The following is a 104,702-nucleotide window of genomic DNA, read 5'->3' as shown; positions in this document are numbered from 1 at the left end:
TGGGCATAAGCGGGCGGGCGGGCGGGCGATAAGGGTGGTATGGCGACGCCCGGCGAATGGGACGGCCCAGACGCAGGCCGTGACCCGATTGTAGACGCTGCGCCGCGAGCAGGCCACGAAAACAACGATGCCGTCGTGATGGCAGCTTCCAAATTGCATTCGTAATGTATACAATGATCGTATGCGAATGGGGTTGAGCATGCAGGAATTCGATACGGTGATCGCCGGGGGTTTGGTTGTGACGGCAGGGGACCGGACCGTCTGCGATATCGGCATCCGAGGCGGTAAAGTGGCCGCGCTCGGCCAGGGTCTGACAGGGCGCCGGGTCATCGATGCCAGCGGCAAGTACGTCCTTCCCGGCGGGGTCGACTCGCATGTCCATATTGCCCAGCCATCGGGCGAGGGCATCGTCATGGCAGACGATTTCGAAAGCGGGACGCGTTCGGCGGCGCTGGGTGGCACGACGACGATCATGCCTTTCTGCCTGCAGGAGCGCGACGTGCCCATGCGCCAGACGCTCCAGGCCTATCACGACAAGGCCGAGGGGGAGTGCTACGTCGATGTCAGCTTCCACCTGATCGTCAGCGCGCCGGACAATCAGCTTTTGGGCCAGGACCTCCCGGCTCTCGTGGAAGATGGCTACACCTCCTTCAAGATCTTCATGACCTATGACGATCTGAAGCTGAACGACCGCCAGATCCTCGATGTCATGGCCGTGGCGCGGGAGACCGGTGCGCTCGTCATGGTCCATGCGGAAAACTACGATGCCATCCGCTTCATGACCGAGCAGCTGGAGAAGGCAGGGCGCACCGCGCCGCGCTACCATGCGACCTCCCGGCCCAAGGTGGCCGAGCGGGAGGCCACGCACCGGGCCATCTCGCTCGCCGAACTCGTCGATGTTCCGGTCATGATCGTCCACGTGTCCAATCGTGAATCGATGGAGCAGATCCGCTGGGCGCAGCAGCGGGGCCTGCCCGTGCTGGGAGAGACATGCACGCAGTATCTCGTCCTGACAGAGGACGATCTCGACGGCCTCGGCATGGAGGGCGCCAAATATGTCTGCTCGCCACCGCCACGGGACCGCGAAAGCCAGGAGGCGTGCTGGGAGGGGCTGCGGACGGGCGTCTTCACCGTCTTCTCGTCCGACCATTGCCCCTATCGCTACGATGACGAACAGGGAAAGCTCAATCCCAAGGGGCGCTCCAGCTTCCGCTGGGTGCCGAACGGCATACCGGGCGTCGGCGCGCGCCTGCCCATACTGTTCTCTGAAGGTGTGAGCAAGGGCCGGATGACGCTGGAAAATTTCGTCGCTGTCACGGCGGCCAATCCGGCCAGAACGTATGGGCTCTATCCGCGCAAGGGAACCATCGCCGTGGGGTCGGATGCCGATATCGTCCTATGGGATCCGGAGCGCCGGGTCACACTGCAGCATGAGCACTTACGGGACGGTGCCGATTATACGCCCTATGCCGGCATGGAGATCACCGGCTGGCCGGTCCTGACGCTGGTTCGCGGCCAGACGGTGGTGGACCAGGGCGAACTTGTCGGCGCCAAGGGGCTGGGTACCTACCTGCCGCGCGATCGTTCGCCCTTTGCATCCCCGGCTGCGAGGCAGGAGCCATGAAAGCCGGCAACGTCCAGGACGGGGAGACGGGGGCGCGGAGCGAAAACCTGTCGAACCTTGCCTATAAGTCGGTGACCGAACTCATCCGCACCCGTCATTTGCGGGGCGGCGATACCATCGTGGAGTCGCGGCTGGCCGAGCAGCTCAACATTTCGCGCACGCCGCTGCGCGAGGCGCTGCAGCGGCTGGAAGGCGAGGGGCTGGTGGTGAAGGGCAACGGCCGCTCCTTCATGGTGCGCTTCGTGGACCTTGGCGAGTATCTGCAGAGCCTGCGCGTGCGCGAGATCCTGGAGCCGGAGGCCGCGGCCATGGCGGCGGGCCACATTCCGCGGCTGGAACTGGCCACTGTCCGGGCCGAGATCAACAGCCTGCGCGACGCCACGGCCTATCATACGGATGCGCATTGGCGTTCGGACGACAATCTGCATGAGCTTTTCGCGCGCCATTGCGGAAACGACGTGCTGATCCGCGCCATCGGCGGGCTGCGGGTCACGACCCGCCTGTTCGAGATCGCCCGGCTGGCCGACCGCGTGCAGCCGGACTCGGTGGAGCATCTGGCGATCCTCGAGGCGCTCGAGTCGGAAGATGCCAAGGCGGCGCGCAAGGCCGTCCAGACCCATATCCGCTCGATCGGCGATTTCGCCATCGCCACCGTGCGCTAGCAGCCCGCCACGCCTGACCGCATGGCAGGCCCCGCGCCGGTCAATGCCGCAGGATCTTGGAGACGAAATCCTGGGTGCGTGCTTGCGTCGGCGCGTCGAAGATCTGCCGCGCCGGCCCTTCCTCGACGACCTGTCCGCTGGCCATGAAGACCACGCGTGAGGACACTTCGCGGATAAAGCCCATCTCGTGCGAGACGATCATCATCGTCATTCCCTCCTGCGCCAGGACCCTGATGGAATCCAGGACTTCGGAGACGAGTTCGGGGTCGAGCGCCGCCGTCACCTCGTCGAGGAGGAGGATTTCCGGCCGCAGGGCGAGCGCCCGTGCGATGGCGACGCGCTGCTGCTGCCCACCCGAAAGCTGATCGGGATAGGCGTTCAGCTTGTCGGCAAGGCCGACCTTAGCCAGAAGCGTGCGGGCTTCCTCCTCGACCTCCTGTTTCGGCCGCTTGCGGATCTTGGTCGGGGTGACGGTGACGTTCTGCAGCACGGTCATGTTCTGGAACAGGTTGTACTGCTGGAACACGATGGCGATCCGGTCCCGCAGGCGGCGCAGATCGGCGGCATTGCCGTAATTCACGGTCTGCCCGTCCAGCTTGACGCTGCCGGCAGAGGGCGCGAGCAGCCCCATGACGACACGCAGGATCGTGCTCTTGCCGGAGCCGGACGGCCCGATGAGGCCGATCACGTCGCCCCGCGCGACGCTCAGGTCGATGCCGGACAGGACTGCCAGCTTGCCGTAGCGGGCCTCAAGGCCGGTGATGTCGAGATGATGCAAGATTGGCCTCCAGCGCTGCGCCCAGGCGCGCGAGCGGATAGGAAATCATGAAGTAGATGACGAGGATCGCCCCGAAGGCGAGGGTGGGGGAGAAGCCCTTATTGTTGAGCACCTTGCCCGCGAAGGTCAGCTCCACCACGCCGATCTGGGATGCGAGCGCCGTATCCTTGATGAACAGGACGAAGAAGCCGAAGGCCGGTGGCAGGATGATGCGCCAGGCTTGCGGCAGGATCACCAGGCGGATCGTCTGCAGCAGCGTGAAGTTCATCGCCACCGCGGCTTCCCACTGGTTCAGATGCACCGAGTTCAGGCCCCCGCGGATGATCTCGGACAGATAGGCTGCGGCGATCAGCGTCGTGGTGACGGCCGCGACCAGGAAGAGCGACGTATCGGCCAGGAACATCTGGAAGACGAAGAAGGCCAGCATCAGGGTGACGAGAAAGGGAACCCGACGGAAGATCTCGGTGAAGGCGAAGGCGATGATGCGCAGCGGCGCCAGCCATGGGCTGCGCGTTGCGCGCGTCACGGCAAGGACAAGGCCGAGAAGGCTTCCGAGAATGACGCCGAGCGCCGACAGGGCCAGCGTGGTGCCGGCGGCCTTGGCCAGGAAGATCAGGTTGTAGTAGGTCGCGAATTGCGGCCACTCATAGGCGATCTGCGAGAACATCAGAACCCTCCCGCCCGTGCGCGAAAGACATAGCGGCCGAACAGCGCCAGAAGCAGCGAGGCGATCAGCGTCAGCACGACATAAATGCCGGCGGTGATCGAGAAGACCTCGATGGAGCGGAAGGTCTGCGCGTTGATGTTGAGCGCCTGGCCGGTCAGCTCCTCGACCCCGAAGACGGCGGCCATGGACGTGCCGAGGGTCATGATGATGAAGTGGTTGGACAGAGGCGGGAACAGCACCTTGGCCACATGCGGCAGGATCACGTAGCGGATCTGCTGCATCCGCGAGAAGCCGAGCACCTCGGCCGCTTCCAGTTCGGAGCGCCGCGTGCTCTCGAAGCCGGCGCGCTGGATCTCGGTCAGGTAGGCGCCGGCATTCAGCGTCATGCCCAGAAGCACCGCATTATAGGACGACAGGAGGATGCCGCTGTCGGGAAGGGCAAAATAGAGAAAGTAGATCTGAACGAGCTGCGGCGTGTTGACGAAAAAGGTCACATAGACCCCCACCAGCGCCGCCAGCCAACGCGGGCCGAAGCTCTTGATCGCCGCACAGGCCGTGCCCATCAGAAGGCCGCCGCAGAAGGCCAGGATGGCGATCTGCAGCGACAGGACCGCCCCGTCCAGAAGACGGGGCAGGTAGGGCCAGACCTGGCCATATTGCAGGACGTAGTTCATGGGCGGAAGAACTCCCCTCAGCCGCGCCGGCCGGGCCCGATCCCGGCCCGGTCAGCGCGCATCGACGACCGTCAGAAGTACGGCGTCACCTGGACGGGTGCGATCATGTCCATGCCGAACCACTTCTTCCACAAGGCATCGGTGGTGCCGCGGCGGTGCATCTCGAAGATCGCGACGTTCAGCCAGTCCTTCAGGCCGGTCGCGTTCTTGGCGACACCGAGCGCGCAATAGTAGATATCGACGGGCGTCTCGACGATCTTCCACTGCACATTGGCGTGCCGGTCCATGTGCTCGCGCATGAAGTCCATCACGTCGATCATCGCCGTGCCGCGTCCCTGCGCCAGCGCGCGGACCGCATCGGGGTAATTGTCGAGCAGGGTGATCTGCGCGTTGGGCAGGTTCTCCTCGATGAACTTGACCGGCGTCGATCCGCGCACCTGGACGAAGGTGACATCCGGCGTGTTCATCGCCTGCCACTCCGTATAGGGCTTGTCCTCGGTCGTCAGGATGCCCAGCACTTCGGTATGGGCCGGAACGGTGAAATCAATCACCTTGGCGCGTTCCGGATTGCGGGTCATCGCGCCCATCACGAAGTCGATCTTGCCCGAGGCCACGAAGGGGATACGGTCGGGCGAGCCCACCTGCACCACTTCGAGGGTGACGCCCAGCATCTTCGCGATCTCGGTTGCGAAGTCGACGTCGAAGCCGACGATCTCGTTGGTCTCGTCGAACTTGCCCAGGGGCGGCAGCGTCGGATTGACGCCGACCCGCACGACACCCGACGAGATGACCTCGTCCAACGTGCGCGCGGCCGAGGGCGCCACGGTCGCGGCAAGAGCCGTCACCGCGACAAGGCCGGCAAGGGCGAGTTTCCTGAACATCGGCATTCTCCTTCTGGACGCGATCCGGACTGCGCGACGACGACGATCGTCTCTTGCGCTTCGGTAGACAGTTTGTATACATATTGCCCTCGTGTAAAGAACAAATAGTGGGCAATCGGGTCGTGAAACTGCGCGCGAACGCACCATCGCCGGCTGCCTCACGCGGCGCTGCGGGCCGTCGTTCGAGCATCCGGCCTCCTGAAGAGTTGGAAACAGACATGGCGTCCTCATTCCTCGATCGTCTGGACGGGATCCACGCGGCGACGATCGTCCCGATGCGGGACGATTTCTCCATCGATGACGCCGCCCTGCAGGACCACATCGCAAAGGTCGCCTCCGTACGCGGCATCGCTGGCCTGCTCCTGAACGGCCATGCGGGTGAAAACTTCGTCCTGTCGCGCGAGGAAAAGATCCGCGTCATTGCGCTGGCGCGCGAGGTCGTGCCGGACGTGCTCATCGTGTCGGGCGTCAACAGCGAATCGAGCCTGGAGGCCGCAGCGGAGGCCGCAGCGCTGGAAGCGGCGGGCGCGGACGGGCTCCTGGTCTTTCCGCCCAATAGCTGGGCGCTCGGCTATGCCGACGACAGCGTGATCCTGCATCACGCCTTGATCCGCGACGCCACGCGCGGGCCCATCATGCTGTATGGAGCGCCGATCGGGGCCGGCGCCATGGCCTATCCGCCGCTGCTCCTGGCGCGGCTTGCCGCCGAGCCGCGCATCGTCGCCATCAAGGAAGGAAGCTGGGAAGTTGCGGCTTACGAGGCGAATCTGCGCCGGCTCCATGCCCAGCGCCCGGACTTCAAGGTTCTCGGATCGGGCGACGAGCACCTCCTGGCCTGCTACCTGATCGGAACGGCGGGCAGCCAGGTCTCGCTTGCGGCCGTGGTCCCCGAGCTCATCGTCGAATTGTGGGATGCGGCCAAGGCCGGGGACTGGGTGCGCGCGCGCCAGGCGCATGAGCGCATCTATCCGCTGGCGGTCGCCATCTATCGCGACGGCCCGAGCGGCCGTGCGGCGGCCCGCCTGAAGACCTGCCTCATGCTCCTGGGCCGCCTGCAGAGCGACAGGATCCGCCCGCCGCAGATGGCAAGCACGGCGGCGGAGCGCGCGGCGCTGGAGCGCGCGCTTGCCCATGCGGGCGCCTGACGCCATGTCGAGCCAGGTGAACGAGCGGCAGGACGGGGCGATGTCGATGACTGAGGATGGGCACATGCACGACGTCGTCATCATCGGCGGCGGCATTGGCGGGCTCAGCGCGGCCTGGCGCCTGCGCGACAGGGATGTCCTCCTGCTGGAGGCCGGCGACCGGCCGGGCGGGCGCCTGCGCTCGGAAGAGCGCGGGCCCTACTGGCTGAACTTTGGAGCGCATCTCTTTGGCGAGGCCAGTTCGCCCGCGGGCGCGCTGGCGGATGAACTCGGCCTGGAGGCGCGGCCGATCCCCGGCGATCGGATGGGAATCGCCATGAAGGGCCGTCTCGTGGCGGGCGGCCGGTCGGAAACCTTTCCGCTGCGCCTGCCGCTCGATCTCGCCTCGCGCCTGTCCTTCGTCCGGATGGGCCTGAAGCTGCGCGGCGGCGTGATGCAGCTTCTCAAGGTACAGGCGCCGGTTGCCGGCGAAGGCCCGGCCGAGCGCCGTATGCGGCAGCTCGCCTTCGCCAATGCGCAGACCCTGGAAGCCTATGTCGGAGGGCTCACGCCGCAGGTGGCCGGCATGCTGCGCACGATCACCGAGCGCACGGCGGCCGACCCATCGGAAATGGCGGCCGGCTACGGCCTGACATCCTTCGCGCAGGTCTGGTCGAAACATTCGTTCGGCCGCAACCTTTATGGCGGCTCGTCCCGCCTGCCGCAGGCCATCGCGGCCGCCTTGGGTCACAGGCTGCGTCTCGGCGCCGATGTAACGCATGTCGAACAGAAGGGCGATGCGGTAGAGATCCGCTATCGCCATGGCGGAACGGAGCACCGCGTGATGGCGCGCCATGCCATTGTGGCGACGCCGGCCCCTGTCTCGGCCCGGATAATGCGCGGCCTGCCTGCCGATACACAGGATGCACTCGGCAAGGTCCGTTACGGGCCCTTCCTGTCGGTCGCGGTGCTGACCGGCGAGCGTGGCCCCATGCCCTGGGACGGCAACTACGCCATCGCGACGCCGGGCCTGTCCTTCGGCGTCTTCTTCAACCAGGCCAGCACCCTGCGGGTAGGACCGCGCCAACCGGGCGGCAGCCTGATGCTGTTTCGCGGCGCCCGCGGCGCGGCGGAGCTCATGCAGCGCCCCGATGCAGAGATCGAGGCCCTGTTCCGATCGGACCTTGAAAGGCTGTTCCCGCAAGCCGTGGGGATCGTAAAGGAAATGCAGGTCCAGCGGTGGCCGCTCGGCGCCCCCTATTCCTTCCCCGGCCGCGCCGCGCTGCAGCCGGCCCTGACGCGTGACCTCTCCCGTGTGCACCTGGCCGGCGACTATCTGGAATTCCCCTGTATGGACGCCGCCATTTCCACCGCCACCGAAGCGGCCGCACGCATCAACACACTCCTCGATGCACAGCGCCCGTACGGTTCGACGACGGGCCTGCGCAATACGAGGGAACCGAAAGACGCCTGACAGCCCCCTGTTTGGCAGCGTCTATCGAGAGCCGGCTCATGAGCTTTGTTCACGTTGGGACAACAGCCAAATGCTTTCTGCTTTCCGGACCCTGCCGGCCGTCGTCTCAACTCTCACGGCGCCGACGCTACTTATGAGCAGTATCCTTGGCCTCTTTGTGTGATCGGGTGCGCCTGCCATTTTGAGGCTGACCTGCCTCGATTGCCGAAGCGACCACGTCAGGAAACCGGTCGATCGTGGTCAGAAGGACGCGCGCAGCCGCCGGCAAGCCCGACCTGTTCTGCTCCCAGTTCCTGATCGTCGCCTCGTCCAGCCCGAACCGCAGTGCAAAGTCTTTCTGTGAAAGCCTGGTGCGTTGACGCACAGCCTTGGCATCCATCGCCTTTACGGAGTGGCGATGAGCTTTTATCCCAATCGACTTCAGTTCGGTCGCCAGCGCGCCCATGTCTTCGACGTTCGGCAGCTCGACCACGATGTCTCCCGTATCCGCGAGCTTGGTCAGGGCCAGATGAGCCGCCCGCATCGGCATCCCGTTGCGGACCAGGATCACGGCAGCGGATGGCATGGAGTGGTCCTGATCCTTCGAGATGCAAAGGCGCACCCGCTCAACGGATCCGCCACTGTTTGGGCTGACGGCCCGGATTTCCACCCGTTGTCCGAACGCCTCCAGTAACGACGATTTCGTCGACATCAAGCCTCTCCATGACGAGCCGGGCCAGCGCTCTCAAGTCGGCCCAGCCCCATTCGACCCTGGGGTCACCTCCGATATGCAGGCCCTTCAGTTCCAGCGTCTTGTCGCTGAGGATTGCTTCGCACAGCGTTTCGAGCCGGCCACGATTGGTCTCGATGATCGCGACGAAATGCGGATCATCGGACTGATCGACGACGATACAGAGGTCGAGAAGCTCGATCGCCACCATTACCTACTACGCAACCTGCGTACAGGATAAAAGGTCGTTTCAGGAAGTCAAGCGGGCCGCACTGGTACAGGTCACAGCTCGGCGCGAACTCCTTCCTCCCCTTCGGGTGACGAAAGCACCGCCACGATCGCGCCGAGCAGGCGCTCGCATTCGGCCAGTTGTTCGAGGCTGACATATTCGTCCGGCTTGTGGCCCTGGTCCATATGGCCCGGGCCGCAGATCAGGGTGGGGATATCCAGGGCCTGGTGAAACAGCCCGCCTTCCGTCCCGAAGGCGACCTTGATGGGCGCGTCCTCGTGGCCGAGCAGCGATTGCAGCCAGGCCACCTGCGGCGTGTCGAGGGGGGTATCCAGCCCCGGATAGCCCGAGACGCTGTCGATATCGATGCGCGCTTTGGGGAAGCGATCGCGGTGCCGGGCGGCGATCGCGTCCGCATCGGCGGCGATGGCGGCGATGATGGCGTCCGGATCGTCGGCGGCGACGTTGCGCAGCTCGAACTCCAGATCGCAGCGGGCGGGGACGATGTTGAGCGCGGTCCCGCCCTGCATGGTGCCGACATGGAGGGTGGAATAGGGAATGTCGTAGGCCGCGTCACGCGCGCCCGTCTTCTCCAGAAGGTCCTGATGCGCGCGCAGGCACTGGATGAAGTCGGCGCCGAGGTGCAGGGCGTTCAGGGCATGGGGCGCCAAAGCGGAATGGCCCTCCTGCCCGTGGCAGCAGGCGCGCAGGGCGCGCTTGCCCTTGTGGCCGGTCGCCAGGCGCATGCCGGTCGGCTCGCCGATCAGGCACAGAGCGGGACGTGCGGGGTGGGTGCGGCGCATGTCCAGCATGCCGCGCACGCCCAGGCATCCGATTTCCTCGTCATAGGAGATGGCGAGATGCAGGGGGAGCCTTAACTCCCGGGTGGCCGCGTCCAGCATGGCCGTGATCGCGACGGCGAGGAAGCCCTTCATGTCCGCAGTGCCGCGGCCGTAGAGTTTGCCCTCTTGCGCGTGGAGGGCGAAGGGGTTGGTGGACCAGTCCTGCCCTTCCACCGGCACCACGTCGCAATGACCCGACAGGACGATGCCGCCTGCTATGTTCGGTCCGACGCTGGCCCACAGGTTCGCCCGCGTTCCGTCCGCGCTCTCATAGCGCGTGAGCGCGATGCCGGCTGGCCGCAAAAGGCCTTCCACATAATCGAGCAAAGCCAGGTTCGACTGCCGCGACACGGTCGGGAAGGCGACGAGCCGTGCGAGGATTTCGATGATCGCGTGCGTCATGGGCAAGTGGTCCGTCAGGCCAGGAGGCCGGGCAGATTGCCCGCATCCGCGGCTTCGTGGCAGTGATCGATGAAGGCCTGGATGGTGCGGGAAACATGGGCCGCCCGCGACAGGGCGATGCCGAGCTGCAAAGGCGGAACCGGCGTATGCAGCGGGATGAACTTCAGCTGCTTCCCATCCATGGAGATGTCCGACACGGTGCGCATGTTGTTGATGCCGAAGCCGAACCCGTTGGCCACCAGGCTGCGCTGGATGGAAATTTCACCGGTGCGCTCGGCAATGCGCGGCCGCTGCCCCAGCCCCCGGAAAAGCGACAGGAAGTAGTCCGAGCTGTGCGGCATATCCAGAAGGACCATGCCATGATCCAGGAGTTCGTCGGCGGTCAGGCTCTGCCGGTTGGCCAGCGGATGATCGACATCCACCATGACGTAAGGTGGCAGGGTGCGGAGCGGCTGGAAATCGATATCGCTCGGCAAGGCGAGATCGTAGGTGAGCGCCACGTCGATGCGGGCCGAGCCGAGCGCGTCGAAGATCTGCGCCTGGTCCAGCTCCACCTGGCTGAACTCGACGCTCGGATATCGGCTCTCAAAGCTGCGGCGCAGCTGCGGAACCATGAGCTGCACGAAGGTGCGCAGGCAGCCGATGCGCAGCGAGCCGAGGACGCTGCCCGTATAGATATTGGCAAGGTCGTTCAGCTTGGCCGCATGTTCCAGAACCAGGCGCGCCTGCTCCATGAAGCGCTCCCCGGTCGGGGTCAGCACCGAGCCCTGGGCATGGCGGCGGGTGAAGAGCTGGACGCCGAAGCCGGCCTCCAGCTGGGCGATGGCGGAGGACATGGACGGCGCGGTCACGTTCACCTTCTCCGCGGCAAGCGCGATGCTGCCCGCTTCGCCCACGGCGATGAAATATTCGAGTTGGCGCAGCGTGAAGCGGAGCGGCATGGCAATCCTTCGGGTCCCGTGCTTGGCGCCGTGTCCGTCGCCCATCCAAGGTTACTCACTCATCTCCCGGAACGCCATAAGAGGGTGCCTGCCGCGGGTCCAGGGCGCGGGTTACATAGGCGTCCATCTGCGGGTGGTAGACCTCCCAGGCCCGCTCCAGCGCCGCGATCGGGCAGGCGTCGCTCCAGTCGATGCGCAGTTCGGCCAGAGGCCAGCTCTGCGCATCCACCAGGAGAAGGCCCGCCGAATGGACCGGCCCGGCTTCGCCGCCGGCGTCGAGCCCGGCCCGCAGCGCGCCGAGCAACCGTTCGCCGAGGTGGCCGGTCGCATGGGCGAAGTGCTGGACCATCACCTCCGGGACCCCGGCATCGGCCAGAAGATTGCCCGCCGCCGCCGTGTCCGGCCCCTGCGCCTCGGACCACATGCCCAGCACATGGCTGCCGGAATAGATCGCACTTTCGCCCGAGCGGCCGACCGCCAGCACCTGGCGATAGGCCATGTGCGCGCCGCCCCGCTCCAGGATGGACAGCGCCTCGCGCGCACTGGCGCCGCGTGCCATCAGGTCGAGCGCATGGGGCCCGAGCCGCGGGTCGGTGACGTTCTGTGTCGCCACCGCGCCGACGCCGGCCCGCGCGAAGGAGCAGCGCGCCGCGACGGCCGGCGACGAGGATGAAATGGCGACGCCGAACATGCCCGTCTGCGGGCAGTGGCCTACGATCGAAAAGGTCATGGATAGCTCCTGAAGCGACGGCCCGTCCGAAGACAGTCGGGTCCGGTCAGTCGGGGATGACGGCGGTGGCGTCGATTTCCACCAGCCATTCCGGGCGGGCGAGCGCCACGACCGTCAGGCCGGTGCAGACGGGGAAGACACCTTTGATGTACGCGCCCATAGTGCGGTAGACCGCCTCGCGGTGCCGCACGTCGGTCAGGTAGACGACGAGCTTGGTGACATGCTCCATCTGCCCGCCGCACTCCTCGACGAGCTGGCGGATGTTCTGCATGACCTTATGGGTCTGTTCGACCGGGTCGCTGCTGGCGATGTTGTGGGCCGTATCGAGATCCTGCGGGCATTGGCCCCGCAGGAAGATCGTCGTGCCGCGCGCCACGACGGCCTGGCACAGATCGTTGTCGAGCTTCTGCTCGGGATAGGTATCGCGCGTGTTGAACTTGCGGTGACGCAGGTGAGCCATGGTGTATCGTCTTTCAACAGGGGTCGGATTTCAGGGGACGAGGGGCGAGGCGCCGGATTCGTGCGCCGCGTCCTGCGGCAGGAGCACGATCTTGCCGACATTGTCGCCAGCTTCCAGGAGAGCGTGGGCCGCGGCAGCCTCGACCAGCGGAAAGGACCGCGACAGGACGGGCCGCACCTTGCCCGGGCCGATCAGCGGCAGGAGGTGTTCGCGCACTTCTCCGGCGATGGCGTCCTTCTCGGCATCGCTTTTCGGCCGCAGCGTCGAGGAGCTGAGCCACAGGCCCTTGCGCATGAGAAGCCCCAGATCGACCGGCGCGATCATGCCGGTCATGAAGGACAGCCCGATATGCCGGCCACCCGGCGCCATGCAGGCGAGGTGCCGGTTGACGGCCTCTCCGCCCAGTATGTCGAGGACGACGTCCACGCCGCGCCCGTCGGTCAGGCGCAGGACCGTGTCCACCAGATCGTCGCTGCGGTAGTCGATCGCCGTCGCGCCGATCGTGGACAGGTGGGCGCATTTGGCCGCGCCGCCGGCCGTGACGATGACGCGAGCGCCGCGGGCCTGCGCCAGCTGCAGCGCCAGCGTGCCGATCCCGCTCGCCCCGCCTTCGATCAGCACCGTTTCACCACGCTTCAGGGCGCCGCGATCGAAGAGATTGTGCCAGATGGTGAAGAGCCCTTCGGGCAGAACCGCCGCCTCCGCCGGGGTCAGCCCGTCCGGAACGGGCAGGCAGTGGCTGGCCTTTGCCAGCGCATGTTCGGCATAACCGCCGGCCTTCAGGAGCGCCATGACGGCCTGGCCCTGCAAGGCGGGATCGACACCCTCGCCCGTGGCGACGATCGTGCCGGAGACTTCGAGGCCGAGGACATCGCCGGCACCGGCCGGCGCGGGCAGGGCGCCGGAGCGCTGCATGAGGTCGGGACGGTTGACGCCCGCCGCCGCCACGCGGATCAGGACATCGCCCGGGCCGGGCACCGGCACGGGGCGCTCTACCACCGTCAGCGCTTCGGGTCCGCCGGGCGCCCGGGCAATCACGGCTTTCATCGTCTTGTTCATCCTGTCGTTCAAATGCCGTCCCCCACCGCATAGATGGCCGGGCCCTGGAGCGGCAGCGCGATGGCGACCGGCGTTCCGGGGGCGAGCGCCTCCGCGGCCGGCACGCGCAGCATGACCCGGCCGGAGGCAGCCGTCGGGCAGTTGAGATAGAGTTCGGCGAAGCTGCCCTGATAGACCGACAGCGCTACCGTGGCGGGAACGGAGCCCGGCCGGCCCGGCTCCGTCAGCCGGCATTGCTCGGGCCGCACGAACAGCGTGACGGGACCGGCTTCCGGCACCCTATCCTGGTAGAGCGTCAGCGTGAGCTGCGTATCGCCCACGCTCACCTCGGCCGCAGTTCCGCTGTGGCTGCGCAGCGTGGCGGAAAACAGGTTCGCATCGCCGATGAAGGTGGACACGAACAGGCTCTGCGGACGGTCGTAAATATCGGCCGGCGTGCCGATCTGGCGGATATGGCCGCGCGACATGACGGCGATCCGGTCCGACAGGCTCAGCGCCTCGTTCTGGTCATGCGTCACGAAGACGGTCGTGAGGCCGAGCCGGGTCTGGATTTCGCGAAGCTCCACCTGCATGGCGGTGCGCAGGTTGCGGTCGAGCGCGGAAAAGGGCTCGTCCAGGAGCAGGACCCGCGGCCGGATGACGAGCGCGCGCGCCAGCGCCACGCGCTGCTGCTGCCCGCCGGACAGTTGCCGCGGCCGGCGGTCCGCGAAGTCCTGGAGCTTCACCAGGGCGAGCGCCTCGCGCACGCGCTCGGTGATCTCCGCCTTGGGGACACGCCGGGTCCGCAGGCCGTAGGCGACGTTCTCGGCCACGCTCATATGCGGGAAGAGCGCGTAATTCTGGAAGACAATGCCGATCTCGCGCTTGTGCGGGGGCACCTGTGTGACGAGTTCGCGTTCGATGAAAAGCTCCCCGTCATCGGCTTCCAGAAAGCCGGCAATGAGGTTGAGGAGCGTGGTCTTGCCGCAGCCGGAGGGGCCAAGCAGCGTCATGAACTCGCCACGCCGGATCTTCAGCCAGATCGGTTCCAGCGCCGGGATGCCGGAGAAGGACTTGGTGACGCCGTCCAGTTGCACGGCAGGCACGCCCATGTCCTCGGACGCTGCAGGATGGGGCAACTCATTCGACATTGAGGACCTTTTCGAGGCGGAACAGCTTGTGGATGATCAGGAGGATGACGGCGACCACCGCGACATAGACGACGGACAGCGCCGCCAGGGTCGGGTCCGCATATTCGCGGACGTAGTTGTACATGGCGACGGGCAGGGTCTGCGTGCTCTGGTTGACCACGAAGAGCGAGGCGGTGAACTCGTTGAAGGACAGGATCGCCGCAAAGAGCCCCCCGGAAACGAGGCCCGGCACCAACAGGGGCAGCGTGATGGTCAGAAGCACGTGAAGCGGCGCGCCGCCCAGGCTCTCGGCCGCCTGTTCGTAGCGCCGCTCGAAGTTCTTCAACGAAACGTAGACGGAGCGCACCACGAAGGGGAAGACGATGATCACATGCGTGGCGACCACCAGCCACAGGCTGCGCGGCAGCGCGGCCGCCGCCGACAGGATCAGAAGGCCGAGGCCGATCGTGAAGTTCGGGATGATGAGGGGCGACATCAGAACCGCGTTCAGCGCGGTCTTGCCGGCGAAGCGGTACCGGTCGAGCACATAGGCGAAGCCGGCGCCGGCGATGAGTGCGATGCTCGCCCCGAGCGCGGCGACTTTCAGGGAATTGATCAGCCCGGCGCCGAAGTCGCGGTACTGGAAGGCGTTGGCGTACCAGCGCAGCGACCAGGCGCGCGGTGGAAAGGACAGGATCGCGCCATCGTTGAAGGAGGCGATCGCCACCACCAGGAAGGGCAGGAGCACGAAGCCGAGGATCGCCGTCAGGAGGATTGCGCCGGACAAATCCAGCGCGCGGTCGAGGAGGCTCTTCTTCATGGTCAGTGCGCTCCGATCCGTTCGAGCCGCCGGATCCCCGTGTTGAAAATGGCGAGGACGGCCAGGGTGAAGAGAAGCCCGGTCAGGGACAGGGACGCGGCGAGCGGGAAGTTGAAGGAGGCGAAGCCGACCTGGTAGACCAGGGTGGAGATGGTCTGCACCTGGCCGCCGCCGATCATCTGCGGCGTGGCGAAGGCCGAGAAGGTCCAGGCGAAGGCGGTGGAGGCGGCCGCCACGATGCCGGGAATGGACAGCGGCAGCGTCACCGTCAGGAAGGTGCGGATGCGCCCGGCGCCGAGCGAGCGCGCGGCCCGCTCCAGATTCCTGTCGATGTGCGAAAGGGCGGCCGCCAGCATGACCACCACGATGGGCAGGGTGAAGTGCACCAGGGCGATCACCACCCCCGTCATGGTGAACATCAGCTTCAGTGGCCGGTCGATCACCCCGATCTGCAGGAGGAGGGCGTTCAGGAAGCCTCGGTTGCCGAGGACGATCATCCAGGAATAGGTGCGCACGATCTCGCCCAGGAAGAGGGGCGTGAGCGAGATCAGCAGAATGGCGCTGCGCAGCCGTGCCGATTTCGCGCGGATCATCGCATAGGCGAGCGGGTAGCCGATCAGGAGGGTGAAGAGCGCCGTCCAGAGGCACAGGAGGACGGTGTTCAGGAAGGCCTGCCCGTAGGCGGCCTTCACCAGCGTCGTGAAATTGTCGAGCGTGAACCCGCCCGGATCGAGCGATCCGGGAACATAGGCCCGCAGGCTGTACTGCACGATGGCCAGGAAGGATGCCGCAATGCCGAACGCGATGAGGATCGACGGAGAGGCGAACCAGCGGAGGAAAGGGCGCTTCGACATGCGGATCCTTGATCGGGAACAGTCGGTGCCCCGGTCATGAGCGACCGGGGCATCACTTGGCTCAGTTGCCGGCCGTCATGTTTTCCGAGAACCACTGCCGCCACTGGCCGATCAGCTCGGCGCGGAGCTGATCGGGGATGATCAGCGTCTGGCTGGCCCACTGTTCCGGCGTGGTGAAGATGCCGGGAAGCGAGGCCAGCTCTTCGGGCAGCGTCACGTTGGAGACGACGGGGCTGCCCTTCTTGATCTCGGCGATGCGCGCCTGCACCTGCGGATCGAGCGCCGTGTTGATGAACTGGTAGGCCAGGTCCTGCTTCTTCGAGCCCTTGGTGATCCCCATCGTGTCGATGCCCAGCACCGCGCCTTCCTTCGGGATGGCCAGCTGGACGTCCAGCCCTTCGGACTGCATGTGATAGGCGTTCATCGACAGAAGGACCTGGACGGGCGTCTCGCCGGTCGACAGGAGCTGCTGGGAATTGGCGTCGTTGGTATAGAAGGCCTTCAGGTTGGGCTGCAGCGCCAGGAGCTTGTCCTTGGCGTCCATCCAGTTCGCGATGTCGACGCCCTCGAGCTTCGCCGCCACGGCGATGATATGGGAGGGGTCGAAATCCGGAACGGCCACCATGCCCTTCAGCTCGGGCGACCAGAGGTCGTTCCAGCTGTCGAAGGTCACGCCTTCCGGCAGGAGATCGGGCAGATAGCCGATCGTGTAGACATAGGCCCAGGCGCCGATATGCGACGGGCTGATCTTCGCCTGCTCGACCAGATTGGCCGCATTGGGGATCTTGGACATGTCCAGATCCTCGAACAGGCCCTGATTGCGGTACAGCCAGCCGACATGCGACGTGGTGAAGGTCACGTCGCTTTCCGGGTTGTCCTTGCTCAGATTGGCCTGGTTCAGCCGATCGATCGTGCCGCCGGTGATGAACTCGACGTCGACGCCGGTTTCCTGCGTGAACTTGGAGGCGATGGCTTCGGCGATCAGGTCGCGGAAGCTGCCGCCCCAGCTGCTGACCACGAGGGTCTCGGCATAGGCGGCGGGCGTCAGAAAGGCGAATGCCGATACAGTCAGAAGAAGACGTTTCATGAGAGGTTCCCATCTGTTGGTGGCATGCGGCGATCGCGGCCGAGCCGCCCCGACCGCCGCTTCGTCTGTTCGGACCGCCCTTGCCGCAGGACGTCCTGCCCGAGCTTTCCCGGTTCGACGTGGGTGAGATACTGCTTGGAGGGGTGTCGACAGCCTAGCTGGAAATACCTATCCACTGCGAAGATTTTCCCAGTGGACCTTTCTAAGCTGCTGCAAAATATCAATTTTTTGGATCGGACGTCTGGATGCCCGATCGATTCTGTTCACTCCGGCAGCATCGTGCCTAGTAACCGCGCAACCGCGAGACTTCGTTGGCCAGAGGCTGCCCGTCCTGAACCGCGCGGATGTTGGCGGCAATTTGCGGTGCGGCACTTTTGGGCAGCGCGACCGAGGCCAGATGCGGCGTGATGAGCACACCGGGCAGGCTCCAGAGCGGATGGTCCGGCGGCAGGGGTTCGGTGGCGAAGACGTCGAGCGTGGCGCCGGACAGATGGCCTGCCTGAAGCGATTGCACGAGCGCGTCCTGATCGACCACCTCCCCGCGTGAGACGTTGATGAAGGCGGCTCCCGGCTTCATGGCCGCGAAGAAGTCCGCGTCCAGCCGCTGCCGTGTCGCCGGGGTGAGCGGCAGCATGCAGACGACAATATCGGCCCTGGCTGCGAGCGGCGCCAGGGCGGCATCGCCGCAATGGACGCTCACCCCGGGCAGGCTGCGCTCGCGCGTCGCCCATCCATGCGTATCGAAGCCCTGGCGGGCGATTTCGCTGGCCGCCATGGCGCCGAGCTCGCCCAGGCCCAGCACGGCGACGGTGGTTTCCTCGGCGGCGCGGGGGTGCCGGTAGCTCCATTGCCGCCGCGCCTGCGCGGCTTCGAAATGGGGTATGTCGCGCGCATGGCGCAGGACGCTGAACAGGACGAAGCCGGCCATCATACGACCCATGTTCGGATCCGACAGGCGGGTGATGGGCAGGTCCGGCAGGTCCGTGCGGGCGACGAGGCGATCCACCCCGGCGCCGAGGTTGATGACGAGCTTCAGATTGGGGAAGCGCTCGAAGAAGCCTTCGGGTGGCATCCAGACCAGCGCATAGCGGACCGAGAGCGGATCGGTCACGGCGTCGGCCTGTTCGATGCGGGTGCTTGCCGGCAGATGCGGCGCCAGCGCGTCCCGCCAGGCTTCGAACGGGTCGGGCCCGCTGTAGAAGACGAGCGTATCGCTCATGCGCCGTCCCCGGCGATCAGCTCGTTCATCGCCGCAAGGCCGAGCAGGTAGCCTCGCACGCCGAGCCCAGCGATGACCCCCGTCGCCGCCTTGGATATGAAGGAATGGTGCCGGAAGGGCTCCCGCTTCCAGATATTGCTCATATGGCATTCGATGATCGGGCCGTCGAAGGCCAGGAGCGCATCCAGGATGGCGATCGACGTATAGGTCAGGCCCGCGGCGTTGATCAGGATGCCGTCGCAGTCGCGGCGCGCATCCTGGATCCAGTCGATCAGGACACCCTCATGGTTGGACTGCCGGAACCGCAGCTTGAAGCCGAGCTCGGCCGCCCGCGCCATGCAGGCGGCCTCGATCTGCGGGAAACTGTCCGTGCCGTAGGTTCCCTTCGGGTCGAGCCCGTAAAGATTGGCGTTGGGACCATTCAGAAACATCACGGTCTTCAAGATCGTTCTCCCTTATCCACGGCACGCGCTCGCGCGGCGGCGGTGCCTCAGGCGCTCTGATAGGCGTCGTAATTGCGCTGAACGCCGATATGCGTGGCGATGTATTTGGCATCGTACCAGCAGCCGTAGATGAAGGAGGAGGCCCGGTTGGTCAGCTCCGGCAGGCCCAGGAAGTAGACGCCCTGCTCGGCCGAAATGCCGCGCTTGTGGAAGGGCGTTCCGTCCGGATGGAAGGCATCCACCTCAAGCCAGCTGAAATCGAACTTGAAGCCCGTCGCCCAGACGATGGTCGTAATGCCGGCCGCCTTCAGATCGAGCGCCCGGATCGGATCGGTCACGCAGGCCGGGTCCGGCTGAATCGTCCAGGCATCGGGCTCGGGCGGCAGGTCGATGCCGTTGCGCGCCACATAGGCGTCGGCTTCTTCCAATACATCCAGATAGGCGCGGTCGCCTTCGCCAAGGTTGCGCACGAGATCGTCGGCGATGGTCAACACGCCGTCCGCGTAGGATTCGGTCATCCCGAGCACGGTGATGCCCATATTGCCGAGCCGGCGAAAATCGATCGTCTTGCCGCCGTCATAGCCGCTGACGGCGAAGGCAACGTGCTTCTTCTTGGCGTTGATCTTGATCTCGTCCCACTTGCCGAGCACTCCGAGCCACCAGACATAGTCGCGGCCGCGATAGGAGCGGGGCGGGCGGTAATGCTCACCGATCGACAGGTAGACATGGCGGCCGGCGCGGTGCAGCTCCTCGGCGATCTGCGATCCGGACGCACCGCCGCCCACCACCAGCACCGCCCCTTGCGCCAGTTGCTCGGGGTTCTTGTAGGCGGAGGAGTGGATCTGCTGGATGCCGCTGTCCTCCGGCACGATCGGGGGGAAGAAGGGGACCTGGAAAGGTCCGGTCGCCACCACGATGCGCCGCGCCTCGAACATGCCCTGCGAGGTTGTGGCGAGGAAGCCCTGGCGCCCGTCGAGCCGCCGCACGTGCTGCACCTCGACATTGGTGCGGATCGGCGCTTTGATCATGCTCGCATAGTCTTCGAAGTAGCGCGCCATGCGCTCCTTGGGCGGGAAGGTGTCGGGCGCGATATCGTCGAATTCCAAGCCGGGAAAGCGGTCGTGCCAGGCAGGGCCGTTGGCGACGAGCGAGTCCCAGCGTTCCGAGCGCCAGCGCTCGGCAACCCGTTTGCGCTCGAGGACCAGATGGGGCACGCCCATCTGCGTGAGATGCTCGCTCATGGCGATGCCGGATTGACCCGCGCCGACGACCAGCGTGTCGGTTTTCTCGACCATCATGTTCACTTCCCGGGAGTTGGACTGTCGTGGCAAATCGCGTTCCATCGTGTCTGACCTGTCTGCGACCGGCAGCACGTTGCGTGCTGCAAGAACTGCGCGCGCAGCCGGCGTGATGAAAGAAGTAAGTTTCATTCCAGAGGGTAGGAAAAACCGATCCGGCCGCCGATGGGGGCGTGCACGCTCGTGCGGCCGGCCCTTCGGGGCCGGTCGCGCTTGCGTCCGCCATGGCTGGCCGGTCGCTAGTTCATCAGTGCCGGCAGCGTGGTGGACAGGGCCGGGAACAGGGTCAGGATGATCAGTGCGGCAAAGAGCGCATAGAGGAAGGGCACGTTGGCGCGCGTCACCTCCCAGACATCCTCCTTGCCGATCTTGGCCGCGACCAGGAGCGCGATGGCGACGGGCGGGGTCACCTGGCCGATCACCACGGTCATGACCATCAGCACGCCGAAATGGACGAGGTCCACGTCCATCACCAGGAGCGACGGCAGGAGGACCGGCATGATCATGGGGATCAGCGGATCGAGCACCATTCCGGCGATGAGCGCCAGGAGCAGGAGCGCGAAGATGCGCATGGTCACGCTCTCGAACGGAAAGAGCGTATCGATGGACGCGGCCAAGGCCGAGGGCACGCCGCTCTGCGACAGGGCCCAGCCGAGCGCGGTGGAAAAGCCGACGACCATCAGGACCTCGCCGGTCAGGATGACCGAATCGACCAGCGCCTGCCGCAGCTTGGGCAGGGTCAGGGTCCGGTAGACGAGGCCCGCCAGCGCCAGGGCATAGGCGACGGCGAAGGCACCCGCTTCCGTTGCGGTGAAGATGCCGAAGACGAGGCCGCCGAGGATCATGGCCGGCATGCCGAGCGGCAGGATGGCATGGACGCCCGTGCGCATGACGCGCGTCCATTCGAAGGAGTTCATCGGCTGCCAGCCGTTTCTGCGCGCCAGGATCGAGATGGTGACCATCAGAACGCCGGCCAGAAGCAGCCCGGGCACGACACCGGCCAGGAACAGGGCCCCGAGCGAGGTGCCGGTCACCACCGAATAGAGGATCATGGGCGAGCTGGGCGGAATGAGGACGCCGATGCCGGAGGATGTCGCCGTGACCGCCGCCGCGAAGGGGCCGGGATAGCCATGCGCTTTCAGCTTGGGGATGGTGACCGAGCCCGTCCCGGCCAGATCGGCGACCGAGGTTCCGATCATCCCACCGAACATGACGCTGGCGGCCACGTCCACATGGGCGAGGCCCCCGCGCATCCAACCGACCAGCGCGGCGCCGAAATCGAACAGCTTGTCGGCGATTCCGGTGGCGTTCATGATGCCGCCGGCCAGGATGAAGAGCGGCAGGGTGATCAGGAGATAATCACCCACGCCTGCCAGGACCTGTTGCGGCAGGGCCAGCGCCCAGCCGCCGGAAAAGGCCAGGAACATCAGGACCGAGGCGACGAGCGAGATCACCACCGGGAGCCCGAGCAGCACCAGGATACACAGAACGCCGAGCGTGACGGCAGCCAGTGCGAGCATCTACAGATCCTCCGGGGCGATGAGGTCGATGACGAAGGCAAAGGACATGCCCAGCGCGCAGCCGATGATGCCGCTGATCGGCACCGCTTTGGGAATGCCGAGCAGCGGCGAGCGATCGGCGCCGAAAATGCCGAGATACTGCCAGGCGAAATAGCCGAGCGCGGCCATGGTCGCGATGCCGAAGAGGTTCTGGGCCACCCGCAGGCGCTTCTGCGCAACCGCGCCGAGCCGCGAGGTCCAGATGGCGCAGCTGATCAGCCCGTTGCGCAGCGCGGCCACGGTGATGCCGAGGCCGCCGAGCCACATCAGGAGTGAGCGCACGACCTCTTCGCTCCAGGGGAGCGGACGCGAAAAGAGATAGCGTCCGATCGAATTGCACAGGACGAGCACGACGAGCGCGATCAACAGGATGATCGCCGCCGCCTCGACCACGGCGAGCGCCCGCCGCCGCAGGGCGTTACGGGGTTGCACCAGGGTGACGACGGTCTCAGACATCGGCTTCGAGCCCCTGAAAGAGGCTGCCATAGCCGGGCCGCGCGCCCCGCACGTTCAACAGGTGGAGGCAGTGCCAGAAGGATGCCTGGATTGCCGAGATGACCGGCTTGCCGAGCCGCTCCTCCAGCGCCGCGATGGCGCCGACGGTGCGGAAATTGGTGCAGGAGACGAAGATCGCTGTCGCGTCCGGGTGATCGACGGAGAGGACATGATCGTAGACCTCCTCGATCGACACGTCGGCGAGCGCATGATCGTCGGTGATGTCCAGATGCGCGCTCGCCACCACCTCATGGCCGTTCTCGGACAGGAAGCGCACCGCCCGCTCGTGGATGGCCGACACATAGGGTGTCGCCAGCGCGACCTTGCCGGCGCCGACCTTGCGCAAGGCGGCGAGCGTCGCCGTCGAGGCGGTGGTCACGAGGGGGCCCGGCACCCAACCCTCGATCTTGCGGGTCAGAGCCCGGTCGTAGGCGGTGCCGTGCAGGAACGAGGCGCTGGTGCCGCCGAAGCAGACGATGCCGACCGGCGGCGCTGCTGCATGGCGCGCCGCCGTTTCCAGCTCCGGCGCGGCCATCATCTCCTCGATCCCCTCGACGGTGACCTTGGGCAGGCGGATGCGCGCGGTGTGGGTCGACACGCCGGGCGCGGACATGGCCGCGATCTCCTCTTCCATCACCACGGACGAGGCGATGTAGATGAGCCCGATCCGCGCCAGCGTTCCGGAACCATCGGGCATGAAGGTCGGGTAGGTCCTGGTCACGGCGTTCACGGAAGCAGAACCTCGACTTCATCCATGAATTCCGGCGTCACCACTTCGGTGATGCGCGCGCGCACCGGCTCGGCCGCGGCCTGGAAGCTGGCAATGTCGGGCTCGGTCACCGTCACGCCGGCTGCCCGGAACTCCTCGACCAGCTTGCTGTCGCTGTCGTCCGACAGGGTGCGGGTGGCGGCGACGCCGGCCTCGGCCGCGCTCTTCACCTGCGCCTTCATCTCGTCGCTGAGGGAATCGTAGGTGGTGCCGTTCATGACGAGCGTGATGGGCGTGTAGATGTGGTTCGTCAGCGCGATGTGCGGCTGCGCCTCGTGCAGCGAAAATTCCTTGATGACCGAGAGCGGGTTTTCCTGCCCGTCGATCACGCCCTGCTTCAGGCCCATATAGACTTCGCCCAGCGGCAGGTTGGTCGGGACGGCCCCCAGCGTCTCGAAGGCCATCATGCGGGTGGAGCTGCTCGGCGTGCGCAGTTTCAAGCCTGCCAGATCGGCCGGCGTCATGATCTCGCGCTTGGAATTGGAGATGACGCGGACGCCGAGCTCGCCAAAGGCCAGGACCTCCAGATTCGCCGATTCCCGCAGCGAGGCGGCCATGACATCGCCGAACTTGCCGTCGAGCGCGCTGCGCGCCTCGTCCTTGCTGGCGAAGAGGAAGGGCGTGTCGAAGATTGAGAAATGCTTGTCGAGGGCCGCGACGCCATCCGATCCCATCGGGATCACGTCCACGGCGCCGGCGCGGATCAGCTCCGCCAAGGCGTTCTCGTCACCCAGGGATCCGCCATCGTTGAAGGTGAAGGTGACCCCATCGCCGGCGCTCTCCTTGAGCGTGTCGCGGAAGGTGGACAGCATCAGGTGTGTCGGGTCGCCGCTGGTCGTTTCGACGGCCAGCCGGAGCTGCGTCTGCGCGATCGCAGCCGAGCCCATCATCAGGCTTGCGGCCATGGCGGCCATGATCTTCGTCGTGCGTCTGTGCATCTCGATCCCTCGCGTCGGAAATTGTCCCGCAAAAGGATCGACTGCGCGGCGCCCTTCCAGCAATCGAAAGGCAGTCCAAAATTTCAGCAGACTAAGGAAGCGCAAGGTCTATAATTTAAGCATGGTACTAAAACCGCGCCGTTACATGGAAGGCCTATCTCCGGCATAAGACAATACTATGCATCTGACACCGGTCGCGCCTGCGCAGTGCATAGGCCGGTGCTTATCAGGCCAGTTCATCATCATGGAAGCTCGCCCGCAAATGGCGGGCGAAGGCCCTGACGGCCGGGCGCATCTCGGCCCCTGCAAGATGCAGGAGCATGACATGGGCGGGCGGCAGCGCGTCGACCAGCGGCAGGATGGCGATGGGGCTGCCGTCATAGGCGATCGGGACCGCCGGCAGGACGTTGGTCAGCGAAAAGCCGAGCCCGTTGCCGACCAGGCCGCGCACGAGCTCCGGCGAGGGGCTGCGGAAGGCAATGTTGGGTTGCAAGCCGCAGGCGGAAAACAGCCCGGCGAAGTAGTCGCGGGAGTGGGGCAGATCCAGGAGAATGAAGGGATCGTCCGCCAGGTCCGCCAGGCTGACCGCCTTTTCCCGCGCCAGCGGATGGTCCGGCGTCACCAGTGCGCAGGGCGGCAGGGTGGCGAGACGATGGGCGTGGATGTCCGCCGGCAGCGCATAGTCGTAGCCGAGGGCGATTTCCATACCGCCATCCAGGAGCGCGGACAGGATTTCATGATGGGCGCCCTCCGTCAGGCAGACGCCGATATTGGGAAAGGCGCGGGCAAAGCTGCCGATAATGCGCGGCATGTACCGCATGGCGAGCGTCGGGAAGCTGCCGACGACGATCTGGCCGCTGAGCGGATCGCCCAGCGCCCGCGCCGTGCGGGCGAAGTCGGTGGCATGGGCCAGCAGCGGGCGCGCATCCTCGACCAGGCGCCGCCCGGGGACCGACAGGGTCATGCCACGCGCATGGTGCCGCACGAAGATCTGGATGCCGAGGTCGCGTTCTGCCTGGGCCAGCGCGGCCGATACCGAAGGCTGCGATACCTGCAGGCGGCGCGCCGCCTCGGTGACGCTGCCGCAATCCGCCGTTTCCACGATGTAGCGCAGCGTCTTGAGGGAGAGTTGGAGATCCATCCGCAAATCTTGGAAGGCGCAAGCTTCGGACGCAAGTGCGCCGAAGGGGGAGGGGCTGCTTCGGGCCATGCTTCGCGCTTCGAAGCATTTTCCGAATTTCGCTCGCGGGAGAGGGCGGGCAAGCTTGGATGAGCCTAAGGACCGAACGGATAAATCTTCGCCATGATGGGACGCGCCCGCAGCACGACACGGACTTCATTGTGAGGCCGCCCATCTGCGCAGATGATCTGCGCCTGCGCGCCCGCAGCCGCATTCCGCGCTTTGCCTTCGACTATCTGGACGGTGGGGCGGGTGCGGAGGATGCGCTCTTGCGCAGCCGCCAGGCGTTTCGCCGGACCTCTCTCACCCCCCGCATCCTCGTCAATTCCGCAGAGCCGGCCGATCTGTCGCATCGCTTCCTCGGCCGTGACTGGTCGCTGCCCTTCGGCATCACCCCGCTGGGGCTGCCCGGCCTTGCCTGGCCGGGGGCGGACCGAGCCCTCGCAAAGGCGGCGGAAGCGCGTGGCGCGGCCTATGTCTGCCCGACGCCGGCGACCGAGACGCTGGAGGAACTGCGCCTGGCCGCGCCCACGCGATCGCTGTTCCAGCTCTATGTCGGCGCGTCGCCGGACATCACGCAGGATCTCATCGCCCGCGCCGAGCGGGCAGGCTACGACACGCTCGTCGTCACGGCCGACGTGCCGCGCCCGGGCAAGCGCCTGCGCGATCTGCGCAACGGGTTCGGCCTGCCGCTCAAGCCGACGGCGGCAACCCTGGCCGATCTGGTGCGCCGCCCGCGCTGGTCCCTTGCCACCGCGCGCGCCGGCGCGCCGCGCCTCGCCAATCTGGCGCCCTATGCCAAGGCGGGCGCCGGTGCGCGAACGCTGGCTGAGGTGATGGCCGCGCAAAGCTCCGGCCGGCTCGATTGGGCCGTTCTGGCAGGGATACGCCGCCGCTGGGGCGGCAGACTCGTCCTGAAGGGCGTGCTCGATCCGCGGGACGCCATCCGCGCAGTCGAGGCCGGCGTGGATGCAATCCAGATCTCCAACCACGGCGGCCGCCAGTTCGATGCCGCTCCGGCGCCGCTGGACGTCCTGCCGTCCATCCGCGCCGCCCTGCCGCCGGATTTTCCCATCGCGCTCGATGGCGGCGTGCGTTCCGGCGAAGACGTTCTGAAGGCGCTTCACGCCGGCGCGGACTTCGTCTTCATCGGCCGCCCGTTCCTCTATGGCGTCGCGGCCTATGGTCCGGCAGGGCCGGGCATCGTCTTCGACATGCTCGCAGCCGAACTGGAAGCCGCCATGGCCATGACGGGATACCGGTCGGTCGCGGATATCAGGCGGACGGGCCTGAACAGAGAGCCCCTGGCGGCGGGCGCATGGACACTGCCCGAAGCCTAGAGCGGGACCGGTCCGTCCGTCTTGATGTTCTGCATCGACACGCAGGTCCGGAAGCTTTTGACGTTGCCCCCTTCGAAGAAGAGTGCGCGGGTCAGTTCGGTATATTCGGCCATATCCCGGACGTTGAAGATCAGGATGAAATCCATGTCTCCCGTCACGTAGTAGCATTGCTGGATCTGCGGGCAGCGCAGGAACCGCTCCTTCATGGCGTCGAGCAGTTCGAGCCGCTCGTTCTCCGTCGTGACATGGGCAATGATGGTCAGGGGGCGGCCCACGGCGTGGCCGTCCACCACGGAGACATCCTTCCGGATCACGCCACTTTCGCGCAGGTTCTGCAAACGCCGCGCGACGGCGGGCGGCGACAGGCCGATCGATTCGCCGATGACCCGTTGAGGAGCCAGATTGTCCTCCTGAACGGCGCGCAGGATCTTCAGATCCAGGGCGTCGAGGGCAACGGTTTGTGGTTTCTTCATTCGTTGCGGACCCCGTCACGCACGTTTGTTGCAAAAGCTAGGGCAAAAACGAGCGCAAAGACAGCCGCAAATTGCCTATTTTCTCGTCATCAAATGGGGATGCGAGATGTTCGTGCAATTGCAGGATGGTACCGGCAGGGAATTGGCTGAAGAAGACCGCCGGCTCTTCGGCGCCGATGCTCCGGCAGCCGTCCAGCCTTTCCTGACCCTGTGGCGCCGCCCCGGCGCCACACCTCTCGTCGAGCTTGCGGAGATCGCGGCCGAAGCGAAGCTCGGCCATGTCTATCTGAAGGACGAGTCGAAGCGGCTCGGCATGGGAAGCTTCAAGGCCCTCGGCGGGGCCTACGCCGTGATGGTGATCTTCAAGGAGATGCTGGAGCGCGAGCTCGGCGGCGCGGTGACGGTCGCCCAGCTGATCACCCCGACGGCGCGCGAATTTGCACGGGATATCACCTTCTGCTGCGCGACCGACGGCAATCATGGCAAGTCCGTCGCGGCCGGGGCGCGCATCCTGGGCTGCCGTTCGGTCATCTTCGTCCACGAGGGGGTCACGCCGGCGCGGGCCGCGGCGATCGGCGCCGATGAGGTGGTCCGCGTTCCGGGAAACTACGACCGCTCGGTGGAGGAGGCGGAAAGGGTCAGCCGCGAAGAGGGATGGAGCCTCGTGTCCGATACGTCGTGGCCGGGCTACGAACGCATACCCGCCCTGGTCGGGCAGGGCTATACGATCCTGGCGGACGAAGCGCTCCGGCAGATTCAAGAGCAGGGCCTGCCATCGCCCACCCACGTCTTTCTGCAGGCCGGGGTCGGCGGCTTCGCCGCCAGCGTCTCGGCGCATCTGAGCGAGCGGCTTGGTCGCCATGCTTTGCGCACCATCGTCGTCGAACCGGACCGGGCAGCCTGTCTCCTGGAGACGGCGCGTGCCGGGGCCCTGCGCTCCTTCACCCCCGCCCGGCCGACCATCATGGCCATGCTCGAATGCTACACGCCCTCCGTGATCGGCTGGCGGGTCCTGGAAAAGACCGCCGACGCCTTCATGACCGTCTCCGACGAGGATGCGCGACAGGCGATGCGCCGGCTGGCGCGCCGCGTGCCTATGCCCATCGTCGCGGGCGAAAGCGGCGCAGCCGGGCTCGCGGGGCTCCTGGCCCTGGCCGCCGACACCGGGGCGCGCCGCGCCCTCGGACTGGATGAAACGGCCCGTGTCCTTCTGATCAACACGGAAGGAGCGAGCGATCCCGCCTCCTTCGAAGCCATCGTCGGCGCTCCGGCGGACAGTTTCCTCATCTTCTGAAAACAAGGCGCTGTGCCTATCGCCACGTCGAGAAAGCCCGCGCCTCGGGCGCTGGGGTCCGATGCGTGGATCCTAAACCGCCTGTGTCCGGCTCGGCGCCGCCCTGACTTCGAAGGCACGACGCAAGCAGATTGATACGTCGGCGCCGCTCGGCTTAAATGGCGTCCCATCGAGGCGCCGCCGAAGCTTATCTTCCGGCTGGCGGCCACGGACCGATCCAGACGAAGGCGCGGCTGCCCGCCGTCGAGCGCATGTGACCTCTCAAACCCTTCCCATCCTGGATCTCGTTCGCCGACAAACGCCAAGCCTGACGCGGGTCGAACGGATGATCGCCCTGGAGCTCACGCGCTCCTATCCATCGGCGGGGCTGGAGACCGTGGCCGAGTTCGCACGCCGCGCCGGCACCAGCAGCCCGTCCGTCCTGCGTTTCATCGCCAAGATCGGCTTCCGCTCCTATGCGGAGTTCCAGTCACGCCTTCGGGCCGAGGTCGCCGAGGTGCTGCAATCCCCGCTGACACGGGCGTCGAGCCTCCCCTTGGCCGGCGCGGGCGGTTCGGATGGGGATTTCGGCACCGTCATGCGCAACAATATCGCCCGATCCGTCGACATGCTGGGCGCGGTCGATCTCACCGCCGTGGCGGAGCTCGTGTCCGACGAAAAGCGCAGGCTGTTCCTGATCGGCGGGCGCTTCTCGAAGGCCAATGCGCTCTGGACCTACCAGCTGCTGCGCGAGCTGCGCGGCAATATCCGGCTGGTCGACGAAGCGCCGGCCAACTACGCCGAACATCTGGTCGATATGGGCCGCACGGCCGTGGTCATCGCCTTCGATTACCGACGATACCAGGACGATGTGGTCGCCTTCGTCGCGGCGGCGCGCCGGCGCGGGGCCAGCATCGTCGCGGTCACGGACGAATGGCAATCCCCCATCGCCATGAGCGCCCGCTACGTGTTCACCACGCCCGTCGCGGTGCCGTCCCTTTTCGATTCAACGATCGGTAGCCTGGTGCAGATGGAGGCGCTGGTCGCACGGGTGGCAGAGACGCTGGGCCCGAGGGCCGCAACGCGCATTGCGGCCATCGAACAGGCCCGGGACGATTATGATGCGTCACTCGATGCCGAGCCGAGGGGTGACGACCCGCCCAACTCGGCCACCAGATCCTGCGTCGTCGTCAGGCGGCAATAGCCCTTGAATGCAAAGATCGCCGCGTCGTGACGGCCCTGCGTATCGGTGGTGCAGGCATCCTGCGGACAGACCATGGCAAAGCCGCGATCCGCCCCGTCGCGGATCGTATGATCGACGCACTGGTCGGTCAGGAAGCCGGTCACGACGATCGTATCCACGCCCATGTTGCGCATCGCATACTCGAACACCGTCGAGTTGAAGAGGCTGGATGAGGTCTTCGGAAGGACGATATCGTCGTCAGCCGGGGCGAGCGCCGCGACGACCTTCGCCTGCGCGCTCCCGCGCGGGACGTGGAAGCCGGTTTCCTTGTAGTCGATGCTGCGGTCGCGCCCGTCCGCCGTCAGGCTCTCGATCACGGTGTAGACGATCTCGGCCTCTGCCGCGCGCCCGGCGCGAATGAGCCGGGCGATGTTGGGTATGACCGTGTCGCGCGCCGTTCGGTGGAAATAGGGGCGCTCGGTCTCGGCGGCCGCGTTGAAGATCCCGTCCTGCACATCGATGATCAGGATGGCGCAGCGCGACGCGTCGAGCGGGGCGTTGCGGCGCGGTTGAAACGGACGGCTCATGCCGCGTCCCCGCGATAGGCGGCCAGCGCCGCGTCCAGGCAATGCGCCAGCTTGCAGGCCCATTCCTCCGCCGCGCCGGGCGTTGCGATGAGATCCTGCCGGATCTCGAACTCGACATAGGGAAGGCCGTGCCCATGCGCATGGACGGGGATGGAGTAATCCTTGTCCAGATTGACGGCATAGGGTTCGTTGATGCCGACGGGGCCTTCCCCGGCCGCCTCCAATGCGGCCTTGACGCGCAGGCCGAAGCGGCCGTCATCGGCAAACATCAGGGCGACGGGCCATGGCCGGTCCTCCTGGCGGGACCGCAGTTCCGGCGTGTAGCTGTGGATCGAGACGATGATCGGCGGCCGCCCGGCCGCCTTTGCGGTAAGGATGCTCTCCTCGATCGCCGCATGATAGGGCTCGTGGATCTCAGACCGGCGCAGTGCCCTGTCGGCCTCGCTCAAGCTGGCATTTGCAGGAACCACCGTTCCGTCGGAGACCGCCGGAATCGAATCCGCTGCATGGGCCTGGCGGTTGGTGTCGATGACCAGGCGCGAGTAGCGCTGGTACAGGAGCGGGGCCTCCAGCCGCGCCGCCAGCGACAGGGCCACGGGGAGGGCGCCGATGTCGATCCCGATATGCCGGTCGAGCTCTTCGCGCGGCAGCCCCAGGCTGCCGAGCGCTTGCGGAACGGCGTTGCCTGCATGATCGCAGATCAGGAGAAAGGGGGACGCCACGTCGAGATTGACGGTGCCGTACGGAAATGGATCGCGGGGGCCGAGCAGTCTTTGCACAGCCATCTGGGCGTTCGACATTCAGTAGACCTCCGCGTAGCGGCTGCACTGCGTGGCGAGGTCGAGCCCTTCCACCATGGATGCTTCGCCGCGCTTGTGCATGACATAGGCTTTCAGAAGGTCGGGGTGCATCCAGCCTGCGACCGCCGCGCTGGACTCCATCCTGTCGAGCGCGGCGACGAGCGTGCGCGGAAGTTCCTGAAACCCGAGCGCTTCGCGCTCCGCATCGCTCAGCGCGGCAGGGCTGCCCTGCGCCACATTGGGCGCCGCCAGCTTTTCCCGGATGCCGGCCAGACCCGCATGGACCAGCATGCCGAGTTGCAAATAGGGGTTGCCGGCGGCATCGGCGGCGCGAAATTCCAGATTGAAGCGGGATGCCACGTCGACATCGCCATGTTCGGGCACCGGGCAGATGCGCAAACTCGCCTCGCGGTCCATAACGCCGAGATTCGTCCAGAAGGCGGACCAGCTGTTCGGCTTCAGCCGCTCGTAGGAGATGACGCTGGGCGCCGTCACGGCCACGTAGTCGGGCGCATATTTCAGGATGCCGGCGGCAAAGGACGCCATGGCCGGCGCCATGCCATGCGGGCCATCGGCATCGTATGTGGCGGGCCTGCCATGGCGGTCCCGGAACGAGAAATGGATATGGACGCCATTGCCGACGATGCCGGGCGTGACGACAGGCGAAAAGCTGGCGCGCGCGCCGAACCGCTCTGCCAGGGCGCGGGCGATCTCCTTCAGCTTGACGGCGCGGTCCGCCGCCTCGAGCCCCGGCGCGGGATCGACGGTGATCTCGAACTGGCGCGGTCCGTATTCGGGAAGGATCGTATCCGGCTCCAGCCCATTGGCGCGCAGGGTCGCGAGCAGCATCTCGAAATATGCTTCCGCACCCCGGTAGGAGCCGATGGCATAGGCATCGGCCTGCCGCTCCCGGGCGCCGGTGTAATGGAACTCGTGTTCGAAGGCGGCGATGAGCGAGAGGCCTGTCTCTGCCTCCAGCGTTCCGAGCGCCGAGCGCAGGAAGCTGCGCGGGCAGCATGACCAGGGCTGTCCATCCAGGGTGCGCACGTCGCCTAGAATGAAATGCTCCCGCGTTCCGTCACCATGGTCGATGATGACGTCGCCGCCTTCGGCAGGCACCAGCTCCAGATCGCCGATCGCACCCCATGGCGTTGCCGGAATGCGTCCGAAACAGTTGATCATGATGTTGGTCGGCGTCCAGCCGACGCCATGCGCCCGCCGCTTTTCGAGGTCGGCGGCGGGAAAGCCCTTGCCGCGAAGCTGGTTGGCGATATCCGCATAGGCGATTGTGATGAACGGCTCGCGTGGGAGCGGCATGGGGCACCTTTTGATGACGGGTCGGGGGAGGCGGCCAGAGCCGCCTCCCGGGTCTGAAATGCCTTACTGCGCGCTTTCCGGACGCCAGATGGACAGCACCGAATATGTCCCGCCATCGACGCCGACGATCGAGATCGGCTTGGGCGGCACCATCGTCGCGCGTGAATAGCTGATCTCGCCGGTGACCGCCTTGAAGCCTTCGGTCTTGGCGAGCGCGTCGCGGATGGCGGAAGGCTCCGCGCTGCCCGCCGTTTCGATGGCATTGGCGATAAGGCCGACGGCGTCGTAGCCGAGTGGCGCGAAGGCATTCTCCGGCGGTGTGCCGAACTCCTTCTCGTAGGCCGCGATGAAGGCCGCGACCTCCGGCCGGTCGTCGGCAAGATAGGTGTGGGTGGAGAAATAGACCTTGTTGGCAAGGTCCGGCCCTGGCACCTCTGCCACGAGCGGCGTATCGAAGCCGTCGCCCGACAGGATCGGCAGGTCGAGGCCCGCTTCGCGGATCTGGCGCACGGTCACGCCGGCCTCGCTCGGGATGGCCGAGATGAAGACCGCGTCGGGCTGCGGGTCGAGCGCCTTCAATCGGGCGATCTGCCCCGAAAAGTCCGTATCGCCCATCATGAAGGACACATCCTCCAAGATGGTTTTGCCGCGCTCCGCGTAACGCTCCTTGAAGAAGGTCGACAGCGCCTTGGTGAAGTCCATGGAATTGTCGGTCCACACCATGACGTTGTCGAGCTTGAGCTCGTCGATCGCATAGTCGGCAATGGCGAAGGACTGGTCGTCATCGCCGAAGGCCGTCATGAACATATGGTCGCCCACCCATTCGGGCAGCTTGGGGTGCGTCGCGCCGGAGGTGACGAAGGGGATGCCGGCGCTCTGGAAGGTGGGCGCCGCAGCCATGACGAAGGTCGTGTCGCCATAGCCGATACCGGCCACGACATCGGCCGAGACGGCCTCCTGCGCCGCTGTCGCCGTGGCCCCCTGGTCCGTCCGCGTATCGTAGGCGACGATCTCGACCTGGCGGCCGTCGATGCCGCCCGCATCGTTGATCTCCTTGGCTTTGAGGCGCGCGCCGTTCAGCGCCGGCGCGTCGATGGACGACATGCCACCGGTCAGGTTGTAGAGCGCGGCAATGCGAATCGGCCCATCCTGCGCCAGCACGATGGAGGGCGCCGAGACAGTGAAGGTGGCCGCCAGGGTCAACAGGCCGGCGCCGGCGAGGAAATGTCTGCGCTTCATTGCATGCTCCTTCGTTTCGGGGGGAATGTATCGGATATCGGCTCGCCGCCGCCGAACAGCCCGCTCGGGCGCAGCAGCATGACCGCGATCAGGGTGAGCGCGATGGTGATCTGCATCAGGCCATAGGCGCCGAGATCGCGCTCGATCGGGCGCATCACCTCGCCGACGATGCTGAGGGCGATGGCCGCCACGGCAGCGCCGATCAGGCTGCCGCTGCCGCCGATGACGACCATCGCCACCAGCATGAAGGCCAAGGGTATGCCGAAGGAGGCGGGCGTCAGGTTGGTGACGAGATGCGCCCAGAGCGCGCCGCCGACACCTGCGAAGAACGCACCGAGCACGAAAGCCTTCATCCGGCCGGCCGCGCGGTCGACGCCGATGGCGGCGGCGGCAAGCTCGTTTTCGCGGATCGCCATCAGGGCGCGTCCGGGCGCCCCGTGCTTGAGGCGCCACAGGACGAAGAGCGTCAGGAGCGCCCAACCGAAGATCCAGGGCAGGGTGGACAGGCGTGGTATGCCGGAAATGCCGATGGCGCCGCGCGTGACGCCATCGGCATTGTTGACGACGACCCGCAGGATGACGATCAGCCCGATCGTGGCGACGGCAAGGTAATGACCTTTCAGGCGCAGCACGGGGAAGCCGGAGATGAGCGCCACCAGCGCGGCGAGCATGCCGCCGGCCAGCGTCGCCACGATGAACGGGGCCTCGATCCCGGCGACGGCGTCCGGCAGGGCCGGCATCATCATCGCCTTGCGGGCGGCCGGAAAGGTCAGGATCGCAGCCGTATAGCCACCGACCATCATGAAGGCCGGATGCCCGAGCGAGAACAGGCCCGTCAGCCCGTTGGAGAAGCTCAGGCTGACGGCCAGGATGATGTTGATGCCGGCAAAGCCGACCATGGTCTGCTGGAAGGGCGTCAGCACATGACCGGCCAGGAAGGCGCCGGCCATGACCAGGATGCCGGTGACGAGGAACGCCAGCCGCGCCGCAGGAACCCGCCTCATGCCCGCTCCTCCGTCGAATGGCCCATCAGGCCGGAGGGAAGAACCAGGAGCACCACGATGAGCAGGGCGAAGACGAAGGCATCGCGGTAGGCGCCGAATTCCTGCGGGAGAAGGCCCACCAGCAGCACCTCGGCAAGGCCGAGCAGAAAACCGCCCAGGACCGCCCCGGTCAGGCTTCCGACGCCACCGATCACGGCGGCCACGAAGGCCTTCAGGCCCGGAACGAAGCCCATTAGCGGGTCGACCTGGCCATAGCGCCCGCCCCAGAGAAGGCCGGCCAGCCCGGCCAGCGCGCCGCCGACGGCAAAGGCGGTCATCACCACGCGGTTGACGGGAATGCCCATCAACCGCGCCGCCGTCAGGTTTTCCGACGTGGCGCGCATGGCAATGCCCATCCGCGTGAAGCGGACGAAGTAGACCAGCCCGGCAAGGCTGACCGCCGTCGAGACGAAGATGCCAATATCCAGCATGGACAGACGCGCGCCGAACATGTCGATGCCCCCGCGCCATTCGGACGGAAGGCGCAGCGGGCGCGGCTGCGCCGACAGGAGCATGACGCCCAGGTTCTGGATCAGGATGGACACGGCAAGCGAGGTGATGAAGCCGTTCACCTGCGGAGCGCCACGCTGCGGACGGAAGACGAGCACTTCGATCAGGGCGGCCAGGGCCGCACCTGCCGCCAGCGTGGCGAGGACCGTCACCCACAGGGGCAGGCCAAGCGCCATCAGGCAGAAGACGGCGGTGAGGGCGCCGATCATCACGATGTCGCCCTGCGCGAAATTGATCAGCCGCACGATCGAGTAGATCATCGAAAAGCCGACGGCGACCAGCGCATACATGGAGCCGAGGACCAGCCCGTTGACGATCTGCTGGATGAGATAGGCGCTCATGCCGACGGCTCCGTCTCGAAGCCGAGATAGGCCTCGTGTACCTTGGGATCCTCGATCAGCTCCGCTCCCGTGCCGGACAGGACGATGGAGCCGTTTTCGATGACATAGGCCCTGTCGGCGATCTCGAGCGCCATCATGGCGTTCTGCTCGACCAGGAGCACCGTCACGCCGTCCCGGGCAATGGCCTCGACCACGTCGAAGATCCGGTCGATCATCTGGGGCGCAAGGCCCAGCGAGGGTTCGTCGAGCAGGAGAAGGCGGGGATTGGCCATCAGCGCACGCCCGATCGCCAGCATCATCTGCTCGCCGCCGGACAGATTGCCGGCCCGCATGGCGGCGCGCTCGCGCAGGATGGGGAACAGCGTATGAACGCGTTCGAGATCCTGGGCGACACGATCGTCGCGCCGCAGAAAGGCGCCCATGGCGAGGTTTTCGGCAATGGTCAGGCTGGAAAAGACCTGCCGGCCTTCCGGACATTGCGCCAGCCCCATGGAAACGATCCGCTCGGGCGGCATGCGGTGAATGGGCTTGCCGTCGAAGGTCACCGTGCCGGCCCGCGGACGCAACAGGCCGCTGATGGTCATCAGGGTCGATGTCTTGCCGGCGCCATTGCCGCCGATCAGGGCCACGATCTCGCCCTGCGCGACGGTCAGGGACAGGTTCCGCAGGACATGGGAGGGGCCGCGCCACACGTCGAGGTCGCGAAGATCAAGCATGCGCCCGGCTCCTTCGCCTGCCCAGATAGGCCGTCACCACATCGGCATTCGACCGGATCTCCTCAGGGCTGCCCTCCGCGATCAGCTTGCCCCGGTCGAGCACCTGGATGCGTTGGCACAGGCCCATGACGAGCTTCATGTCGTGCTCGACCAGGACGATGCCGATGTCGAGTGTGGCATGCAGCTCCCGCAGCATGGCCACCAATCCGGCCGTTTCGCTCGGGTTCATGCCGGCGGCCGGCTCGTCGAGGAGCAGCACTTTCGGCTCCGTAGCCAGGGCGCGCGCAATCTCCAGCTTGCGTTGATGCCCATAGGGCAGGGAGCCGGCCTTGCGATCGGCCAGATCGGCAAGCCCCACCCGTTCGAGCTGCAGGTGCGCGAATGCGTCAATATCGCGCTCGGCGTTCCGGGCGGCCGGCACGCCCATCACGGTGGCCAGCCAACCGGGGCCGCGGCGCATGGTGCAGCCGGATGCGGCATTCTGAAGAACCGACAATTGCGGAAACAGGCGAATGTTCTGGAAGGTGCGGGCAATGCCCGCCTGCGCGAAGGATTCCGGCCCCTTGCCGGTCAATTGCGTGCCCGCGCAGGAGATCGCGCCGGATGTCGGCGCAAGGACGCCGGTCAGAAGATTGAACGCCGTCGTCTTCCCCGCGCCGTTCGGCCCGATCAGGCCGACGAGCTCACGCGGCCGCAGCCTGATGCCATAGCCATCCAACGCCACGACCCCTCCGAAGCGTCGGGCCAGTCCATCGGCTTCCAGCAAGGGTGCGTCCATTCGCCCGCGCGTCGTGTTTTCGTAGGGTTGAACCGTGTCTGGAACAATGCTTACAGAAATATCTGAAACGTGCAATTCTGTATCAGATGATTTTTCAAAGGGGGTGGGTATGAGCCGGCATCCGCGGATCGTGCGCGAAGCGGTCGAGAGCGAGGGCGCATCCTACAGGGAGCGCCCTGTCGATCCGGCCCGCACCGCGATCCTGTCTGTCGACATGCAGGAGATGGAAGTCGGCCTGCGCGAGCGTGAACTGGCCCGGCAGCCGGGGACGAAGCAGAATGCGCATGCCGCCTTCTACGAGCGGGTCGCCGATGTCGTCATTCCCGCACAGCGCAAGATCCTGGCGGCAGCCCGTGCGGCCGGGGTCGAGGTCATCTTCACCGTCATCGAAAGCCTGACGGCCGATGGCCGGGACCGCAGCCTCGACCACAAGATCTCGCGCTTGCACGCCGCCAAGGGCTCTTTCGAAGCCAGGGTCATACCCGAGGTCGGGCCGCAGGGTGACGAGATCATCATCCCCAAGACGGCCTCCGGCATCTTCAACGCGACCAACATCGAATATGTGCTGCGCAATCTCGGCGTGGATTACCTCGTCATCATGGGCGTCGTCACGGATCAATGCGTGGAATCGGCGATCCGCGACGCTGCCGACCGCGGGTTCCTCGTCACGATGATCGAGGATGGCTGCGCCGCCTACGGGGACGACAACCACAGGCAGAGCGTCGAAGCGATGGACGGGCATTATGCCCGCGTGCGCACGGCCGACGCATTCGTACGCGAACTGCAGGCATCAGCTCAGAAGTAACGGGGCACGCGTGGAACCGCCGGTCGAAGGGATCGTCCGGCAGTCCACACGCATGCCGCGTGTCGGCGGTTACTGAGCGTAGACGCCTGCCTTCTGGATGAGCGGGCGCCAGAGATCGATCTGCGAGGCCAGCTTTTCCTTCAACGCATCGGGGGTCGCCTCCTCCTGCGCGGCGGGTGTCGTGCCGATATCGGCCAGGCGCTGGATCACCGTTTCATTGGCGAGCGCCTTCTTGAGCGCCGCATCCAGTGTCTGAACGATCTGCGGGTCCATGCCGGCCGGCCCGTAAAGTCCATGCCAGACGCCGACCGTCAGCTCGGGCAGGCCGGCCTCGGCGGTCGTCGGCACGTCGGGCAGGGATGCGACCCGCGTCGCGGAGGTCACGGCATAGGCCTTCACATCGCCATTGCGGATCTGCGACACCGTATTGGTGGTCTGGTCGCACATCAGGTCGACCTGGCCGCCGAGGATATCCGTCATGGCCGGTGCCGTGCCCTGGTAGGGAACGGTCACCATCTGCACCCCGGTCGCCTCCTGCAGGAGCATGCCGCACAGATGGGCCGCGCCGCCATTGCCCCCGTGGGCCAGCGTCATGGTTTCTCCATCCGCCTTGATGGCCGCGATGAGCTCGCCCATCGTGTTCGCCGCAAGGTTCTTGCGAGCGATGACAGCCATCGGTGCATCCGTGACGAGGCCGATCGGCGCGAAGTCGGCGATCGGGTCGAAGTTCAGCTTGGGATACATGGTCGGCGCCGATGCCAGGCCGATATGGTGGATGAGCAGCGTATAGCCATCCGGAGCGGCTGCCGCGACCTGGCCGGAGCCGAGCGTCCCGCCGGCGCCGCCCACGTTCTGGACCAGGATCTGTTGCCCGAGCTCATCGCTCATGGCCTGCCCGACAACGCGGGCAACCGTGTCGGTGGGGCCGCCGGCGGAGTAGGGAACCACAAGGGTGATGGGCTTATCGGGATAGGCCGATTGCGCCAGGGCGCCTGTGGCCATGGCACCGACGGCGACGAGCGAGGCGATGCATCGAGCAGTTTTCAGAAGCATGGTTTCCTCCCTTTTGCTTCTTACACAGGCTGGCATCCGCAACCGCTGTTTCGTCTTTTTCCTGTTATGCAGCGGCGCGGCTGAACTTAACGACAGGCTATGACGGCCAGGCCCAACAGGGCGATCCAGACCGTTTCGAGCAACACCAGGACAAGCGCGCGCGGACCGACCGTCGCGATCTGACCCAGCATCGTCTTCATGCCGAGTGCCGCGATGGCCGCAACCAGGGCCCAGCGCGACAGGTCGGACAGGAAGGTGGCCACGACGCCAGGGACGAGGCCCAGGCTGTTGACGATGACAAGCGCCACGAAGCCGACGAGAAAGCCGGGCAGGCCGACACGACCCTCGCCCCGTCCACGGGACACGAGGATGGAGATGACGAGCACCACGGGCACCAGCATGGCGACACGCAGGAGCTTGGTCAGCGTGGCCGCGTCACCGGCATCGGTCGATATGCTGTAGCCGGCGCCCACGACCTGCGCCACGTCGTGGATCGTCGCGCCGAGGAAGATGCCGGACTGGATGTCCGTGAACGGACCCTGCTGCAGGAGCACGGGATAGACGACCATGGCCACGGTCGACAGCGTCGTGACCATGACCACGGTGAAGATCGTATCGCTTTCCCCGCCATCCGCACGCCTGGGCAGGACCGACGCGATGGCCAGGGCCGCGGACGCGCCGCATATGCCGACCGCGCCGCCCGTCAGCACGCCGAACAGCCTGTCGAAGCCCAGGAGCCGGGCCAGGACGATGCCGGCGCCGATGGTGGTGGCAACGCCTAATACGGCTAGGATCAGCGGTGTCGGCCCCAGTGCCATGGCGTCGGACAGGGTGATCCTGACACCGAGCAGCGCCACACCCAGCCGCAGGACCGTGCGGGAGGCAAAGTCGATGCCGGGTTTGCAGGCCGACTCCGTCGACAGAAAGTTGAAGGCAATGCCGAGGAGCAGCGCGAACAGCATGACGGGGCCGCTATAATTGTCCGACAGGAAGGCTGCAGCCATGGCAATGACGACTGCCGTCAACAGGCCGGGCATGACGCTCCGCACGCGGTCCGTCATGGGGCGGAACGGCTCAGGGCTCAGATGGCGCCGGAGGCTTCGGTACATGCCAAACCTATGAGAGTTGCGACCCCGCACCAGTGCGGTCGCATCTGCGCTTGCTCAAACGACTCTGTCCATACAACCGTATAAGATATAAGAGTCAAGAGCTGAAATGGCTGTAGCGATGTGCAGCCCGGCCGGGCTAGATGACACAGAGCAGGATGTGACACAGGTGGCGACGATGGATCGGAACGAGACGGCAGGGGAAGATGCGTTGGGATTCCGGCCGCTCTATCGGCAGGTCCGCGACATGCTGGTCCGGCGGCTCGCCGATGGCATCTGGCCTGCAGGCGCGCTCCTGCCGAGCGAAATGCAGCTCGCAGCCGAGCTCGGCGTCAGCCAGGGCACGGTCCGCAAGGCGCTGGACGCGATGGCGAGCGAAAACCTCGTCGTGCGCCGGCAGGGCAAGGGAACGTTCGTCGCCACGCATGACGAAGAGCGGATCATGTTCCAGTTCTTCAAGCTGGTGCCCGATTCCGGGCAGCGCGTGTTCCCGGACAGTCAGGTCCTGTCCGTCGCGCGGTCGCGCGCCAATGCCGGTGAGCAGGAGGTTCTGAACCTCAGTCGCATGAGCGAAGTGGTCCGGATCACCCGCTTGCGCTCCATTGCGGGGCGGCCCGCCATCGTGGAGACGATCAGCCTTCCGGCTGATACGTTCCGTGAGATCGAGGTGATGGAGCTGCCCAACAATCTCTACGGCCTCTACGCCCTCCACTTCGGCGTCACGATCGCCAAGTCCGACGAAAAGCTGAAGGCGGTGGCCGCCACGGCGGACGAGGCCGCGGCCCTGCAGCTTCCGCCCGGCGCGCCGGTCCTGCAGATTTCGCGCATCGCCTATTCGCTGGACGGAGCTCCGGTGGAATGGCGCCTGAGCACCTGCAACACCGACGCCCAACACTATCACTCCGAACTGCGTTGACCGCGAAGGGCACCGCGCCACCCCGCCAAGCGTCGCTTGACCCCGTTGAGATAAAGTGTCTTATATAAGACATGAGCGGTGGTCAGCCGCTTTCGATGCGGAGGAAAGACGATGAGCGCAGCAGAAGCCGTGCAGCACGGGGCCGGGGGCAGGAACCCGCATGTCCTGGCGCACAGTCCCAAGGACAATGTCGCCGTCGCGGTGATCGAAGGCCTTGCGGCGAACACCCGGGCCTTCGGCGTCGTGACCGAGAACGACACCACCTTCGAAGTGGACGTGAAGCACGACATTCCGATCGGCCACAAGGTTGCGCTGACGGAGCTGAAGGTCGGCGACACGCTGATCAAGTACGGACAGGATATCGGCAAGGTCGTCGCGCCGATCGCCAAGGGCGAGCATGTCCACACGCAGAACGCCAAGACCAAGCGCTGGTGAGCCGGGATGTCCAAGACCATGACCAATGAGACCATTGCCGATCCCTTCGTGGGCGGCGCGCCCGACCAGTTCGCCACCGCGCTCCTTTCGGGCGAACGTGCTTCGTCCGACTATGCCAACGCCACCTTCATGGGCTGGCGGCGGGAAAACGGCCGCGTCGGCGTTCGCAATCACGTCGTCATCCTGCCGCTGGACGATCTGTCCAACGCCGCCTGCGAGGCGGTCGCCCATCAGGTCAAGGGCACGCTCGCCTTGCCGCATGCCTATGGCCGCCTGCAGTTCGGCGAGGATCTGGAACTGCATTTCCGCACGCTGATCGGCATCGGCTCCAACCCCAACGTTGCCGCCGTGGTGGTGATCGGCATCGAGGACCAGTGGACCAACCGCGTGGTGGAGGGTATCGCCCGCACGGGCAAGCCCGTCATCGGCTTCGGGATCGAAGGCCATGGCGATATCGCCACCATTGCCAAGGCCAGCTACCAGGCCAAGCGCTTCGTGCAATGGGCGACCGAGCTTGCCCGCGAAGAGTGCCCCGTTTCCGATCTGTGGGTCTCCACCAAATGCGGAGAGTCCGACACGACGACGGGCCTCTCTTCATGCCCGACGGTCGGCAACATGTACGACAAGCTCATTCCGCAGGGCATCTACGGCGTGTTCGGCGAAACCTCCGAGATCACCGGCGCCGAGCATCTGTGCAAGGAGCGCGCGGCATCACCCGAGGTGGCGGAGAAGTGGTACGCCATGTGGAAGGCCTATCAGGACGACGTGATCGAAGCGCACAAGACCGACGATCTGTCCGACTCCCAGCCGACCAAGGGCAACATTGCCGGCGGGCTGACGACGATCGAGGAGAAGGCGCTCGGCAATCTCGAGAAGATCGGCCATGATTGCACCTACATCGACGCTCTGGAGCCGGCGGAAGCGCCCGCCAAGGGGCCCGGCCTGTATTTCATGGACACCTCTTCCGCCGCCGCCGAATGCGTGACGCTCATGGCCGCCGCGGGCTACGTGGTTCACACCTTCCCGACGGGCCAGGGCAATGTGATCGGCAACCCGATCGTGCCGGTCATCAAGATCACCGGCAATCCGCGTACGGTGCGCACGATGGGCGAGCATATCGACGTGGACGTGTCCGGCGTTCTGCGGCGTGACATGACCATCTCCGATGCGGGCGACGCGCTCATCGACATGGTGGTGCGCACGGCCAATGGCCGCCTGACGGCGGCAGAGGCGCTCGGGCACCGCGAATTCGTGATGACCAAGCTCTATCGCAGCGCCTGATCGTGCCTGCAGGACCCGGCCCCTTACGGCCGGGTCCTGACCCAGCATGCTGGCCGGATCTTGGGACAAGGGAATGCCATGCGCAGAATCGTCGTTTCCGAATTCATGGACGAAGCCATCCTTCGCCAGGGGCTGGAGGGGTGTGAGATTGCCTATGACCCCGGCCTCGTCGACCGGCCGGACGAACTGGCCGTACTGGTTGCAGAGGCGGACGCGCTGATCGTGCGCAACCGCACGCGCGTCACCGCCGCGCTCCTGTCCGGTGCGGCGCGCCTCAAGGCCGTGGGCCGGCTCGGCGTCGGGCTCGACAATATCGACCTGGAAGCCTGCCGCAGCCGCAACATCGCGGTGCTGCCGGCGCGCGGCGCCAATGACGTATCGGTTGCCGAATATGTCGTCTCCGTTTCCCTGCAGCTTCTGCGCGGCGCCTACGGCGCGACATCCGCCATGGCCGATGGCGCGTGGCCGCGCGCGGCCCTGTCGGATGGTGGGGAAATCATGGGCCGCACGCTCGGCCTCATCGGATTCGGCTCCATCGCACGGGAGACGGCCCGCCGTTGCGCGGCCCTCGGCATGCGGGTCACGGCATACGATCCGCTCCTGCCGGCCGGAGACGCTGCCTGGACCATGCCCTTCGGCAGGGTCGAACGGGTCGAGCTTGCCGAACTCATCGCGCAAAGCGACGTGATCTCGCTCCACGTACCCTTGACGGACGACACCCGAAGAATGATCGACGCCGCGGCCATCGGCGCCATGAAGCCGGGCGCGATCCTGATCAATGCGGCACGCGGGGGCATTGTCGACGAGGCTGCGCTGGCAGAGGCGCTGCGCGCCGGCCGGATCGGCGGCGCGGCGCTGGACGTGTTCGAGAACGAACCGCTGCCGAAGGAGGACGCGGCGCGGTTCAAAGGCATCGACAGGCTGATCCTGACACCGCACATCGCCGGCTTGAGCGCTGAATCGAACCTGCGTGTATCGAAGGTCGTCGTGGATGCCGTCCGAAACTGCCTCGAGGGGAACTGACACCATGCCGATACTGGCTTTGGCTGACGTTCAGCAGCGTGTGCAAGAGGCCTTCGTGCGGTGCGGAACATCCCGAACCACTGCACACAGCGTGGCACGGGCTCTCGTGCTGGCAGAGGCCGATGGCTTCAAGGGGCACGGCCTGTCGCGCTTCGGCAGTTACGCGGCGCAGGTGCGGGCCGGCAAGATCGACGGCACCGCCGAACCGACCCGGAACCCGGTGCGGCCGGGCCTTGTCCTGGTGGATGCCGCCTTCGGCTTCGCCTATCCGGCGCTCGATCTGTCGGTCGAAACGCTGGTCGATCTCGCCCCCGCGCAGGGGATCGCCTGCGCCGCCATCCATCGCTCCCATCATTGCGGATCGGCGGGGCTCTATGCCGAAGCTCTGGCACGGCGCGGGCTGGTCGCGCTGTTGTTTGCCAACACCCCTGCGGCCATGGCGCCGTGGGGCGGGCGCCGCGCCGTCTTCGGGACCAATCCCATCGCCTTCGCCTGCCCGGTGCCAGGTCGCGAGCCGATCGTGGTGGATATGGCGCTCAGCAAGGTGGCGCGCGGCAACATCATGGCGGCCAAAACGCGCGGGGAGCCCATACCGGAAGGCTGGGCCTTCGATGCGAACGGCCAGCCGACGCAGGATGCCGACGCCGCCCTAGCCGGGACCATGGCCCCGCTGGGCGACGCCAAGGGCGTTGCGCTCGCCCTCATGGTGGAGCTTCTCGCAGGCGGGCTGACAGGCGCCAATTATGCGCAGGAAGCGTCCTCCTTCCTGGATGCGGCGGGCGACCCGCCCGGAACAGGCCAACTCATCATCGCCATGGACCCGGCCGCCTTCGGCACCGACCCGGCCCGCTTCGCCGTGCTGGCCGACGCGATCGAGGGGCAGGACGGCGCGCGACTGCCCGGCGCACGACGCCTTGCCGCAAGACAGGCGGCCGAGCGCGACGGGATCCTGGTGCCCGATGCCATCCTGGACGAACTCGCCGCCTGACCGGTCAAAGAGTGACTGCCCCGCTATTCCGGTTCGGCAATCGGCTTCGGTGACGAACAGGTCGGCGATTGCCGGTCTGATATGCGGACGACCTGCCGGGGATCCGGATCCGCTTCGGCCCTGATGGCCAAGGTAGGATGAGCGAGAGATGTTCGATCACCGCTTTGCCGGTCGCTGACCGTCAGGCTCTATGACCTCTGGTTCGGTCAACCACACCATAAATGACGCGGACATTTCAACCTCGGCTATAGGGTGCCTCGCAAGCTTTGCGTCAGATTACCCCCCCCGCAAAGTGGGCTGTATCAGCGCCTTACGGTTCATAGGAGAATAATATAAGGGCCATGCCGAATATTGGACGCTACGCATTCACATTTGAATTCAACGCTAGATGATTAGTTGGATGTACCAAATCGTAGAAATAATATCGATCTTACAAAGGGTTGTCTAAGCTAATATTCAGAGAAAAATGCCTTCTAAAGAGCACGATTCATAAGATTTCCTGAGGACCAAAACTGAAACAAACTAGGGATAGGTTCCGCCGCTCAAAAAATATCTACAGTTCGGCAACGCCCTGGACCGGTAGTTGAAGCGGGAGCAACCTTTCGGCGTTTATGCCATCGCGTGAGCAGGCATAGCCGTTTCCATCCTCACTACTCTTCTTGCGGGTGCGACATACTGTCTGCATAAATACGTTGGATAGCAGGCCGTCGGGCGTGATTCCAGAGTTGAGCTCGTTCAGTGGAGAGGTTGGCAGGCGTGAGTTTTGATCTGGCGACCAATCCATTCATCGCGCTGGGGCTGGCGACGGATGCGGACGTTCATGCGACAACCGATCAGATCCAAGACGCAATCGATGACGGAGTGGTCGGCGAGGATAAAGCCAATAGGATACGGCAGGTACTCACGACCCCGCGGTTGCGGATTGACGCGGAACTGGGTGCGCTCCTCGATGTTGAGCCAAAGCTTGCAAGCAGTATCAGCTCGGCCCTGCGCAAGCAGCACAAGGTGGAAGATCTAGAGCCCTTCGTTCGATCCCTTCACTCCCTGCCTCGATCAAACCTCCTGGCGCACCTCGCCTCCGTGTTCGGCTCCGAACGCAACTACCTTATGGATTTATACGAAGCGCAGGAAGCGTGCGCGGTGGGGTCCGTACTGGACGCCGTAAATGACGAGCGCACAAAAGCCTCCCTTCCTCCCGCGGACCGAAAGTCGGTTGAGGCAGCGCTTGAAGCTCTTTTTCGACGTCAGATGCAGGCTGCTGTCGATGGCATCAGCGACCCGGAAAGCCGTGCGACGGCCGTCGTCGACCTCGTTACCGTAACGGTGGCGTTCTCGGACCGTGACTTCGATCGCTTGGATGCGGTGGTCGACATCTACGCTCAATCAGTGGTTGGTGAACTGTCGCGGCGCGAGGAGCAGGTACAGTCGCGCATCCAGAGGGTTCGGGACGGCAAGCGCGGCGACACGGATCTGGCAACCCTGCGCGACGCGGTCGCCCGCTGGATGTCCCTAACCCGACCGATGCAGCTACTCGATGAAGGGAAAGGCCGTGACGAGCCGCGCACACGGGAGCTCTACGAGCAGTTCAACAATCTCGGCGTCTCGGTCGCGAACGACGATGGCGACAGTGCGACAGCGCTGCGCCTGCTTCACATCGCCCACGAGATGTTCGATGCCCTACCAGGCGCTGTGGAGCAGATCGATGACAATATACGGATCGTTCGAGGCAATCTCGCCTTTCAGAAGCTGCAACCCCTCATACGCGGGATCGAGGACGCCGAAACAAATGTGCACGGGCTCAACCGCGATCTGAAAAGGTGGGGTTTCGAAGGCGGGCGAAAGGGAAAGGGCGCAGAGCTGCATGGGCTTTTTGTGGCCGCCGTCGACGCAACGAAGGGAACGGAAGTCGAGGAGCGGCCGTGGGAAATTATTCGGGGGCTCGCAGTTCGACTGACGAATGAGCACAAGTTTGCCGAGTCGTCGGCCGCGCTCCTGCGTGGAGCTTTGCGCCATGCTCAAACGGTCGCCCCTCCGAAGGATGCTCTTGAGCGTTTGCGGTCCGACTTTGCTACCCTGACGGACAACCTCGCCCTCATGAGCGTGACAGCGCACGTGTCCGGTGGACGCCTGGGTCTGGCGCTCAATGAGGCGATGCAAGCGCGAGCGGCGACCCGGGACGAGGACAACAAACGCATATTCGGGGAGCTCGTAGAGGCGATCCAAAAGCGTAAGTCCTCACGGAGAGTGAAGCTGTGGGTGTTCGGCGTGATTGCCGCGTTCGTCGGGTTCGTGATCCTGAATGATCACCTGGAAGCTCAAGGCCGAAGGCCCTCGACGACGCGGAGCTCCAGCGCAGTATCGACGGCATCGCAACCGCCACTCGCCGGGCATGAATTGGATAGCGAAGCCTCCATACCCCGGATCGGCGACACAAGCGCGCTGACGAAATCTGAACTGCGGTGGTGTCGCTTCCAGAGTTTCAGGCTTGATGAGGCGATGAAAGGCCAGGCGTCGCTGTCTTACGCGCAGAACGAGCGCCTCAACGGGTTCATTGATGAATGGAATCAGCGCTGCGTTGATAGGCAGTACAGAAATGGCGACTGGTCAGCGCTCGACACCGAGCTATCGACGCGCCGAGCGATCCTGGAATTCGAGGGAAGGAACCTTGCAAAATGAGTTCGGAGATCGGTTCTCAAGAGGTGCGCGCGCTCGCCGCGCTTGCGGTCGAGTACTGGAAAATTTGCCGCGCGTTCGAGCGTCTGATCGCAAGCGCGCCAGAAAGCCAGCACAATCGGCTGAACTCACAGGCGCGTTACGCTGGCGAGCGCCTGACGGCGATCCTCTCCGAGAACGGCATGGCGGTCGTCGACTTCGACGAGCGGGCCTTCGAAGTCGGACTGGCAGCCACCGCTGTGAATGCCGACGACTTCCATTCCGACGACGATCTCGTTGTGGAGCGAACCCTCGAACCTGCAGTCATTTTCGGCACAACCCCCATCGCGACCGGTAAGGTCTTCTTGAGGAAGGCGCACTGACATGTATCTCGGCATCGACCTTGGAACCTCGAACTCGGCGATCTATGGCAACACGGGCGACGCGCTGCGCCTGTTCAAGACATCGGAGGGCACTGACGTCCTACGCAGTGCGATCATGCTGGATCGGCGTGGACAGCTGCTGGTGGGCAAGCGCGCCTACGACCAAGCGGCCTTCTCCCCGGAGAACGTCCAGCAAGGCTTCAAACGCCTGATGGGCACCAGCAGTCCGGTCCGGTTCGCGGCCGCCAATCGAGAGATGAGCCCAGAGGATGCGAGCTCGGAAATTATCAAAGCGCTGCTCGGCCAAGCTCGAGCCGCCGCCGGCGACTTTGAAATCGAGGGCGCAGTCATCACCATTCCTGCTGCTTTCAACCAAATGCAGTCCGAGGCGACCATGCGAGCTGCGGAGGCCGCAGGGCTAACCAGGGTCGGGCTTCTCCAGGAGCCGGTGGCGGCGGCCATGGCGGCCATCGCCGGTACGTCAAACAAGAATGGGCAGTTTCTTGTCTACGACCTCGGAGGCGGAACGTTCGACGTCGCGATCGTTCAGAGCGTCGGCGGGGCGGTAAACGTCGTAGCCCACGCTGGCATAAACATGCTGGGCGGTCGAGACTTCGATCGCGCCCTGATTGACAACGTCGTCCGGCCGTGGCTCGCCCAGAACTTCCACCTTCCGGAGAGTTTCCAGACCGACCCGAGATACAAGCGCATCCTGAGCGTTGCCCAGTATCGCGCGGAAATTACGAAGATCGCGCTGTCGACACAGACAACAGACCGGATTTTCGCGGACGAGAATCAAGTGGGCGTGCAAGATCTTGATGGGAACGAGGTGTATCTCGATGTGGAGGTGCATCGCTCGGATCTCGAAAGACTCGTCGTGGAGAACCTCGACCGCACGATTGAGCTCTGCCGCCACCTGATCACAGATAACAGCTACAACCCGGACGACATTGACCGCATCGTCTTCATCGGCGGTCCGAGCATGATGCCAATTACCCGCGAGCGTGTCTCGCACCAACTCGGGATCGCGGCGGACCTGAAGACAGACCCGATGACCGCCGTCGCGATGGGTGCGGCGATTTTCGCCGAGGGGCGCGACTGGAGCGGTAGTGTCTCGAAGGCGAAGGCGACGCGTGGTTCGGCCCGCAGCACTGGTGCTGTCGAGTTGCGCTACGACTATCCCGCTCGGACGGCGGACAGCCGCGTGCGCCTTCGGGTACGGCCGGCCCCCGACGTCGAGCTCGGCCATCGCGTTCAAGTAAGCGGCAAAGATGGCTGGACCTCCGGTCAGGTCGAGATCTCCGGGACGACCGCGATCAATGACATTCCGGTCCCTAACAACGGCGCCAACGACTTCGAGATCATAGTTTATGACCCAACGGGCGCTGTCGTGCCGAACGCCGGGGCCAAGATTTCCATCATGCGAGCGGGTTCCAACGCAGGCGGTATCCCTGCGACGAAGACGATCGGCGTGAAGGTCCTCGAGGGGTTGCACGGATTCGGCCGCAACAGCCTTCTACCTCTGCTTGAAAAGGGAACGATTCTACCGAACAGCGGGACACTTCAGTTGCGAGCCGCCAAGGACCTGCGATCCGGAGGGACCGATTCTATCGACTTCGACCTTTACGAGATCGAGGACGGGGTCGACGATCCTGAGTTGTCATTGAACATCGGCATGTTCCGGATCTTGCCCGGCGATCTCGAGCAAGGGGACATCATCCGGCGGGGCGACGAAATCAATTGCCATTGGCAGATGAGTGACAGCAACATCCTGACTTGCAAGCTGGAGGTGCCGGCCATCAGCAAGACGTTCGATTCCGGACGGATGTACGTCCCGACCAGCGGCGCGCAGAACTTCGAAGGGGCCGAGGGCGATAAGATCGCATCGGCGATGGTCAATCAGGCGACGAGCGATCTCAACTCGTTGAAGGACATGCTCGGATCCGTTGCCAATGATGACGCGGCCGACCTGTCAAGGCGGATCGACAAACAGCGCGCCGCCCTTGAAGGGTCCTGGGAGGCAGATACGCGCCGGTCGATCACCGAGGAGGCGCGTGCAATCCGCCAGGATATTGCGCGTGTGCGCAATAGGCCCGAATTTATGAGCCACAAACTCGGAGCAAGCATTCGACAGTTCAGAAACATCTACGAAAACGAAGTTCGTCAGTTTGCCGACGATCGGACGAAGGCCCGCGTTCATCGGCTTATCGAACATGCGGAGGAAGCGGTTAATCGCGGTACGCCCAGTTCACTGAAAGATGCCGAGGCTTCACTGAAGGAGGCTTGGATGGTCATCGGTCCAGTTCTTCGCGAAAGCCCCGTATTCGTCATGGGCTACTACGAATCCGTACGAAATCGTCGGGAACTGGCCGCAGACAAGGCTCTGCACGACCGTCTCGTCGAGCAGGCGGAGGCAGCGATCCTTGCGGACGACATCCAAGCTCTTCGGGCAATGGTTGTTGCGCTCGATGATAACCTTATCTCCGTGCCGATCGGCGGCGAGGCAGCAGAACTGGCTGGACTGATGCGTCGATAGGCTCGGCGTATGGAAGCCCCTGACGGAGCGTGCATGATGGGCCCGGCCTGTCCCCATGGTCGAAGGTGTATTTTAAATTCGTCGACCACCCTCAACCGTTCCTCTGAACGCTGCAGGCAGCGCGGAAGGCATCGTGATCGGGGGCGCTCCGGGGTGGTAGGGCTAATGGAGACTCTGCGGCTTGCAGACCGACCAGCTGCGATGGAGGATGTGCCAATCGTGGACACAAGCTCTTCGCCATCGTTGACCACGTTGCGGACTACTCGCCCGAACTTGGCGTCGAGACAACCCACTTAGTGTTCCGGGAGTGTTTCATGCGGAGCTAGCCGCAGGACCATTTGGTACCGCCCGACGGTAAAGATCGGGCGATTGTTAGTTCAAGTTTCGGCTGATCTATCGGGCTTCCCGGACTGATCCGGTGAATTGGTGCCCAGGAAAGGATCGGGCCCGATTGCTCTAAAATCAAGACAAAACAACGACTTATCAGCGCCGCACGCGCGAGTTTTGTATCACCGTATTGTAGCTACACGCAAGCGTGTGTGGTCCCGGAGTGGCGGATAGGTGCCGCGTGCCGGTGATGCAAAAAATGCCTCATTTACTTAAATTGCTGCGTCGCTAGGCTTCCATAGTCTAGTCGCATAGGATTGATTACAGCAATCCGTCGTGTCGCTGCACAGAAGATTTCAAGCGGCTTTCTGGCCCAATGAAAGCATATTCGACCGTCAGTCTATATGGTCATGTCCGCCGATACGCCCCGGCCGCCAATAGCCTTCCGCAGATATCGCGGATTTTTCGAAACCGCAGGACAGCAGATAGTGACGCTGGCTGCGGACTGCGGCGGTTTCCCCAACAATGTAGGCGTGACGGCCGACGGAAGGTGATGGTGCCATCTCGCGGAGCGCCAAGTTGACCGCTTCGCCTGCCGAGGCGCCATTGGAGCGGACGAGCCATCGGATATCTATTCCCGGGCGGACCGGCCAAGGCTGTTGATCCGACGGGGCGCCGATTTCGACGAGAGCCGTCGCCCTTGCCGCTTGAGGCATCGCCTCGAGCATCGACAAGACGGCAGGCAGGCCGGTTTCGTCCGCAAGCAAAAGATGGTCGTGAATCTCCTGCTTAAGAGTTACATGACCGCGCGGACCCACGGCCAAAACCCTATCGCCGGGCCGGGCATTCCGCGCCCACCTATTGGCCGGGCTATCGCCATGCAGGACGACGTCTATATCGATCAGTCGCTGGGCCTCATGATATTTCCGCACGGTATAATGCCGGCACGCCGGTTCATCGCCGTCGCCTGGTAGAACCAGAATCAGACTTTGTCCCGGCTTGGACGCGAAGGGCTCCTCGCTCGATAAACACAGTGAGACGCGGCGCATGGCTGGAGTAACCACGGTGGCTTCCACCACCTCCAGCATCAACGGGTTGCCCTTCCGCAACAACCGTTCCGGTATGGTGGGGGCCGGCCTCAAGCAACTGGACCCTGATAGAGCGACAAACTCATTTCCCCTTTGCCGAAGCGCAACCGGCTGGTGACGTACGAGCCTTCGGCTATATGGGCCAGAAACGGATCATCCTGTGACAGATGGTCCGTGTTGTCGGCTACGACGAGCGCGTTCGACCCAAGCTTTCCTTCCAGCATCAGGAGAATGGGCAGGTACAGTTCCTTGGCACCGTCCAGAAACAGGAGGTTGATGCCCGGGGCAACCTTGAGGAGCGTTTCACGGGCATCGCCGACCCTGATTTCACAGGAATCCGAAAGACCTGCTTCGGCAATCGACCGATTGGCCTTCTCCGCCTTTTCCGGGTGATATTCCGAGCCGACGACAGTGCCGCCGGTCAAGTGCGCGGCACTTGCAAGATAGAGGGTCGAGATTCCGAAGGAGGAACCAAACTCGACGATGTTGCGCGCTTTGCTTGCAACGGCAATCGAGAACAGGAAGCGGCCCTGGTCCGGTCCGATGGAAAGATAGGCGGTTCTGTGCCTTTCCGACGTTCGAAAGTCCACCACCGCGCCGGCTTCGGATGGCCACGCACCGGCTGCGCGGGCTGCTGCGCGCTGCTGCCGGGCCAGAAGATGCTCTCGCTCGATGACGTCGCGTACTTCCTTCGGTGCGGTAATTGGCCGAATTTGCATTGCGTTGTCCTCCGGTGGCCCAGTTGCTCATGTGGTTACGACGACGGGGCAATCCCGGGTCGGGTGATCGAGTATGTGGACGCTCTGGCGGTAGACCGCTTCAAGACGGTCGCGACGAAACACCTCGCGCGGGGTTCCGGTGGCCGCGACGCGCCCTTCCGACAACAGAACGATCTTGTCGGCATGCGCTCCGGCAAGGTTCAGGTCGTGCAGCACGGCCACGACGCAGGCGCCGGCATCGGCGCGCTGCCTCGCACGCTGCAAAACCCGTTCCTGATGCCGCAGATCGAGTGCGGCAGTCGGCTCGTCCAGGAGTATGACCGGGGTGTCCTGCACCTCGACCCTTGCGAAGGTCGTCCGTGCCTGCTCGCCGCCGGACAGGGTCTGGGCGTTGCGGTGCGCCATATCCTCGATTTCCGCTGCCAACATCGCATCGCGGATGGCAGCGTCGTCGTCCGTGGGTGGCAGTTCGCGGAATGCCCGCCCCATGGCGACAACTTCGGCGACGCTATATCCGAAGCGGATGACCGACCCTTGCGGGAACACCGAGCGAATTTGCGCCAACGCCCGGACGGAGTAGCCGGATACCGGCTTTCCGCATAATAGAATTTTCCCTTCATCCGGAACGCGGTCACCTGCGATCACCGACAGCAGCGTCGATTTTCCCGCGCCATTCGGGCCGACGAGGGCGGTCAGCGTTCCGCCAGAACAACTTAGGTTGACCGACTGCAGGAGCGCGCGTGCGCCGGATCGCACTGTCACTGCCTGGGCCTGGATCATGCGTCGCCTCCGCCTGTAGCTCGTCCGCGCCAGATCAGCCAGAGGAAGAACGGCCCGCCCAGCGCCCCCATCAGGATCCCGATGGGGACTTCTGAAGGCGGGTCCAGCGTGCGCGCCGCAAGATCGGCAAGAATAACCAGCAGAGCGCCGCCCGCCGCTGAGAACGGTATCAACAGGCGATGTCCCGGCCCGATCATCAATCGGAAAAGGTGCGGTATCACGAGCCCGACGAACCCGATCGTTCCTGCAAAGGACACAGCGGCGGCCACCAGCAGCGCCGTGACGACGATGAGCTTTCGACGCAGGGCGCGGACATCGACACCGAGATGTCGGGCCTGCCGTTCTCCCAATGCCAGCAGATCGAGCGGGCGGGACCAGAGTAGAAGCAGCGCCACGCCAACGATTGCGGAAGGGGAGGATATGACGACCGTCGACCATGTGGCGGAGGACAGCGATCCCATCGACCAGAAGGTCAGGCTTTGCAGTTGCTCCGTTGTCGCAAGATACGTCAGGAAACCGGCGAAGGCGCCGCCGATGGCATTGACGGCAATCCCGACCAGAAGCAATCGGGAGTTATCTCCACCCTCAGCGCCGGGCCGTGCGAGCGCATAGATCACCAGTGTCGTGCCAATGCCGGCCAGGAACGCTCCTGCCGGTAATGTCCAGACGCCGAGAACGGATATGTTGAGGACGACGACGGTGATCGCGCCCAGAGAGGCGCCGGACGAGACCCCGACGATTCCGGGATCGGCCAGGGGGTTGCCGAAAAGGCCCTGCATCGCTGCTCCGCAGGTGGCTAGGCTGGCTCCCACGATCGCCGCCATTGCGATCCGCGCCAACCGAAGATCCCAGACGACCGCCTCACGCAGGGCAATGGCAGGGTCGGTCGTGGCGGATCCGTCTATCCGCCCCGCAATGGCCAGGAATACGTCAGCGCCCGACAAGCGGAACGCGCCGAACATCACGGACACGAGCGTCGCGATCGCCAGCGCCGCCGCGACCCCGATCGCCAGCAGGATGACAGAAGCCGGAAGGCTCCGCCAGGATCGCAGCCGCCCCGGCACCGCGCCTGACAGGCTCATGGCGCAATCTCGGAAAGGGCCTTCGCCAAGGCGACCGTGGCGATGCCGCTGGATGCGGCATCCGAGCGCACATGCAAGTCACGCATGACGATGACGTTGCGTCTCTGGCCGGCGGGTGTCAGGGCTAGCCCGGGATAACTGCTCCACATTCCATCGATACCGCCGAAGGAGGCGAGCTCTGATTCCGCGATCAGCAGCACGTCCGGCGCCATTTGCAGTACGCCCTCGGGCGTTACGGGTCTGTAACGGTCTCTCCCGACGGCCGCGGCGGCGTTCAGTGCGCCTACGCGAGCGATCAGGTTGTCCACCGCCGTGGCCGAGCCGCCTGCCGTAAAGCTGGTGCCGGCACCCATCCTAGATGCATGAACAAGCCGCAACGGGTGCCCCGGCCTCTTGAGTTCGGAGGCCTGCGCGTAATCGGCCTGTATAGCCTGCACCAGTGCCTCGCCACGTTCCGGCGCCCCGAGAATTTCGGCCATCCGCCGCACCTTGTCGGCCGGTGGCAGTGTCCGGTCGATTATTTCGGCGCGCTGTCCCAGTGCGCGTAATCCCTCAATCAGCCGCACATTGGGGGCGGAAGACCCGATGGTCACTTCAGGGCGCATCGCCAGGACGCCTTCGACACCGGCCCACTCGCGAACCTTGTTGGGCGTTCCGTCTATCCCGGGTAGCTCGATGGAGTCGGGCCTTGCGAGGATACGGTCGGCCCCTCCCAATGCGACGGCGATTTCGACCAGATCCGCGCCCATCAGGACAAAGTCCGGTTCCCCACCGAGCGAGTCCGGTTCGTAGAGCGCTGGATAAGGAGGGGCGTCGCTGATGTCGATTGTCTCCGCGCTGACCGGCAGGGAAGCGACGAGGGCCAGAAAGCCGATGGCAAGAAAGGTGACACGCATGGTCGCACTCGTTCAGAAGATGGTCGACAGCCTGAATGTAACGCGCCTGGGATCTCCGAAGGTTACGGACGATCCGAAGGACCGTTGATCGAAGTACTCCTCGTCGAACAGGTTTTCGACGCGGACGGCACCTTTCAACAGGACACCGTTCTCCAACTGCTTTTCAGCGAAGAGAGCCAGGTCTACGAGCGTGTAGGCGTCACGCTCGAAGCCCGTCGGATCGCGCGCGTCGCTATAATGGTTGACGCCGAAACCGAGATCGATCCGGCCGATCGGCCCTGCAATGTCCCCATACAGGTTGACCTTGTTCCACAGCGCGAAATTGTGCTTGGCGACATAAGGGATCGCCTGGCCGAGAAGCAGTGGATCGTCGCTTTCCTCGACCTCCGTGTCTAAGAGGGCGTATCCCATATAAGCGCTCCAACGATCGGTGATCTGCCCGGTCAGGCCGACTTCGACGCCGCGGGAGCGGTAGACGCCGTCCAGCACCGAGTTCGTATTGAACTCATCTTCCGGAACCAGCCGACGAGCAATGTTCTCCTTGCGAATCTGAAACGCTGCGACGGAAAAAAGCGCGGCGCCGCTCATGATCTCGTGCTTGTAGCCGACCTCGAACTGACGTCCGATCTGTGGATCGTCCAGCACCTCGTAAGTCTCGTAATCGTTGACGATGAGCTGCGGGAGAAAGGACTCGGCATAGGAGCCGTAAATGCTGGCGGCAGGGGCGATGTCCTGGATGATCGCAAGTCGCGGCGACACGAAACCGTCCGACAGCTCGGCGCTCGTGTCCGTGCCCAGAGCGGGCCCGTCTATCTGTTGGGAATAGGCATAACCGACGCCACCCATCAGCTTCGTGGTCTGCCAGGGCAGGGTCACGATATCCTGGGCGTAGACATTGTGGTCCGTCCTCTCGAAGGGACCGCCGCGCGCGACGCCCTCCCGGTCGAGGAGATCGAAAAGATCGTCGCCGTAAGGGTAGGGGCCATTGTCCGGCGCGAACGGATCGATGGCCGTCGGACGCAGGCGCCGGAGCGGCACGGCCGCGCTTCCGGTGGTGGATATCTGAACGACCGTCCCGTCGCTGTCGAGGTGAGAATAGGCGTAACCGAGAAGCCATTGATGGGTGAGGGAGCCGGTCTCGACCTTGCCTGACAGGTCCGCGCCGGCGGCGAACGACCTGTCTTCGCTCTCGCCCACATGAACCGTGCGTGGAAGGGCGCCGGTTCCATCCGGGGCGCCGCCGCCACGTCCCCCGATACGGGTCGTCTCATGCGACTGCTCGTTGAACTGATAGAGCACGTAGGTATTGGCGCCGAAAGCCTCGGATGGGGACCATTCGTTCTCCCACAAGATCGTATGCTGCCGGATATCGACGAAGTTGGACGAATTCCCAGCGAAGAAATCGTCGGGAACGGGAAACAGCGTATCGCCCGGAAAGCGGATCGTGTCGTAGCGCTGAGGCACGCCGTCGACATCCAGATACTCGTAGGTCAGCCGGGAGGATAACTCGGTCGTAGCCTCGAACTCGACGCTGCCGAACAGAGTATCGGGCGTTTCCTCGACATAGTCACGCCAGTCGTCCTGGCGGTCGTATTCGGCTACGAAGCGATAGCGCCAGCGATCGTCATCGGGCGTGAACGGGCCGCCCGCATCGACGAAAGCGCCGTACGAACCTTCCGTGTCGCCGCGTATGCCGACTTCGTATCGCCGCTCCGAAAGCGGTTTCTTGAAATTGTAGTTGATGACCCCCCCGGGTTCGGACGCGCCATAATAGATTGCTGCAGGCCCCTTCAGCAGTTCAACGCCGGCGAGGCTGGCCGTCGACCGGTAGTTCGACCCGACGCCATAGACCCGATGCCCGTTGTAAAGCACGGTTCCGCCACTTCCGAGGTCGAACCCGCGCGAAAAGAAACCGCGCGAAACGTTGGAGCCGGTATCCGAATTGGTGCTTTGCGTGTGCGCGCCGGCGAAATTCTCGAACGCTTCGTAGACGGTCGTCTCGCCGCGGTCCTCCATGAGCTCGGCTGTCGCCTGGTCTACCGAGAATGGCACTTGCCGTGCCGGAAGATCCACCTTTGCCGCAACGCTGCCGACCCCGTCCGGCTCGTAACCGCGTTCGGGGCCGATAGCGATGCCGCCCAGAAAGCCGCTCGATACCACGACGGCGTCGAGTTCGATCGTTTCGCCCGTTTCTTGTGCCGAGGACAACGAGGGCACCAGCGCCGAAGCCGCGATCCCGAGCCAGAATGCTTGGACAGATGACCGCCGGCTGCTCCACGAGCAATACATGATAAACGCTCCCGCAATCGATTGCAGACCAATCGCTACAAAACATGAGATACTCAGTCAACTTAAATTCTGCAGGGCAGGAAGTTTTTACTAACGACTGCCGTGGCGAGGGCTCGATGTCGAGGCGCGAACGACGAGCGTACAGGGGAAGCGCCGTTCCTTATCGGAGATTGGCCCGCCGGAGATGCGGCTGACGATCGCGTGGGCCGCAGCATATCCCATCTCGTAGTGTGGAATGCTTACACTTGTCAGGGGCGGTGTAACGCGGTCCAGAAAGGGAATGTCGTTGAAGCCAGTTATCGACAGGTCTTCAGGGCAACGCATTCCCAGCCTCGCAGCGGCACGGACGGCCCCAAGCGCGAGAAGGTCGTTGCCGCAGGCAAGCGCCGTCAGTTCGGGTCTCGCCGAGAGTAGGTCGAAGGCCGCGTCCTCGCCATCGGTATCGGTTGCCAGGTGGGCGCGTCGTGTCTCGCTGTCGCAGAGGATTATCTCCCGCCGCGCAAGCGCACTCCGGAATCCATCGAGCTTGTGGTCCGCCGTAACGGCATTGCGTGGTCCAGCAAGGATGCCGATACGTCGGTGGCCGAGCTCCAAAAGATGTGCGATGACCGCTTCCGTTCCGATGACAAGGTCCGGCAGGATCGTTGGGTCGCCCAGGTGGTCGGTCTCGCGATTCAGGAGAACCAGCGGGATATTGCGCGAGCGGACCAGATCGAGGTCATGGTCGTCGCGATCAGCATAGGTGACGACAAAGCCATCGACCCTATGGTCCAGAAAGGTTCGCACCAAATCATGCTTGCGGGCAGCGTCTGCGTAGGTATTGCCAAGCAGCGCCATGTAGCCGCTTTCGCGAAGGCGATTCTCGATGCCACGAAACATCACCGGAAGCATCATGTTGGTAAAATCGCGCATGACGACGCCGATCAGACCGCTGCGGCTTCGACGGAGGTTGGAGGCGAGGTTGTTGATCCGATAGTCGAGATCCTGAGCCACCCGTCGGACTCGCTCCAACGTTTCTTGATTGACGATATGGGCAGTCTGCGGGTTCAGCGCTCGTGAGACAGTGCTCGGATGAACGCCGGCGGCCTTTGCGACATCGCTTAAGGTCGCCGCGCGCGCCTGAGTCACGCCGGCACCGACTAGCGCGATTCGCTTGCGAACCATCCCGTACTCCCGCTTCTCAATATTTGCGCACGCCCCTTCGGTCATTCGGGTCGAGAGGTACGCACGGCTTGCAGACGATAGAGCATTTGGCAAGCCGGCAACGTGCCAATCGTAGCATTCGTGGGTGGGCACGAGTGAAATCAATCGACCCAATTTATTGGTTGAAGACAATCAATTCGTTGGACTTATTAATTTGTCGACCTCATGCTCGAGTTGCGACCACTACGGAGAGATCCAGATGCATTTTGATAGAATGCGTGCCGTGTCATCCGGCATGCGTCCGCTTTCTCGACTGGACAAACCTAGAGAAGTTGTCAGGCAGTTTACACCCAACTGGTTTGCCGCCACGATGGGAACCGGCATCCTCGCCATCAGTCTGAAACAGGCCGCCGACGGAGTGCCGTTGATAGAGGGTATCGCCGAAGGACTCTGGCTGTTCAACATTATCCTCTTCACCCTGTTTACCTCGCTCTATGCCGCCCGGTGGATATTCTTTTTCGATGGGGCCAAACGCATCTTCGGCCATTCCGTCGTATCGATGTTCTTCGGCTGCATACCGATGGGATTGGCTACGATCATCAATGGCTTCCTGATTTTCGGTACGTCTCGCTTCGGCGCGGTCGCTGTGGAGATCGCGCACGCCCTGTGGTGGCTGGACGTGGCGATGGCCGCCGCCTGCGGGATTGCGATCCCATACATGATGTTCACGCGACAGAGCCATTCGATCGACCAGATGACTGCGGTCTGGTTGCTGCCGATGGTTGCGGCCGAGGTGGCAGCCGTTTCGGGAGGACTTCTCGCACCGCATCTGGCCGGCCCACATAGCCAGCTCACCGTGCTAATCCTTTCCTACGTTCTCTGGGCGCTGTCGGTACCGATCGCCATGAGTGTCCTTGTGGTCCTCGTTCTGCGCCTCGCCGTGCACAAGCTGCCGCACGCATCGATGGCGGCGTCGAGCTGGCTTGCGCTCGGGCCGATCGGCACCGGCGCGCTCGGATTGATGACATTGGGCGGCGCAGCGCCGGCGATCCTGAATGCGAACGGACTGGATCGGTTTTCCGGACCGGTAGAAGGCATCGGCTTTATCGCCGGACTGCTTCTTTGGGGCTATGGCCTCTGGTGGCTGGCGATGGCGACGCTCGTGACGGTCCGCTACCTGAGAGAGGGCTTGCCGTTCAATCTCGGCTGGTGGGGCTATACGTTCCCGATCGGCGTTTACGCAGTGGCGACTTTGAAGCTCGGCACGATCCTGCCAATCCCCGCGATCCATGTGTTCGGCGTGGCGCTTGTCGTGCTGCTTGCGGCAGTTTGGATGGTGGTGGCTGCCCGGACGCTCCGCGGCGCCTGGCGCGGAGACCTCTTCGTAGCGCCATGCCTCAAGGCCGACTGAAAGGACTTTCCGGATTTGCCCTCACGACGGAATGAAGCATGTGCCTCGGACGTCTTACCGGGGACGGCTGATCTTGCTGCGCCACAGACAGGAGACATCATGGCCCTTCGTATTCTCGGTCGCCCCTCAGATCGGCGCTCGTTTCTGACCGGTTCGGCTGCTGTTGGCACGGCCTTCATACTGACGTCAAAGGCGTCGGCACAGGATTCAGTTGCCATCGTCGCGGATTCGGTCGGTCGCCCCGGACAACTCGACGAACTCGTTTACGGGCGTGCGGATGCGCCTGTTACCATCGTCGAATACACATCGCTTACCTGCGGATTTTGTGCGCACTTCCACAATGATGCGCTCCCGGAGTTCCGGCGGAGTCATATCGATGCGGGCCGTGCGCGATTGGTGGTGCGAGAGTTCCCACTCGATCCCCGCGCTCTTGCCGGCTTCATGCTCGCTCGGTGTCTTGAAGGGGAGCGCACGCTTGCGATGATCGACCTTCTGTTCCGGCGACAGGACGAGTGGGCCCGCGCCGAAAACGTGTCTGGCATCCTGCTTTCATTGGCCCAATTCGCTGGAATGAGTCAAGACGCATTTACCGCCTGCCTTTCGAACACGGAACTGCAGCAGGCCATCCTTGCCGTACGGGAGCGGGGACAAACTGAATTCGATGTTTCGGGAACGCCAACCTTCTTCATAAACGGCGAGCGACATGTCGGTGCCCTCGACGCGGCAGAACTCGGCGCGGCTGTCGATGCCGCAGCCTGACGCCTAAGAAAAAGAGGAAGGTGGATCGTCCCGCAAGAGAATGAGGAACCGGGCACATGATGTGACCGGTTCCTCGATGTGGCAGTCGACGTGTCAGTTGGCGCCCGATGCCTGCGCGACATAGGCCGCAACGGCGACGATCTGTTCATCGCTCAACGTATCGGCATAAGCGGGCATGACTCCGACGCCGTTGCGCACGGCGTTCGCGGTACGCGCCGCGTCTGGCTTCAACTGGTCGAGAATCGGCCCGATTTCGGCTGTCGAACCCGCATCCGCGAGCGTATGGCAGATGGCGCATTGCGGTTCCGCCGCTTCCAGGAACACCTGTTTGCCGAGCTGCAATGTCTCCTCGCTGGCATCCTGAGCGAGGGCGGCATTTGGAGCCATTGCGAACAGGGCCGCACATAGAGAAAGATATGGCAAGCGTGTCATGTCGGAAACCTCTCGAGGCGACGGTGCGGGAATGGGCATGCGACCCGGGTCGTCACGACACGGTCAGGCTGACGGCAGGGCCTTGCCATCCGTTGTGGCTGTAGCCTGCCTCGTTCGGCTCGAAGTCGCGGGGCTGCTGGTTGCCCTCCGAATCGGTAGCCCTGCTGACAAGCGTGTACTGCCCAGGCTTCAGGTCTGCCGAGACGACAAAGGGCCGCCAAGCGTAGCGACCGAGATCGGGACCGACGAACGTCGCGTCGGTCCATGTCTCGCCGTCATCGATCGACACTTCGACCTTCTCCAGCGCGTTGATGCCGCCAAAGGCAAGGCCGGTGATCTGGATCCTGCCGCTCTCGTGATCACCGAGTGGCGCGGTGATCCAGGACTTCGGTTGCATTTCCCAGACCGACGGATAGCTTGGATCGCCCTTGGTGCCGAGCGGATGAATGCGATAGCGCGTCTTCTGTATGGCAGCTTCGGTCTCCGCCTCGGTCAGCGCGATGGTCTTGACGTATTTGATCGAGTTAACGCCGGTGAAGCCGGGAACCACCATGCGAAGCGGCCCGCCATGCGCCAGCGTGATCGGTTCGCCATTCATTTCCCACGCCAGAAGAATGGTGTCGACCTCGGCGATCGGCACGGAACGCTCGACCATGATATCCAGTGGATCAAGGCCCGCAGGAATGGTTTCGCCGCCTGTCCCGGTGACGAAGCGGGCGCCTTCGGCAGCGCCGCCCATCGCGTCGACAACCGTGCGCAGGGGAACGCCGGTCCAGATCACGCAGCCCGCAGCGCCGACCTGCCATGGCGTGCCACTCGGGGAGTGGTCGAAATATGCCCGGCCATTGCCGGAGCATTGGAGGACCATGGCGACCGAGGCGACCCCGAGGGTCTTCAGTTCGCCGAGCGTGATCGAACGGGGCTCGCCGACGCCTTCCACGGAGACCGACCAAGCGTCGCGGTCATCCAGGATTTCGGCGGCTGGCGGCGCGACATTGTTGCGAACGTAGAGGCGCGTCTCGGGCGTTATGGCGCTGGTGCCCATCGCCTCTCGCTTCAACTCGATCGTGTTGTTGGAATGGACGATGAGCGCGTCGGCGTCCTTCGCACCGACGTAAGCGGGCAGGGGCGTCGATCCTTCTGGAGGCGCCGCCTGTTGCGCAAAGGCGGTCGTGCCCGTGGTTGCCGTAAATCCCGTGACGGCGAGTACCCCGGCGGTACTTGTCATCAGGCGCCGACGTTTGAGGTCGATCGTTTCCATCATCCTGTCCTCCCCATTCTGGACGCCGAGGGCGTCGATGGGGACAAGACGGATGACAGGCAGGTTCTATTCCCGGAGTACCGATTTTTCAGGTCAAGAACAGGTGGATGGCATATCCCGTGCGGCCGCGATCAGCGCGGCAGGTAGCTCGGATGGTGACTGGCCGTCGCGGACGGCTTTCGCCAGCAGGGCGAAGCGCTTGCTGTCCATCGATCTCGTGACGAGCGCGAACTGGCGGCCCTCGCCACTCCAGGCAACAATGGATACGTCAGCGTCAATGGATCCGACCTCGAGCGGAGACGCCTGCGCAACTGAGAACAGGCTGACCCGGCAGCCGTTCCTGCCGATAAAACCTTCCTGCCGCGTCGTGACCGAATGGCTGTTTGTCTGCTCATCGATGTGGGCCAGGCGCAAATGGGCCGCCGCCATGATCGCGGTCGGCCAACGCTGGATATCGACGTTCTCGGAAGCTGCAACTGTTTCGCTTGCCCATTGATCGTGACGGTCGACGATGGTCAGGGACGTTTCCGCCTGTGCCCGATCCTGAAGATCGCCGGACAACGGCGCCGTTTGCAGTGTCACCACAAGAAGTGTCCCGACGATGATGGCGCCGATGGAGGCTGCCAGTACGGCGACGGCGGGCCTCCGCGCAGACCGTCGAGCGAAAATCGACGATTGCGCTGCGGGCATGCGCAGGTCGGGCCGCGCATCGTTCGGCAGGCAGGACGCCGTTGCGGCCTTCAGTGCGGACAGGCGCGCAAGGGCGAGCGCGAGCGCCGGTTCGCCTGCAATGCGCGCAGCAAGGTGTGCAGCCTCGGCCGGCGACAGGGCGCCGTCGACATAGGCGCTGAGAGCCTTGAAATCGGCCACGCTCAACTCAGCCACGGGACTCGCTTCCAGCGGCCATCGGAAGTTGTTTCACCCGGTCGTCCGAGAGCAATTCGCACATTGCCATCCTTGCCCGAGAGACGCGGCTCATCACGGTTCCATGCGGAACCGACAGGATATCAGCAGCTTCCTTATAACTGAACCCCGCAATGTCGACGAGCCCGAGAACGTCGCGGTGCTCGTCCGACAGCAGCTGCATGGCCTGACGGACCGCCAGCACATTCACGACGACGGTTTCCATCGAGATGGGCGCTTCACAGGCGTCGAGATCATGCGTAGCTTCCCGATGGAGCCTGACGGTCTTCAGTGCCCGGAGCCTATCCAGCCAGAGGTTTCGAAGGATCGAGAACATCCAGGGCCGCAAGGCAGTGGCATGCATTGGAATTGACCGTGCGGAGAAGGCACGAACCACACAATCCTGCATCAGGTCCGCTGCGAGTTCACGGTCGCGCGTGAGCGTGACGGCATAACCGTACATGGCGTCCCGATCGGCCAGGATATGGGCTTTGAGATCCTCTTCCGTCACCCTCCGTGCTCTCCTCCCTGGAATGGTTATAAGCCGGTGAGCTTTACACGGCAATGAATCAGGCCGTTGTGCGACCGTCGCGCCACGGCGCTTGCCGTCACCATGTGACGCGATGGAACGCGGCCACCCCGGCGCGGAACTGCACTGCACCCCCTTGGGCGGGGTGGCGAACATAGGTGATCGGAATTCCGAACCCTGCGCCCGCGCCTTCGGCTACCCGCCCGATCGCAAGGATACGGCGTGGTCGGAAGGCTTCGACAAGGAGCGCCAGCGTGTCGCGAGACCGGGAAATCTCGGAGCGAGACGGGGTCCGGTTGCGCAACGGAGTGCCGGACCGATGGGGGTGGAGCATAATTGCGTTCCAGAACAGGGGCAGGCGGGCCGGCAGCACGCCCCAGATTTGCCGCGAGGTGCCGGAGGGACGCGCGGTTGATGCATCGGCCGTCGCCCGCTGAAGCGGTGCGATGGCCAGCCGGGACGAGACGTCGGCGAGGCGCCCCTCGCCAGTGAATGGTACACCGGTGCGCCGGGCTCCGAACCTTGAGGGCGCCTCACCCAGCCAAAGGTCGATGCCGTCCCGCTCGATGAAGGCATCGAGGTAGCAACGAAGGTTACGGCACCGGATCAAGGGCGCATTCGGACCGTCGACTGCCCGGTCGGTATCCGCGTAGGGATTGAAGAGGGTGGATGTTCCGGTCGCCGCGGCAAGATCCGACACGATGTCGTCGAGCATCATGAGCCGCCTTCAAAGCTTGTTCGCCGGCACAGTAGCCGGCTGCCGCTCAAGTTCATCGTAAACAAGCCGGGCGACCGCCATCAACGCCTCGCGCGACGTCTCTGCTGTCACCACATAGCCAAGGCCACGATCGCGCCACAGAAAGGCGGAGACACCGTCCTGTTTCACGAACTGGAAAGCCGTATCCTCCGTCTCATCGGTCTTCACGTACAATGTCAGTCGCGTCCCCGCATCGTCGTCGTACATCAGCATTGCGGCGGGACCGGAAAGGCCCGGCAGGAGGCGCCCACCCATCAGGCGGTAGCCAAGCGAGGTGAGATCCGGAGCGGTGACCGGCGTCCGCAACCGCTTCGACAGCCAACCTACGAGATGGGCCTCTTCGTCGGCCCGGACCTCGACAGGGTGGACCACCTCGACCACGAAGGTGCGATAGGCCGAGATTGCGTCATCGGCCATGCGGGCGATCCGGACGGGATCGGTCTTCGGTGCTTCCAGCAGGCCGTTCGCCATCCAGCCTCCGAGCCCTCCGATGGCGAGCCAGGCGCAGACGGCGGCGACCGAGCGCAACTGTGCCAGCCGTCGACGCCGCACGCCGACGCGGATGCTGGAGATGCGAAGGCGCGTCGGGATGGGCTCGGCTGCCTTGGGACCGAGACGGTCGCGCAACTCTCCGAGAAGCGTGCGGTCCCGCTCGAGTTCGCTCGCGGCCGAGGGATGGTCTTTCAGATAGCGTTCCACTGCCGCGAGGCGTTCGGGCGTAAGGCGTCCGTCGAGATAGGCCTGGAGATCGTCCTCGCCGACGGGAAGGTCGGTGCTATTCATTTGACCCTCCTAAGGTTCGGTTTGACGCCGTGGTCGAGATAGGTTCGAAGCCGTTCACGCGCGCGCGACAGCCGCGACATCACGGTTCCAATCGGCAGTCCCATGACCTTTGCCGTCTCCTCGTAGCTGAGATCCTCGACGCCGACGAGAAGGAGAACCGTTCGATGCTCATCGCTCAGCGCGCCGATGCCATTCATGACGTCGCGGAACCCGGCCTTGTCCAACTGCCCGCCATCGACGCCGTCCGTCTCTGTCATGTCGTCGAGCCCGATGTGCTCGCCGCGCCGCCGGCCCTGACGCAGGGCGGACAAATGGAGATTGCGCAGGATGGTGTAGAGCCAGGCCCGCAGGTTGCCGTCGGGGCGGCGCAGATGCCAACGCCCGACGGCGCGCTCCAGGCAGTCCTGGACGAGATCGTCGGCAGCCGCGTTGTCCCGCATCAGGCCATAGGCATAACGCCGCAACCCGGGGATCAGCGGCTCGATAAGCCGTGCGATCTCGTCCTCGCTCATGACGGCTCTACTTCACAAGCGCCGGATCGACTTGCCAGATCTCATCGGTAAGCTTGCCGTCGCGGAATAGCATGACGTAGCGCACCGGAATCTCGTCCTTGCCCGAGAATACGACGTTCGCGGTGACGGTCGCTCCCTTCGGGTTCATTGCCTCCGAGACATCCATGACGTCGGCGGTCAAGTTCGGTTGAGCTTTCGCGAACTTATCCCAGACCGCCTTTATCTCAGCGCCCTTGTAGGTGCCGTCGAGCGGCCCGCCAATCCAGTGTAGTGTCGCGCCTTCGCCATAGGCGCCAGCAACCGTTTCGGTGTCGCCCTTGGCGATCGAGGCGATGCGGGCCTGCGCCATGTCCGCGGCGGGGCCGGCATGCGCCGCTGTTACCATGGATGTCGCGATGGCTGCGGCGGTGAGAAGGGTCTTCATAGGCGTTTGTCCTCGGCATTGAAGGTTGCTGACCATATCAAGACGCCGCCGGGCAGACCTTATTCCGTTTCGATAGGCGAAAAAAATCTGACCGCACCCGACGGAATAAACAGCCGTCGACGGCGTCTACCCTTAAAGCCGCCCCGCTGAGGGCCATGACCAACCGATGTGAACCGCAGGAGTTCAAATGTTCCGTCTTCCAGTCTTTGCCGCCAGCGCCTTGCTAACCACCTGTGCTTTCGCGCAGGCCGCAGACACCGCGCTGTTCGATCCCGCCGTCAAGCACGAACCGAAGGATGGCGTCGTCCGACTCTATGGTGCGGGTGGGCCTCACACCGCATTCCAGAAGGTTGCCGACCTCTGGACGCAGCAAACTGGGAACGCGGTCGAAATCACCGCCGGCCCGGAAGGGACATGGTCCAAGAAGGCGCAAGGCGATGCCGACATCATCTGGGGCACGTCCGAGCAGTCGATGACGGCATTCCTGCAGACCTATAAGACCTTCTCCTCCGACCAGGTCGAGCCCATTTATGTCCGCCCCACAGTGATCGCGGTCAAGAAAGGCAATCCCAAGGGCATCCAGGGCTTCGACGACCTTCTGAAGGAGGGCATGAAGATCGTCGTCACGGAGGGCTCGGGCGTCTCGAACACTTCGGGTACGGGAACCTGGGAGGATGTAGCTGGTCGCCTTGGGCGCCTGTCCGACATCGAAGGCTTCCGCCGCAATATCATCAGCTTCTCAACGGGCTCGGGCGCCAGCTTCAAGGCGTTCGGGGATCTCGATGCCGACGCCTGGATCACGTGGCCTGACTGGACGGTGACGAAAGCCGACGTTCTGGACGCTGTGCCGATCGAGGCTGACCGCCGCATCTGGCGCGACCTGAACATCGCGATCGCTCTTGACGCCGATCCGCAGGCGAAGGAGTTCACCGACTTTCTGGTCACACCGGAGGCGCAGGCTTTGATGCGCACGGAAGGCTGGGAGCGGTGACTTTCCAACCTCGCGAGAGAGCTTTACCATCCCATCGCTACGGGGATGGGGTTCCCCCGCAACCGCCCGCGTCGGGCTAATGACTCCTATCGAAACCGCGGCGCATGCTCGGATTTTTCCGAGTATGCGCACCCATGTTGATAGGAGATCCGCATGTCCTTCACCAGCTGCGTCATCGTTATGTTGGGCGGCGCGCTCGGCACGTTCTTGCGCTACGCCATCTCGGTTGTCGCCCTTTCGATCAGCCGTGATCTGCCCTGGGGCACGATCCTCATCAACATCGCGGGTTCCTTCGCGATCGGGCTGTTCGGGACGCTCACGCTCGCTTCGGGCCGTTTCCCGGCTTCGGAGAACCTTCGTCTGTTCGTGATGATTGGGATCTGCGGCGGCTTCACCACCTTCTCCTCGTTCAGCCTTCAGACGCTCGATCTCCTGCGGGTCGGCGCTGTGCCGCGCGCGACGCTGAACGTTGCCCTGTCGGTAATCTTATGCGTGGCGGCAGTCGGCCTTGGCCACGTCGTTGCAGCCCGACTAAATGACAACGCCCAGCGTATCGCGCAGATCGACCTCGAGGAGGAGGCTTGAGTCTGGAGAGGCGCTCCACAATATCCACTTCAAAGCAGCTTCGACGGCTCACGTCACTTCTTGAGTGGGACCGGAAACTGCCATCGCGACACATCACGGTATACCCGGATGTGATGCTCGCTTTGATACAGATGAATCGTAACATCCGGGTTGACGGCGACTATTTGTGACTTGGTAGCCTCGGGCGTAGAGCTTGAGGTGACACATGGCACGCATAGGGTACGCACGGGTTAGCACGCTCGACCAAGATCTCGAGTTGCAGGTGACGAAGCTCACCGCCGAGGGATGTTCAATCATCCGCTCTGAGAAGGCGTCTGGTGCAAAGCGTGAAGGGCGCGCTGAACTGGCGACGATCATCGACTTCCTTCGGCCAGATGATGAACTGGTGGTGACCCGCCTTGATCGGCTTGGTCGCGACACGCGCGACGTGCTGAACGTCATCCACGAGTGCGAACAGCGGGGCGCGTTCGTAACCGTGCTTGACCCGCACGTTTCAACGCGCGGCGAGATGGGGCATTTGGTTTTGACCGTGCTGGGCATGGTTGCCCAGATGGAACGTCGCTTCATCAAGGAACGGCAACGCGAAGGCATCGAACGCGCGAAATCGAAAGGTATCTATCAGGGCGGCAAGCGCCGGGTGAGCCGGGCGAAAGTTCTGGAACTGGCCGCAGCGAATGTGCCGGTCAGCCAAATCGCCAACGAGATGGCCTGTTCTCGCATGCAGGTCTACCGGATACTCAGCGAGCTTCAGACCTAACGGCTGCAATGGGGCCGTAAGCGGATAATCCGCTTCCCACTAGATGTGGCGGATAGCAGCCATTGTCGGAGGACGGCGAAGGTTGGTTCGGCAGTCTCCGTGGTTCGCTTTCGGCATGCCTTAAGAAGACCGGACCTTTTTTTACCGCCTACCGTTAGCGTTCGGCCCCAAAGGAGACGTTCAATATCGCGGTGGCTCACGTTCGGAATGGCCGTCAGACGCCCTGACCGCTTCCGGGACCAAAGGCGGGAAAGCCGCCGTTCGTCATGGGAACTGCGGGCTCCATCTTTCTCAGGCCGATCCACGTTTCGAAGTCTTGGTAAAGCTCGTCGAATGTCACGAGGGTGAGCGTGAAACTGTCGGCCTTGACCTTGTTCCGCCGCCACTCCCATCGATCCTTGCGGACTGCTGTCGACAGCGAGGATGAGCGTCCGATCACGAGCACCCCTACGATATTGGGTCGCTCGCTGCCGAAGGCGTCCACGTAATCGCCGATCTTGCGGTAGTGATCTAGCGCCCAGGTCCAGTCGACTACCTAACTGAATCCCTTCTCGAATTGGCGCGCCCAAGTGTCGACGCCGCGATCACTGTCTTCGAATATATGCCGATCGGACGCGCCCTCGAACTCGATCAGGCAGATGTTGTCGGTGCCGGCACGGCGGACGGTAAGATCGGTTCTGAAATGGGGGGTGACCCGAAACTCGCGCTTTATCAGATCGCCAATGCCCAAGCGACTATTGTACTGCCCCATCATCGCGCAGAGATTGGGCCATTTGTCGAAGTTTTCCAGCACCTGTTTGCGCTCGGCAAGGTCAGTGTTGGTTTCAAGGATGATCTTGAATTCAGCTACTTCAGCTTCCGCACCCATTAAATTGAAATCGTGGGAATTAAAATAGGGCTTGGCCATCAATTCTTCGCGACGACTGAGGTAATAACGACTGAGTCGCCCTCGTTCTTGAAGACCACACGCAGATCCCCGGCACGCGCGACGAAGGCATTATCGACGCCGACGATTCTTTTGATCTTCGCCGGGTTAAGCACGCTCGACTGGACCTTCGCCCGCACGGCGTTTGCCTTGGACTTATCGAACGGGTACAGCGACGAGATCATGTTCGCTGCCGTGTTGCTTATGAGCACGCGCAGATTGCTTGAACCATTCTCCTGTCGTTGTACCGTGGTCATCATTAACTCCCATACCCTCGTGAAGGCGAGTTCAATTTAGGGAATGTCGCAATTGCCGTCCACCGCGCCTATTCAATTCGGGTCTACTTAGCAGGCATCTCCAAAGCGCGCATGGATCCCATTATACGGCGTGAGGACATCCTGAGCATATGACCGCTTACAGTGTCATCAAAGACCGCCCCGAACGCCGATAATCGGGCGCGGAGCGGACGCCATTTAAAGGGCATCGAGTAGCCGCTTTCCACGCTTCCCTGCCAATATCCTGACAGCGTTCGACCGTTCGTAAACCCGGAGGAAGCTGCGCGCCTTTTGCCAAGAGTCAAGCGAGTGGGCATCAGGCGGTCGGCTTCACCAAGTTGCATCCAGCACGACGTTCTGTCGTGTTCGACCAACGCAAACGCCATCGCGTATAGCGAAGCACTCCACATGGTGGTGACCGCGGAACTTCGTATGCTCCGGGTCCTGCAGCGTTCGATGATCGGTGATTTCCCCACGCGGCTGTGCTGAAGCGTCGTCATTCTTGACCTTCCACTTGAACAGATCCGCTTCGGGCGCATCACTTCCAAGTCGGAACTCGATCGCGCGATCGACAGGAATTCTGCCGATCATGTCGAGGATGAAGCGCCGAAAGCTGCCCTGTCTTTCCAGCGCCGTGGCGATGATCGAGAAGTCATGCTCTGAGAACACCGGTATGCGCTGATCGAACAGATAGGCTTCGTTCGGGCTGGCACGGCGGCGCCGCGGCGCCTGCAGCAACGCGATGACCGGATCCCGCTCGGCTAGGTTCTCGAGCGCGATGAGGAAGCCGTCGCGAGCTTCCAGTATCTGCCGGCGCTCCTGCTCGGTAATGCCGCGCACATAGTCGTCGATCTTGCGTGCCGGGTCGGCCCGGTCCGGAATTTGGGGATAACGAATAAGGTCCGGCAGATCACAGAAGACAGCAAACACCATGTCGAAAATGTCGGCATGGGGATTGCGCGTGAGCCACCGCGTAATGGCTTGTTCGAGGTGGAAGGACTTGAGCGCGAAGCTTGCATCCTGCCGCTTGCATGCGGCCCGCCATCCCTTCGCAATCTTCACGGCTTTCCGGAAGTCTGAGTTGGTAGCGTTCATGTCCCGGGCGACGGCGATGTATCCGCGCGGATCCGAGCGGATCCAAGCCATTTCGCGCTCGCCGCGAGCGACGGCGGCACGGATGCGCCGGCGTTCGCTGCGCGAGGCCCGGGCGATCTCCGGCACCACATACATGTCCTCGCCTCGATCGTTGCGACCATGCCTGTAAGCCGGAACGACGTCGATGGCGAAAACCTCGTCCTCGCCATCCAGGAACCTGATCGTAACGGAATGCGTCTGAAGTTCGATCATGGCCCTGTATGACGTCGGGTTCTCGAATTCGTCCAGCAGTCGCCGCTCCAACTCCCGTAAGGCTGACGACGGATCATGCTCCAACGGGTTCCAGTCGCCAAGGATGTAAAGGACATCCAAGTCATGCAGCGGACGGATCGCGGTGAAGCGTGGGTAGGAGCCGATCTGCAAGGCGTTATTCACGCCGATCACGTCACAGACGGCTGCATACACGCGCGAGACAAACCGTCGGTCCGCCTCGGTTGGCGACAGGTGATCCTTGGCGAAGGTGCGCAGCTTCTCGCTAATTCTTTGCTTTCTCATACCCGGTCGTGATCAAGCTTGTGACGACATCATTGAGCAAGCGGCCGCGAAGGTTCGCCAAGACCACGTTGCGGTGCTTCTCTAGTTCGGCAATCACCTCGTTCGAGACGAGCCCGCGGCCTTGCGGCGCGTAGATGATGAGAGCTGTTCGGTCCCCCTTGCGGCTCAGGATCTGCGGGATGTTTTCCGTCCAGTCCGGCCAATGCACCAAAAAAATGCTCGCCTTCTCTGCTCGGCCGATATCATGGACGTCGGTGATCGGAACAACGTTCTTCACATCGAAAAGATCGGAATCCTCGAAGAGAGCGGTGAGACTACTCAAGGCATCACCCTTGGCGAAGATCGCGATTTTGCGCTTCGTCAGCCCGTTACCCAGACGGATCAGGACGGGAACGAACCCGGAAAAGATGAGATACCCACCGTATAGTGCGCCCACCAGGACCACTGCAGTCGACACGTAGCCGACAACGTCCAGAAATGCTTTGACCTGCGGCCAGTAAGGCATCAACAACCTGCAGCATAACGTTACGGTGCATTGCCAGTATCATAGCCATACGGCTCTCGGTCTAGGAGATCGTCGCGGTATCCCCAACGAAAGCGCCGCGTGCCACGCTCAGCATGCAGTGCAAAGCTCAAATTGATGGAAGCTTCACGCTCAACGTTCGCTGCCTCGCCCATCGCGTAATGCATACACGCGCCGCAGACACAGCCGGCGACGAGCGAATCCCATTAGAGTTCAATCTGAACGAACGGCACGCTCTTCCTACGACCGCAACCGGAGAAACCTGACGTTTCACAAACCGCTTACTATGGTTCGGTTTGGGTGTGCCTTTCGCAGACCCCGCCGTTCGCGGTCTTCCAAATATGCGGGCGGCACGTAAAAAGGATTAAAAGCAAGGAGACTACCCATAGCGCACCGAGCCATGATCGTTCTAGAGCATGCTTGGAAGTCACCTCAATCGTTGAGCGAAAGTTGACGTGGCTGGCCTGATGTCCGCTTCCAGGAATTGGAAGGCGTGCCGTGAACGACCGAGAAGGGGCGCAAAGCGGTTGTAGTGGCTTGCCCCAGCTACGAAGGGCACTGATTGTAACCTCAGCGTTTGAACTAACGGCTCTCTGTGTCACATCTTGGAATTCCGAACCGGATGTGACGGCGTTAGCACGTCATCAAGTACCCAACTTCAGGGTATACGCTGATGTTAATGGTTTACAGCATATTACATAGTCAAGATAAATTAACCCTGATTGTCGCGGTGTCTCTGGCGCTTGGAGTGCGGCGTCTTTCCAAAGCTCCCGCCACTCTTATTAGAGCGAGTATGTATAATACTCCTTGAACTGGGGCCATGCGTACGCCAGTCAGCTGAAACTTCTCTATCGTGCTCGACATCGCTTTTCTCGCCTGCTCGCGATTTCCATCCTCAGCGTCTTACAGATAAAGTAGTCGCGATAGCAGCTACGAATCGACAGAGCTGTTATGCCTTCAATGCAAAGCACACCGTGGGAGGTGAGGATGCTCGCTGCCGAGGAGGGTTGGAAACCGATGCCGGATGACGGCTTCATCGGCCATGTCGGCCCCATCTTCGTAAAGCGCGACGGATCTGTGCCGCTCTATGGGTTTTTGACCGAGGGCAAACATCGCAACACACGCGGAGCGGTGCAGGGCGGCATGTTGATGACCTTCGCCGATCGCGCCATGGGCCAGTCCATAAGAGACGCGTTCGGACCGGAGCCGATCGCCACGATTCAGTTCGACATGCATTTCGTTTCTCAATGCGGAATCGACGAGGTCGTGACCACCCGGCCGACGATCGTTAGATCGACGTCTTCCATCGTGTTCATGGAATGCGAACTGATGGCGGGCAATCGAACGATTGCGACCGCAAAGGGGATCTGGAAGAGGCTGGGTGTGAACCCAGCCCCCTAATCCGTCAGTCTCCGGCCTGCGACGTGTCGGGCTGCCTGGACATCAGGCTTCCGATCAACGGGAGAACGAACACGATAACGGCCAGGATCAGGCATACGAGCGAGATGGGGCTTGTCGCGAAAACGGCATAGTCGTCGCCTGAGCCGACAAGGGCGCGCCTGAAGTTGGATTCCATCATGTATCCGAGCACCAAAGCGAGGACGATCGGCGCCGGCTCTATTTCGACTTTCTGCAGGACGTAGCCAATAATACCGAAGGCGACGGCAATCCATATGCTGAAGATGTCGTTCGACTCGGCATAGGTTCCGAGAAGGCACGTGGCACACACCATCGCCGCGACGACGCCTCGTGGTATGAGAGTAAGCTTGACCCACAGGCGCGAGCCGAAAAGGCCGAGCGCAACCATGAACGGCATGCCGAGCAGCAGCGCGACGTAAATCGAATACGGCACCTCGGGATGCTGGCTGAAAATCAATGGGCCGGGCTGCACGCCATGGATTGCCAAAGCCCCGACAAGCACTGCGGTTGATGCCTTGCCGGGGATGCCGAGGGCCAGCATCGGCGCAAGCGCGCCTGGCATGCACGCGTTGTTGGCTGTCTCGGCGGCGACGAGACCTTCCGGGTTTCCTTTTCCGAACGTTTCCGGCGACTTGGATATGCGTCGCTGCACCGAATAGGCGGTCAGGGAAGCGATCGTTGCGCCAGCCCCTGGAATGACTCCGAGGATGTAGCCGATAAGGGTCGACCGAACCATGTTGCCGCCATGCGGTCGCAACAGGCTGAACTGGCCAAGAACGCCGGACATCGCCTTCAGTGGCGCCGGCTTCTCGTCCGTGGTTTCCAGCATCACCAGGACTTCCGAGAGTGCGAACAGGCCAATTAGGGCTGCGATGAACGGTATGCCGCCGAGGAGCCCGTCGTTGAAGGCAAATCTGGGTATGCCATCGACCGGGTCGGTGCCGATTGTCGTCAGCAGGAGCCCGAAAAGGAGCGCGACAAAGCCGCGTATCACCGAGTGGCCGGAAAGCGTCGAGACAAGGCTGAGGCCAAGTACCGCGAGAGCAAAATACTCTGCCGGGCCGAAGGCCAATGCCACCTTCGTCATCCAGCTGACCGTCAGGACCAGGAGGATAGTGGAGAGGACGGAACCCACCGCCGATCCGAGAATGGACAGGGTCAGCGCCTGTCCGGCCTCGCCGCGCAGGCGCATCGGATACCCGTCAAGCGCGGTCACCGCGGACGACGGTTCGCCGGGCGTGTTCACAAGAATGGCGGGAATGGCACCGGAATACTCGGACGCCATGTAAAGCGTCACCAGCATGACAACCGAAACGACCGGGTCCAGGCCGAATGTGAATGGGATTAGCAGCGCCATTCCGACCCCGGCCGACAAGCCCGGCAACGCGCCGACCAGATAGCCGACGAGAACGCCGCCAAGAAGCCCCGCCACGACGGCCAGGGAGGTGAACGAATGCAGGCCTAGAAGAAAACCGTCGAGCATGGTGACCTCACGACAAAGGCGTTCCGAGCAGGATCTCGAAGACGAGCTTGGTGAAGAGGAGGAATCCCCCAACATACAATATGATGGGAATGGGTCTGCGGACGTCACACAAGACGAGGAACGCCGCGAGCCAGACGCCCATTGCGGAGTAGTAGCCGAAGTGTTCCATCAGGTACGGAAACGCGACCAGAAGCAACATGCCGAGGGCGACGTGGACATATCGACGGACCGTGATTCCACCGCGCGTGCCGCCACCGACAAGGCGGCGAAGAGCAGCCGAGATGATGATCAACGTCCCGATGCCCAACAGAGCGGCTATGCCAGTCGGAAAGTCCGCCGCGCCGATGCCTTCGCCTGAGTAATCCTCGAGCGTTCCAGCCGTCACGAAAAACCACGCAGCCATGCATAGTATGGCCAAGGCGACGACGATATCGCCCCATTCCGCACGAACCGATACGGTCGGCGCCGGTGGGAGTTCTCCACCGGCATCGTCACCGTCGTATGCTCGAAGGCTCGCCGAAGAGGCTTTCATTGCGTCAGCCCCAACTGCTGCATCATGTTTCGCGTCGTTTCATCCTCACGCGTGGCGTATGCGGTAAAATCCTTGGGTCCCAGAAAGGCCGGAAGCAGTGACGATTCCTCGAAGTATTCCGTCATCTCCGGTGCTTTCAGGGCAGCGCTCACCGCGTCGGCAAGGGTCTGTTTGACCGCGTCCGGCATCCCCTTGGGGCCGATGATGCCACGCATCTGCTGCCAGTTGGTATCGGCGTCGAAGCCCTGTTCGGCAAGGGTGGGGACGTCAGGAAGCTGCGGAACGCGCTCTTTCGACATGATCCCGATAACGCGCAACGCCCCAGACTGGACATGGCTCTTGACCAGGTCGACATAGGCGATCGTCGCATTTGCATGGTTTCCGAGCGTTGCCGTAACCGCATCGCCGACGCTGTCATACGGAACCCAGCGCACCGACTTGGAGTCCAGCCCGGCTGATTTGGCCATCAGTTCCCATGCGAAGTGTCCACCGGAGCCCCGCACGAACCCGGCCATCACAAGGGTGCCAGGGGCTTCCTTCGCCTTCGCGACCAGATCCTGCATAGTCTGGATATCGCTGTCCGCCGGCACCGCCACCAGGTATGGCTCGGTTGCAAGCCGCGCCACCCAGTCGAAGCTGTCGACATTGTACTGCTTGAGCGTCTGGTTCATCGCGCCGATGTGCGTCGAGGTAACCGATGCAATCGTGTAACCATCAGGTTTGCTTTTTGCGACGTCGGCCAGCTGTGTGGCTCCCCTGCCGCCGGCCTTGTTTTCCACAACGAAGGGCTGGCCGAGTTCCTTCTCGAGCTCGATCGACAGGCGACGGGCCATAACATCCGTCGCGCCACCGGGCGTGACGTGAAGGACGTAACGCACGGGCCGATCAGGATAGTCCTGAGCGAACGCGCCAAAAGGAATTGCAAGTAGCAAGCCCGCGAGTATCGCCCGATTTATTCTGTAAGTTATCATTGCTTCCTCCCTGGAGACGGCGTCTTGCCGACGCTCATATCGTTCTTTTCAATGGAGTTTCGCTGAAGCCGGCTTGCGACCCAACCGCGTCCGGGGTCTACGATATCAAGATGATGAACCGTAGTTGCATTTGATGCAACTATCTTTTCGAAGTACTCACCACTATCCGCCCATGTGCCATCCACCGGTCAGGTGGAAGGTCTGTCCAGTAAGATATCGCGCGTCAGGGCCGACCAGGAATGCAACCAGCGCCGCAACTTCCTCCGGTGTACCTCCACGCCCCAGCGGCGTATCGCGTTCCAGAAAATGCGGGGGCAGGGGGCCATCGCGGATGGTCTCGATACGGCCGGGGGCGATGCAGTTGGCGGTAACGCCACTCGACGCAAGCTCCGACGCCACGGCACGGGTCAGCCCGGCGATCGCCGCTTTCGCAGCCGAGACATGGACCCGCCCACCGATACCCGCATGCCCGGCAACGCCGCCGATATTGACGATGCTGCCTGCCGGGCTCTGTCGCAGCAGAGGTGCGGCACTGCGGGTCGTGTAGAAGCTCGCGTCGAGAATGCTCGATCGAACGCGACACCATGTCTCGTCATCGATCTGCTCCAACGGCACATTGGAGCGAAGCGCGGCGTTGTTGACCAGAATGTCGAGCCTCGCATATTCGCCGACAATCGTTGCGATGGCAGCTTCGCATGCCGCGGACGTTGAAAGATCTGCCGTGACGGCAAGGCACCGGGCACCTTCAGCCTCGACAAGCCGCACCGTCTCCCGAAGATCGTCGCTGTCGGTTCTCGCGCCGACGGCCACCGTAATGCCTGTCCTGGCCAGGGCAACGGCAATTGCCCTGCCGATATTGCGTGATGCCCCGCTAACAAAGGCAACTCGTCCCTGCATCGACGCCGCGCTCATGCTGCGAACTCCGCCGTCGCGCTCAAGGTCAGCGCACCATCCCGCGTCCGCGACCACAGTGCCACGGCGCCGTCCTCCCCCGGTCGGGCGCCCTCGACCGCGAACGGAGTGTCGCATAGAAGCGGACGCTGCGCGCGAAAGGAGAAGCGTTGCAGCCGCTCGCCTCGCCTGCGCGAACCCAGGCCGTCCAGCATTAGCGTGGCGATGAGTTGCCCGTGAACCACCGGCCGCGGATAGTCTTCGATCTCGTTCGCATACGGGGCGTCGTAATGAATGCGATGAGCGTTGAACGTGACCGCCGAGTATCGGAACAGAAGGACCGGGTCCGGTTCGATGTCGACGGTCCACTCGGCTTCGGTCGGGGCGGCCCTTGCCCCTGGCGGCAATTCGCCGGGAGGGGGGGCTTCGCGGTAGACTAGCGTCTGCGCCTCGCTCAGCGCTGGCCCATCGTCGGTTTCGTAAACGTTCTCTACGGTCACGAACACAAGCGTGCCGGTTCGGCCGACCTTTTCTTCTATGCCGGCGATGCGGGAGGTCTTGCGGACATGATCGCCGATCCGGATCGGCGCAATAAACCGGATATCGCTTCCCGCCCACATCCGGCGAGGCTGTGCGATGGGTGGCAGGAAGCCGCCCCGCTGCGGATGACCGTCGCTCCCGATCCGCGATTGGGGGACGCTCGGGGCGAACAGCAGCCAATGAGCCAGCGGCAGAATTTCATCGCCTGGCCCCGGGACGGCCTCATGATCGAGAAGAGCGGCAAGCCCGCGCATCGGCCATGCGTCGCACCGCTCTTCCTGGACCTGTTCGCGCCCAATCCAGTCGTGGAACCCATCCATGCAGACTCTCCCAATTGATCACCATCAGACCCCGATGCGTTTTCAACAGTAGTTGTTGCTATTGCAGCTACTATCAGTTCTAATGATCCTGTCGTCAAGCCGGCTTGTCCGGTGCCGTTGCTGATCAGGGAGGAAAGATAATGGCGATCGTTGAGGTCAAGACCGAGATCACGGGCAATATCTGGAAGGTTCTCGTTACCGTGGGCGCGACGGTCGAGGAGGACGAGCCAATCCTTATTCTGGAGTCGATGAAGATGGAGATTCCCGTCTCGACATCGGAGGGTGGCACAGTCCGCGATATCCTCGTTGTCGAGGGGGACACGGTGACAGAGGGCACCGTGGTCGCAAGGATCGAGGCGTGAACGATGACGACAATCAAGAAACTTCTCGTCGCCAATCGCGGAGAGATCGCCTTGCGCGTCTTGCGCACCTGCCGGCATATGGGAATTGCGGGCGTTGCGGTCTTCTCGGAAGCGGATGATGCTGCAGCCCACGTCTTGGGCGCTGACGAGGCCGTTGCGATCGGCCCGCCTTCTGCCCGCGACAGTTACCTGCGGTCCGACAAGATTATAGGCGCTGCGTTGGATTCGGGGGCGGACGCCATTCACCCGGGTTATGGCTTCCTGTCCGAGAATGCCGATTTTGCGGACGCGGTCTCCGCGGCGGGTCTTATCTGGGTGGGGCCTGACCCTGAAACCATCAGGGCCATGGGTGACAAGCAGCGTGCCAGGGACATCGCCGTTCGTGCTGGGGTTCCTGTCGTGCCAGGGTCGCAGCGGTTCGAACCCGGCGACAATGCCCGCCTCGAGGACGCGGCGGCGGCGGTCGGATTTCCTCTTCTGGTCAAAGCAGCCGGCGGCGGCGGTGGCATCGGTATGAAGCGCCTGGAAACGCCTGACGGGCTTGCAGAGGTGGTAGCGGCGACCCAGTCCATGGCCGCAAAGAGTTTCGGCAACGGCGCCGTGTTCCTGGAGCGATTCGTGCCGAAAGCGCGTCATATCGAAATTCAGGTCTTCGGATTCGGCAACGGAGAGGCGGTCCATCTGTTCGAACGCGACTGCTCTTTGCAGCGGCGCTTCCAGAAGGTGATCGAAGAAAGCCCCGCCCCGGGCCTGCCCGAAACCGTCCGCCGGCAGATGGCGCAAGCCGCGGTGGATCTGTGCAGGGCAACGCGATACCGGGGCGCGGGGACGGTCGAGTTCATCGTGGATGCCGCGACGTTCGAGTTCTTCTTTCTAGAAATGAACACCAGAATTCAGGTCGAGCATCCGGTCACCGAGATGGTCACCGGGGTCGACCTGGTCGCATGGCAGATCGAGCTGGCGCAAGGCACCCTCGCACCCATGCAGCAAAGCGCAATTGAGGTCCGGGGGCATGCGATCGAATGCCGCCTTTATGCCGAGAACCCGGAGCGTATGTTCATGCCGTCTCCGGGCCCGCTGACGCTGTTTCGGCTGCCGCCGGAAGGCACGTTTCTGCGTGTCGATACCGGCTACCGCCAGGGCGACACGGTCACGCCCTTCTACGACCCGATGATCGCGAAGATCATAGTATGGGGTGAAACACGTGAGTCCGCGCGGAATGCGGCCGTGGCTGCGATGCGGTCGACTGAGGTCCAGGGCATCCGAACGAACAGGGATTTCCTGATCGCCTGTCTGTCCGACCCGGACTTTTCGGCGGGCGATGTCCATACTGGCTTCATCGAGAGCGCGAAGGATCGTCTTCTGGCGGCCTGATCGCGGGGGCCTTATATGAAGCTCCATGGGGCCGCTTGCCGTATTTGGAGCGGCTGCCCCGACCTGCTAGACTGTCGGGGAAATAAGGAGACCAGAATTGGCCGGCAAACTCGCAGTAACACAGGGTCCGGGAAGCGAACTGGTGGCGGACCTCAGGCGGCTGGGTTTCACGGAATACGAGGCCCGGGTCTATGTACAACTTCTGCGTCAGAACCCCGCCACCGCCTATGAAGTATCGAAGAACTCGAACGTTCCGCGTCCGAACACTTATCATGCGCTGGATGCCCTGACACAGCGCGGCGCGGTGTTGCCGATAAGCGAAAGTCCGGTTCGCTACGCTCCCGCCGATCCGCAGGAACTGTTCGAGACAATCTCGCGTCAGACACGCTCCCTCTGCTCGACCATCGCCGACCGGCTGTCTGCCTTGACACCGGCAAGAAACGACCAGCATGTCTGGACCTTGCAGGGAGACGAGGCCGTCCACGACCGGATCGAAGCGTTGATTGCCGAAGCGCGTCAGACCTTATGGATCAAAGCGGCCGACGACGTGTTGCGTCGACATACGAATGCCCTGCGCATGGCGGCCGAGCGCGGTGTCGAAACGCTGATCGTGCTGTTCGGGTCCGATCCCGAGGAATTCCGCTTTACCGAGAATTGCCGGGTCTACATCCACGAAAGCAATGGCGTACGCATGGGCACGGCCGACAATCTGTTTACACTTGCCGTCGACCAGGAAGAGATGCTGACCGCAACGATGGATGGCGATGTCGTGGCTGCCACCACGCGAAACCGGCCAGTTGTCACCATGGCGGGCTCGCTGATCCGCCACGATTACTACATGGCGGAAATCTTCTCCGCGCTGGGGCCACAGATAGACGAGACCTTCGGACCCTATCTCCGTGACCTGCGCCTTGCTTACTTTTCAGATGAGCAGAAAGCGTCCTTTATGCGGCGTACCGGCCTCGATGGGTCAACGGCTGCCCCGGCGAAGCGACCCGATCTTGTGCGAGGTCTGTCCTAGGCTTTCCGACGGGCGGCCATCCGCCGCTCCAGATGGCCGATTCCGGCCAACGCCTGGGCCATTGCCGGTATTTCGTCGAAAACCGGGACATTCGCTTCATAGGCCTTCTCGCGATAGTGCCTTCGTCGTTCGTCCAGCTCGGCCGATCCGTCGGTCCGCAGGGCCAGGGCGAAGTGCGCCTGATTATGCCATTTGCGCTGGGTTTGCTCGATGACCGTAAAGAGATTGTCGATCGGATCGACGCTGCCGCGGCCAACGAAGGCGGCCAGGTTCAAATGCATGGCCACCGCGTCGGGCTTTGCGTGGGCGTAGACGAGGTCCAGGATCTCGCCGGCGATCCAGCCGTCCTTCTCCTGCAGGGTCCGCACGGGTGTGTCGATCGGATTGGCCACGCTGGACCCCGGTGGAAGAGCCATGGCGTCCAGCGGACCGCGTGCGGCCGGGCCGAATGGCGAGACGTCCAGTCCGACGGATGCGAATGCATCCGTGCCGAGGACGCTGGAGCCACCGCCATTGCCGAAGAGGGTGACGTTTTTCGTCGGACGATCTGCATGAAGTTCCCAGTGCTGCAGCATGAGCAGCGTATCGATAAAGGCGTCCACGGTGGAAACCAGCAGTATGGGCGCCTGGTGTTGCAGCGCCTCGAAGGCTGCATCATTGCCTGCGAGCGCGCCGGTATGGGAGGCTGCGGCAAGCCGACCCTGGGCGGACCGCCCGCCTTTGAGGATAACGACCGGCTTGGTCGCCTTTGCCGAGCGCATCAGTTCGAAGAAGGACCGCCCTTCCTTGATGTCTTCCAGATAGAGCCCGATGGCCTTGGTCTTCGGATCGTCGAGATAGTATTCGACCAGTTCGTGCGGCTCGACGTCGACGCTGTTTCCGATAGTGACGAGGCCGCTGAAGCGCAGGCCACGCCACTGACCCCTTTTGATTATGTCGGTCGACAGGCCGCCCGATTGGGATACGACGCCGATGCAACCCGTTTCGCGGGGCGCATCGGACGGAAACGTCAGGCCCCCGCGTGGCGAGTATGTACCGAGGCAGTTGGGACCCAGCACCCGAACGCCGCCCTGCCGGGCCTTGGCGAGAAGTTCGTTTTCCAGTTCACGGCCTTCTTCGATCTCACCGAAGCCGGACGAGATGACCTGGGCGATCCTGCAGTTGCCATCGGCTGCCAGCAACGCGTTGGGAATGCGCCCCGCTCCGATCGCCACGTAGGCATAGTCGACGGGTTGCGGGGTTTGCCCCAGGGAAGGATAGGCCATCAAGCCCTCTATCTGCTCGGCGTGCGGGTGTATCGGATAGATCTCCCCGCCGAACCCGAACGCCTTCATGCGCCGTATGAACGTGTTGGCTATCGCGACATCCTTCGTGGAGGCGCCAAGGACGGCCACTGTCGCCGGTTCGAAAAGCGGGCGAAACTCCTCACTCGGCGATCCCGTTCGGGACTTGTCCACAGGTGGCGTTTCCGCTTTGGATGGGTCCGTCAGGATGATGCGGGCATCGACCGCCACCGCGTCGGATGGCGATGCGATCAACGGGTTGATATCGAGTTCCAGTATGTCGTCCCGCTGCGTCAGCAATCCGTCCGTGCCGCCAATACGCAGCATGGCCGCGACGATCGCGTCGATATCCACTCTATCCCGTCCCCGAGCGCCGGTCAGCAGCGCGGCACCCTTGAGGTTGGCGAGCATATCCCGTGCTTCGGTTTCGGTGATGGGGCAAAGGCGAAAGACCACGTCCTGGATGATTTCCACGAAGATGCCGCCGAGGCCCACCATGATCATCGGTCCGAATTGAGCATCCCGCAGTCCGCCGACGACCAATTCCAGCCCCGGCTGGACCATCTCCTCGATCAGCCAGCCCTCCACGCGCGCAGCCGCTATAGCTTCCTTGCGCGACATTTCGGCGATTGCGGCCGCGACCGCATCCGCATCCCCGAGGTTAAGCGCTACGCCGCCGGCATCCGATTTGTGCAGGATATCCGGTGAGACGACCTTTACGACGAAGGGCCCGGATTTCCCGGCCAGTGCTTCCTTCGCCTTTGCCGCATCGTCCACGACAAGCGATAGAGGCGTTCGTACACCGTAGTCCGCAAGCAGGGATTTGCCGTCTGCTTCACTTAGGAAGTTGCGGTTCTGCGCCCGCGCCATCGAGATGAGATAATCGGCGCCGCGCCGTTCGTGCGTGTTCATCCGGAAACCTCTCAGTAGCTTGTGGGCCATGTGCGCATCAGATGTTGTCCGATGCCGTTGGAGCGCCTGCGCCGCTGGATATCCAGCATGCGGACAAGATAGGACCGCGTCTCTTGCGGCTTGATCACGTCGTGGGCGGAGAAAATCCGCGCCATGTCCCAGATCTCCAGGTTCTTCTGGATATGGGCGAGCGCTTCCTCGAAGCCGTCGTCATCCTTGGTCTTGTTGTGGACGATGGACGTCGCGAAGACCGGATCCATGAAGGAAACCTCGGCCATCGGCCAAGCAATCATGGCGTCGTTATGGGCGCCGCCTCCCATGGCGACATAGGCGCGGCCATACGCTTTGCGGCAGATGACGGTAACCTGCGGTACCGTCGTCATGCAGGTCGCATTCATGAAATTCATGATGTGGCCGGGGGCTCCGCGGCGCTCCGCGTCGGTGCCGACGACGAAGCCCGGCGTATCCATGAGGCGGATGATTGGGATGTTGAAACTGTCGCAGAGCACCGTGAATTCGATGATCTTGCGGCAGGCTTCGGCGGAGAGGGCGCCGCCGCCCACCTGGGGATTGTTCGCGACGATCCCGACGACCTTACCGGCAAGGCGGGCAAGTCCGACCGTCGCCGACTTGCCGAAACGCGGCTTCATCTCGAAGTAGCTGCCGCGATCGAAGATCACCCGGATGACCTTCTTCATGTCGTAGACCTGCGTCCGCTTTTCCGGAATGAGGTCCAGAATGCTTTCCTGGTCTTCGCCGGAGCCTTCCGTCACGGCGCTGTCCGGGGGCAGTTCGCCATTGTGCGATGGCATGTACGAAAGAAAGCTCCGAATGGCCGCCATGGCCTCTTCGTCCGTGTCGACGAACTGGTCGATAAGGCCCGTCTGTTCCGCGTGGATGCGCCAGCCGCCGAGTTCCTCGAGGTCGACCTTTTCGCCGATGGCCATCGATACCAGCCGCGGGCTGGAAACCGACATGATCGAGCCCTTGCGCATGACGGTGAAGTCGGAGCAACAGCACATCCATGCAGAGGAGCCGAACGACGTGTCGAGCGCGGCTGCCGCCCACGGCGTTTCTCGCATGCGCTTGAACTGCGTCGTGTCGTTGCCGAGCAACTGGCCCATACCCTTGGAGCCCATGGCATCGGGCAGGCGCGCACCGGTCGATTCCCCGATATGCACGAAGGGCAGGCCGCGTTCGACACACGTCTTGCGGATATACCCCATCTTCTTCGAATTGGTCGCGCTAGTCGACGCGCCCTTGGTGGTGAACTCGTTCACTACCACTCCGACATCGCGACCGTTGATCCTGGCAAATCCCGTCAGCTTGCCGTCGCGCGGAGTGCCGGCGATATCGCTTTCGTAGACAGCCGACGCGCCAAGCAAACCCATTTCGAAAAACGTGTTCTCATCGACAAGCGCATCGAGGCGTTCCATCGCATTGAGCTGCCCGCGCTCCCGCCGTTTGGCAAGCTTGTCCTCGCCACCCATCGCTTGCGCCTTGGCGCGTCGTTGGTCGAGTTCTGCCATCAAGGCGTCATGACCCATTGCGTTTCCTCCAGTATCAGGCTTGAAAAACGGCTTGCTCGCGCGTTGCCCGTTCGATTTTTTGTTCGTCGAGTTCGGGCCGGTATCCGGGCGGCAAGCGGATCTCTCCGGCTTCGAACGGCATCGGATTTCGGAAAAGGCGTTCCTTCGGTTTCAGGAAGCCGTTGAACTCGCCTGCATTCGTGATCTCGCGGCGCGCCGCGCAGGCTTCCAACCAGTTGTGCAACTCGCTGCCGAGGCCATCGCCGAGGACGGGTTCCATGCCGTTCTCCCGCACCGCCCGCAGCCCGGTCACCAGGCGGTCGACCCCCCCAAAGCGTTTGAGCTTGAGCTTGCAGAAACCAACGTTCGGGATTTCGCCGGCACGCCGGATGTCGGCAAGCGTGCAGATCGGCTCATCCAGCATGAGAGGAACCGGAGATGCCTCTGCAACTGCCGTATTGGCTGCCCAGTCATCGGCATCGCAGGGTTGCTCGAAGAGTTCGATGCCTTCCGGGTCCAGGCGCGCGGCGAAGGCCACCGCGTCGTCTCGGCTAAAGGCGCGGTTGGCATCCAGACGCAGCGTCGCACGCCCGGCGACGGCCTTGCGGATCATCTCAACACGAAGCAGATCGGCAGCGACATCCTTGCCGACCTTGACCTTGAAGGTCGCGAAGCCGCGGGCGATCCCGCTCTCCATCTCCTGCTCGATACCGGCAGCATCCAACGCGTTGACCGGGGCAAGGAGAGGAAGCGACACGTTGTCGTCGATCTGGAGATGAAAATTGTTTTCCATGATCTCGATCGCCGTCACGAGAGCGGTCGTTGCTACCTTGCTTGTCTTGAAATGATCGAGAATCTCGGCCTTCGCTTCCCGGACAGGCCGGCCGATAGCCGCGCTCGCCCGTTGCTGCAGAAAGCGCCACGCGCCGTCGCGTGTTTCGGCGCTCGAGCCCGGCGACACATGAGCGTCGGAAACCGAACGGCGGCCGTCTTCATCTTCGATCTCCACCATGAACGGCTCGAAGGTCTCGAATGTTCGATAGGCCAGCCGGTATGGACGCGTCAGGGGAAGGTCCAGCCGCCTCAAAACCATCCGGCGAATAATCATGTCTGCCTCCCGACAATCAGTTGTTGCTATTGCTACTACTATTGGGACGGGTGAACAAGGCGTATTCCGGTTTCCCGCTATCGGCGGGATAGGACGCGCGTGGCGGAGGCGAGATGAAGCCGTTCGACCATTTGCCCGTCGATGTTCAGCGCATTCACCGAGGCATTCTCGGTATTGGAAAAAGCAGAAACGACCCGTTCGGCCCATGCGATATCATCAGCATCGGGCGAAAATATCCGGTTGCAGGGTTCGATCTGCGTCGGGTGGATCAAGGTCTTTCCGTCGAAGCCGAATTCAACGCCCTCTGCGCATTCCGTCTCGAAGCCTTCCTGATCCTTGATGCGGTTGAATACGGCATCGAGGATATCCAGGCCGTTGGCTCTTGCTGCCATGACGGCCATGCTGAGGGCCGGCCAGATCGGCCGTCGTGACCGATCGAGCCGGCAAAACATCTCTTTTGCAAGGTCGTTGGCTCCGATGATGAGGCCTGCGAGTGGGAGGTTCCTGGACTCCCCGGCGATACCGTTGATGTTCTGCACGCCGAGGCACGTCTCTATCATCGCCCAAATCGGACGATCAGGCAGGTGTCGGGCGACAGTCCGAAGGTCGTCTGAGCAATTGACCTTCGGTACAACCACCGGCGCTGTCGTTTGACGAAGCGCCAGCACGTCCTGTTCGAATTCTTCGCTGTCTATGGCGTTGATGCGAATGAATGCTTCTCGGCCGCTTTCCAAACTCGACGTGAATGCGGCAACGGCGTTTGTACGGGCTAACGACTTACGATCCGGCGCGACAGCATCCTCAAGGTCCAGAATGACGATGTCGCATGCTAGAGACGCGATCTTTCCAATCGCGCGCTCATTCGAAGCGGGAATATACAGCGCACTACGTTTTCCCTTAATGGCCATTTTGTCCTCCAAATCACCGCAACTATTGTAGACAGTTGTAGCAAATGCAACTCCTATTATTGATCGGGTACTAATTAGCGTCTGAAGTCCTGCATCTGGTCCGCAGAGCTTTTTAGAACTGCTCTAATAATGCTGCTTTTGCTTTTGTGAACTCTGCGTCGGTCAACCATCCGGTTTGGTGGAGGTCCGTCAGCCGCTCCAGCTGACCGGCAACAGCTTCGACTGGCGCGCCTTTCCTGTCCGACCGTGAGGGTTGTGGCGCCTCAGGTACTGTCGCGCGGGCTGGGACATCGTTCGCGAACAGGTTCAGGCCGGACTCCCCGCCATTGGCGATCGGGCCTTGGCTCCGGTGGATCGCGTTCATCGACCAGATCAGGGCGATCAGCCATCCTACCAAGGTCGCCCCGGCGACGACGGTCAGAATGAGAATGGGCCACCGGTTGGGATGGCCCCGCAGGAAGGCGATGAACACCGGCAGGAACCCGATGAAGATCACCAGCCCGGTGATCATGAGAATGCCGAGTTCCTCGTCTGTCATGGCCTAGCTCGCGGTCAGCCGCGACAGGGCGCGCGCCTTCAGCACTTCGAACTCGGCATCGGTGAGGCCGCCAGCGGCCCGCAGGTGGGCAAGGCGCTCGATTTCGGCAATCGGGTCGCCTTGGGCGGCTGGCGCGCGCTGGTGAGGCTGCTCGGGGGCGTAGGCGTGGCCATACGTGTCGATGCGGTGATCGTGCGGGTCGATGCGCTGCCCGGTCGGCTCGGCAAAGGCATCGGGCGCAGGGCCGAAGCGGTTCGGGCCCGGTATGCTGGGCATCAGCATGAACACCAGAAGCACGATGATGCCAATGCCGGTGAACAGGAGCAGGAACCATGCCCCGTTGCGGTCGATGTCATGCAGGCGTCGGACCGTGACGGCGATCCCGGGCAGGACGTGCACCAGCATGTAGATCGCGTAGAACACGGTGATGCTGTCTTCTGGCACACCGAGCACGAAGGTCTCGATGCAAATGATGATCAGGGCGCCCAGCATGTAGATGCCGGTGAACTTCCAGAACTCAGCCCGTGACGCCCGGCCGGAGAAGGTGGTGTATTGGCTCATGGCCGAAAGGTATGCACTCATAAGGCTCGGCCCTCCTTCAGGCCGCGACGCAGTGGCGTCGGGATGAGGGAAGGGGGTCTACTGCGTGCGAATGCAGAAGGGGCTTTGCTGATTGGTCGGGCGATCGTCTGCTTCGACGTCGAAGAAGGTGATGGCGTCCTGGGCGAGGTTGACGAGCATGAAGCGGGCGCGATTGCCCATGACCATACCGGTCATCTGTCGGCCGATGCCTTGGAACGCTTGATAGGCTTCCAGCTGCTGCGGGCTGAGGCCCCAGACCGGCGCGGCGCTGCCGGGTGTGCCATGCACGGCCGATACGACCATGCGGCCGTCATAGGCGGCCATCTGCAGGGACCCATCCCCAGCGCGCCGAACGCTGGCGGCCGCAAGCTGCGTGCCGTTGATCGTTGCCGAACCATCCTCGGCGATCGACAGCATCATCTCGGTCATCTGGTTCTTGTTCAGGATGTCGGGAATGCCGGTGAGGGCCGGTCCTGATACCTCGCAGGCGAATTGGGCGATCATCGAACCGCTGCCGGACATGCCATCCATGGCCGCATCGAGGCCGCTCGCGTTCGATGGTGGCGTCGGCGTATTTGCGGCCTGATGCCGATCCTCCTCCATGTCGCCGAGCGCTTCGAGGTGGAGGTCGTAACACTCAAGCAAAGCCGCGATGGCCTGCGGCGTTCGGCTCGGGCGAAACCGAGAGACGTAGTCCCGGCTCATGATGTGGATTTGTCCGGCGGTGGCCAGCAGCTCTTCCAGCCGAGGCGCGGTCTGACTTTGTCGGAACAGCACGACGGACTCATCAAAGGGCCGGATAGCCGACAACGGCACGCTTTGCCCATCGATGCGAAGATCCATGGCGGCTCGCGAATCCAGAGACAGGTCCTTGCTGGCCGACATGAACCCGAACTGTAGCTGTTCGTCGTCGCCAACGAAGGCGATGAAGGATGCATCCTTCTGAGGCGAGCGGGTCATGAGCAGGCACGAACCCGGCCCCAAGCCTTCGTATGGGATCAGTGTCCAGTTGCCGAAGTGCTGCTCTTCGTCGAATTGCGCTTGCGCGGGCGACGCCATCGAAGCGGCGGAAAGTAGGAGGGCAATGGATGCCCGGGCCGTGATCCTGCGCCAAGGTCTGCACAGGGCGGCGTGCATGCGTGAAAGCAATCTCATGATGGATGACTGAGGTCCGGGCTGTGAGCGACGTGGTTTATCGCAATAGGGGATTGTCAGTCCGTCGATTATCAAGCCCGCAATGTCGTCTCTCTCCGGGTCATGAGCGCCCGAGAATCGATCAGCTACAACATTCGCGTCCTGCGGGTCGCCAAAGGGATGTCGCAGGAACGCCTCGCCTTGGCCGCCGATATCGATCGCTCCTACATCGGGCGTATCGAACGGGCGAAGGAGAACCTCACCATCGGCGCGCTGGAGGCCATCGCCAAGGCGCTTGAGGTTTCCGTTGCCGATCTCGTCAGCCAGCCGCCGGAGGGGGCACCGCCGCCGCCCGCCTTGCGGGCTGGCCGCAAACCCAAGGCCGAAAGTCGCTGAGGCTGCCCGGCTCCGTACACGTTGGTGGAAGCCCATCTCAGTACTCCTCCGGCCGCATGATGGTCATGACGCGTAGGGTGATGGCCGGGTTGGCAGGATCCTGCGACCCGAACCGCATGGACGGGTCGAAGTAGTCAATCTTCCAGAAGAACCGCTCGTCCTCGTCCTTGATGGAACCGAGGTCGTGTTCGCCATAGGGGTCTTGCTCTTCGCAGAAGCCCTCGAAGGTGCGAATGGCCTCCATCATGCGGCGCAGGCGAACGCTGGAGATGTTGGCGACACTGGCGGTCATGAACACCGCCCCACCCCGCAGGGTCTGGCGGAACTGATCGTTGAGCGCGGCGATGACCTCATGGCGCGGGGCGGTGGGCAGGCCCGCATTGCTGCGGACCTCCTCATTCTTGGATGCTTGAGGTTCGGTCATGGCAGGGGTCCTCACGCGGCCACTGGGGGCAGCAGGGCGATCTGGTGCCGACGGCGCACCTGCGTCGGCTCTTCCGGCCAGTCCCGCCACTTCAGCGTGTAGGCGCCATCACCCTTGTCCTGAACGATGACGGCCTCGAACCAGCCCTCCTGGTCGCCCTCGGTGATGAGGACCACGCTGCCGGCCTTCAGCTTCTGCCAGTCGGCCGGACGATCCTCGCTGCCGCTTGCAGCACCGGCCTCACCGCCACGGCCTCCCGAACCGGCCCCGACCGCCGAAGCCTTGACCGCGTTCTTCGCTGGACCGGCTACCTTGCCATTTGCTCCAGCGACCAACCGCAACGGTGCCGCCTCGCCCTTCGGCAACATGCCGGCCAGCTGCTCGTAGAGTGCCGCCTTGACGAAGGGCACGAAGGCCTTGCCGCTCGGGAAGATCCGTCCATGTGGCAGGCGGGCGGCGATGGTCTGCAGGGCCTCGGTATCGGCGGGCAGGGACCGCATCCCCATCAGGCTTGCGGCCGACCGGGCGGTGTCCGCCTCGTCATCGTCGAACCACGAGGCATGCGCCTTGCCGCTATCGTCCAACCCGAGAACGATCAAAGCGGGTAGGGCGTCTGCCGCCCCGTTGGCGACTGTCTTACGGACTGCTGCTGTTTCAGCTGGCATTGTACTCTTGCTCCAGAAACGAGAAAGGGGCCCGAAGGCCCCGATGAGATGCGATTGCGGAAGGATGTGCCGGCGCCGCGCCAGCGCCCAAGGCTGGCGGTCGGTGTCGGTTGATGTCGGCCCGTTTCGGCATGACGGTGTCCTTTCGCGATCGCGATTTATGCGGGCCCAGCCGGTGGCTGCGTTCAATTGGCATGGCTGGCCGCAGGCCAATCGTACAGACAATAAACAAATAAATCAATCAGATAATTAAATCACGCAGTTTGCACTGGGTTTCGATCTGCGTGCGAGGCCTGTGCAAACCCCGTGGCTCCAATGCCGGGCCGAGCCGATCGGGGAGGCGATCCATTCGGTTCGGCAGCATGGTATGGATGGGTATGTTCGAACCCTACCTGACGCAGTGGGATCTCATCGTCGACGGTGTGCCAATCATCACGCCGGCCGCGCGACTTCTGCCCGTCTTGGCGGACGGCAAGCCAGCCATGCTGAAACTGTCCCATGAGCCGGACGAACGGCTGGGTGGCGTCCTTATGGAATGGTGGGGCGGGGATGGAGCGGCACGGGTGTACGCCCAGGATGGCGATGCCCTGCTGATGGAGCGCGCGACAGGCTCTGCATCCCTGAGCGATATGGCCCGAACCGGGCAGGACGATGAGGCATGCCGCATTCTTTGCAGGACAGCTGCACGCCTTCATGCGCCCCGCCCCAAGCCGCTGCCGGAGCTGACACCACTGAGGGATTGGTTCCGGGACCTATGGCCGGCAGCCGACGCCCATGGCGGTATCCTCGCCCGCAGCGCGGAAACCGCCCGGATGCTATTGGCGGAACCCCGAGAAGTCGGCGTGCTGCATGGTGATTTGCACCACGATAACGTTCTTGATTTCGGGGCGCGCGGCTGGCTTGCAATCGACCCGAAGCATCTCATCGGCGAGCGGGGCTTCGACTTCGCCAACATCTTCACCAATCCAGACCTAGCGGACCCCACGCGACCCGTGGCGACGCAGCCGGGCCGCTTTGCACGCCGTATGGATGTCGTCACAGCGGCAAGTGGGCTTGAGCGACGACGTCTCCTATCGTGGGTGCTGGCATGGACCGGTCTCTCCGCGTCATGGTTCATCGGTGATGACGATCCGCTGGCGAAGACCGACCTGCAGATAGCTGAGCTGACTGCCGCCGAGCTAGATCGATAGGTGATGCGCGGTTGCCGACCCCAGTGTCAGGGCCGAGCGCGGCAGCCCAGTGATGATCTAGTACTCGTCATCTCGCATGATCATTAGGACGCGTGCCGTCATAGCTGGGTTGGCAGGGTCAGGTGAGGGCAGGGCGTACGAGCGGTCGTAGGCTTCGATCTTCCAAAAGTACCGTACCCCATCATGCTCGACCGCCCCGAAGTCCTGAGGCCCGTATGGGTCTGCGCCGGCATGAAAGGCATCGAAAGCCCGCACTGCGTCGAGGACGGCCAAGCGATCACGCGGCGGCAGGTCAGCAACTCCGGACGACACCATGACCTGACCGCCGGCGAGGGTGCGGCGGAAGGCAAGGTTCAGGGCCGCCGATGGCGACAATCCGGTCGCAGCGCGGGTCGTGCGCATGTGATCTATCAGCGCTATCATCGTCTCGGCCATCGCGCGCCGCCTATGGTGTCTATGGCCAAGCGACCATGCTTGGTGAGACGCACCCCGCCATTCGCCGACAGACCGTCACGGGCAAAAGAAAAGGGCCCCGGAGGGCCCTGTGTTGGATCGTTGGATGCGGCGGGGTCCGGTCCCCGTCCCCCGCGTCTCTTCTCATGCTGCAGCCGGCCACCCTGCCGAGCCTGTTCCGCCAAACCGATGCGTCGCATTCCAGACCTCGCCATCATCCCCAGCTTTACGATACTAACCGTAGGCCGGGGCAGGGCCGACGACAAGGACGGCGCCCACTCGGGTCTTGCAATGACGTGACGATTGCCAGCTGCCGCGCCGTCCCGACACCAGCTTGGTTCGCTTAGTTCTGAAAGAGTCTGCCATAACGCGCCTCGCCACTGGCGCGGGGCATGATGATTAGATCGTCCAAGCTGGCCCGCCCGCGCCCGATAGCCTTCATCACGTAGGCTGTCGCTTCCTCCGGGGACCCTGTCATGGTCTCGGCATACACATGCGACAGCGGGCGATTGTGGCCGGCCAAGAGGGACTGACGCTCTGCTACAATGTCGGCCAGATTGGAGGCAGTGCGGGTCCGCGGCGGCGACAGGTCGAGCGCGTGAAGATGCCGCCCATGGTTGATGCTAATGGCGGAAAAGCGGTCCCGCTCGTATTTCGGCACCGGGAAGTCCGGGCAAGCCATGAAGAATGGCAGCCTATCGCGTGGGGTCTTGCTCGGTCGGCGGCTACGGTGGGTGAGTAGAATGCCGTAAATCCGTTCCACTTCGAAGCGCATCTGCTCTGCTACGGCCGATGGTGACCCGTTTAGTGGATTGTACATGAAGCTCATGAAGGTCGGCTCCCACCCGAGCAATATTTTAGACTCGATGTGGGTGGCGTAGCTGCGGACTATTTCGTCGAAGGTCGATCGTGACGATATAACCATTGATAGCCTTCTTCCTCTGTCACGGCGGGTCTTCGCGGTGATCACGTTGGGTCTTGTGTGATCTGTGATGGGGGTGCGGTGTGCCGGTGACCGGGTTACCTACGGGCCGATTTGTCGCCTCGGATGGTCCGTTGGACAAGGGTTGCCCGTATGCAGAGCCGGTTCGGCACTCCATTGCAAAGGTATGTACGTCGGCAAGTTATGATCCGGGTGCATCCGCAAGATCGACCGGTACGACGGTTGTCGAGTACGAATTGGCTTCGCACCCACACCCCTTTACCGGCCGAGAAAACGCATCTGGCGATTGATCAAACCAAACTGAGTCTAGCAACGAACCTAATAGTTGCGACAGGGCGCAGCGCGCGCCCTGTCGCTCATCGTCTTTAGCTAAGTTCCCAATCCGTAAGCGTCACCGGCACCTGACCATCCGAGTAGCAATCAACTTCTACGTGTAGGGTCAGCGTTCCCGAATGGGCCAAAATCCGATGAAGCACCTCTTTACTCATGCTCACCAAAAGATGCTCATCTGATTTCATACGCACGCGGTTCTGAGTTTTGCGCGGAGCCGCGACATCGGGCTGACCGTCACCGCTAGGAACTGTGTCGGTGGGCTTGCTACTATCGCCATCCGTGGTAGTTCCGATACGATCAGAGCCACCATCACTATCGACGTCGCTTTCCAATGACGGTGCGACTGGGGTTACGCTATCTCCGATTGGCTTGCCTACTTTCGCCGTCTTTTGAGCGTTTGCCTCCTCATAGAGTTTTTCGATACCTCCGTGATCTCGGATGTAAGCAGGGATATCCTTTGTCGCGACCGATTTTGGAATGGTGCCAAGCGCTTGCGCATAAATGCGGGCTCGGTCGTACGCCGGCCCAGACGCGGGCGCATTGAAAAGGAAGCGAAGGACGAGACGCCGCAGCTTCGATAGTGGAATTTCCTTTGATAGCCGTTTTGCAATCCTCTCGCCTTTGAAATGAGACAAGAAGCGGCCGCGCAACTTTCGGTCACTCATTACCTTGCGGATAAATCGGGCCGCATCCGCAAGACATTGGTATAGTACTTCTGTCGCCGAATTTTCAGATTTTTTCAGCTTATCCCGTGCGTTAATAAGTGCTTCGATCGGGTCGACTTTCGTTGCCATACGCGTGGATCTCGCAAGTTTATTCCTATGGGACATTTTAATTCTCCAAATACTGGTTTCCAGTATTTCGTGGTCCAAAACTGTTGGGGTGTGACGTTGAGGATGCTGTGTGGCGGTGGGATGCCAACAGACTTCCAGCGTCGTGTTCCTGCCGCTAACCGCCGGAAGCCAAGCATGGGTATCGCCGGTTACGATGCGGCTGCCTTGCCTAAATGTGATGTTTCATTTGCCCCCCGATGTGCTGCGCTTGATTGCGCATCAACAACATCGCAGGTCGGGACAGCCACGTGATCCGCAGTCCACTTCTAGGTAACCTAGAGCGTCGTAATTAATTGAAATAAAATCTGTTTTTATGAAAATCAGAAAGCGAAGCGAGCATGCTGTCATCTAGCATCGTTAGCGGTACGGCCTGCGGTGTCAGCGCTGGAGGTGGAGTAGGAAAATGCAACGCATTGATAGCTCGGGGATCCAAACGATCGTTCACAAGGCTAATGATCCCAAAGCATTTTTCGAAGTATGCCCTACGATCTTGCGACAATTCAATTATCTCATCAATGTATTCGTCTAAATAAAGGTCGGCTGGATCTAGCACCCAGTTAAGACTGCTTTGATCTTGGTCAACGTAATGAAATGGGGCTGAGACACCCAACGCCTTCCATAATTGGTCGAACGACCGCCGAGAGCGAGCGGCTTGTCTGTGAAAATGGCCATCGCGAATGAGGGCGTGCGCTCGATTTAGGCTAACCCGTCCATCAGGGCTATATGCGAGATCGGAAATTAAGTAATATATAATGTCTCTTAAAAGATTTCTATTATAATATATTGGTTTCTGGTATGGTATCTCGTTGAAGTCCGCGTAGGCTTCAAGATTTCCCGATAGCGCGAGAGTTACATCACTATACGTCAGTTTATTGTATATGAGCCGCTCCGCGGCTCGAGGTGGAGTGCTGCGGCCCTTTGCAGTCATCAGATTTAGGTACGCGGATGCCAGACAGACACTTCCTATGCGTTGCCTGTCGGTATCCTGTGGCCATCGCAACCATGCAGAGAACGAGCAAATCGAGTCAATAAAGTTGACTTTGTCGCATGTGCCAGTATGCAGGGATTCAATAATCTGAGAAATTCGAAGGATAGAGTCGGCTTTAGACGCGGTCTTGCCAATTTCAATTAACTCTCGTTTCCAACGATATATCGTTGATACAGATACATTATTGTCTTTTAACAATTGCTGGCGCGTCTCATCACTCTCTGCACTTCCGGATCCGGCCCGTTCGTATGCCGAGACAATGTCAGCCTTCTCTTTGTCAGTGCGTTTTAGCAATTGTCGGACCATCTGTTATGTCTGCACCATTACGGCGCTACTTTGGATAGCAGTTCAGCTAGGGTGAGGGGTCTCATCGAATTTGAAACTAGCGAGTTTATCAATCGCTGAGGCCTTCGCCTTCATGGATACATCGCCATACTGCTCTGAAACATTTCGTGGGGCGTGACCTTGGATTGCGTTATAAATGCGAGCCTCGATCCCGGCTTCGATGCACTGGGTTGTAAACAGATGCCGCCACCCATGGTTCGGCTGAACCCTAGGATCCGAAACTATCGTCCGAATGAACTCTCTCATGCGGTTCAGAAGACCGGATAGTGGGCCTAGAACATCGCCATCAGGTGTCGGCACCAGAAATAGCGGCCCGTCCTCGCTGGACTTTACAAATTCCGGGAAACCCAACTGCGCTAACTGATGGTGCAGTACAATCTCCCTCGCCTGATTTGTCTTAACCGTCCCGGCCTCAGGGGTAATTATGATCACCCAGCGATCCATTTCGAAGCGAACGTCTTCTCGACGCAACTGGCCGATCTCACCAACCCGCGCCCCACTGAATGCGCACAGCCACGGGATCCAACGCTTTGCGGCAGCAGTTTTTCGGTGTTCGCGGGGCCCTGCGCTGTATGCAGTCGCCGCTGAGAGGATTGCCTTTGCTTCCGAAGCCACAAAACCCTTTGGACGCACCTGAGCTCGACGACCTACCTTGATCGTCAAGCCGGCAGCAGGATTTGCTGGCAATTTCCGATTCATCACTGCCCACCCAAAGAGCGTCTTTAAGGCGGAAAGGTCGCTGTCTTTGACCGTTTTCGGACTGGGAGGCTTGCCTGTGCGTGGTGATGGCGTTGTGAGGCGGTAGTCCTTGAAAGCCACGATATCCTCGGCCGTGATCCGCTGAGCATCATCGTGCTTAAGGAAGGCTACTAAGCTTTTCACCGTGTTGTGGTAGCTTTCGTGCGTGCTGGGCTTTCGACCCGCTGCCTGCGCTTCCCGCCACCATTCACCGAATAGCCCGGTCAATGTCACGGGAGGCGACTTGCCCGCAGCAGCTCGGGGTTTCGCGGCCGCCGTTCTCGAATGTCCACCAAGTTCGCCATTCGCCGAATATGCCACCATCCGGGCATCGTCCGGAGTGTATCGTCCTTCCGCCATTTCACCGACCGTCAAACTGGCACGTTGAAACGCAGCGCCCATCGCCTTGGCGAGCTTTAGACGGCTGAAGTCGTCAACGGTAATGCCATGGTGTGCAAGTCCGTTGTCAGCCTGCGCGAAGCAAAACTCGCGCATGGCGCGGACGAGGTGATTATCGACCGACAATGTTCCGTCAGGCTGCTCTTGGTTTGGCGGTGATTGACGCCAGAGATAGCGATACAGTCGGGGGGTCCATGCGAACTGCTCACTGGGCTCGTCCAGATGCCACTCGATCCATGTGTCGTGCGCGGTGCGCGCTATAGCGTGCGCCTCACGCTCCGTCAGAGATCGCTGACCATCTTGTAGGTTCGCCCATCGCGCTTCGACCTCGGCCGACACTTGAGCGTACTTCACGCGCGCGAGCTTGGCATCCTTCGTGCCGAGCGACACGAGTTCCTCTCGCTTGCCGACGGCGTCGCGAAGGCTCGCCGGGACAGCCCGCCGAAACCAGAAAACGCCAGTTCTAGGATGCGGCCATGGTTGAGCCATACGCAGGACCATTTGTATCACCCGTTTGTATCACTCGGGCAACTGTAAGTCCATGTTTTGGCTTAACTCTTTGGCTTCCCTGAACAATCAGGGGAATTGGTGCCCAGGAAAGGACTCGAACCTTCACGCCTCGCGGCACACGGACCTGAACCGTGCGCGTCTACCAATTCCGCCACCTGGGCACTGGCGGTGTCATTAGAGAGCGGCCGGGCGGCTGTCAACGCTTTGTGTCGGGTGGGGAGGAGAAAATATGTGCGGGGGACGCGAGTGCGGCAGAGCCGTTGACGCGGTGCGGGAAAAAACGACCGCTCGGGGGCTTTGGATTGCGCCGACCCTTTCCCATGGCGGTGGAAATGCTCTAAATCACCGCCCAGGAAAGGCGTTCCCGTGCCTGGCTCCCATCGAGCCACGGGGCGCGGGGTGGATAGCGAGGGCATTTCCATGCGGATCGACGACAAGAAGCTGGTGACCGTCTTCGGCGGCTCGGGGTTCCTCGGGCGGTATGTGGTTCATGCGCTCGCCGCGCGTGGGCACCGCATTCGCGTGGCGTGCCGGCGGCCCGATCTCGCCTATCACCTGCAGACGGCCGGGCGGCTCGGCCAGATCCAGCCGATCCAGGCGAATCTGCGCTATCCCTGGTCGGTCGAGCGGGCCGTGGAGGATGCCGATCATGTCGTCAACCTCGTCGGGATCCTGACGGAAGCCGGCAAGCAGCGCTATACGAGCGTCCAGGCCGAAGGCGCCAAGCTGGTGGCGGAAGCCGCCGCGCGGCGGGGCCTCGGCATGGTGCAGCTCTCGGCCATCGGCGCGGACGAATCGTCGGCCAGCCAGTACGCCCGCACCAAGGCGCAAGGCGAGCGGTCCGTGCTGCAGGCCGTGCCCGATGCGGTGATCCTGCGGCCGTCCATCGTCTTCGGCGCCGAGGACCAGTTCTTCAACCGCTTTGCCGACATGGCGCGCCTGTCGCCCGTCCTGCCGCTGATCGGCGGGGGCAAGACACTGTTCCAGCCCGTCTATGTGAACGATGTCGCGCAGGCAGTGGCCGCCGCCGTTGAGGGCGCGGTGCCGGGTGGGCGCATCTACGAACTCGGTGGGCCGGAGGCCTTGAGCTTCCGCAAGCTGATGGAGGAAATGCTCCTCGTCATCGATCGCAAGCGCCGCTTCCTGACCATTCCCTTCGGTGCGGCCGAGCAACTGGCCGGTGTTCTGAAGTATCTTCCGGGCGCGCCGCTGACGCCCGACCAGGTGGAGCAGCTCAAGCACGACAACGTCGTGTCGGAGGCCGCCAAGGCCGAAGGGCGGACCTTCGATGCCTTCGGCATCCGCCCGCGCACGCTGGAAGCCGTCCTGCCGACCTATCTCGTCCGGTTCCGTCCGCAGGGCCAGTTCACCAAGGGCAGCCCCACATCCGACCAGACCGTCGATCCGGAGATCGCGCCGCGCCCATAAGGTTCTGGGCGCCGACGCCCGGAGCAGCTGCATCGTTCAATAAAAAAGGCCCCGCCGGCAGAACGCCGACGGGGCCTTTGTCATGTTGCGCGGGACTCAGGCGAAGGCGTAGAGCGCGACGAGGCCGATCGTGCCGACGATGATGCGCCACCAGGCGAAGGGGGCGAAGCCGTGGCGCGACACGAAGTCGAGCAGGAACTTCACGACGAAGAGCGCCGAGATGAAAGCCGCGACGAAACCGATGACGATGAGCGCCAGATCGTTGGTGCTCAGAATATCGCGATTCTTGATGAGATCGTAGGCGAAGGCGCCGGCCATGGTGGGCATGGCGAGGAAGAAGGAGAATTCGGCCGCCGAACGCTTGTCCGTGCCCATCAGGAGCGCGCCAACGATCGTGGCGCCGGAGCGCGATGTGCCGGGGATCATGGCGAGGCACTGGAAGAAGCCGATGATCAGGCAGACCAGCGGCGGAAAATCCATCGCATCCGTGTAGCGCACGCGGCGCGGCATGCGGTCGATCGCCAGGAGGATGAAGCCGCCGACGATCAGCGCCGTACAGACCAGCGCCGGTGTTTCGAAGAGGACGCCCTTGATGAAGCCGTGCGCCATGGCGCCGATGATGGCGGCCGGCAGGAAGGCCAGGAGGATGCTGGCGACGAAGCGCCGGCTGCGCGGGTCGGAGGGCAAGGTGACGGCCAGGTGCCACAGCTTCCCGAAATAGACCGACAGGACCGCGAGCACCGCGCCGAGCTGGATCAGCACCTCGAAGGAGTGACCGGTGGAGGACCAGCCGATGGCCCGCCCCACGAGCAGCAGATGGGCCGTCGAGGACACGGGTATGAACTCGGTCAGGCCCTCGATCAACCCAAGCAGGGTCGCATCGAATATATCGTTGAACTGCACGCCGGTCCCCTTTTCGCGTTCCGCTTCGACGTTCATTGCGCAGCGCACAATGCGAATCAACCCGGCTATAAGGTGGCGACAGTTTCGGGCAAGGCGATTTGGCCCGTCAGGCTTGCGGACAAGTCTTTGATAAGGCTATCTGCGCTGACATCCGTCACAGCCGGCCGAAGTTGCGATAAGACGAACGATGCTCAGACTCCATCATCATCCCATGTCCGCCGCCTGCCGCTTCCTGCGCCTGGTCATGACGGAGTATGGGGAGCGGTTCGAACTCATCGACGAAAAACCGTGGGAGCGGCGCAAGGAACTCCTGGCGCTGAACCTTGCGGGGACGGTCCCCGTGCTGGTCGAGGACAACGGTCCGCCCATCGTCGGCGGCATGGTCGCCGCCGAATATCTGGACGAGACGCGCGGCGTGTTCCAGCGGGACCGGCGCCTTCTGGCGGAAAAGCCCTTCGAGCGCGCCGAGATCCGCCGTCTCACCGACTGGTTCCTCGGCAAGATGGAGGGTGAAGTCACCCGCTATCTCGTGCGCGAGCGGGTCTTCAAGCGCGAGATGACGGCCGCCGAAGGCGGCGGCGCGCCGGACTCCTCCGCCATCCGCGCGGCCCGCGCCAATCTGAAGAATCATGTGCGCTATATCGGCTGGCTGTCGGAAAGCCGGAACTGGCTGGCCGGCTCGCATCTGTCCTATGCCGACCTGTCGGCCGCGGCGGCCATCTCGGTGCTCGACTATCTGGGCGAAGTGCGGTGGGAGGACGATCCCGTCGCCAAGGACTGGTACATGCGCATCAAGTCGCGGCCGTCCTTCCGGCCCTTCCTGCAGGAGCGCATCCGCGGCATTCCGCCGGCTGCCCATTACGCCGAGCTCGATTTCTGACGGCCGAGGTCGGACACGCCCCCACCCCTTCGGCGGCCGAGCGCCTCCGCGCTTTCCTGGACGTCGAATCGCGGCGCCTCGGCTTCGATGCCGTGGGCGTGGCCCCGGCCGCCGGCCGTGACGCGTCGGGCGCGCGGCTGGAACAGTTCGTCAATGAAGGCCTGCACGGCACGATGGACTGGATGGCCGACACGCTGGAGCGCCGCCGCACCGTCGGCGCGCTCTGGCACGAGGCGCGCAGCGTCATCGTGCTCGGCATGAATTATGGCCCCGCGCACGACCCGCTGGCGGACCTGCAGCGCCGGGACCGCGGCGTCATCTCGGTTTATGCGCAGAACCGCGACTATCATGATGTCATCAAGGGGCGGCTGAAGGAACTGGCCGCCAAGCTCCTGGCCCGCGCGCGCCAGGTGCTGCCGGGCGAGGAGCATGGCGTCAAGGTCTTCGTGGATACGGCGCCCCTGATGGAGAAGCCGCTGGGCGAGGCGGCCGGCCTCGGCTGGCAGGGCAAGCATACCAACCTCGTCAGCCGCGAATTCGGGTCCTGGCTGTTCCTGGGCTCGATCCTGACGACGCTCGACCTTTCGCCGGATGCGCCGGGGCGGGACCTGTGCGGCTCCTGCACCGCCTGCCAGGACATCTGCCCGACCAAGGCCTTCCCCGCACCCTACAGGCTGGATGCCCGGCGGTGCATCTCCTACCTGACCATCGAGACGCGCCGGCCCATTCCACGCGCGCTGCGCGCCGCCATGGGAAACCGGATCTACGGCTGTGACGACTGCCTGGCGGTCTGCCCCTGGAACAAGTTCGCGCAGGCCGCGCGGGAGGCGCGGCTGATCGGCCGGCCGGAATTGCGGGCCCCAGCGCTGCGCGATCTCATGGCCCTGGACGACGCAGGCTTCCGCGACGGCTTCGCCGGGTCCCCCGTCAAGCGGATCGGACGGGACAAGTTCGTGTCCAACTGCCTGATCGCCGCCGGCAACGCGGCCGATCCTTCCCTTCTGCCCGATGTGGAGGCGCGGCTGGACGATGCGGCGCCCATCGTCCGGGCCATGGCCGTCTGGGCCTATGGGCGCCTTGCGCCGGACCGGGCGGCGGCGCGCAGCCGGCAGGCCCTGGCCGACGAGCCGGATGCCGGCGTTCGCGCCGAATGGCTTGCGGTCGGGGGCACAGACGCGGCATGAGGGGGTGAGCGCAGAGGAGAGGTGGGATGAACAGACCCGAAGCGGCCAATGACGACATGGAGACGCCGCGCATCTTCATCTTCGGCTGCGGCTACAGTGCGCAGCGCTTCGCGCAGAGTGATGGCCGGTCCCTCGTACAGGGCGCCACCACCCGCAGTGCCGACAAGGCGGCCTCCCTCGCAGCCGCGGGGATCACGCCCTACCTCTTCGACGGCACAGCCCCCGGCGCCGGGATCGATGCCGCACTCCACCGCGCCACACACCTGATCCTGTCCATCGCTCCGGGCGAGGAGCCCGAAGGCGATGCGGTGTTGCGCTGGTACCGGGACGAGATCCTGCATGGTGCGCCGGACTTGCGCTGGATCGGCTATCTGTCGACCGTCGGCGTCTATGGCAATCACGATGGCGCGGTGGTGGACGAGACGACGCCGCCCGCTCCCGCCTCCGAGCGCTCCCGCCGCCGCCTCCTGGCGGAAGAAGCCTGGGCGGCCCTGGCGCGGGAGAAGGGAATACCCTGCGCGATCCTGCGCCTGTCGGGCATATACGGCCCCGGCCGCAATGCCTTCGTCAATCTGGCAGAGGGCCGCGCCAAGCGTCTGGTCAAGCCCGGCCAGGTCTTCAACCGCATCCATGTGGACGATATTTCCGGCGCCCTGGCGCTACTGATCGCCCGCAATGCCGGTGGCATATGGAATGTGACCGACGACGAACCGGCGCCGCCGCAGGATGTCGTGGCGCATGCCGCCGCACGGGCCGGTGTGGCGCCGCCGCCGGAGGAGGATTTCGCCACGGCCAGCCTGTCGCCCATGGCGCGCAGCTTCTATGGAGAGAACAAGCGCGTCTCCAATGCGGCGCTCCGCCGCCTCGGCTACGAGATGCGATATCCGACCTATCGGGAGGGGCTCGCCGCGCTCGATCCGGCCACCGGGGGGGCCGGCAAAGGCGCCTGAATCCGGTTTCTTGCGGCTCCGTCGAATTTTCGCCTTATCCGTCATGGCTTTAGGCGTCATCGAACGGCGGGGGCCACGAGGGGATACGCATCCGATAGGGATGAGCATCGACGCTCGGCGCCTGTCCGTATGAAACGGCACAGGACAAGGGACCGTTGAAGATACTGACATTGGGGGCAGCCGCTCTGGCTGTAATGACGGCGTGCATGGCGGCCACAGGGGCGCAGGCAGCGAACGGAAAGACGAGTTGCGGCAGCGCGTCCTGGTATGCGCTGAAGTCGAAGACCGCATCGGGTGAAATGATGAACCCGGCCGCCATGACCGCGGCGCACAAGACCCTCCCGCTGGGCTCGAGGGTGAAGGTCACCAATCTCAACAATTCCAGGACAGTCGTGGTGCGGATCAACGATCGGGGGCCCTTCGTGAAGGGCCGGATGATCGATCTGTCGAAGGGCGCGGCCCAGAAGCTCGGCTTCGTCGGTGCCGGCCATGCGCGTGTCCAGATCGAGCCGGCGGACGGCTCCGGCACGCGAAGCTGCGCCTGACGCGCAAGGCAGCCCATCTTCGAAAAAAGCAGCGGGGCGGCGGGTCGATCTTCATCGACCACGCCGGCCCCGTTCGTGAAAATGACCTTTAAACAAAGGAACGCATTGAAATACAAAGGGAAGTAACGGCGGCACGGGGCCCCGCACTCCATCCGGCACGCCCGAAAATCATGGGTCGTTGCCGGTTTCGTCCGCCGCTCCGCAAAGACGCCGGGACAGCGCCTGCGGGACGGCGGAAGACGCTAGAGCTTAGATGCTCGGACCAGCCGTCTCCGGCAGGAGATCGCGGATCTTGAAGGCGACTTCCGTGCGGTTGGTCGCCTTGAGCTTCTTCATGATGTTGCGGACATGGACCTTCACCGTGCTTTCGCGCAGGTTCAGCTCATAGGCGATGATCTTGTTGGCCTTGCCGCGGCGCAGCGCGTCCACCACGGCCATCTGCCGGGCGGTGAACATGCCGTTCAGCGGGCGCTCCGGCGCATGGCCGGATTCCAGCATGGACTGCATGGCCAGGATGCTGGAGGCGGGGACGAAGGCGCCGCCGGCCAGCGTCAGCTCGATCGCCTCGATCGCCACGCCGATCGACACCGTCGTCGGAATGAAGCCCTTGGCGCCGCATTCCAGCGCCTTGACGATCTGCGGCATCTCTTCCGTATCGGCGATCACGATCAGCGGGACCGGGCTCGCTTCGGCCACGATGCGGCTGATATCGGCCGCAATTCCGAAATCGGTGATCTTGCGATTGCCGATGTGCAGAAGGATGACCGCCGTCTCCGGATGACGGGCCCGCGCCTGGCGCCAGCCCTCGATGTTGGAGAAGGTCGTGATCGCCAGTTCCGCGCTCTGGGCGGTCAGGCTGTTGGCCAGGCATTCGCGCTCGAGCTGACGGGAGTCGATGATCACGACATGGGTGCGTTCGAGATCCTGGCTGTCGGCCGCATGACGATCGGAATGGCGGTTCGCGCCATGATCGAGTGCCGTGGCCGTATGCCGGTAATTGTGACGTTGGGCGAGAACACCAGCCTGGGAAAGACCGCGATCGCCGCTCTGAACCTTGTCCAGCATTTTAATACCTCCACCTGAAACGGTTTTGGCCCTTGTCAAACGGTACGATCTGTAGGGCCGCTGATGTTCAAACTGTTTTACGACGCGCCCAAAACTCGGACTTACGCCAATGACTCTCGGTACAAAGAAACAAATGTTTTGGTAATGTTACCTAGCGGGACGACCATCTTCCGATCGTCGGCCCCCGTCGATGTGAGTATGGCTACTGCCTACCTGGGGTTGCGTAATTAACATATGTTAAATGGCACCCTGAAATCGATACCATGAGTTGCAGATACGACTCACTGAGAACTGTCTTCCTGCGTACTGACAGGTGCGTCAAACAGTCCAAAACCCTTGTAAAATACGCCTTCCGGGGTGGTGTTGACGACTCCGCCCGGGCCCCACAAAGCGGATTTTGCAACCGAAAGGATTAGATCGTAACCCAGAACGGGGATAGGCTACGCCGATAGGGACGGCAGTGCGATCTTTGGGTGTGGATGGGCCGGTTTGAGCAGTTGTTCAGCCCAAAGGCGTGCCATGCGAATCACCTTCCGGAGCGACGGCTCAGAAAGAGGGAGTCGCGGAGGGTAAAGCGCCATGGCGTCTCTACCCCCTTTGAAAGGCCGATGCGCCGGCCGGAGGCGACGGCGTGGGCGGCGTCCGGCAGGCACAAGGTGATGGATTGTGTGTCGAGGGGGCAACCGTCCCACTGCGCATCGATGCCGAGCGCCTGCGCCAGACGGCCTGGACCGGAGCATAGAAGGGCAGGCGCCCGCGTTCCCCGACGGGCCGCCATGGTATCGATCCCGTCCAGCGGCTCCAGGGCGCGGATCAGCACCGCACTGCCCGGGACCTTCGCATCGCAGACGAAGTTCAGGCACCAGTGGATGCCGTAGGAGCGGTAGACATAGGCATGTGCGACCGGTCCGAACATGGCGCGGTTGCGCAGGGTCCGTCCGCGATGGCTGTGAGAAGCCGGATCGGCGTGGTCATAGGCTTCCGTCTCCACGATGCGCCCTCCCACCCCATGGATGG

The 104,702-nt window shown here is 63.3% G+C and carries 106 protein-coding genes, 1 tRNA gene, 1 pseudogene and 1 riboswitch (1 of these 109 running past the window's edge); of the genes and pseudogenes, 32 read left to right on the top strand and 76 right to left on the bottom strand.

The window, feature by feature from the left end; all coding sequences use genetic code 11:
• Positions 1–199: 199 nt before the first annotated feature.
• Positions 200–1,624, top strand: coding sequence for a dihydropyrimidinase (gene hydA / locus AUL30_RS14090; protein WP_062228520.1), 1,425 nt, complete (start codon positions 200–202; stop codon positions 1,622–1,624).
• Entirely contained in the window at positions 1,621–2,286 is a 666-nt protein-coding gene (locus AUL30_RS14085; RefSeq protein ID WP_062228519.1) for a GntR family transcriptional regulator, read from the top strand. Before hydA ends, AUL30_RS14085 begins: the two co-directional genes overlap by 4 nt.
• Before the next feature lie 40 nt (positions 2,287–2,326).
• Here AUL30_RS14085 and AUL30_RS14080 read toward each other — a convergent pair whose 3' ends face one another.
• The 4 genes from AUL30_RS14080 to AUL30_RS14065 all read right to left on the bottom strand — a co-directional run bounded on the left by AUL30_RS14080 (position 2,327) and on the right by AUL30_RS14065 (position 5,286).
• A complete protein-coding gene (locus AUL30_RS14080) occupies positions 2,327–3,064 on the bottom strand; it encodes an amino acid ABC transporter ATP-binding protein (protein ID WP_062228518.1) in 738 nt (245 codons plus the stop codon).
• A complete protein-coding gene (locus AUL30_RS14075) occupies positions 3,036–3,731 on the bottom strand; it encodes an amino acid ABC transporter permease (protein ID WP_062228517.1) in 696 nt (231 codons plus the stop codon). The genes AUL30_RS14080 and AUL30_RS14075 overlap by 29 nt, the downstream gene beginning before the upstream one ends.
• Positions 3,731–4,405 carry an amino acid ABC transporter permease gene (locus AUL30_RS14070; RefSeq protein ID WP_062228516.1) on the bottom strand — a complete coding sequence of 225 codons (675 nt, stop codon included), beginning with the start codon at positions 4,403–4,405 and terminating at the stop codon, positions 3,731–3,733. Before AUL30_RS14070 ends, AUL30_RS14075 begins: the two co-directional genes overlap by 1 nt.
• 71 nt (positions 4,406–4,476) lie before the next feature.
• Positions 4,477–5,286: a transporter substrate-binding domain-containing protein gene (locus AUL30_RS14065; RefSeq protein ID WP_202814505.1), complete on the bottom strand. Its 810-nt coding sequence runs from the start codon at positions 5,284–5,286 to the stop codon at positions 4,477–4,479.
• 218 nt (positions 5,287–5,504) lie between these two features.
• Here AUL30_RS14065 and AUL30_RS14060 point away from each other — a divergent pair, with 218 nt between their 5' ends.
• Together AUL30_RS14060 and AUL30_RS14055 are read left to right on the top strand one after the other, a co-directional pair.
• Positions 5,505–6,431, top strand: a complete 927-nt coding sequence (locus AUL30_RS14060) for a dihydrodipicolinate synthase family protein (protein WP_062228514.1) — start codon at positions 5,505–5,507, stop codon at positions 6,429–6,431.
• Between the two features lie 40 nt (positions 6,432–6,471).
• Complete coding sequence (locus AUL30_RS14055) at positions 6,472–7,884, top strand: protoporphyrinogen/coproporphyrinogen oxidase (RefSeq protein WP_192843067.1); 1,413 nt, start codon at positions 6,472–6,474, stop codon at positions 7,882–7,884.
• Positions 7,885–8,011: 127 nt separating this feature from the next.
• Here the strand turns inward: AUL30_RS14055 and AUL30_RS14050 are convergent, their stop codons facing one another.
• From AUL30_RS14050 to AUL30_RS13960, 19 genes are all read right to left on the bottom strand, one after another.
• Positions 8,012–8,449: a helix-turn-helix domain-containing protein gene (locus tag AUL30_RS14050; RefSeq protein WP_157070159.1), complete on the bottom strand. Its 438-nt coding sequence runs from the start codon at positions 8,447–8,449 to the stop codon at positions 8,012–8,014.
• A gap of 40 nt (positions 8,450–8,489) precedes the next feature.
• Positions 8,490–8,804 (bottom strand): hypothetical protein, encoded by a 315-nt coding sequence (locus tag AUL30_RS14045; protein WP_062228511.1) that lies wholly within the window; start codon positions 8,802–8,804, stop codon positions 8,490–8,492.
• A 71-nt stretch (positions 8,805–8,875) separates the two neighbouring features.
• A complete protein-coding gene (gene argE / locus AUL30_RS14040; protein ID WP_062228510.1) occupies positions 8,876–10,066 on the bottom strand; it encodes an acetylornithine deacetylase in 1,191 nt (396 codons plus the stop codon).
• A gap of 14 nt (positions 10,067–10,080) precedes the next feature.
• On the bottom strand, positions 10,081–11,007 hold the full coding sequence (locus AUL30_RS14035) for a LysR family transcriptional regulator (RefSeq protein ID WP_062228509.1): 927 nt from the start codon (positions 11,005–11,007) through the stop codon (positions 10,081–10,083).
• 55 nt (positions 11,008–11,062) lie between these two features.
• Positions 11,063–11,737 carry a DUF1028 domain-containing protein gene (locus tag AUL30_RS14030; RefSeq protein WP_062228508.1) on the bottom strand — a complete coding sequence of 225 codons (675 nt, stop codon included), beginning with the start codon at positions 11,735–11,737 and terminating at the stop codon, positions 11,063–11,065.
• A gap of 46 nt (positions 11,738–11,783) precedes the next feature.
• Positions 11,784–12,197, bottom strand: a complete 414-nt coding sequence (locus tag AUL30_RS14025; protein ID WP_062228507.1) for a RidA family protein — start codon at positions 12,195–12,197, stop codon at positions 11,784–11,786.
• A gap of 30 nt (positions 12,198–12,227) precedes the next feature.
• A complete protein-coding gene (locus tag AUL30_RS14020; RefSeq protein WP_244490836.1) occupies positions 12,228–13,244 on the bottom strand; it encodes an NAD(P)H-quinone oxidoreductase in 1,017 nt (338 codons plus the stop codon).
• Positions 13,245–13,264: 20 nt separating this feature from the next.
• Positions 13,265–14,386 (bottom strand): ABC transporter ATP-binding protein, encoded by a 1,122-nt coding sequence (locus AUL30_RS14015; RefSeq protein ID WP_062228505.1) that lies wholly within the window; start codon positions 14,384–14,386, stop codon positions 13,265–13,267.
• Positions 14,376–15,185: an ABC transporter permease gene (locus AUL30_RS14010; protein WP_062228504.1), complete on the bottom strand. Its 810-nt coding sequence runs from the start codon at positions 15,183–15,185 to the stop codon at positions 14,376–14,378. Before AUL30_RS14010 ends, AUL30_RS14015 begins: the two co-directional genes overlap by 11 nt.
• Before the next feature lie 2 nt (positions 15,186–15,187).
• The gene (locus AUL30_RS14005) at positions 15,188–16,039 is read right to left on the bottom strand and encodes an ABC transporter permease (RefSeq protein ID WP_062228503.1); all 852 of its coding nucleotides are present in this window, start codon (positions 16,037–16,039) and stop codon (positions 15,188–15,190) included.
• Between the two features lie 61 nt (positions 16,040–16,100).
• Positions 16,101–17,126 (bottom strand): ABC transporter substrate-binding protein, encoded by a 1,026-nt coding sequence (locus tag AUL30_RS14000; protein ID WP_062228502.1) that lies wholly within the window; start codon positions 17,124–17,126, stop codon positions 16,101–16,103.
• Positions 17,127–17,409: 283 nt separating this feature from the next.
• Positions 17,410–18,345, bottom strand: a complete 936-nt coding sequence (locus AUL30_RS13995) for a 2-hydroxyacid dehydrogenase (RefSeq protein ID WP_062228501.1) — start codon at positions 18,343–18,345, stop codon at positions 17,410–17,412.
• A complete protein-coding gene (locus tag AUL30_RS13990) occupies positions 18,342–18,788 on the bottom strand; it encodes a type II 3-dehydroquinate dehydratase (protein WP_244490835.1) in 447 nt (148 codons plus the stop codon). Before AUL30_RS13990 ends, AUL30_RS13995 begins: the two co-directional genes overlap by 4 nt.
• A 47-nt stretch (positions 18,789–18,835) precedes the next feature.
• Positions 18,836–20,086, bottom strand: a complete 1,251-nt coding sequence (locus tag AUL30_RS13985) for a flavin-containing monooxygenase (protein ID WP_062228499.1) — start codon at positions 20,084–20,086, stop codon at positions 18,836–18,838.
• Positions 20,087–20,325: 239 nt separating this feature from the next.
• Positions 20,326–21,606, bottom strand: a complete 1,281-nt coding sequence (locus AUL30_RS13980) for a TRAP transporter large permease (RefSeq protein ID WP_062228498.1) — start codon at positions 21,604–21,606, stop codon at positions 20,326–20,328.
• Complete coding sequence (locus AUL30_RS13975) at positions 21,607–22,101, bottom strand: TRAP transporter small permease (RefSeq protein ID WP_062228497.1); 495 nt, start codon at positions 22,099–22,101, stop codon at positions 21,607–21,609.
• Complete coding sequence (locus AUL30_RS13970; RefSeq protein WP_244490834.1) at positions 22,094–22,870, bottom strand: maleate cis-trans isomerase family protein; 777 nt, start codon at positions 22,868–22,870, stop codon at positions 22,094–22,096. Before AUL30_RS13970 ends, AUL30_RS13975 begins: the two co-directional genes overlap by 8 nt.
• A complete protein-coding gene (locus AUL30_RS13965; protein WP_062228496.1) occupies positions 22,867–23,847 on the bottom strand; it encodes a TRAP transporter substrate-binding protein in 981 nt (326 codons plus the stop codon). The genes AUL30_RS13970 and AUL30_RS13965 overlap by 4 nt, the downstream gene beginning before the upstream one ends.
• A gap of 226 nt (positions 23,848–24,073) precedes the next feature.
• Positions 24,074–24,988 carry a LysR family transcriptional regulator gene (locus AUL30_RS13960; RefSeq protein ID WP_062228495.1) on the bottom strand — a complete coding sequence of 305 codons (915 nt, stop codon included), beginning with the start codon at positions 24,986–24,988 and terminating at the stop codon, positions 24,074–24,076.
• 200 nt (positions 24,989–25,188) lie between these two features.
• Here AUL30_RS13960 and AUL30_RS13955 point away from each other — a divergent pair, with 200 nt between their 5' ends.
• Positions 25,189–26,367: an alpha-hydroxy acid oxidase gene (locus tag AUL30_RS13955; protein ID WP_244490833.1), complete on the top strand. Its 1,179-nt coding sequence runs from the start codon at positions 25,189–25,191 to the stop codon at positions 26,365–26,367.
• Here AUL30_RS13955 and AUL30_RS13950 read toward each other — a convergent pair.
• A complete protein-coding gene (locus tag AUL30_RS13950) occupies positions 26,364–26,840 on the bottom strand; it encodes an Lrp/AsnC family transcriptional regulator (RefSeq protein ID WP_062228494.1) in 477 nt (158 codons plus the stop codon). The two genes, AUL30_RS13955 and AUL30_RS13950, sit on opposite strands and share 4 nt — an antisense overlap.
• A 106-nt stretch (positions 26,841–26,946) precedes the next feature.
• On the opposite strand from AUL30_RS13950, the gene AUL30_RS13945 reads away from it, so the two are divergent.
• Positions 26,947–28,134, top strand: coding sequence for a diaminopropionate ammonia-lyase (locus AUL30_RS13945; RefSeq protein WP_062228493.1), 1,188 nt, complete (start codon positions 26,947–26,949; stop codon positions 28,132–28,134).
• A 325-nt stretch (positions 28,135–28,459) separates the two neighbouring features.
• Entirely contained in the window at positions 28,460–29,317 is an 858-nt protein-coding gene (locus AUL30_RS13940; RefSeq protein WP_062228492.1) for a MurR/RpiR family transcriptional regulator, read from the top strand.
• On the opposite strand, the gene AUL30_RS13935 is transcribed toward AUL30_RS13940, so the two are convergent.
• From AUL30_RS13935 to AUL30_RS13900, 8 genes are all read right to left on the bottom strand, one after another.
• Positions 29,230–29,883, bottom strand: coding sequence for an isochorismatase family cysteine hydrolase (locus tag AUL30_RS13935; RefSeq protein WP_062228491.1), 654 nt, complete (start codon positions 29,881–29,883; stop codon positions 29,230–29,232). The genes AUL30_RS13940 and AUL30_RS13935 overlap by 88 nt on opposite strands.
• Entirely contained in the window at positions 29,880–30,683 is an 804-nt protein-coding gene (locus AUL30_RS13930) for an N-formylglutamate amidohydrolase (RefSeq protein ID WP_062228490.1), read from the bottom strand. Before AUL30_RS13930 ends, AUL30_RS13935 begins: the two co-directional genes overlap by 4 nt.
• On the bottom strand, positions 30,684–32,000 hold the full coding sequence (locus AUL30_RS13925) for a type I glutamate--ammonia ligase (RefSeq protein WP_062228489.1): 1,317 nt from the start codon (positions 31,998–32,000) through the stop codon (positions 30,684–30,686).
• Positions 32,001–32,063: 63 nt separating this feature from the next.
• Positions 32,064–33,239 (bottom strand): ABC transporter substrate-binding protein, encoded by a 1,176-nt coding sequence (locus AUL30_RS13920; protein ID WP_062228488.1) that lies wholly within the window; start codon positions 33,237–33,239, stop codon positions 32,064–32,066.
• Positions 33,236–34,243, bottom strand: coding sequence for a branched-chain amino acid ABC transporter permease (locus AUL30_RS13915; protein ID WP_062228487.1), 1,008 nt, complete (start codon positions 34,241–34,243; stop codon positions 33,236–33,238). The genes AUL30_RS13920 and AUL30_RS13915 overlap by 4 nt, the downstream gene beginning before the upstream one ends.
• Positions 34,240–35,133 (bottom strand): branched-chain amino acid ABC transporter permease, encoded by an 894-nt coding sequence (locus AUL30_RS13910; protein WP_062228486.1) that lies wholly within the window; start codon positions 35,131–35,133, stop codon positions 34,240–34,242. Before AUL30_RS13910 ends, AUL30_RS13915 begins: the two co-directional genes overlap by 4 nt.
• Positions 35,130–35,849 (bottom strand): ABC transporter ATP-binding protein, encoded by a 720-nt coding sequence (locus AUL30_RS13905; RefSeq protein ID WP_062228485.1) that lies wholly within the window; start codon positions 35,847–35,849, stop codon positions 35,130–35,132. The genes AUL30_RS13910 and AUL30_RS13905 overlap by 4 nt, the downstream gene beginning before the upstream one ends.
• Entirely contained in the window at positions 35,842–36,627 is a 786-nt protein-coding gene (locus AUL30_RS13900) for an ABC transporter ATP-binding protein (RefSeq protein WP_062228484.1), read from the bottom strand. The genes AUL30_RS13905 and AUL30_RS13900 overlap by 8 nt, the downstream gene beginning before the upstream one ends.
• Positions 36,628–36,736: 109 nt before the next feature.
• Here AUL30_RS13900 and AUL30_RS13895 point away from each other — a divergent pair, with 109 nt between their 5' ends.
• Positions 36,737–37,432: a cysteine hydrolase family protein gene (locus tag AUL30_RS13895; protein ID WP_062228483.1), complete on the top strand. Its 696-nt coding sequence runs from the start codon at positions 36,737–36,739 to the stop codon at positions 37,430–37,432.
• 69 nt (positions 37,433–37,501) lie between these two features.
• Here AUL30_RS13895 and AUL30_RS13890 read toward each other — a convergent pair whose 3' ends face one another.
• Both AUL30_RS13890 and AUL30_RS13885 read right to left on the bottom strand, forming a co-directional pair.
• A complete protein-coding gene (locus AUL30_RS13890; protein ID WP_062228482.1) occupies positions 37,502–38,485 on the bottom strand; it encodes a tripartite tricarboxylate transporter substrate-binding protein in 984 nt (327 codons plus the stop codon).
• 86 nt (positions 38,486–38,571) lie between these two features.
• Positions 38,572–39,594: a YeiH family protein gene (locus AUL30_RS13885; RefSeq protein WP_244490831.1), complete on the bottom strand. Its 1,023-nt coding sequence runs from the start codon at positions 39,592–39,594 to the stop codon at positions 38,572–38,574.
• Between the two features lie 175 nt (positions 39,595–39,769).
• Here AUL30_RS13885 and AUL30_RS13880 point away from each other — a divergent pair, with 175 nt between their 5' ends.
• The 8 genes from AUL30_RS13880 (at position 39,770) to AUL30_RS13845 (ending at position 49,805) form a co-directional block, all read left to right on the top strand.
• Positions 39,770–40,507 carry a GntR family transcriptional regulator gene (locus AUL30_RS13880; protein WP_062228480.1) on the top strand — a complete coding sequence of 246 codons (738 nt, stop codon included), beginning with the start codon at positions 39,770–39,772 and terminating at the stop codon, positions 40,505–40,507.
• A gap of 111 nt (positions 40,508–40,618) precedes the next feature.
• Complete coding sequence (locus tag AUL30_RS13875) at positions 40,619–40,942, top strand: UxaA family hydrolase (protein ID WP_062228479.1); 324 nt, start codon at positions 40,619–40,621, stop codon at positions 40,940–40,942.
• A gap of 18 nt (positions 40,943–40,960) precedes the next feature.
• Positions 40,961–42,223 carry a UxaA family hydrolase gene (locus tag AUL30_RS13870; protein ID WP_062228544.1) on the top strand — a complete coding sequence of 421 codons (1,263 nt, stop codon included), beginning with the start codon at positions 40,961–40,963 and terminating at the stop codon, positions 42,221–42,223.
• 78 nt (positions 42,224–42,301) lie between these two features.
• Positions 42,302–43,246 carry a hydroxyacid dehydrogenase gene (locus AUL30_RS13865; RefSeq protein WP_062228478.1) on the top strand — a complete coding sequence of 315 codons (945 nt, stop codon included), beginning with the start codon at positions 42,302–42,304 and terminating at the stop codon, positions 43,244–43,246.
• A 4-nt stretch (positions 43,247–43,250) separates the two neighbouring features.
• Complete coding sequence (locus tag AUL30_RS13860) at positions 43,251–44,234, top strand: Ldh family oxidoreductase (protein WP_062228477.1); 984 nt, start codon at positions 43,251–43,253, stop codon at positions 44,232–44,234.
• 756 nt (positions 44,235–44,990) lie between these two features.
• Entirely contained in the window at positions 44,991–46,910 is a 1,920-nt protein-coding gene (locus AUL30_RS13855) for a hypothetical protein (RefSeq protein WP_157070157.1), read from the top strand.
• Entirely contained in the window at positions 46,907–47,269 is a 363-nt protein-coding gene (locus AUL30_RS13850; RefSeq protein WP_062228475.1) for a hypothetical protein, read from the top strand. The genes AUL30_RS13855 and AUL30_RS13850 overlap by 4 nt, the downstream gene beginning before the upstream one ends.
• Position 47,270: 1 nt before the next feature.
• The gene (locus tag AUL30_RS13845) at positions 47,271–49,805 is read left to right on the top strand and encodes an Hsp70 family protein (protein ID WP_062228474.1); all 2,535 of its coding nucleotides are present in this window, start codon (positions 47,271–47,273) and stop codon (positions 49,803–49,805) included.
• A 722-nt stretch (positions 49,806–50,527) separates the two neighbouring features.
• Here AUL30_RS13845 and AUL30_RS19450 read toward each other — a convergent pair.
• From AUL30_RS19450 to AUL30_RS13805, 7 genes are all read right to left on the bottom strand, one after another.
• Positions 50,528–51,220, bottom strand: a complete 693-nt coding sequence (locus AUL30_RS19450; protein WP_083507936.1) for a siderophore-interacting protein — start codon at positions 51,218–51,220, stop codon at positions 50,528–50,530.
• Positions 51,221–51,270: 50 nt separating this feature from the next.
• Positions 51,271–51,939: an O-methyltransferase gene (locus AUL30_RS13830; RefSeq protein ID WP_083507935.1), complete on the bottom strand. Its 669-nt coding sequence runs from the start codon at positions 51,937–51,939 to the stop codon at positions 51,271–51,273.
• A gap of 27 nt (positions 51,940–51,966) precedes the next feature.
• Positions 51,967–52,719: a heme ABC transporter ATP-binding protein gene (locus AUL30_RS13825; RefSeq protein ID WP_062228471.1), complete on the bottom strand. Its 753-nt coding sequence runs from the start codon at positions 52,717–52,719 to the stop codon at positions 51,967–51,969.
• The gene (locus AUL30_RS13820) at positions 52,716–53,783 is read right to left on the bottom strand and encodes a FecCD family ABC transporter permease (protein ID WP_244490830.1); all 1,068 of its coding nucleotides are present in this window, start codon (positions 53,781–53,783) and stop codon (positions 52,716–52,718) included. The genes AUL30_RS13825 and AUL30_RS13820 overlap by 4 nt, the downstream gene beginning before the upstream one ends.
• Positions 53,784–53,797: 14 nt before the next feature.
• Entirely contained in the window at positions 53,798–54,697 is a 900-nt protein-coding gene (locus AUL30_RS13815; protein ID WP_062228469.1) for an ABC transporter substrate-binding protein, read from the bottom strand.
• 12 nt (positions 54,698–54,709) lie between these two features.
• Positions 54,710–56,905: a TonB-dependent siderophore receptor gene (locus tag AUL30_RS13810; protein ID WP_062228468.1), complete on the bottom strand. Its 2,196-nt coding sequence runs from the start codon at positions 56,903–56,905 to the stop codon at positions 54,710–54,712.
• Between the two features lie 171 nt (positions 56,906–57,076).
• Complete coding sequence (locus AUL30_RS13805; RefSeq protein ID WP_192843066.1) at positions 57,077–58,150, bottom strand: LacI family DNA-binding transcriptional regulator; 1,074 nt, start codon at positions 58,148–58,150, stop codon at positions 57,077–57,079.
• 238 nt (positions 58,151–58,388) lie between these two features.
• Between AUL30_RS13805 and AUL30_RS13800 the strand changes: the two genes are divergently transcribed.
• Entirely contained in the window at positions 58,389–59,540 is a 1,152-nt protein-coding gene (locus AUL30_RS13800) for a TDT family transporter (RefSeq protein WP_062228466.1), read from the top strand.
• Between the two features lie 99 nt (positions 59,541–59,639).
• Entirely contained in the window at positions 59,640–60,299 is a 660-nt protein-coding gene (locus AUL30_RS13795; RefSeq protein ID WP_062228465.1) for a DsbA family protein, read from the top strand.
• Positions 60,300–60,392: 93 nt separating this feature from the next.
• On the opposite strand, the gene sorU is transcribed toward AUL30_RS13795, so the two are convergent.
• From sorU to AUL30_RS13755, 8 genes are all read right to left on the bottom strand, one after another.
• Positions 60,393–60,770, bottom strand: a complete 378-nt coding sequence (gene sorU / locus AUL30_RS13790) for a SorU family sulfite dehydrogenase c-type cytochrome subunit (protein ID WP_244490829.1) — start codon at positions 60,768–60,770, stop codon at positions 60,393–60,395.
• Between the two features lie 13 nt (positions 60,771–60,783).
• Positions 60,784–61,995 (bottom strand): SorT family sulfite dehydrogenase catalytic subunit, encoded by a 1,212-nt coding sequence (sorT, locus tag AUL30_RS13785; protein WP_062228463.1) that lies wholly within the window; start codon positions 61,993–61,995, stop codon positions 60,784–60,786.
• Positions 61,996–62,085: 90 nt separating this feature from the next.
• A complete protein-coding gene (locus AUL30_RS13780) occupies positions 62,086–62,877 on the bottom strand; it encodes a hypothetical protein (protein ID WP_157070156.1) in 792 nt (263 codons plus the stop codon).
• Positions 62,870–63,406: an RNA polymerase sigma factor gene (locus AUL30_RS13775; protein WP_244490828.1), complete on the bottom strand. Its 537-nt coding sequence runs from the start codon at positions 63,404–63,406 to the stop codon at positions 62,870–62,872. The genes AUL30_RS13780 and AUL30_RS13775 overlap by 8 nt, the downstream gene beginning before the upstream one ends.
• A 97-nt stretch (positions 63,407–63,503) precedes the next feature.
• Positions 63,504–64,142 carry a uracil-DNA glycosylase gene (locus AUL30_RS13770; RefSeq protein WP_062228461.1) on the bottom strand — a complete coding sequence of 213 codons (639 nt, stop codon included), beginning with the start codon at positions 64,140–64,142 and terminating at the stop codon, positions 63,504–63,506.
• Between the two features lie 9 nt (positions 64,143–64,151).
• The gene (locus AUL30_RS13765) at positions 64,152–64,964 is read right to left on the bottom strand and encodes an anti-sigma factor family protein (RefSeq protein ID WP_062228460.1); all 813 of its coding nucleotides are present in this window, start codon (positions 64,962–64,964) and stop codon (positions 64,152–64,154) included.
• Positions 64,961–65,476, bottom strand: coding sequence for an RNA polymerase sigma factor (locus AUL30_RS13760; protein ID WP_062228459.1), 516 nt, complete (start codon positions 65,474–65,476; stop codon positions 64,961–64,963). Before AUL30_RS13760 ends, AUL30_RS13765 begins: the two co-directional genes overlap by 4 nt.
• A gap of 7 nt (positions 65,477–65,483) precedes the next feature.
• Positions 65,484–65,900: a nuclear transport factor 2 family protein gene (locus tag AUL30_RS13755; protein ID WP_062228458.1), complete on the bottom strand. Its 417-nt coding sequence runs from the start codon at positions 65,898–65,900 to the stop codon at positions 65,484–65,486.
• Between the two features lie 187 nt (positions 65,901–66,087).
• Here AUL30_RS13755 and AUL30_RS13750 point away from each other — a divergent pair, with 187 nt between their 5' ends.
• From AUL30_RS13750 to AUL30_RS13740, 3 genes are all read left to right on the top strand, one after another.
• The gene (locus AUL30_RS13750) at positions 66,088–66,891 is read left to right on the top strand and encodes a substrate-binding domain-containing protein (RefSeq protein ID WP_062228457.1); all 804 of its coding nucleotides are present in this window, start codon (positions 66,088–66,090) and stop codon (positions 66,889–66,891) included.
• A 32-nt stretch (positions 66,892–66,923) separates the two neighbouring features.
• Positions 66,924–66,987, top strand: a riboswitch (Fluoride riboswitch).
• Between the two features lie 57 nt (positions 66,988–67,044).
• Positions 67,045–67,476 carry a fluoride efflux transporter CrcB gene (gene crcB / locus AUL30_RS13745; protein WP_062228456.1) on the top strand — a complete coding sequence of 144 codons (432 nt, stop codon included), beginning with the start codon at positions 67,045–67,047 and terminating at the stop codon, positions 67,474–67,476.
• Positions 67,477–67,681: 205 nt separating this feature from the next.
• On the top strand, positions 67,682–68,233 hold the full coding sequence (locus AUL30_RS13740; RefSeq protein ID WP_062228455.1) for a recombinase family protein: 552 nt from the start codon (positions 67,682–67,684) through the stop codon (positions 68,231–68,233).
• A 214-nt stretch (positions 68,234–68,447) separates the two neighbouring features.
• Here the strand turns inward: AUL30_RS13740 and AUL30_RS13735 are convergent.
• The 5 genes and pseudogenes from AUL30_RS13735 to AUL30_RS13715 all read right to left on the bottom strand — a co-directional run.
• A pseudogene (locus AUL30_RS13735) lies at positions 68,448–68,753 on the bottom strand (hypothetical protein); the annotation flags it as partial.
• Positions 68,754–68,768: 15 nt separating this feature from the next.
• Positions 68,769–69,140, bottom strand: coding sequence for a Shedu immune nuclease family protein (locus tag AUL30_RS13730; RefSeq protein WP_062228453.1), 372 nt, complete (start codon positions 69,138–69,140; stop codon positions 68,769–68,771).
• Entirely contained in the window at positions 69,140–69,418 is a 279-nt protein-coding gene (locus AUL30_RS13725; RefSeq protein WP_062228452.1) for a hypothetical protein, read from the bottom strand. The genes AUL30_RS13730 and AUL30_RS13725 overlap by 1 nt, the downstream gene beginning before the upstream one ends.
• A gap of 345 nt (positions 69,419–69,763) precedes the next feature.
• On the bottom strand, positions 69,764–71,083 hold the full coding sequence (locus tag AUL30_RS13720; RefSeq protein WP_157070154.1) for a nucleotidyltransferase: 1,320 nt from the start codon (positions 71,081–71,083) through the stop codon (positions 69,764–69,766).
• On the bottom strand, positions 71,064–71,588 hold the full coding sequence (locus AUL30_RS13715; RefSeq protein ID WP_157070152.1) for a hypothetical protein: 525 nt from the start codon (positions 71,586–71,588) through the stop codon (positions 71,064–71,066). Before AUL30_RS13715 ends, AUL30_RS13720 begins: the two co-directional genes overlap by 20 nt.
• Positions 71,589–72,593: 1,005 nt before the next feature.
• On the opposite strand from AUL30_RS13715, the gene AUL30_RS13710 reads away from it, so the two are divergent.
• A complete protein-coding gene (locus tag AUL30_RS13710) occupies positions 72,594–73,007 on the top strand; it encodes a PaaI family thioesterase (RefSeq protein WP_062228449.1) in 414 nt (137 codons plus the stop codon).
• Between the two features lie 4 nt (positions 73,008–73,011).
• Here the strand turns inward: AUL30_RS13710 and AUL30_RS13705 are convergent, their stop codons facing one another.
• The 5 genes from AUL30_RS13705 to AUL30_RS13685 all read right to left on the bottom strand — a co-directional run bounded on the left by AUL30_RS13705 (position 73,012) and on the right by AUL30_RS13685 (position 77,762).
• Entirely contained in the window at positions 73,012–74,508 is a 1,497-nt protein-coding gene (locus tag AUL30_RS13705) for a tripartite tricarboxylate transporter permease (RefSeq protein WP_062228448.1), read from the bottom strand.
• A gap of 7 nt (positions 74,509–74,515) precedes the next feature.
• A complete protein-coding gene (locus AUL30_RS13700; RefSeq protein WP_062228447.1) occupies positions 74,516–75,040 on the bottom strand; it encodes a tripartite tricarboxylate transporter TctB family protein in 525 nt (174 codons plus the stop codon).
• Positions 75,037–75,873 (bottom strand): tripartite tricarboxylate transporter substrate binding protein, encoded by an 837-nt coding sequence (locus AUL30_RS13695; protein ID WP_062228446.1) that lies wholly within the window; start codon positions 75,871–75,873, stop codon positions 75,037–75,039. The genes AUL30_RS13700 and AUL30_RS13695 overlap by 4 nt, the downstream gene beginning before the upstream one ends.
• Before the next feature lie 300 nt (positions 75,874–76,173).
• Positions 76,174–76,923 carry an SDR family NAD(P)-dependent oxidoreductase gene (locus AUL30_RS13690; protein WP_202814504.1) on the bottom strand — a complete coding sequence of 250 codons (750 nt, stop codon included), beginning with the start codon at positions 76,921–76,923 and terminating at the stop codon, positions 76,174–76,176.
• Positions 76,920–77,762, bottom strand: a complete 843-nt coding sequence (locus AUL30_RS13685; RefSeq protein WP_062228444.1) for an FAS1-like dehydratase domain-containing protein — start codon at positions 77,760–77,762, stop codon at positions 76,920–76,922. Before AUL30_RS13685 ends, AUL30_RS13690 begins: the two co-directional genes overlap by 4 nt.
• A 140-nt stretch (positions 77,763–77,902) precedes the next feature.
• Between AUL30_RS13685 and AUL30_RS13680 the strand changes: the two genes are divergently transcribed.
• From AUL30_RS13680 to AUL30_RS13670, 3 genes are all read left to right on the top strand, one after another.
• Positions 77,903–78,124, top strand: a complete 222-nt coding sequence (locus AUL30_RS13680) for an acetyl-CoA carboxylase biotin carboxyl carrier protein subunit (RefSeq protein WP_062228443.1) — start codon at positions 77,903–77,905, stop codon at positions 78,122–78,124.
• A 3-nt stretch (positions 78,125–78,127) separates the two neighbouring features.
• On the top strand, positions 78,128–79,498 hold the full coding sequence (locus AUL30_RS13675) for an acetyl-CoA carboxylase biotin carboxylase subunit (RefSeq protein WP_202814503.1): 1,371 nt from the start codon (positions 78,128–78,130) through the stop codon (positions 79,496–79,498).
• Between the two features lie 97 nt (positions 79,499–79,595).
• Positions 79,596–80,519: a TrmB family transcriptional regulator gene (locus AUL30_RS13670; protein ID WP_083507930.1), complete on the top strand. Its 924-nt coding sequence runs from the start codon at positions 79,596–79,598 to the stop codon at positions 80,517–80,519.
• Here the strand turns inward: AUL30_RS13670 and AUL30_RS13665 are convergent.
• From AUL30_RS13665 to AUL30_RS13635, 7 genes are all read right to left on the bottom strand, one after another.
• On the bottom strand, positions 80,516–82,714 hold the full coding sequence (locus AUL30_RS13665) for an acetate--CoA ligase family protein (protein ID WP_062228441.1): 2,199 nt from the start codon (positions 82,712–82,714) through the stop codon (positions 80,516–80,518). The two genes, AUL30_RS13670 and AUL30_RS13665, sit on opposite strands and share 4 nt — an antisense overlap.
• A gap of 11 nt (positions 82,715–82,725) precedes the next feature.
• On the bottom strand, positions 82,726–84,261 hold the full coding sequence (locus AUL30_RS13660) for an acyl-CoA carboxylase subunit beta (RefSeq protein WP_062228440.1): 1,536 nt from the start codon (positions 84,259–84,261) through the stop codon (positions 82,726–82,728).
• Positions 84,262–84,277: 16 nt separating this feature from the next.
• A complete protein-coding gene (locus AUL30_RS13655) occupies positions 84,278–85,351 on the bottom strand; it encodes a mandelate racemase/muconate lactonizing enzyme family protein (protein WP_083507928.1) in 1,074 nt (357 codons plus the stop codon).
• A 77-nt stretch (positions 85,352–85,428) separates the two neighbouring features.
• Entirely contained in the window at positions 85,429–86,259 is an 831-nt protein-coding gene (locus AUL30_RS13650; RefSeq protein ID WP_062228438.1) for an HpcH/HpaI aldolase/citrate lyase family protein, read from the bottom strand.
• Between the two features lie 112 nt (positions 86,260–86,371).
• On the bottom strand, positions 86,372–86,797 hold the full coding sequence (locus AUL30_RS13645; RefSeq protein WP_062228437.1) for a superinfection immunity protein: 426 nt from the start codon (positions 86,795–86,797) through the stop codon (positions 86,372–86,374).
• Between the two features lie 3 nt (positions 86,798–86,800).
• On the bottom strand, positions 86,801–87,379 hold the full coding sequence (locus AUL30_RS13640; protein WP_062228436.1) for a DUF805 domain-containing protein: 579 nt from the start codon (positions 87,377–87,379) through the stop codon (positions 86,801–86,803).
• Between the two features lie 57 nt (positions 87,380–87,436).
• The gene (locus AUL30_RS13635) at positions 87,437–88,516 is read right to left on the bottom strand and encodes a hypothetical protein (RefSeq protein WP_157070150.1); all 1,080 of its coding nucleotides are present in this window, start codon (positions 88,514–88,516) and stop codon (positions 87,437–87,439) included.
• Between the two features lie 120 nt (positions 88,517–88,636).
• On the opposite strand from AUL30_RS13635, the gene AUL30_RS13630 reads away from it, so the two are divergent.
• Positions 88,637–88,909, top strand: a complete 273-nt coding sequence (locus tag AUL30_RS13630) for a helix-turn-helix domain-containing protein (protein ID WP_062228434.1) — start codon at positions 88,637–88,639, stop codon at positions 88,907–88,909.
• Positions 88,910–88,946: 37 nt separating this feature from the next.
• Here the strand turns inward: AUL30_RS13630 and AUL30_RS13625 are convergent, their stop codons facing one another.
• Both AUL30_RS13625 and AUL30_RS13620 read right to left on the bottom strand, forming a co-directional pair.
• Positions 88,947–89,333, bottom strand: a complete 387-nt coding sequence (locus AUL30_RS13625; RefSeq protein WP_062228433.1) for a DUF3768 domain-containing protein — start codon at positions 89,331–89,333, stop codon at positions 88,947–88,949.
• An 11-nt stretch (positions 89,334–89,344) separates the two neighbouring features.
• A complete protein-coding gene (locus tag AUL30_RS13620) occupies positions 89,345–89,917 on the bottom strand; it encodes a hypothetical protein (RefSeq protein ID WP_062228432.1) in 573 nt (190 codons plus the stop codon).
• 458 nt (positions 89,918–90,375) lie between these two features.
• Here AUL30_RS13620 and AUL30_RS13615 point away from each other — a divergent pair, with 458 nt between their 5' ends.
• Positions 90,376–91,188, top strand: coding sequence for an aminoglycoside phosphotransferase family protein (locus AUL30_RS13615; RefSeq protein ID WP_062228540.1), 813 nt, complete (start codon positions 90,376–90,378; stop codon positions 91,186–91,188).
• Between the two features lie 57 nt (positions 91,189–91,245).
• Here the strand turns inward: AUL30_RS13615 and AUL30_RS13610 are convergent, their stop codons facing one another.
• The 5 genes from AUL30_RS13610 to AUL30_RS13600 all read right to left on the bottom strand — a co-directional run bounded on the left by AUL30_RS13610 (position 91,246) and on the right by AUL30_RS13600 (position 96,891).
• The gene (locus AUL30_RS13610; RefSeq protein WP_244490827.1) at positions 91,246–91,623 is read right to left on the bottom strand and encodes a DUF3768 domain-containing protein; all 378 of its coding nucleotides are present in this window, start codon (positions 91,621–91,623) and stop codon (positions 91,246–91,248) included.
• A gap of 361 nt (positions 91,624–91,984) precedes the next feature.
• On the bottom strand, positions 91,985–92,611 hold the full coding sequence (locus AUL30_RS13605) for a hypothetical protein (protein ID WP_157070149.1): 627 nt from the start codon (positions 92,609–92,611) through the stop codon (positions 91,985–91,987).
• Positions 92,612–92,949: 338 nt separating this feature from the next.
• Positions 92,950–93,711, bottom strand: a complete 762-nt coding sequence (locus AUL30_RS19770) for a hypothetical protein (protein ID WP_157070147.1) — start codon at positions 93,709–93,711, stop codon at positions 92,950–92,952.
• Between the two features lie 1,375 nt (positions 93,712–95,086).
• The gene (locus tag AUL30_RS19445; protein ID WP_308417289.1) at positions 95,087–96,709 is read right to left on the bottom strand and encodes a DUF6538 domain-containing protein; all 1,623 of its coding nucleotides are present in this window, start codon (positions 96,707–96,709) and stop codon (positions 95,087–95,089) included.
• Positions 96,710–96,806: 97 nt separating this feature from the next.
• A tRNA-Leu gene (locus tag AUL30_RS13600) sits at positions 96,807–96,891 on the bottom strand.
• Positions 96,892–97,150: 259 nt separating this feature from the next.
• On the opposite strand from AUL30_RS13600, the gene AUL30_RS13595 reads away from it, so the two are divergent.
• Positions 97,151–98,158, top strand: coding sequence for a complex I NDUFA9 subunit family protein (locus AUL30_RS13595; RefSeq protein ID WP_062228430.1), 1,008 nt, complete (start codon positions 97,151–97,153; stop codon positions 98,156–98,158).
• A gap of 96 nt (positions 98,159–98,254) precedes the next feature.
• Here AUL30_RS13595 and AUL30_RS13590 read toward each other — a convergent pair whose 3' ends face one another.
• Positions 98,255–99,061 (bottom strand): undecaprenyl-diphosphate phosphatase, encoded by an 807-nt coding sequence (locus AUL30_RS13590; protein WP_202814510.1) that lies wholly within the window; start codon positions 99,059–99,061, stop codon positions 98,255–98,257.
• A 187-nt stretch (positions 99,062–99,248) separates the two neighbouring features.
• Here AUL30_RS13590 and AUL30_RS13585 point away from each other — a divergent pair, with 187 nt between their 5' ends.
• From AUL30_RS13585 to AUL30_RS13570, 4 genes are all read left to right on the top strand, one after another.
• Complete coding sequence (locus AUL30_RS13585) at positions 99,249–99,941, top strand: glutathione S-transferase family protein (protein WP_062228428.1); 693 nt, start codon at positions 99,249–99,251, stop codon at positions 99,939–99,941.
• Positions 99,938–101,125: a tRNA epoxyqueuosine(34) reductase QueG gene (queG, locus tag AUL30_RS13580; RefSeq protein WP_062228538.1), complete on the top strand. Its 1,188-nt coding sequence runs from the start codon at positions 99,938–99,940 to the stop codon at positions 101,123–101,125. Before AUL30_RS13585 ends, queG begins: the two co-directional genes overlap by 4 nt.
• 26 nt (positions 101,126–101,151) lie before the next feature.
• Positions 101,152–102,075, top strand: a complete 924-nt coding sequence (locus AUL30_RS13575) for an NAD-dependent epimerase/dehydratase family protein (protein ID WP_244490825.1) — start codon at positions 101,152–101,154, stop codon at positions 102,073–102,075.
• 206 nt (positions 102,076–102,281) lie between these two features.
• Positions 102,282–102,620 carry a septal ring lytic transglycosylase RlpA family protein gene (locus tag AUL30_RS13570; protein WP_244490824.1) on the top strand — a complete coding sequence of 113 codons (339 nt, stop codon included), beginning with the start codon at positions 102,282–102,284 and terminating at the stop codon, positions 102,618–102,620.
• Between the two features lie 249 nt (positions 102,621–102,869).
• Here AUL30_RS13570 and AUL30_RS13565 read toward each other — a convergent pair whose 3' ends face one another.
• Together AUL30_RS13565 and AUL30_RS13560 are read right to left on the bottom strand one after the other, a co-directional pair.
• On the bottom strand, positions 102,870–103,685 hold the full coding sequence (locus AUL30_RS13565; RefSeq protein WP_083507926.1) for a response regulator transcription factor: 816 nt from the start codon (positions 103,683–103,685) through the stop codon (positions 102,870–102,872).
• 526 nt (positions 103,686–104,211) lie between these two features.
• Positions 104,212–104,702, bottom strand: the 3' portion of a protein-coding gene (locus AUL30_RS13560) for a DNA-3-methyladenine glycosylase (RefSeq protein ID WP_062228426.1). Its footprint extends 76 nt past the window's final position; only the last 491 of its 567 coding nucleotides appear in the window; its start codon lies off the right edge, out of view — the gene reads right to left on this strand; its stop codon occupies positions 104,212–104,214.

Origin of the sequence: Aureimonas frigidaquae, assembly GCF_001463905.1 — a bacterium.
In the GTDB taxonomy this organism is placed as follows: domain Bacteria; phylum Pseudomonadota; class Alphaproteobacteria; order Rhizobiales; family Rhizobiaceae; genus Aureimonas; species Aureimonas frigidaquae.
This window is presented reverse-complemented; position numbering and strand designations above follow the sequence as displayed.

Bases quoted from the DNA above. Each gene is read 5' to 3' on its own strand.
- hydA (WP_062228520.1), top strand. From the start codon at position 200: ATGCAGGAATTCGATACGGTGATCGCCGGGGGTTTGGTTGTGACGGCA.
- AUL30_RS14085 (WP_062228519.1), top strand. From the start codon at position 1,621: ATGAAAGCCGGCAACGTCCAGGACGGGGAGACGGGGGCGCGGAGCGAA.
- AUL30_RS14075 (WP_062228517.1), bottom strand. From the start codon at position 3,731: ATGTTCTCGCAGATCGCCTATGAGTGGCCGCAATTCGCGACCTACTAC.
- AUL30_RS14070 (WP_062228516.1), bottom strand. From the start codon at position 4,405: ATGAACTACGTCCTGCAATATGGCCAGGTCTGGCCCTACCTGCCCCGT.
- AUL30_RS14065 (WP_202814505.1), bottom strand. From the start codon at position 5,286: ATGTTCAGGAAACTCGCCCTTGCCGGCCTTGTCGCGGTGACGGCTCTT.
- AUL30_RS14060 (WP_062228514.1), top strand. From the start codon at position 5,505: ATGGCGTCCTCATTCCTCGATCGTCTGGACGGGATCCACGCGGCGACG.
- AUL30_RS14055 (WP_192843067.1), top strand. From the start codon at position 6,472: ATGTCGATGACTGAGGATGGGCACATGCACGACGTCGTCATCATCGGC.
- AUL30_RS14050 (WP_157070159.1), bottom strand. From the start codon at position 8,449: ATGCCATCCGCTGCCGTGATCCTGGTCCGCAACGGGATGCCGATGCGG.
- AUL30_RS14045 (WP_062228511.1), bottom strand. From the start codon at position 8,804: ATGGTGGCGATCGAGCTTCTCGACCTCTGTATCGTCGTCGATCAGTCC.
- argE (WP_062228510.1), bottom strand. From the start codon at position 10,066: ATGACGCACGCGATCATCGAAATCCTCGCACGGCTCGTCGCCTTCCCG.
- AUL30_RS14035 (WP_062228509.1), bottom strand. From the start codon at position 11,007: ATGCCGCTCCGCTTCACGCTGCGCCAACTCGAATATTTCATCGCCGTG.
- AUL30_RS14030 (WP_062228508.1), bottom strand. From the start codon at position 11,737: ATGACCTTTTCGATCGTAGGCCACTGCCCGCAGACGGGCATGTTCGGC.
- AUL30_RS14025 (WP_062228507.1), bottom strand. From the start codon at position 12,197: ATGGCTCACCTGCGTCACCGCAAGTTCAACACGCGCGATACCTATCCC.
- AUL30_RS14020 (WP_244490836.1), bottom strand. From the start codon at position 13,244: ATGAAAGCCGTGATTGCCCGGGCGCCCGGCGGACCCGAAGCGCTGACG.
- AUL30_RS14015 (WP_062228505.1), bottom strand. From the start codon at position 14,386: ATGTCGAATGAGTTGCCCCATCCTGCAGCGTCCGAGGACATGGGCGTG.
- AUL30_RS14010 (WP_062228504.1), bottom strand. From the start codon at position 15,185: ATGAAGAAGAGCCTCCTCGACCGCGCGCTGGATTTGTCCGGCGCAATC.
- AUL30_RS14005 (WP_062228503.1), bottom strand. From the start codon at position 16,039: ATGTCGAAGCGCCCTTTCCTCCGCTGGTTCGCCTCTCCGTCGATCCTC.
- AUL30_RS14000 (WP_062228502.1), bottom strand. From the start codon at position 17,126: ATGAAACGTCTTCTTCTGACTGTATCGGCATTCGCCTTTCTGACGCCC.
- AUL30_RS13995 (WP_062228501.1), bottom strand. From the start codon at position 18,345: ATGAGCGATACGCTCGTCTTCTACAGCGGGCCCGACCCGTTCGAAGCC.
- AUL30_RS13985 (WP_062228499.1), bottom strand. From the start codon at position 20,086: ATGATGGTCGAGAAAACCGACACGCTGGTCGTCGGCGCGGGTCAATCC.
- AUL30_RS13980 (WP_062228498.1), bottom strand. From the start codon at position 21,606: ATGCTCGCACTGGCTGCCGTCACGCTCGGCGTTCTGTGTATCCTGGTG.
- AUL30_RS13975 (WP_062228497.1), bottom strand. From the start codon at position 22,101: ATGTCTGAGACCGTCGTCACCCTGGTGCAACCCCGTAACGCCCTGCGG.
- AUL30_RS13965 (WP_062228496.1), bottom strand. From the start codon at position 23,847: ATGCACAGACGCACGACGAAGATCATGGCCGCCATGGCCGCAAGCCTG.
- AUL30_RS13960 (WP_062228495.1), bottom strand. From the start codon at position 24,988: ATGGATCTCCAACTCTCCCTCAAGACGCTGCGCTACATCGTGGAAACG.
- AUL30_RS13950 (WP_062228494.1), bottom strand. From the start codon at position 26,840: ATGAAGAAACCACAAACCGTTGCCCTCGACGCCCTGGATCTGAAGATC.
- AUL30_RS13945 (WP_062228493.1), top strand. From the start codon at position 26,947: ATGTTCGTGCAATTGCAGGATGGTACCGGCAGGGAATTGGCTGAAGAA.
- AUL30_RS13940 (WP_062228492.1), top strand. From the start codon at position 28,460: ATGATCGCCCTGGAGCTCACGCGCTCCTATCCATCGGCGGGGCTGGAG.
- AUL30_RS13935 (WP_062228491.1), bottom strand. From the start codon at position 29,883: ATGAGCCGTCCGTTTCAACCGCGCCGCAACGCCCCGCTCGACGCGTCG.
- AUL30_RS13930 (WP_062228490.1), bottom strand. From the start codon at position 30,683: ATGTCGAACGCCCAGATGGCTGTGCAAAGACTGCTCGGCCCCCGCGAT.
- AUL30_RS13925 (WP_062228489.1), bottom strand. From the start codon at position 32,000: ATGCCGCTCCCACGCGAGCCGTTCATCACAATCGCCTATGCGGATATC.
- AUL30_RS13920 (WP_062228488.1), bottom strand. From the start codon at position 33,239: ATGAAGCGCAGACATTTCCTCGCCGGCGCCGGCCTGTTGACCCTGGCG.
- AUL30_RS13915 (WP_062228487.1), bottom strand. From the start codon at position 34,243: ATGAGGCGGGTTCCTGCGGCGCGGCTGGCGTTCCTCGTCACCGGCATC.
- AUL30_RS13910 (WP_062228486.1), bottom strand. From the start codon at position 35,133: ATGAGCGCCTATCTCATCCAGCAGATCGTCAACGGGCTGGTCCTCGGC.
- AUL30_RS13905 (WP_062228485.1), bottom strand. From the start codon at position 35,849: ATGCTTGATCTTCGCGACCTCGACGTGTGGCGCGGCCCCTCCCATGTC.
- AUL30_RS13900 (WP_062228484.1), bottom strand. From the start codon at position 36,627: ATGGACGCACCCTTGCTGGAAGCCGATGGACTGGCCCGACGCTTCGGA.
- AUL30_RS13895 (WP_062228483.1), top strand. From the start codon at position 36,737: ATGAGCCGGCATCCGCGGATCGTGCGCGAAGCGGTCGAGAGCGAGGGC.
- AUL30_RS13890 (WP_062228482.1), bottom strand. From the start codon at position 38,485: ATGCTTCTGAAAACTGCTCGATGCATCGCCTCGCTCGTCGCCGTCGGT.
- AUL30_RS13885 (WP_244490831.1), bottom strand. From the start codon at position 39,594: ATGTACCGAAGCCTCCGGCGCCATCTGAGCCCTGAGCCGTTCCGCCCC.
- AUL30_RS13880 (WP_062228480.1), top strand. From the start codon at position 39,770: ATGGATCGGAACGAGACGGCAGGGGAAGATGCGTTGGGATTCCGGCCG.
- AUL30_RS13875 (WP_062228479.1), top strand. From the start codon at position 40,619: ATGAGCGCAGCAGAAGCCGTGCAGCACGGGGCCGGGGGCAGGAACCCG.
- AUL30_RS13870 (WP_062228544.1), top strand. From the start codon at position 40,961: ATGACCAATGAGACCATTGCCGATCCCTTCGTGGGCGGCGCGCCCGAC.
- AUL30_RS13865 (WP_062228478.1), top strand. From the start codon at position 42,302: ATGCGCAGAATCGTCGTTTCCGAATTCATGGACGAAGCCATCCTTCGC.
- AUL30_RS13860 (WP_062228477.1), top strand. From the start codon at position 43,251: ATGCCGATACTGGCTTTGGCTGACGTTCAGCAGCGTGTGCAAGAGGCC.
- AUL30_RS13850 (WP_062228475.1), top strand. From the start codon at position 46,907: ATGAGTTCGGAGATCGGTTCTCAAGAGGTGCGCGCGCTCGCCGCGCTT.
- AUL30_RS13845 (WP_062228474.1), top strand. From the start codon at position 47,271: ATGTATCTCGGCATCGACCTTGGAACCTCGAACTCGGCGATCTATGGC.
- AUL30_RS19450 (WP_083507936.1), bottom strand. From the start codon at position 51,220: ATGCTGGAGGTGGTGGAAGCCACCGTGGTTACTCCAGCCATGCGCCGC.
- AUL30_RS13830 (WP_083507935.1), bottom strand. From the start codon at position 51,939: ATGCAAATTCGGCCAATTACCGCACCGAAGGAAGTACGCGACGTCATC.
- AUL30_RS13825 (WP_062228471.1), bottom strand. From the start codon at position 52,719: ATGATCCAGGCCCAGGCAGTGACAGTGCGATCCGGCGCACGCGCGCTC.
- AUL30_RS13815 (WP_062228469.1), bottom strand. From the start codon at position 54,697: ATGCGTGTCACCTTTCTTGCCATCGGCTTTCTGGCCCTCGTCGCTTCC.
- AUL30_RS13805 (WP_192843066.1), bottom strand. From the start codon at position 58,150: ATGGTTCGCAAGCGAATCGCGCTAGTCGGTGCCGGCGTGACTCAGGCG.
- AUL30_RS13800 (WP_062228466.1), top strand. From the start codon at position 58,389: ATGCATTTTGATAGAATGCGTGCCGTGTCATCCGGCATGCGTCCGCTT.
- AUL30_RS13795 (WP_062228465.1), top strand. From the start codon at position 59,640: ATGGCCCTTCGTATTCTCGGTCGCCCCTCAGATCGGCGCTCGTTTCTG.
- sorU (WP_244490829.1), bottom strand. From the start codon at position 60,770: ATGCCCATTCCCGCACCGTCGCCTCGAGAGGTTTCCGACATGACACGC.
- sorT (WP_062228463.1), bottom strand. From the start codon at position 61,995: ATGATGGAAACGATCGACCTCAAACGTCGGCGCCTGATGACAAGTACC.
- AUL30_RS13770 (WP_062228461.1), bottom strand. From the start codon at position 64,142: ATGATGCTCGACGACATCGTGTCGGATCTTGCCGCGGCGACCGGAACA.
- AUL30_RS13765 (WP_062228460.1), bottom strand. From the start codon at position 64,964: ATGAATAGCACCGACCTTCCCGTCGGCGAGGACGATCTCCAGGCCTAT.
- AUL30_RS13760 (WP_062228459.1), bottom strand. From the start codon at position 65,476: ATGAGCGAGGACGAGATCGCACGGCTTATCGAGCCGCTGATCCCCGGG.
- AUL30_RS13755 (WP_062228458.1), bottom strand. From the start codon at position 65,900: ATGAAGACCCTTCTCACCGCCGCAGCCATCGCGACATCCATGGTAACA.
- AUL30_RS13750 (WP_062228457.1), top strand. From the start codon at position 66,088: ATGTTCCGTCTTCCAGTCTTTGCCGCCAGCGCCTTGCTAACCACCTGT.
- crcB (WP_062228456.1), top strand. From the start codon at position 67,045: ATGTCCTTCACCAGCTGCGTCATCGTTATGTTGGGCGGCGCGCTCGGC.
- AUL30_RS13740 (WP_062228455.1), top strand. From the start codon at position 67,682: ATGGCACGCATAGGGTACGCACGGGTTAGCACGCTCGACCAAGATCTC.
- AUL30_RS13730 (WP_062228453.1), bottom strand. From the start codon at position 69,140: ATGGCCAAGCCCTATTTTAATTCCCACGATTTCAATTTAATGGGTGCG.
- AUL30_RS13725 (WP_062228452.1), bottom strand. From the start codon at position 69,418: ATGATGACCACGGTACAACGACAGGAGAATGGTTCAAGCAATCTGCGC.
- AUL30_RS13720 (WP_157070154.1), bottom strand. From the start codon at position 71,083: ATGAGAAAGCAAAGAATTAGCGAGAAGCTGCGCACCTTCGCCAAGGAT.
- AUL30_RS13715 (WP_157070152.1), bottom strand. From the start codon at position 71,588: ATGCCTTACTGGCCGCAGGTCAAAGCATTTCTGGACGTTGTCGGCTAC.
- AUL30_RS13710 (WP_062228449.1), top strand. From the start codon at position 72,594: ATGCTCGCTGCCGAGGAGGGTTGGAAACCGATGCCGGATGACGGCTTC.
- AUL30_RS13705 (WP_062228448.1), bottom strand. From the start codon at position 74,508: ATGCTCGACGGTTTTCTTCTAGGCCTGCATTCGTTCACCTCCCTGGCC.
- AUL30_RS13700 (WP_062228447.1), bottom strand. From the start codon at position 75,040: ATGAAAGCCTCTTCGGCGAGCCTTCGAGCATACGACGGTGACGATGCC.
- AUL30_RS13695 (WP_062228446.1), bottom strand. From the start codon at position 75,873: ATGGCCCGTCGCCTGTCGATCGAGCTCGAGAAGGAACTCGGCCAGCCC.
- AUL30_RS13690 (WP_202814504.1), bottom strand. From the start codon at position 76,923: ATGAGCGCGGCGTCGATGCAGGGACGAGTTGCCTTTGTTAGCGGGGCA.
- AUL30_RS13685 (WP_062228444.1), bottom strand. From the start codon at position 77,762: ATGGATGGGTTCCACGACTGGATTGGGCGCGAACAGGTCCAGGAAGAG.
- AUL30_RS13680 (WP_062228443.1), top strand. From the start codon at position 77,903: ATGGCGATCGTTGAGGTCAAGACCGAGATCACGGGCAATATCTGGAAG.
- AUL30_RS13675 (WP_202814503.1), top strand. From the start codon at position 78,128: ATGACGACAATCAAGAAACTTCTCGTCGCCAATCGCGGAGAGATCGCC.
- AUL30_RS13665 (WP_062228441.1), bottom strand. From the start codon at position 82,714: ATGAACACGCACGAACGGCGCGGCGCCGATTATCTCATCTCGATGGCG.
- AUL30_RS13660 (WP_062228440.1), bottom strand. From the start codon at position 84,261: ATGGGTCATGACGCCTTGATGGCAGAACTCGACCAACGACGCGCCAAG.
- AUL30_RS13655 (WP_083507928.1), bottom strand. From the start codon at position 85,351: ATGATTATTCGCCGGATGGTTTTGAGGCGGCTGGACCTTCCCCTGACG.
- AUL30_RS13650 (WP_062228438.1), bottom strand. From the start codon at position 86,259: ATGGCCATTAAGGGAAAACGTAGTGCGCTGTATATTCCCGCTTCGAAT.
- AUL30_RS13645 (WP_062228437.1), bottom strand. From the start codon at position 86,797: ATGACAGACGAGGAACTCGGCATTCTCATGATCACCGGGCTGGTGATC.
- AUL30_RS13640 (WP_062228436.1), bottom strand. From the start codon at position 87,379: ATGAGTGCATACCTTTCGGCCATGAGCCAATACACCACCTTCTCCGGC.
- AUL30_RS13635 (WP_157070150.1), bottom strand. From the start codon at position 88,516: ATGCACGCCGCCCTGTGCAGACCTTGGCGCAGGATCACGGCCCGGGCA.
- AUL30_RS13630 (WP_062228434.1), top strand. From the start codon at position 88,637: ATGAGCGCCCGAGAATCGATCAGCTACAACATTCGCGTCCTGCGGGTC.
- AUL30_RS13625 (WP_062228433.1), bottom strand. From the start codon at position 89,333: ATGACCGAACCTCAAGCATCCAAGAATGAGGAGGTCCGCAGCAATGCG.
- AUL30_RS13615 (WP_062228540.1), top strand. From the start codon at position 90,376: ATGTTCGAACCCTACCTGACGCAGTGGGATCTCATCGTCGACGGTGTG.
- AUL30_RS13610 (WP_244490827.1), bottom strand. From the start codon at position 91,623: ATGGCCGAGACGATGATAGCGCTGATAGATCACATGCGCACGACCCGC.
- AUL30_RS19770 (WP_157070147.1), bottom strand. From the start codon at position 93,711: ATGGCAACGAAAGTCGACCCGATCGAAGCACTTATTAACGCACGGGAT.
- AUL30_RS19445 (WP_308417289.1), bottom strand. From the start codon at position 96,709: ATGGCTCAACCATGGCCGCATCCTAGAACTGGCGTTTTCTGGTTTCGG.
- AUL30_RS13595 (WP_062228430.1), top strand. From the start codon at position 97,151: ATGCGGATCGACGACAAGAAGCTGGTGACCGTCTTCGGCGGCTCGGGG.
- AUL30_RS13585 (WP_062228428.1), top strand. From the start codon at position 99,249: ATGCTCAGACTCCATCATCATCCCATGTCCGCCGCCTGCCGCTTCCTG.
- AUL30_RS13575 (WP_244490825.1), top strand. From the start codon at position 101,152: ATGAACAGACCCGAAGCGGCCAATGACGACATGGAGACGCCGCGCATC.
- AUL30_RS13570 (WP_244490824.1), top strand. From the start codon at position 102,282: ATGGCGGCCACAGGGGCGCAGGCAGCGAACGGAAAGACGAGTTGCGGC.
- AUL30_RS13565 (WP_083507926.1), bottom strand. From the start codon at position 103,685: ATGCTGGACAAGGTTCAGAGCGGCGATCGCGGTCTTTCCCAGGCTGGT.